This window comes from Flavobacterium sp. AK-345 (genome assembly GCF_058310175.1).
On record NZ_JBZEER010000012.1, the window covers coordinates 1 to 94129 of the forward strand.

Here is a 94129-nt window from a genome sequence, read left to right on the forward strand (position 1 = left end):
ATAACAGGGCTAAAAATGAGTTGTAAATCTATTTTAGGATTAAGTATAAATATGTAAACTTTTTTCAGGACGAGACATCTTTGCGTTCATGAGCAAAATGCTCGCGCCAGCAGGGGAACAATTCGTAGAGCACAGGATTATCTTTTCTTTAAATCAAAATCATTAGAAAGTTTTTCATTGGTTACTAAACGCCAGCCTAACACTAACTTCTCCTCAGCCTCTTTGCCAACATAGAAATCATCAATTTTTGTAAAATGTTTTTTTAATTTTGATGAAAATTCTTTAAAAATTTGGAATGAGAAATCATTAGAATTAGTTGTATAACAATTACCAGCTAATAAGACTCCTTCAGCATAGATTCCTCCAAATTGAATACAAATACTAGTATGATTCTCCAATGGATCAACAGCGTATTTAATTCCTCCTTTTTTTTGCGGTACAGATCTAATAACTAAAGCTGTTTTTTTAGGCATCATCATCAGTCTTATATCTTTATTCCAGTCACTATATTTTGGCCTCCCAAAATTTGGAATTTCGGATATTGAACTGTAATAAATATCTAATTTAATGTCAAACAATCCCATTTCATAATATTTCATATCAAATATTTTTTCCATTGAAAAAATAATATTCTCTATATCTTTTTCTGTTGCAAAAAACAAAATCTGTTTATTTTTCATGTTTTTATTTTTTTGGAATTAGCATTAGATGTTCTCCAGGAGCTATTTGAGATCGAATTCTAATAGCATTATTTAATTCTCTAGTAGTGGGAAGACCGTTTTTATAAATATCAACTGTATTTATGCGCAAGGTACCATAATCAGGGTGTGTTGCTGTTAAATCTAAATAAGAACCTCCACTTTTTCCTGAAGTTATTGGTTTTAAATATTCTTCAGGTAGTCTTACGCCATTTCTCATACCCCCACCATTTATTATCGTATATCCTCTACTCTCTAATTCTGTTGCTATTTCTGATATTTGCAATCTCGTTGCTTCATTGCCCAACCTGCCACTTGACTTTACTATTACTTCATTAAGAGCATCTCCTTTTATAGCATTTGCGCTAAATTGTACTTGTCCCTCAGCTGTAGTCCATGTTTTAAAATTTATTCCTGCTTTTGCTAATTCTTCTGTTGCTTCACCAGTTGCTTGCGCAGCTGTGCTAGAAATTGTTGTAGAACTTGCGTTAGCTGTAATTGTACTTTCTGCCTGAATTCCCGTTAATCCGGCTGGTGTTAGTTCAGATACTTCACTTATAGGTACTCTGGGTTGTCTAAGCAATCCACCAGTTACAAATGAAGTAACACCTACTATTACAATCTGGCTCATTGTAGGCATAGGATCACCAAAGGCGATATGATTTGCTACACCAGTAAATGTTGACCCCATCATAGCATAAGCGGCAGACGATATTCCCGCCTGAAAAAATGAAGCTCCAGATACATTTCCAGATGCAATCATGGCACCTCCTGCAGCTCCAATTCCAAATGCTAATAATCCTTTGCTGTTAAACTGAAAACCATGCAATCCCCAATTTACAACACCGCCAATTGCAGCACCAATAACGATATGCCAAAACTCCCCACTAGGATCTGTAAACTTCAATGGATTATTTAAAACATAACCATATCTATTATAATTCTGCGTATTAAACGGATCCTGAATGTTATTATCTGGTTGTAAAAAGCGATGCAATTTAGGATCATAAATACGGCCATTCATGTTTATAAGACCAATACTTTGTAAATGTTCGTGACCAGTATAACCTCTGTCTAGAACAGTTAATTCTACTAGTACATTTCCTGCTCCATCCTGTACACTTACTATTGCTCCCCAAGCATCAAAGAGTCTTTTTTCTACAACTGTTCCTGTCTGGTTTGTTATAGCAACAATCGAACCCTGGTAATCTCTTTGTAAATATAAATATTCTTGCGTTGTTCCGTTACTTTTTACTACAATTGGTGCGGAGTAGCCATCTCCGCCAATGTAGGTAACAAATTCATAAACACTTGTTGTTTTGTTAAACTTGATTTCCATACTGCCATCTGCAGAATAGTATTTTCGTAAAGGCCTTTCTAATTTCTCATCCTGCAAACCTCCGTAAAACATAGCAGTACGGCTGTTGCTGTCATTGTATTCAAAACTTATTTTATCAATGTCTTTTTCCTCAATAAGTACCGGGCTTTTAAAAGCATTATACGTTATAATTTGTGTTGGCTTTGTGGTATAATACGATAATGCCTCAGGCGTAACGGTTATCGATGCGTTTTGATATGGTTTTTCGTTTGAGTAGGTGTACTTTCCTAAAATGTTTTCTGTAATTCTACCCTGATCGTCATACAATTGTTTTTCTTGTATGCCTTGAGCATTTGTAAATTCTGTTAAACGATCTTGAGCATCATATTTAAAATTTTCGTTTCTGTTAAACAAACTATTTATCCTGCTTGTTAAATTGCCTTTCTGGGCATCAAAAACAGTACTTAAAGTCAAAATATTAATTGAGCCAGATGTTTTGTCATATTTAAACTGAGAGGCTAAACCATAAGTATCATATAAATTTGTTATTGTTGTCGGTCCATTTTGTCCGCTAGTAAGTTGTCCTCTTGCATTTACAGTATTGGTTTGCCACAATATTTCATTTGTATTGTTATCTATTATTTGCCAGTGCGATCCATTACTATATGTATTTTTTATGGCTTTACTGCTGGATTTCCCGCCTGTAGCTGCTGTTGATGTTTCAGTATCTGCACGACCAAAACCATCATAAGTAAAATCTTTAGTAAATACAGCATAAGGTGTTGTTTCTACTGTTTTGCTAATTCTTTTTGACGCATCATAAGTAAATGAATTAAATATTGTATTTGCTCCACTAGCTAAGTCTTCAAACTTACTGCTAGTAATTAATTTGCTTGAAGGATCGTAAGAATAGGTTGTTTTAGAATTTGTATTCGTGCCCGAAATTGCTTTTTGTGTTACTTTGCCAACTGCATCCAAAACATAGTTGATTGTTCCGTTAGGTGTCGTTGTACTTGTTGTTTCTCCAAAACCATTATACACATAAGTATATGTTCCTGCAGATGAATCTACCAATTTTGTTTTTCTTCCCCAGCCATCTTGCGAAATGGTAGTTTTTACTCCATTATAGTCAGATTCTTTTAAGTTTCCGTTTGCGAAATAGGCATACCTAATTGTCCCACCAGGAGTATCTGTCATCGAGATAATATTACCTATTGCATTTTTGGTCGAAGTTTTTGATTTTGTTCCGTCGTTTACTATCGTGGTAAGTCCTGAATAGCTAATATCCGTCACTTTTCCTGTAAAAGAAATATTTTTAATTACTCTGCCGTAAACATCAAAGTTAGTTTCGTTCCATTGGGCTGCCTGTAATCCAAAATAAGGCTCACTTACTTTACCAATTCGGCTGTGAATATCGTATAAGTATTCTACATATGAAAAAACGCCATTTATGTTTTTAGTTCCCGTTTTTAACTTTCTTCCTAAATCATCAAATGTTTCCTCCGTTACACTTCCACCATCTGAAGTTGATGTTACAATTGATCTAAAACCTTTTTTAGTGTAGACATAAGCATTCTTTTTTCCTAAATAATCTATCGTAAATTCTTTCTTAAACCATGAATCATATAAATAAGAAGTCTTTAATCCGTAAGGATTTGTTTCAGATTCTAATGTTCCATTTGAATAATTATAAACGAAAGATGTTGACAATCCTTCTATATCTGTACTTTTTGTCAAAAATCGCCCCGAAGGATCATATTCATAACTGGTAATTCTTGGTGAGAGTCCTGATGCAGTTATCGTCTTTTTAAGAATATTACCAAAAGCATCGTAAACATTATCTTCTGTAATATAATCTGTATTGGTTCCTTTCTTTTTAATTTTGGTAAGTAAACTATTTTCATAAAAGTATAACTCTTCAGATGTCATAACATCACCTGCAATTGCAACACTTTGAGTTTTACCCGATGGTCTTCCCAGTACATACGGAGTTAATGTTGCTGCATCATAACTTACATTAGAAACTGTTGTTTGAACTGTAGCTCCAGCCTCTTTTAAATAGGTAACAGACTTTAACGGATTATTGTTTGCCTCAAAATCCGTATAAGTTTCCGTGCCTGTATTGTCTAAAGTATTAAGTTGCTTTGTAATCGTATTTTTAAGTTTAAATACTTTATTTGGCAAAAGTTCACTTTCATATGTTAATCTGGATTTTGTAATAAAATCTACAGGGGTATTTGGTGAATTATTAGCCTCTTCATTTATTTTTGCCGAAAAAGTACTACCCGGCTTAATCCAGGTATCAGGTTTTAATGTGATGCTTTGCGTTGCCACTAAATTATCTGAGCCTGTAACTGTATAGCTTTTCTCTTTAATAATATTACTTTCAGTTTGAATCGAATTAGGTCTTAAAGCAGTTCCAAGCCCTAATACAGAATAATTCTCTATGTTAGCCCCTCTTAAAGTCATGTCGTTTCTGGTAACACTCGAAATCATGTTACTATCAAGATCATGCCAGTTGGTTCGTACCATTGATCTAAAACCTAAAAAACCTATTCCGTCAGCATTGGAAACCGCACCGCTATAAAAAAACAATTGTTTACTATAATCTGATGAGCTTTGTTTTTCGACTTTAGTTACAATTTTAAAATTAGGGGCAACTGTAATATCAATATTCGGATATATTTCCGTAAAACTAGTTGGTGTGTAAAAAGGTTCGTACTGATCTTGTTTCAGTGGATTGTATGTAATTATTTCTTTTACACCATTACCCGTCGTTATAGTATTAATTAACGTTTCCTTGCTTGTGTCTTTTTGAGAATCAAAAGTGTATATTAGGTTATCAGTTATTGCTCCGACTCCTGCATATTGATTGTTTTGATTGGGAGATAAAAAGACAGGAATAGCGTAACTCTTAATATTTAGCGTAGGATCAATTGTAGATTCAGAAAAAAAACTAAAAGTGGTATCTGTATTGTTAAATGATCTTATTATTATAGCTCCTAATTTTGAAGTATTTCCATAAATAGATCTAAAGTGCACAATATCTGTCTTTCCGTCACCATTAAAATCTAGAGGAATAAGAGCATTAACAGACACTCCACCGCCACTTTCAACTATAGTTCCCGTGCCGGCATTAGGAAAAGAGTATGATTGAGTGGTTTTTTCAAACCCAACACCTGTTGATGTAAATTTAAAATAGTCATAAGCAGTTAGTCCGGCACTTTTAGGGATAATGAAATCCATTTTTCCATCACCATTATAATCTCCCGGGAGTATAGATAAATTTGTAACAATGTTTGGATCTGTCATTTTCCACAACAATGTTAGTTTGTTATTACTATCTAGTGTGTAAACAGTTACACTTCCAGATTTAAAATGAAGAATATCAGTTTTGCCGTCGCCATTTACATCAAAAGTTTCAATTTGGTCATTGTCTGAAAACTGATCTCTAATAAGCACATAGTCTAACATAGTACCAGCTTCACTCCAGAAATTACTCGTTTTCCTTGAGTCAAGATCTACAAAATAAACTTTACCTGGAGATAAATATCTAATTATTTTACAAGATGAGTCTCTTTCAGGTACTTCCTTATCTATGGCTATCACATCGGTTAATCCATCTCCATTAAAATCACCACTATAATATTTCTTTTCCTGTGATTGGTCTTCTAAACTAGGTCTCCCATAAGCGCAATTAGCAACATTCCTAACAGGAAAAACAATTTGTTTTTTATTTAAAACAGCAGCACCATAGGAAGAATTATAATAAGTATTAAAATTTATTGCTTTTGAATCTGTTGCCTTCTGTACAGCAGTAATCCCTTGAGAATCTGAAATCTTATTATTAATTAAAAAAGTTGATGGAAACAATTCTTCAAAAGCCCCTGTCAAAGTTTCTTTGGGGATATTTCTCGAAGTATTTTTAATATCTGTAAAAAGCCAAAATTTTTGCTTTACCTGATCTCCTTTTGTTGGATATAATATAAAATCCATCTTTCCATCTCCGTCAAAATCCCCTGAAATAGTAGCTGCAGTATCAGAGTTGATATTACTCATTCCAATAGTTGTTATATTTGGAGTAGCTATTGTTGTCACGCCAGACTTTTCATATTCAAAAATTGTAGGGTTATAACTTTTGGACTCATCACCATTTTTTTCGGTAATAGTAGTTAATCTCTGATAGTCTAAAGTAGTTTCATCGTATCCTAATACATAATTCCTAAAGCCAATACTGTTTCCAATAACTTTAATTTTATTTAAAATTTTTCTTTTCGTAATACTTAATCCACCAACATAAATTTGCTGAACTCTTTTTCTATTACTATACTCAAATTTGATTTCGTTAATCGGGGTTCCTGCTGATTTTGATCCATATTTTATGGAAGCAATATCTAAACTGTTATTAACTAAAGAATAAGCATAACTAATTCTCACACTTTGCGGATTTTCCCAATATGTAATTGCCCAATCTGTTATAGATCGGGAATCTGCAGAATTACCATAATACGCTTTTGAACCATCAGGATATTCTACAATAAAATAAGAAGGCCCAAACTTAGCTCCGTCGGGATTCACTCCGTAAGATGTTATTTTGATATTAGAGAAGCTCTCCGTTTCGTATTGAGTCCCATTTGCTCCATAAACTCCTGAGGTTCCGTTTTTAACAATCAGGCGCTGGCCATCAAGGGCGAAACGATCTAAAACATTAAAATCGACAGGATCAATAACTCCGTCATGAAAGTTCGTGGACGGAATTCTGCTTATAGTAGAAACTCCTGAAATATTCCAACCATATCCAGCCAAACCATTCCCGCCCTGACTATTGTAAACCAAACTAATTTGAGGAACAACTCCATTAATTCCAGGAGGAACAGCAATAGGAATGGTATAATTGGCAGCTCCCGATAAAGAAACAGATAATTGTCCTTCGGTGACACCAACTTCGGTAGAAGTCTGAGCCGAAACCAAAAAGCCAAAAACTAAAAATAGAAGTGTAAAGTAAAGTTTTTTCATGGCTTTTATTGTTTGATGATTTTAATCGATTTTTCTCCTCCGTCTTTGTATGACATCAATACAATATAAATTCCCGAAGGATACTGCTGAAAAGGTATTGTAAGATTGTTTTCTTGTTTGTTTCGTTGATATGTTCTTAAAACCTGACCTGTGACTGAATATAATTGTACTGAAGTGATGTAATTCTCATTAATCAATTGCCATTGTAAATACAATTCTTCTTTTACGGGATTTGGATAGTAAGAGATAAAATCTTTTTCTGAAAACTGAAATAAGTCATCTTGCGTAATGGCTTCGATTTCTTTTATTTCTTCAACTGTTTTTGAGACACAGTTAATACAAAGCGTTCGGCTAATTTGATTTCCTGAAGCGTCGTAACTAAAGGTTAGTTTTGTTTGAGCATTTGCTGAGAAACACAGTACAAAAAGAACAATAAATAAATATTTTTTCATGAAGGGAGGTATAATAATGTATTTTCGGCAAATATAAAATTATAATTCAATGCCTACAAAAAAAATGTTAATAAAACCATAAAAAAAGCGAGACTTAAGTCTCGCTTTTTTTACATTATAAATATTTTTATAAACTTTATTCTACAGTAACTGATTTTGCCAAATTACGAGGCTGATCAACATTGCAGCCTCTCATTACAGCGATGTAATAAGAAAGCAACTGTAACGGAATCGTAGTAATAAGTGGTGATAACGCATCTGAAGTTTCAGGAATCTCGATTACATAATCGGCTAATTCACGAACTTGTGTATCCCCTTTTGTAACTACGGCAATAATTTTACCGCTTCTTGATTTTATTTCCTGAATGTTGCTTACAATTTTATCGTAATGACCTTGTTTCGGTGCAATTACAATAACAGGCATATGCTCATCAATTAAAGCAATTGGTCCATGCTTCATTTCTGCTGCCGGGTAACCTTCAGCATGAATGTAAGAGATCTCTTTTAGTTTTAAAGCACCTTCTAATGCAACCGGGAAATTATATCCACGACCTAAATACAAACAGTTTGGAGCATCTTTAAAAGCTGCAGCAATTTCTTTTGCTCTGTCGTTTGTCTGTAATGCCTCTGCTACTTTTTCAGGAATTATTTCTAATTCTTGCAAGTAAGTATGATAGTCTGTATTTGACAAAGTACCCTTAGCTTTACCTAATCGCAAAGCGATCATAGTTAAAACCGTAATTTGAGTTGTAAATGCTTTTGTCGAAGCTACTCCAATTTCAGGTCCTGCGTGTGTATAAGCTCCAGCATGACTTTCTCTTGAAATGGAAGAACCAACAACATTACAAACACCAAATACAAAAGCACCATTCTCTTTTGCCAATTTAATAGCCGCCATTGTATCTGCAGTCTCTCCTGATTGAGAAATCGCGATAACAACGTCATCTTTATTGATAATTGGGTTACGGTATCTAAATTCAGAAGCATATTCAACTTCAACCGGAATACGCGTAAACTCTTCAAAAATATATTCTGCTACTAAACCTGCGTGCCATGAAGTTCCGCAAGCAACAATTAGAATACGTTTTGCGTTTAAGAATTTCTCTAAATTATCTTCAACACCAGCCATCTGAACAATTCCTTCATTGGCATGAAGTCTTCCTCTGTAGGTATCTTTAATTACACTTGGCTGTTCGTATATTTCTTTTAACATGAAATGATCGTAGCCGCCTTTTTCAATTTGCTCCAAATTCATCTGAAGCTCCTGAATATAAGGATCAACTAAAGAGTCATCTTTAATTTTTCTAACTTTAAGAGGTTTATGCAATCTGATGTTTGCCATTTCTCCATCTTCCAGATAAATAGCATTAGAGGTATATTCAATGAAAGGCGAAGCATCTGAGGCAATGAAGAACTCTCCTTCTCCAACCCCAATTGCTAAAGGACTTCCTAATCTTGCTGCTACAATTTCGTTTGGATTTTTTTTATCAAAAACCGCAATCGCATAAGCACCTACAACCTGGTTTAAAGCAATTTGAACTGCTTTACCCAATTTTATATTTTCTTTTTTCTGAACTTCTTCAATCAAATTTACCAATACTTCTGTATCAGTATCTGATTTAAAAGTATATCCTCTTTTTTTTAATTCTTCTTTAAGAGGTGCGTAATTCTCAATAATTCCGTTGTGAATGATTACTAATTCACCAGAATTTGAAAGATGCGGATGTGAGTTTACGTCATTTGGAACCCCGTGAGTAGCCCAACGAGTGTGCCCAATTCCTATAGTTCCGTTTGTAGTAAAATTATCTTTTGCTTTCTCTTCAAGATCTGAAACCTTACCTTTTGTTTTACAAAGTTTTATACCTGAGTTATCATATAACATAACCCCGGCACTGTCATATCCTCTGTACTCAAGACGCTTTAATCCTTTTATAATAATAGGATAAGCCTCTCTATGACCGATATATCCAACAATTCCACACATATATATTTATTAATTTGGTTTCGTGTAGTAAATCTCAAGTTGTAATTTTTTACCAGTCGGGATTGTTGAACTTGAATTACCTCCATACAATACTGTTCCTACCGGTGTTATAACTGTCGATCTTGGAGCTTCTGAAATAACGCTGTTTTTTAATTTCAACTTATTCGAAGCTGTAATACTAATATCATCAATAGCAACTAAACCTAATCTAACATTTTTAGCAGTAGCATCTTTTATGATATTTCGAATATGATTAGTCAACCTGATTTTATAATATGACCCTCTTTTTGTAGTAGAATTTACATTCACTATTCCACCGTAAATAACTTTTGTCATTCTAGGATCAGTTGTTATACTTGTACTACCATCTGCCGCATAATCTACAATTGGCAAATTATTATCCAGATCATACAAGTAAACTCTTTTCGGCTCATCTGCCATTTTTTTCACATCAGCACTAGCATCAGCGGTTTTGGCCATTTGCAAAGTATCAATATAAAAAACCAAATTTGCTTCATTAACAAGCCATTTATTAGCTCTAATTTCTTCTAATTTTGCCGCAAGACCATTAAGTTCTAATACAGCAAGTGAACCCTGACCTCCTTTTAAGAAAAGCCTTTCATCGCCGGTTGTTACATTTGGGCTTTGTATAGCAGTTGCATATTCAGTACTTTTAGTATCCTGAAGCAAACTAGCAGTACTTCCCGTTAAATTAATAACTAATGTTCTGTCTTCTTTTACAGTTTCTGCATCAGTTGTAACATCAGTTTTAGCTTTATACTTAATAGTAATCTTACCTTTTGTAAAATCCATCAAAGCCATATTACTAGGATTAGCGCCAGACTTTTCTACTTTAAAATACAAACCTCTAAAATATTCCTGAAAAACATCTGCCGCAGCAAGTTTCCCAGCTGGTGCACTTAATATTTTTGATTGAAAAAACGCTTTATTTAAATTTAAACGCATTTCCGGAGCTACTCTTGTAGTCACTTCCTTACCGTCAGCATCAAGTGTTATATCTGTAATTTGTTTAGCATCAAAAAAGAATTCTTCATTTTGCAATACATTTACATCATCATTCAAAGGTTTTCCTGTTGTAGCATCAATTTTTTTATAAGCATCAAAATCATTATTTTGATCTGTATAATACAATTGTGCAAACTGGTTACCGCCATCAAAATAAGAAGCACGCATTTGAACACCAGATTCGTAAACACTTAATTTTAACTTTCCTTCCGGCGCTCCATAAATAGAATCTAATGCATAAGTACTAGTGCCATCAGTATTAGTTGCTGTTACATGACTAAAATATGGTACACTAAGCACAACACTTTCTATCACAGGTTCATCACCAATAGACGGAGCATACGCTGTAAGTGCAACCTGAGTTGTATAATTTGCGGTTGTTGTTCCTAAAACCGGATTATCATAAATACCTAAAGCATTTATTGTCAAAGAATTTGACTGAATTGGTGTTACTTCCTGATTGTAAGCCAAAACATCGTATTTTTCAGATTCAAGACCAAAATGATCGTCTCCAATCAAATCATCTCCAATAGCATTAAAATCTTTGTCGCAAGAATATAAAAGAACTACAGTACTTATTAATAGAATTTTCTTAAAGAAAGAAGTATTATACATGTTTAATAATAAAGTTAAAATTTAAAGCCCCATCGTTTTGTAGAAATTTGTATACGCTTCCGCGAATGCATCTTTCGTGGCGAAAGGTAAAAAAGGTTTTCCTGAAGATTCTATAAATTTTGTTAAACTTGGCGATACATTTTCAGATGCAATGATAACAGCATCAGAATGTAAGATACTAGCCTTTAGAACATTCTCATAATTTGGAGTTTCCAAATCAGCAATTGCTTCATGAGGAACACCGTCAAATTTCACCTTATTAATCATTTCTAAATCTAAATTTTCATCAAAAGATTGCCCGTAAACAGATGTTACAATTTTTGTTTCAGAAAATAAAGCTTCGTTTTTATAGTAATGTTTCATGTAAATTGGCAACATAGCAGCCAGCCAGCCATGAACGTGAATAATATCCGGAACCCAGTTTAGTTTTTTTACTGTTTCAACAACTCCTTTTGCAAAAAATATCGCTCTTTCGTCATTATCAGGATACAGTGCTCCCTCTTCGTCAGCAAAAGTTGCTTTACGTTTGAAATATTCATCATTATCAATAAAATAAACCTGAATTCTTTCTTTAGGAATTGAAGCTACCTTAATAATCAATGGCATATCTAAGTCGTTCACTACCAAATTCATTCCTGAAAGTCTAATAACTTCATGCAACTGGTGTCTTCTTTCGTTGATATTTCCATATCTTGGCATGAAAATTCTTATCTGACCTCCCTGATCATTAATCATTTTGGGAACGTCATAAGACATTAAAGAAACTTCATTTTCAGCCAAATAAGGCACGACTTCAGATGATACATATAATATCCTCTTATCTTTCATAATAGTATTTTACTTAATTTTTGGTAATAAAAACGTTGCAAAATTACAAAAATTTATGCAGTTTATAACTAATATATTATGTTTGCACTAAATTTTAATATTACCAACATGCATATTTTCTACGGTAAAGTAGCTTTGATAGCCTATTTAAAAACTATCAAAACGGCAAATTCGACCATCGGGTTTGTTCCTACAATGGGTGCTTTACACCAAGGGCATCTGGCTTTAATGCAAAGATCCCTTAAAGAAAACGACGATACTGTAGTAAGTATTTTCGTAAACCCAACTCAATTTAACAATCCCGAAGATCTGGCAAAATACCCTAGAACTTTAGAAGAGGACGTAAAAAAAATGCGTGGTTTAAGTGACAAAATGATTCTCTATGCTCCTTCTGTAGAAGATATTTACGAAGGAAATACAGTTTCGCAGGATTTTGATTTTGACGGATTGGAAAATCAAATGGAAGGAAAATTCAGACCCGGACACTTCAATGGCGTTGGCACGATCGTAAAAAGGCTATTTGAAATCGTAACTCCTACAAATGCTTATTTTGGCGAAAAAGATTTTCAGCAATTGCAGATCGTTAAAAAAATGGTCGAAAAAAATCATTTGCCGGTAAATGTTGTAGGCTGCCCTATTTTTAGAGAAGAAAACCAATTGGCAATGAGTTCCAGAAATGAGCGCTTAACTCCCGAAGAAAGAAAAGAAGCTGCTATCATTTATAAAACTTTAACCGAAGCAAAAGAAATATTCAAAACAAAAAGTCCGGAAGAAACAATCGAATTTGTAGAAAATTCTTTCAAAGACAATAAAAAGTTTGACCTGGAATATTTTGTAATTGCTGACGAATCTACATTATTACCTATCGATCTTAAAAGAGAAGGCAAAAATTACCGCGCATTTATAGCAGTATTTGTTAATTCTATTAGGTTGATTGACACCATTTCATTAAATTAATTTACCTTTGCAACATGCAAATTCAAGTTATAAAATCTAAAATTCATCGAGTAAAAGTAACCGGCGCCGATTTAAATTATATTGGCAGCATTACTATTGATGAAACTTTACTAGAAGCTTCAAACATAATTGAAGGCGAAAAAGTATCTATTGTAAATATCAATAATGGTGAACGTTTTGAAACTTACGCTATTAAAGGAGAAAAAAATTCAGGTGAAATAACCCTGAATGGTCCTGCAGCCAGAAAAGTTCAAAAAGACGATATTATCATTATTATATCCTATGCGACCCTGGAATTTGAAGAAGCTAAAACCTTCAAACCATGGATCATTTTTCCAAATGAAAATGATAATTCGCTAACGTAAGCTTTCCTTTTACACTTAAATCTATTTTTAGTTTGTTCCAATTTTGATGGTACAAACAGTGTTTTATTGGCTTAAATTCAATATTGATTTTAAAGAATTAATCCCAAACCTACGGAATGATAAAAAATTAACCGCAAAGCGCGCAAAATTTTTATTCAGTTTGTGTTAAGCAAACACAAAGTTCGCAAAGCTTTGTCTTTAACTTTGCGTAAAATCTTTGCGTTCTTTGCGGTTTAATGATTATCCATTACAGACCAAAATCTTCTTTTCTATTTTTAAAATTCCTACAATAATAAAAAAGCAAATAAAATGTTATATTGCTACACTATTTCAATACTTTTTAATCCACTGAAATATCCCAAATCATGAGAAAAGTTTACTTACTATTTGCTTTAATTTCCATCTCGGCTTTTGCCCAGAAGAAATTCGACAACATTCAATCTGAAAAACTTGGAGAAGAACGAAGAATTACAATCGGACTTCCGGAATCTTACGAAGCCAATCCTGAAAAAAAATATCCTGTTTTATATTTATTAGATGGTGATTATTTATTTGATCCATTCTCTGGTGCCGTAAGTTATGGTACTTATTGGGGTGATTTGCCCGAAATGATTATCATTGGTATTCATCAAAATAAAAATGACGAAAGAGAAGACGACACCACTATTGACCAAAATGAAGGACTTCCTTTTGAAAAAGGCGCAGAGTTTTTTGAATTTGTTGGTGCGGAATTAGTTCCTTATATCGAAAAAAAATACCGCACTTCGCCTTTTAGAATTATTGCCGGTCATGATCTTACAGCAAGTTTTGTCAACTTTTATTTGTACAAAGAACAACCGTTGTTTAACGCTTACATTTGTTTTAGTCCAGAATTGGCCCCTAAAATGGAAGTTCGAATTCCTGAGAAATTTGCAAAAGTAACAGAACCTGTATTTTACTATTTATCTGCTGCAGATGGTGACAATAAAAAAATCAAAGAACCAATAGAAAAATTAGACAGCAATATTAAACTTGCCAATAACCCTATGGTGAACTACAAATACGATTTATTTAAAGGCACAACACATTATACTCAGGTTTTACATGCAATTCCGAGTGCTTTGTACCAAATTTTTGAAGTATACAAACCTATAAATTCAGCAGAATATAATGATAAAATTGCTGTTCTTGAAACAGGATATGCTGATTATTTAGAAAATAAATACAACACGATGTCTAAAGTTTTAGGCGTTCAGATTCCGGTGAGAATGAGTGATTTCAAAATAATTGAAAACCTTATCCTTAAAAAAAATGCGTACGACGAATTAGGCAAAATGGCCGAAATTGGAAACGTAAATTATCCAAAAGCCATGTTGGGCGAATATGAATTAGGATTGATGTACGAAAAAATGGGAGATCCAAAAAGAGCTTCAAAAAAATATCAAAATGCATCGCAAATGGAACCAATTGGGGATTTGAATAAAGATGTGATGTACGAGAAAATCGACGAAATGAATACGCTTGCTAAAAAAACCAAATAATGTCTAAAGTTAAAACTTCCTTTTTTTGCCAGAATTGCGGAACCCAATATGCCAAATGGCAAGGGCAATGCAATGCCTGCAAGGAATGGAATACTATTGCTGAAGAAATTATTCAGAAGCAGGAAAAGGTAGCCTGGAAAAGTGAACCCACTTCTACCAGTAAAGCACCGCGACCTTTAAAAATTAATGAAATTGATTCGGCTCAGGAAATTCGAATGGATACAACTGATGGCGAATTGAATCGTGTTTTAGGCGGCGGAATTGTTCCTGGCTCTCTGACACTTTTAGGAGGTGAACCGGGAATTGGAAAAAGTACGCTTTTGCTGCAAATTTCTTTAAAACTGCCTTATAAAACTTTATATGTTTCCGGAGAAGAAAGTCAGAAACAAATAAAAATGCGTGCCGAAAGAATAACGCCAAATAGCGACAACTGCTATATTTTGACGGAAACTAAAACGCAAAACATATTCAAACAAATTGAAGCAATTCAGCCGGAAATTGTAATTATAGATTCAATCCAGACTTTACATACAGATTATATCGAATCGACAGCCGGAAGTATTTCTCAAATTAGAGAAACAACTGCCGAACTGATCAAGTTTGCAAAAGAAACCAATATTCCGGTTATATTGATTGGACATATTACGAAAGACGGAAATATCGCCGGACCAAAAATCCTGGAACATATGGTCGATACCGTTTTGCAGTTTGAAGGCGACAGAAATCATGTCTACCGAATTCTGCGTTCGCTAAAAAACCGTTTTGGTTCTACTGCCGAACTGGGAATTTATGAAATGCTGGGAAGCGGTTTGCGAGAAGTAAGCAATCCGTCAGAAATATTGATTTCGCACAAAGACGAAGAAATGTCGGGAACTGCGATTGCTACAACCATGGAAGGCATGCGCCCGTTAATGATCGAAATTCAATCTTTGGTAAGCACCGCAGTTTACGGAACGCCGCAGCGCAGTACTACTGGCTACAACGCCAAACGGCTAAACATGATTTTGGCAGTTTTAGAAAAAAGAGCCGGATTTCGTTTAGGCGCAAAAGACGTATTCCTGAATGTTACCGGAGGAATTTCTGTTGATGATCCGGCAATTGACTTAGCGGTTGTTGCCGCTATTTTATCTTCAAATGAAGATATACCGATTACAAAGGGCTTTTGTTTTGCCGGCGAAGTTGGTTTATCCGGAGAAATCCGACCTGTAAATCGCGTAGATCAACGTATTCAGGAAGCCGAAAAACTAGGATTCAATACTATCTTTGTTTCAAAATACAATAAGATTGCCTTAAAAAACACAGGAATCAAAATAGAACTTGTGGCTAAAATCGAAGATGTGGCCGCTTATCTTTTTGGTTAATTTTTTTGTTTACCACGAATTAAATTAGCGAAATTCGTAGCAAAAGCATTCCTTTAAATTTTTATAAACCTACTTTATGAAATTTCCAAAACAAAAAATATTAAAAGCACTTCTAATACTTGCCCTGGTATTAGTAGTGCTTTTTTTAGGTCTTTACTTTTTTCGCGATTCACTTTTAAAACAAGCCATTGCAAAAGTTACCTTGAAAATGAATACAGAATATGACAGTAAATTTTCTGTAAAATCAGCTTCATTTGAAGGATTATCCGGAATCAAATTAACTGATGTTATTTTAGTTCCTAATAATGCGGACACGCTTTGCCACATTCAAAAAATAGAAACTAGTATTAGTTTATCCAATTTATTAATTGGAGATGTTCAGGTTGGAACCTTAAAAATCAACGATGGTTATATTCAATTAGTAAAAAAGGGGAAAGTGCGCAATTTTGATGCTTTCCTAAAAAGAGATAAATCAGATTCTGATACAAACGAAAAACGCAAATACGCCACTTTTGCTTATCAAATCATTTCAAAGCTATTAAATTTAGTTCCAACAGATATGAAATTGGAAAACCTGAATTTTAAAATTGATGATAATGGCAAAAAAGCCTCTATTGAGATCAATAAACTCGTTTTAGACAATAAACAGCTTGAAACGAATCTTCATGTTCAAAGTAAAAATTTTGATCAAAAATGGAATATTAAAGGATTTGCTGACCCAAGAAATAAAAAAGCAGACATCCGGTTTTTTAATCTTGATACCGGAGCCATTCGCGTTCCGTATCTTGACGAACGTTACAATTTCAAGGCAAGCTTTGATTCTATTCGATTAAATGTTGCCAATATTGATAAGGATGGAAGCGAATTGCATATTGATGGTTATACTTCTATTACCAATTTAAAAATCAATCACCCCAAAATAGCCAGTAAAGATGTTGTAATTAAAAATGCCCGTTTTGATTATCGTTTTTTGCTTGGCGATGATTTTATTTCGATCGACAGCACTTCTACAATGCAATTGAACAAAATAAAAGTAAAGCCTTACGTTTCGTATAATACGGAAAAAGACACGGTTTATACTTTACAAGTTGAGATTCCGAAGATGCAGGCACAGGATTTTATTGTTTCCTTGCCAGACGGATTGTTTACCCATTTTCAGGGAATGGAAGCGACGGGAATTTTCGATTATAAATTGGATTTCAAATTCAATAAAAACAAACCTAATACTTTAGTTTTTGACAGTAAACTAAACAAACAAGATTTAAGAATCACGAAATATGGTGAAGCCGATCTTAATAAATTAAACAGAGAATTTGTTTATCGCGCTATCATTCATAATGTATTGCAGCGTCCGGTTTTGGTTGGAAGTGCAAATCCCAATTATACACCTTTAGACCAAATTTCGCCTTATTTACGAAAATCAGTATTGACAACAGAAGATCCTTCTTTCTTTTCGCATCGCGGATTTATTAATGAAGCTTTTAAACAATCAATTTTAAAAAACATCAGAACTAAAAAATTCTCTCGCGGTGCCAGTACGATCAGCATGCAATTGATTAAAAACGTATTTCTGACCCGTGAAAAAACGCTTTCGCGTAAGCTGGAAGAAATTCTATTGGTTTATATTTTAGAAAATAACAGAGTTGTAAGCAAAGAAAGAATGCTTGAAGTTTATTTCAACATTATCGAATGGGGACCAAACGTATACGGAATTGGTGAAGCAAGTCAGTTTTATTTCCAAAAAAGCCCATCAGCTCTAAATGTAGACGAATGTTTGTTTTTGGCTACTATTATTCCGAAGCCAAGAAAATTTATGTATCAGTTTAATGATGAAGGAAATCTAAAAGATTATGCCGTAAAAAACCAAAAATTCTTAAGAAACTTAATGTTCCGCAGAGGCCTCCTAATTCCTGAAGATACCATTGGCCAGTTTCCTGTTTATATTTCCGGAAATGCGCGTTCGTTAATACGAATCAAAGCACCGGATTCGACTGCAATTAAAAATGATTCTTTGGCGATGGAGGAGGAATTTGATTTGTAATTTATGAATAGACAAACTTATATATTCAAAAGGATTTTTGCTTTCACAATAGACTTTCTTCTATTATGTTTGATATTTAACTTATTGTTCCCTTACATCTCATATAAAACTAATGATGGAAGCAATTACGTTCACACTGTTATTGGTGTTTTATTTTATTATCTGTTTTTTATTTCTCAGGATATTTTTTTCAATAAAACAGTTGGAAAGTATATATTCAAGTTGAAAATAACATTTGAAAACACACCGGAAACAAATGGTTTTAAAAAATATTTTAGAATAATCGTTAGGAGAATTTTTGACTTATTTGAATTAGTTTGCCCTTTTATTTACATAATCACCATTGTCTTAACAAAGAAAAATCAAAAATTGGGAGATCTAATTTCAAAAATTATTATAAAATAAAAATTCCACAAACTTTCACGTTCTAATTTGTGAAAATTTGTGGAATTCGTGTTTATAATAAATCTTAGATTACGGTGCAGGATCTGGAATAATAGCCTGAACTTTATCAATTTCGGCTAAAATTTCTTTTGAAAGTACAACATCAATCGTGTCAATATTTTCTTTTAATTGTTCCAATGTTGTAGCGCCAATAATGGCACTCGTTAAAAATGGCTGCTGCAACACAAAAGCCATTGATAATTGCGTTAACGTTAAACCATGCTTTTTAGCAATTTCCTGATATAATTTTGTTGCTTGTGTACATTGATCGCTTCCGTAACGAGTATATTGCGGAAAAAGTTTAACTCTCGCATTTGGATGTTCTTCTCCGGTTAAAAATTTGCCAGTCAATGTTCCAAAACCTAAAGGTGAATATCCTAACAAACCAACATTCTCATGGATTGCAACTTCGGCTGAACCAACTTCAAAAAGACGGTTTAGTAAATTATACGGATTTTGAACGGTTTTGATTCTTGGCAAATTTTGATATTTGCTTTCTTCCAGAAAACGCATCATTCCCCATGCATTTTCATTTGATACGCCGATGTGTTTTATTTTTCCTTCTTTGATTAATTCGTCAAAAGTTTCCAGAACTTCTCTGAAGTTATCTTCCCACACATCATCCTGAACTTTAAAAGCACGCTGACCAAAAGTATTTGTTTTACGTTCCGGCCAATGCATTTGATACAAGTCGATATAATCTGTTTGCAGACGTTTTAAACTATTATCTAAAGCATATTTAATACTCGCAGGAGAAAAATCAAGTTTTTCGCGCATATAGCCAAAATTCGCGTTTGGTCCTGCAATTTTTGAAGCCAAAACTACTTTCTCGCGATTTCCTGATTTTTTAAACCATGTTCCGATAATTTTTTCCGTACTTCCGTAAGTTGCTTCACTTGCCGGAACCGAATACATTTCGGCAGTATCAAAAAAGTTAATTCCGCGTTCAAGAGCATAATCCATTTGGACATGACCCTCCGCTTCTGTATTTTGTTGCCCGAAAGTCATGGTTCCGAGACAGATTTTACTAACTTTTATATCGGTGTTGGGTAAAGTTGTGTATTTCATTTTTTTTGAGGTGCTAAGGTGCTGAGTTGCTAAGATTCTAAGTTTTTTCTTTTGAATAAGAAGCTTCAAATATACAACGGGATTATTCAAATGAAAATTCGACAAAGGTTAAAAAGGATATAAAAAGTGAATTTTAAAATTTTAAATAATGAAATTAATCTTTCAATGCAGAATAATAAAGGGGTTCAAAGTTAAAACTTTGAACCCCTTTATTTCAAACTTTTTATAGGATTTTGAAGGGAATTAAAAACTCTAATAATAAAAATAGAATTTTCTTTAATTTGATATAGAATTTTAAAATTCCTTACTATAATTCTTCTGCAATCCAATCTATATTCGTCTAATTGAAATTGTTCAGCAAAAACAATTTTATTTGGACTATTAAATAATTCATCTCTAATTTTAATTGCTGTTTCTTTAGAGATTTTCTTCTTTAGTGAAATGTAAATTTCTTTCAAATCTTCTTTAGCATTTGCTGTCCAGAAAACTTCAATTTTAATATTACTCATTATCCCAATCCTTCATTTCTTTCGATAAATCTTCTTGTGAAATTATTCGATTGTATGTAACATCATTCAAACCTTCTTCAACTTTATTATGATATTCAGACAAGGTTAAAGAATTTCCTTTTGCATCGTAAGAAACAACTTCATTTAAATAGTTATCAAATACTGAAGAGACAATGCGCAATACTTTTTCATCTGCTAAATCTAATTGATTTCTTATTTTATCTTTTAATTCCGGAAGTCCCATAATTATATTCTTTAAGATTTTCAAAGTTACAAAATAATAAGAATCGAAATTCTAAATTTTAAATTCCAAACCTAAAATTCAACATAATTAAACCTACAAGGTTTTAGAAACCTTGCAGAAAAGAAAAAGGCCCAAAGTTTTTAAAACTTTGAACCTTCAAATCTTAGTATCTTAGCAACTTAGAACCTTAGTATCTTAATTTATACTATTAAGCATTTCCGCGATTTCATCTAATCTTGGCGTTAAGATGATTTCGATTCTGCGGTTTTTGGCTTTTCCTTCCGGAGTGGCGTTGCTTGCCAATGGAGAGAATTCGCTACGACCTGCTGCTGTTAGTTTTTGTTTGTTGATTTTTGTGTTTTCACTCAAAATATTTACAATTGCTGTTGCTCTTTTTGTTGATAGATCCCAGTTGTTTGCAATTGGTCCTGAACCTGCATACGGATCATCATCTGTATGTCCTTCAATAAGAACCGAAAGATCAGGATTATCTCCAAGAACTTTTCCTAATTCTACAACTGCTTTTCTACCTTCGGTACCAACAGCCCAGCTTCCTGAATTAAAAAGTAATTTGTTTTCCATAGAAACATAAACTTTTCCGTTTTTCTGTTCCACTGTCAAACCTTTTCCTTCAAAACCGTTTAGGGCTTTAGATAACGTTTCTTTTAGCTTTTTCATTGCCGCTTCTTTGGCCGCAATCATTGCTTCAAGTTCGTTTAAGCGGTTTGCCGTTTTATCAAGTCGTGCTTGTTCTTCGGCCAGTTTTTTAGATTTTGCTTCTAATTGTGCCAGCAATTCACGGTTTTTGGCCATATTGCTTTCTAATGCATCATTGCTGTTTTTCTCCAATGCATTGTAGGAATCCTGCAGCACTTTGTATTTTTTTTGTTCAGCGGCAAGATCTGCTTTTTGTTTTGCAAGATCGTCTTTTGTGCCTGCCAAATCTTTTGTTAGTTTATCACGATCTAATTCTAATTGATTTTTAGCTTTTTGCAAATCTGCATTTTGATCAGCAATGGAGCGATTTTCTTTTTTCAGATCTGAATATTTAGATTCAAGATCGTTGTAAATTTTCTTAGAAACACACGAAGTCATGGATAAAGCTACTACTAGCAATCCAATGGAGGCTTTTTTAATCATCTTATTTTTTTGGTTTTTATTTGGGGCTTATTAATAATTCAAAATTTCTTGTTTTACGGAGAGGCCTAGCCCTGATGGGAACGGCATCCTTTTGTGGCGGGGTTCGCCACAAAAGATATAGTGGACAGCAGGAAATAGCTCCTTCCTTTGACTCTGCTCAGGATGACAACTATAAATTCCAAAATGCTATAAACTATAATCGCATTTAAAACTGCTATTCTTTTAACAATAACAATACCAAACTTTATTCGATTTCAACTAAAACCGGACAATGATCTGAATGCACGGCATCTGGTAAAATTACAGCACGCTTTAATCTGTGTTCTAATGAATCGCTTACTAAATTATAATCGATACGCCAGCCTTTGTTGTTTCCGCGGGCTCCGGCACGATAACTCCACCAAGAATAATGATGCGGATCTTTGTTGAAATGACGAAAACTATCTATAAAACCGGATTTGATAAACCCGTCAAGCCAGGCGCGCTCTGCAGGTAAAAATCCTGAAACGGTTTTATTACGAACCGGATCATGAATATCAATCGCTTCGTGGCAAATATTATAATCTCCGCAAATAATCAGGTTTGGAATCGTGATTTTAAGTTCGTTGATGTAGTTTTGAAAATCATCCATAAACATAAATTTATGATCAAGTCTTTCAATATTAGTTCCCGATGGAAGGTATAAACTCATTACCGAACAATCATCAAAATCAGCACGAAGGTTACGACCTTCAAAATCCATATGCTGAATTCCGGTTCCGAAAACGACATTATTGGGTTTAATTTTAGATAAGATAGCCACGCCGCTATATCCTTTTTTGGTAGCCGGATAATAATATTGATAAGGGTAACCCGCATCGGTAATTGCTTCCACAGGAATTTGTTCTTGTGTTGCTTTTATCTCCTGAAGACAAATAACATCAGGATTGGCTTGTTGCAGCCATTCTATAAATCCTTTTGTAATTGCCGCTCTGATTCCGTTTACATTATAAGAAATAATTTTCATTCAAGTTTTTTTTAGGAATCCAAATGTAATAAAAAAGTGGAAAGTTTGCATTTGTATCAACGAAAAGTAGAGTTTTTTGTTATCTTTGTTGGCTGCTCTAATAAATTAAAAATAGTACATGGGTTTAGTTACCGCGAAAGAAGTTGCAAAGGCAATAAATGTTGAGAAGTACGGAGTATTAGGTACTTTTTCAGGCTGGATTCTTATGAAGGTCCTTAAGATCTCTACCCTTAATAAAATTTACGATCATAACAAACATTTAGAGGATGTCGCGTTTTTAAACGGAATTTTGGATGAAATGGAAATCAAATTTGAAATTCCTGAAGAAGATTTAAAACGATTACCTAAAGATGGCGCTTATATTACTATTTCAAATCATCCGCTTGGAGGAATTGACGGTATTTTATTATTGAAATTAATGCTTGAAAGAGAGCCTAATTTCAAAATTATTGCCAACTTTTTATTACACAGAATTGTTCCGCTTAAAAAATATATCATGCCTGTTAATCCTTTTGAAAATCATAAGGATGCAAAATCGAGTGTTGTGGGAATTAAAGAAACTTTACGCCATTTAAGTGACGGAAAACCGTTGGGAATTTTCCCTGCCGGGGAAGTTTCAACCTATAAAGATGGTAAATTAGTAGTAGATAAACCTTGGGAAGAAGGCGCTTTAAAATTGATTAGAAAAGCAAAAGTTCCGGTTGTACCTATTTACTTTCACGCTAAAAACAGCAGATTATTCTATTGGCTTTCTAAAATTGACGATACTTTACGTACTGCAAAATTACCATCAGAATTATTGACGCAGAGAGATCGTGTTATTAAAGTTCGTATTGGTAAGCCGATTTCGGTAAACGAACAAAATGAAATTGAATCGTTTGAAGAGTATTCAGAATTTTTAAGAAAGAAAACCTATATGCTTGCCAATCCTTTTGAAAAGGACAGCAAATTAATAGATACAGCAAGTTTAAAAATACCAAAAGCACCCAAAAAAATTGTTACTCCGGCAAGTGAGTCGAAAATGATTGACGAGGTAAATGCTTTAAGAGGAAGCGATTGTCGCTTATTGCAAAGTAAAAACTACGAAGTATTTTTTGCAACAGCGAAATCTGTTCCGAATATTTTACATGAAATTGGACGTTTGCGTGAAATCACTTTCCGTGAAGTTGGTGAAGGAACAAACGAATCTATTGATTTAGACAAATTTGACCAATATTATCACCATATGTTTTTGTGGGATGATGAAACCAAACGAATTGCAGGTGCCTACCGTATGGGATTGGGATCTGAAATTTATCCGAAATATGGTCTTGAAGGTTTTTATTTGAATGACCTTTTTAGATTTGAACCGGAATTGCACGATATGATGCATAAATCTATCGAAATGGGACGCGCTTTTATCGTTAAAGAATATCAGCAAAAACCAATGCCTTTGTTTTTATTATGGAAAGGTATTATTCATACAACATTACGTTATCCTGAACATAAGTATTTATTGGGTGGAGTAAGTATCAGTAATCAATTCTCTGATTTCTCGAAATCATTGATGATCGAGTTTATGAAATCGAATTATTACGATCCCTATATTGCACAGTACATTCATCCTAAAAAAGCTTACAAAGTAAAACTAAAAGACGCTGACAAAGACTTTATTTTTGATGAAGCCGAATCAGATCTTAATAAGTTTGACAAAATTATTGACGAATTAGAACCAGGAAATTTACGTTTGCCGGTTTTAATTAAAAAATACATCAAACAAAATGCCCGCGTAGTTGCTTTTAACGTTGATCCGTTGTTTAATAATGCGATCGACGGTTTAATGTACATTCGCATTGCAGATATACCGGAAAGCACAATGAAACCGGTTATCGAAGAATTTCAAATAGAACTGGAACGTAAACTATCTGAAAAAGAAGACTAATACCCTATTTAAATTATACGCTGATTTTTACAGTACTACCTAAACGCACAATAAAAGCCTAAATTATCTTATCTGTTACCCCCTAAAGGTTTCCCTAAAAACCTTTAGAAGGTAATCCTATATGAAGAACATACCATTTTTTCGCCTATTATCTATTTTTTGAATATTGAATTTTTGTTGCCTGATTGCAGTTTAAAAACAAATACAAATCATTAATACTGAATAATATGAAAAACAAAACACTTTCTTCGGTTTTTATTATATGTTGTTATTGTTGTGCACATTCACAAACAAACAACAAAGTGGGTTTTACTACCACAACACCTACCGAAATAATTGATGTAAACGGAACAGCTCGTGTAAGAGACATTCCGGCGAACGGAAACCTGAATGCAATTTATACAAAACCAGATGGCACAGTATCGACTGCAAAAGACCAGCCATTTAACGCCACTAAGACTTTAGTGGTAGATGCAAATGGAGTTGTAGGATCTATTGATGGAATAGCAATTACGGTAGCACCAACTATTAAAACAATACAATACGCCCGTGTCGCAACACCAATAAATGCATCGACACCTGTGAATTCGATAACTTCAATTGGTATTTTATCAATACGTTTTAATAGCTCATCAACTGGTAGCGCTAATTCGATTGAATTTAGTACTTCAGTAGCAAATCAGGTAACTGCATTTGCCGAAGTGTCAGGTGCGGGAGGAAATTACTTTGCTAACTGGAGAACCACTGCTGCCGCAGCAAACACATGGTACCCGGCAACAGCACAAGGTGTCACCCCCGCTAACCGGGACACCTATGACTTGATGCTAACATTGCATAATTCACAAGAAATTTATCGTGTATCATTAATTTGCAATGGTTCTATAGCTGCGAGCGGTGGAATAACAGCAGTACCAGCTCAGGTTATTATTTTTATCGAAAAACTGCAATAACAAAAAGCATGTACGATCACTACTATTAAGGGAAAACTCCAGAAGAGTTCCCAATACATACAAAGTAACTTATCCAAAATTTTTAAAGTCCCACTTGTTGGGACTTTTTTATTTATATGTGTTTCAAAAAGCCCATCATTTATATATACCTCACAAACACATACAAAAAAACGTCCAGCAACCCTTAACATGGTTCAAACTTTTTCTATAGAATGAGATTAACGATTAACGTCCTATTTTTTTATAATTCACATCAAGACCACTTTGTAACAGCTTTAATTTATTTACCCTAAAGTACAACTCTAAAAGCTTTTAGAGGTGATATTGCACTGAAAACATAACCTAATTTTGCCGTCTCAACTTTGATAAGTCTTAATCCTTAAAACATTAGACTTTTTAGCGTGGTTGACAACCTAAAAATTTGAAAAAAATTATTAATCAGTAAATTAAATTAATATGAAAAACAAAGTACTTTCTTCACTTTTTATCTTATGTTGTGCTTTTGGGTACTCTCAAACAAACAACAAACTAGGTGTTAATATAAAAGCACCAACCGAGTCGCTAGACGTAAACGGAACAACCCGTTTAAGAAGTCTTCCGGTAAACGGAACAACCAATGCAATTACTACAAAAACTGACGGTACCGCATCTGCTACCGCAGACCAAACTTACAGCGCAGTTAAAACTGTAGTTGTCGACGCAAATGGTGTTGTGGGAACTATAGACGGAGTAGCAATTACAACTGCACCTAATATTAAGACAATACAATATGCTCGTGTAGCGACAACAATTGATGGGAATACAGCCACAAATTCTATTACTACTATCGGTAATTTATCTATACGATTTGCTAATACAACTACAGGAAGTGGTAACTGGATCCAGTTTATGACAGCTGTTCCAAATCAGGTTACTGCATTTGGAGAGGTATCAGGAGCAGGTGGAAATTATTTCGCAAGCTGGAAAACTACCCCTGCAGAAGCAAATAAGTGGTACGTAGCAACAGATCAAGGGGTAACAGCTAATAATAGAGATACTTATGACGTAATGATTACCTTGCATAATTCACAAGAAATTTACCGTGTATCACTAATTTGTAATCCATACATAGCACCTAATACTGCACTAAAAATACCTGCTGTACTTGCTCAGGTTATTATCTTTGTTGAGAAACTTCAATAAAAAAGTGGACTTAATAAGTAAAAAGAACTAGCATTATAAAAATCAACGCACGGAAGATTATTTCTGTAAAATTTCAAATCCCATCTGCTCTGCAAATGGGATTTTTTTTAATATCACATTTATATCCAATTTCCCAGAATAAATTAAGTAAAATAAGAATATATGTTAGAAAATAAACCAGATAAACATTCCTACATGACTTTTTGTGAGTATATACTTGTTTTATTTTGGCATTATTTTAAATGCTATGTAATGCAAACCGTACAACGATTTTACCTTAAAGTACAACTATAAAAACTTATGGGGCAATGTAGACAATTGACTCGCAATATCTTTGTAACAACAAAATATATAAACAATAGCCTACTTAATAAATGCCGTTATGAAAAACAAAGTACTTCCTTCACTTTTTATCTTATGTTGTGCTTTTGGGTACTCTCAAACAAACAACAAACTAGGCATTAATATAAAAGGACCTACAGAGTCACTAGATGTAAATGGAACTACACGCTTAAGAGGTCTTCCGACAAATGGGGCAATAAATGCAATTAATACAAAAACTGACGGTACTGCATCTGCTGTAAAAGACCAAACTTACAGCGCGGTTAAAACTGTAGTAGTAGATGCAAATGGTGTTATGGGAAGTATACACGGAATAGCAATAACTACAGCACCTGAAATAAAAACAATACAGTACGTTCGCAAAAGCACGGTAATTGATGCCAATATAAATAAAAACTCAGAAACTAGCCTAGGTAATTTAACAATACGATATGCTAGCAATGGTAGTAGTGGCGAAGGTAACTGGATTGAATTTAAAACAGCTGTTCCCAATCAGGTTACCGCGTTTGGTCAAGTATCAGGTCAGGGAGGAAATTATTTTGCAAGCTGGAAAACAACAGCAGCTGCGGCAGATAAATGGGAAAAAGCAACAAATCAAACGGTAACAGCTTCACATCGTGACACTTACGACGTAACAATTACATTGCATAACTCACAAGAAATCTACCGTGTATCATTAATTTGCAATGCAAAGATTGATGCAAGTGGCACACCATGGATAGCAGAAGTACCAGCAAGGGTTATCGTATTTATCGAGAAATTAGAGTAAAAAAATCAAACAAACCTGACTGGTCTAATCTTAAGTATAATTCTAAGCTTGTAAACCAATCGTATAAAAAAAGAGCTAGAGAACATACAGTTTTCTGGCTCTTTTTTTATTCACTTAAAAAAAATAAAAAATCCCATTCGCATCAGCAAATGGGATTCTTTTAATTACAATTTTTATTTAAAACTAATTTATGATGAGCAATCAGTTTTATAGTTTTAGAAAGCTTTACGACCTTTTAAATCTGAAACAAAACTATGAAGTCTCAAGGGTTAATTTTGTACCTGATAAGTCATTATTGTATTAAAAAAAGGCGTGCCAGAAAAAGAAACCCTATTATTTAGAAACATAAAAAAATCCCATTCTAGACTGAATGGGATTTTTTATGTTTAAAACCAAATCGACTGATGCATTATATCATCAATTGAATTGTTTTTTACAAAAATAATCAATCGTATAAAATGATAAATAGCTAAAAAATAAGCCAGTCTATAGGCTAGTTTTTTATTGTATAGTAATCCTGTAAAATATTCATTTTTGGTAATAATTTCTGTTACCAGCACAATGATAGTTACCCAGCAAAAAGCAATTACAAAAGGCCCTAAAATGTGGTAACTAATAGATTTGTATAAATCTCCCTGATAAAAATAAACCAGTGATTTTGTAATACCACAACCAGGACAAGGAAATCCCGTGACCATTTTAAAGGGACAAAAAGACTGATCCGACTCTAAATGATCGTTATGATTATTGAGCATTAAAAAAAACGGAACTATCAGTGTAATTGCTGCACCGATAATTCCGTAAATTTTACGTTTTATTCTACTATTATTTGTATAATCTGTTGATGTCACCTTGTACAATCATTGCTGCTGCAATAGGAAAAAAGAATCCTAAAACAATTAATAAAGTAGACTGATCTTTTTGAAGTTCACCAGTTTGCTCATACACTTTTGGCAAAGCTTCTTTTCCTGCTAAATAATAAAAATAAATATTTACCGGCATACAACATCCTGCAAAAATTGCAATTGGCTGCGAAATAACTTCTTTCTTTGCTACAGCATTAAAAACCTCTGCAACTTTAATGTTCCAATAAATTAAATACAATCCGCATGATAAAAATCCAAAAAGTAAAACCATAATAGGGTCCACTTTAAATACTGGGATTGGCTCATTAAAATTGTTTGATGTTTCTTGTAATTCCATTTTCTATTATTTATATTTAGTTATTATTATTGTAATTCAACTTTTCCAATTTCATTAATTTCTTCGATATTGTTTTTAGGATCTTGTCCATAATCATTTGGACCTGAATCACCTTCTGTAAACAACAAAATAAGCAACCAGATACCTCCAATAAACGGAACCAGGCAGATAAAATAAAACCAGCCGCTTTTTCCAACGTCGTGCAATCTTCTTACTACTGCAGCCAAAGTTGGTATAAACGTTGCTAACGTATAAAGACCAAAAAAAGCATATCCAATTATTCCTCCTGTAACCGCATCGCCAAAAATGGCTCCAATGATAGCTCCAATAACAATTAATAAAATAGAAATTAATCCATTTGCAAGTGCAAAATACCAATATTCGCTTCTTCTGGCGCGACCTTTAAAGTTTGCATAGTTTTCAAAAACCACTTTTTTGTACCATTCAATCATAATTAATAAAATTAGTTAGTTTAATGCCTCCTCTTTTGGATTTTCGGCTTCTCCTTTTTAAAAATTTTGTTAAAATTCGAAACAATATTAACAAAAAATTATCTTAAAAACTAATTATGGAAATTTCTTTTAAAAAGAAAAAGCTTGTTATTACAACTTCAATCGAAATAACTGTAAATAGTGACTTTTCTGCAGAAATATTAAAATTTTCAATTTACTTATTCAATTTACTTAGAATAAACTTTTTTAATCTTATCTACAATAACCTGTGCCAGCCTTTCATGACTTTCGAATGTCCACCCTGCAATATGCGGAGTCAATAAAACATTCTTGGCTTGTAATAAATACTGAAAAGCTTCCGGCGTATTTTTATCCTGAAAAAGGGTTTCAAAAGATAATTTCTCATACTCCAGAACATCCAAACCTGCTCCCAGAACTTTTTTAACCTTCATGGCGCTGACCAAATCTGCCGTAACAATGTTTTTGCCACGCGAAGTATTTATTATCCAAAAGGGCTTTGCAAATGCATTAATAAAATTAGCATTAACCATTTTGTCTGTTTCAGGAGTCCACGGAAGATGTAAACTCAAAACATCCGCTTTTTGCTGTAATTCTTGCAATGAAACTTGTTTTGCATTTTCGTCTCCTACATTGTCCAAAATATCATAACATAAAACCTCTACCTCAAAACCACGAAGTTTTTTAGCAAAAGCTTTACCCATGTTTCCATAACCAATAATACCAACTGTTTTGCCGTCAAGTTCGTGACCGCGATTACTTTCGCGATTCCAGTGTCCCGCTTTTATTTCGGCGTCGGCCTGATTTAAATTATTAAATAATGACAAAATTACACCAAGAGAATGTTCTGCAACAGCGTTGCGATTACCTTCCGGAGCCGCTATTAAGTGTATTCCTTTTGCTTCGGCATAGTCACAATCGATACTTTCTAAACCCGCGCCAACTCTGGCAATAAACTGTAAATTGGTTGCCTTGTCCAGAAATGTTTTATCGATTTTAAAACGACTTCGAATTACAATTCCGTTATAATCCTGGATTTTTGCTTCGACTTCTTCTTTTGATGATTTAAAATCGGCGTGATTTTCAAAACCAGCTTCTTCTAATTGCGCCCAAAGTATGGGATGATTGCTGTCGATATGTAGAATTTTAGTACTCATAAATTAAAAACTTTATTAGGAAAACAAAGTAACAAAAAATAGCCTTTATAATTTTAACAAAATAAATTCGGGAAGAAATGCGTAAATTCGCATAAAAGGGATTTATGAAAACAATAGGCTTAATTGGCGGAATGTCCTGGGAAAGTTCTTCGTTATATTATCAAATAATAAATCGAACAACGCAGGAGAAATTAGGTGGTGTACATTCTGCAAAATGCATATTATATTCTGTAGATTTTAATGAAATTGCCTTACTGCAAAAAGAAGGAAACTGGAAAAAACTAGGCGAATTAATGGTTGAAGCCGCTCAAAGTCTAGAAAAAGGCGGTGCCGATTTTATCATATTATGTACAAACACGATGCATAAATTATCTGACGAAATAGAAGCAAGTGTTTCGATTCCATTAATTCATATTGGTGATGCTGCCGCTCAAAAAATTAAAGAAAAGAATTTTAAAAAGGTAGGTTTATTAGGAACATCATTTACAATGGAACAGGATTTTTTTAAAGGCCGTTTATTAAACAGGCATCAAATAGAAACCATAATTCCGGATGAAACCCAAAGAGCAGCAATACATGGAATTATATACGATGAACTGGTAAAAGGAATTGTAAATAGTGAATCAAGAAATATTGTTTTAGAAATAATATCTGATTTAATTGATAAAGGTGCAGAAGGAATTATATTAGGCTGTACAGAAATTGAACTCTTAATTACCAATGAATTTACTACTGCCGAATTGTTTAACACTGCAGAAATTCACGCCAAAAAAGCTGTTGAATTTGCATTAAAATAAAATATGAAACTAACGAAAACTTTTAAAGCTTTTTTTGAAAACGAAAAATCAGGAGGTCTTTTACTGCTTTTTGTCACTATACTTTCGCTGGGTCTTGCCAACTCTTCTTTACAGACAGAATATATTGCTTTGTGGGAAACAGACTTGGGCGGACATTCAATCACACATTGGATCAACGATGGTTTAATGACGATTTTCTTTTTACTGATTGGTTTAGAATTAGAACGCGAAATTTATCATGGGGAATTATCAAGTATAAAAAATGCATCTTTACCTATTATGGCGGCCTTTGGAGGCATGCTGGTTCCTGCAGCCATATTTCTGGCTTTAAATTATGGAACAAATACTCAAAACGGAGCCGGAATTCCTATGGCTACAGATATTGCATTTGCGATTGGAATTTTATCGCTTTTAGGCGATAAAGTCCCGCCATCATTGAAGGTGTTTTTGACAGCACTTGCCGTAATTGATGATTTGGGCGCTATTATTGTAATTGCTATTTTTTACACCACTTCTATTGCTTTTGTAAACCTTGCTATTGCCTTAGGAATTTGGGCATTCTTGTTTGTGTTGAACAGAATGAAAATTCACAACCTAATTCCGTATTTAATTGGCGGAGTTGCCATGTGGTATTTTATGCTGAATTCAGGAGTTCACGCAACTATTACGGGAGTTATATTGGCATTTGTGATTCCGTTTGGAGATGGCGGCGAAAAATCAGTTTCATACAAATTACAACACTTTTTACATAAACCGGTTGCCTTTATTATTTTGCCCTTGTTTGCTGTTGCGAATACCTGCATCGCCATTGGATCTGACTGGCATCAGGGATTAAATCATTCTAATACTTTGGGTATTATTTTAGGGCTTGTTATTGGCAAGCCACTTGGTATTTTACTTTTCTCTTTTATCGGAGTGAGCGCGGGATATTGTGTTCTGCCAAAAAAACTAAAATGGACACATATTTTGGGCGCAGGAATGTTGGGCGGAATAGGCTTTACAATGTCTATTTTTATTACAATACTGGCATTTAAAGATCCGGAAGTTATTGTTTTCTCAAAAATCGCGATTCTGATTGCTTCTCTTCTTTCGGGAATTTTCGGATTTGTTTATCTCAAATATATCTTGTCTAAGAAAAAAGCTTAATTACGATGAAACCAGTATTTACAATCGTTTATATCATTCTTTCTGTTTTTTTAATTTCAGCTTGTACGAATAAAAAAGTTGAAAATGTCGTTGAAAAAGATATTCCTAAAACCGAAATATCTGTTGAAATAAATAAAAATGAAGAATCAATTGAAGGGATTTATAAAACCGCCGAATGTGATATTTCTGTAGAAATAACAAAAAACAAAGACGGTTATCAATACTTTTTAAAAACAAATCTTCGTAAAGTAAAAGGCAAAGCGACTTTTTCTACAAATGAATCAGGCGAAAAATATTTGGTTCTGGAAGGAATAAAATGGGATGAATACGAAGGAGATATTAGCAATGAGGAAGAAAATGATTCTCTTGCCGATTCAAAACCTGAACCCGAATTAGAAATTCCTATTGGAATTGACGCGAGTTATGTAAAAGATACGCTCACGATTCAGAATTATGGTAATGCGATGAATTCTTATACTAAGATTTCTGAGTGTGGTTTGAAGTATATTCAACTAGTAAAAAAGTAAAATTCCAATCTTTTAAATTGCTTCGCCTGTTCGCTAGTGCTCGAGTCCAAATTCCAATTTACTTTAAATGAAAAGAATCAATCAAATACTTTTTTCTTCTATAACATTGATCATTTTGCTTGTTGGGATAATATTATATCTAATAACAACATTTAAAGACCCGCAACCTGATTTGAATTGTCAAATTCCAGTCCCTTTTTGTGGAACATCAAGTCCTAAATTAACAGAAAACCAATCTGAAGGAAAAGAAATATTTAATTCTGTTTGTGCAGCTTGCCACAAACTAAACGCAAAAAGTACCGGACCGGCACTTCGCAACTTAGATTCACTGGTATTTGTAAAATGGATGATTGAGAAAAACCACAAAATCGACAGTACTAAAATTGATGAATTAGGATTAGATTATCACAGAACGATGTTTAAAGATTATTTAAATGAAGAAAATCTTCCTTTATTAATAGATTATTGTTCAAGAATACGTTATTAAATTCCAAAAACAACAAATTCCAAACTCCAATTATAAGCAATATTGTCATTTCGACGTAAGGAGAAATCACACTCGCAATTCTACAAACAGAATCGACAATCTTTGTCGAGTTTCTAGTGTGATTTCTCCTTACGTCGAAATGACAAACTAGACGAAAATATTCTTATGAAAATGACTTTCATAGCCCCGATAGATTCTGTGTTGATTTCAAAATTTAATCTATATTTTTTTTAATTTTGCTATCAAGTCAGTTTAAAACTAGACTCCATAGCGTGTTAAGCCATTTGTGTTTGCACGCTATTTTTGTATTGTTTCTCATAAGTGGTTTTATTTTTATATAGTATATAGGTCATTTCAAGTAGTTTTCTTTGAATCGATACCAAAGCCTTCATTTTTATTCCTTGTTTAGATACCAATCTGGCATATGATTCTCTGTAATGATCATCCCATTTAACAGCTGACATTGCTGGAAAATACATTGCCTTTCTAATGCTTCTGTTTCCTCTTTTTGATATTCTGGGCTTTCCCTTTATTGATGTTCCTGATTGTTTTTCTTTCACATCTAAACCTACATAGCTAACGAGTTGTTTTTTATTTCGTATCAATTCAAAGCCATTGGTTTCTGCTAAAATAATAACAGCCGTTAGGGCTCCAATTCCAGGAATGGAAGTCATTCTCTCTACTCAGCTATTAGTTCGGCATTGGCTTTTCCAATTTCAGCAATATCTAACTTGATTTCCTTTTCCTGACCATTCAAAAAATTGATTCTTAATTGTAGCCTTCCTATACTTTTTAAATTTGGAATGGCTTCGGATTGCTCTGCATGCAGTTGATTTTTTACAACAACTCTTTCATTTACAATCTGATCGCGTTCTCTGGTCAATTGCTGCAATTCCCTGTAAGCATCTTTTGGTTTTATCCAATACTCTAATTTTCTCTCTAAACCAAATCTTGCTATTGCCTCTGAGCAAGTCTTGTCAGTTATAGTTTTCAATTCTAAAGTCCGTATATAGTTACTTATTTTATTAGGTAAAACAACACTTACTTTGAATCCATTATCATTTAAATAATAGGCAAACTTTTGATGGTAAACACCAGTAGCTTCCATTACATAATGAACTTTAGAGGCTTCATCTTTCAATAGCTTTTGAACCCAATTTATAAGGGACAGGATTCCTGATTCGGAATTCCTAAAAACCTTATAGGCATATAAACTGATTGAAAAGTCTTCATACATTTTGCCTAGCGTAACGACTAGTTCTTTTTGGGCAACATCAACTCCTAATACATGTTTTAATTCTTTCATAAACCTAAATCTGATAAATAAAGTGATGAATCCTCCTTCGTCTTTTCTCCTGGCTGGATATTCTGGATATCGAATCTTGTCCGATTCCTTACATTCTGTTCAGACTCTAAAAGATAAAGGAAAATGAGGCTGTTTCTATCGGCGAATATGTCTCGAAGACTATTTTGAAGTGAACCTGCTCTCATTTTCTTTTCACTTAAAAGTCAAATTTATCAACTTAAAACATCAAACCAATAACTTTCGTAAACATAGGAGAAGTGGAAATCCTTTTGTGGCGGTGTTCGCCACAAAAGATTGGAACGGATAGCGGGATTAGCTTCTGAAAAAATTAGTTTTTATTATTGAAATCTAAATGAAAAAAAATCCCAAACCCCAACAAAATTGGAATTTGGAATTTTTAAAATATTGGAATTTATTATTTATCCTTTAATCTGTTTTAAAGAAGTCTTGATTCCTTTTATCAAAGACGAACTGAAACCATTATGCTCCATTTCGTTTAAGCCTACGATTGTGCAGCCCTGAGGCGTCGTTACACGGTCGATTAATTGTTCCGGATGTACTTTTTCCTCTAATAACATTTTTGCAGCTCCTTTAACTGTTTGCGCTGCAATTGCCAAAGCGGTTTGAGAATCGAATCCAATTTCAATTCCGGCTTGCATTGAAGCTCTAATATATCTTAAAGCATAAGCTGTTCCGCATGCGCCAAGAACCGTTGCTGCGTCCATTAATTTTTCGTCGATAACAGGAGCAGTTCCTAAATCCTGGAACAAATCAACAATTGGCAAGGCTTTTTCCCTATCCTTTTCAGGGAAAGAAATACAAGTTGCTGATTCGCCAAATTGTGCTGCGATATTCGGCATGATCCTAACAACCGGATATTCGTTATTTGTTTTTGTCTGAAGCACTTCAAGAGATAAACCGCTTACTGCCGAAGCAATTGTTTTACCAGCAATTACCGGTAAAATTTCTGCTAAAACAGTATCAACCTGATAGGGTTTTATAGTCAAAACCACAACATCGGCTTCCTGAATATTATGTTTGTTATCGTTAGAAACCGTGATTCCAAATTCAGTTAAATACTGAATACTGGCAATGTTTCTTCTCGTTACTGTAACCTGATTATTTTTAGAAAATTTTGCAATTCCCAAGGCAATAGAAACCCCAAGGTTTCCTCCTCCTATTATGTGTACTTTCATTTCTTATTTATTGGCTGGTTAATAGCATATTTTTCAGCCACAAATTACGCAGATTTTACAGATCTTAAATCACTGCAATCTATTAATTTGTTGCAAAAAATTTAGAATCCAAGAATCAGTTTTGCTACTCCAAAGTAGAGCATAATTCCAAAAACGTCATTGGTTGTTGTGATAAACGGACCGGTTGCAATAGCAGGATCAATTTTATTTTTATGAAGAAAAAGCGGTACTAAAGTTCCTAAAGTCGCAGCAAATAAAATAACAACAATCATCGAAATTGAAATGGCAAATCCTACTAAATATTGTTGGTACATAATCGAATGATAGCCTAACAAAAGCAAGGAAATAATACTTCCGGAAATCATCGAAACGGTAATTTCCTTCGTAAAATAACCACGGCTAAATTCCTTTAAAGTTCCGTTTGCCAAACCCTGTACTACGATAGCAGAAGCCTGAACCCCAATATTTCCGGCTGTTGCCGAAAGCAAAGGCACGAAAATAATTAAAGTAGAATGGAGTTTAAAGATCTCTTCATTTCCTTTCAACACAAAAGAAGCTACAATTTCGATTACCATACCGATTAAAAGCCACGGTAAACGCGCTTTTGTCAGTTCCAGAACACTGTCATTAGATTCAACGTCTTGTGTAATACCCGCCGCCAACTGGTAATCTTTATCGGCTTCGTCTTTGATTACGTCTACGATATCATCAATCGTGATTCTACCAACTAAACGGCCCAATTCATCTACGACCGGAATGGCTTCCAAATCATATTTTTGCATGATACGCGCTACCTCAACATCTTCGGTATCTACGTTTACGAAATTTAATTTTCGAATATAAATATCACCAATTTGAGTTTTGGTTGATGTTGTCAATAAATCTTTAAGTGATAATCTTCCTTTTAGGCGATTTTCATCATCAACAACATAAATAGAATGTACTCTTGACACGTTTTCGGCCTGAATACGCATTTCTTTCACACACGTTAGTACGTTCCAATTTTCATTGACTTTCACTAACTCTTTTCCCATTAAACCACCGGCAGAATTTTCGTCGTAACGTAACAAGTCGACAATGTCTTTTGCGTGCTCGACGTCAAGCATTTCAGAGATTACTTCCGCTTTGATTTCCTGCGAAAGTTCCCCGATAATATCGGCCGCATCATTGGTTTCAAGCTCATCAAGCTCTTCTGCAATTTCTTTAGGCGAAAGTCGGCTTAAGATATTTTCACGCAAATCATCTTCAAGTTCCAGAAGAATTTCTGCTGTTTTATCACTATCTAAAACCCTGAAAATATAGGTTGCTTCGTCGAAATCCAGTTCATCCAGAATTTCGGCAATATCGGCATGGTGCAGATCGTTCAATAAAACTTCAAGTTCTTTGTCGTTTTTCTGAACAATATGCTCTTCTAATTGGTGTATTAATTCTTTGCTAACTTTGAACTCCATCGGCTTCTATTTTTTGAGTCAGTTCAATAAATTCTTCTACACTAAGTTGCTCGGGACGTTTATCAAAGATAGTGTCTAATCGCAAATCATCAGTTAAATTTAATGTTTTCAAACTGTTACGTAATGTTTTTCGTCTTTGCTGAAAAGCAGTTTTCACCACAGTAAAGAACAACTTTTCGCCACACGGAAGACTATAATCTTCCTTTCGGGTCATTTTCATCACACCCGATTTCACCTTGGGCGGAGGAATAAAAACATTTTCGTCAACAGTAAACAAATACTCGGTAATATAGAAAGCCTGTGCTAAAACGGATAAGATTCCGTAAGCTTTAGATCCTTTTTTCTCGCAAATACGTTCTGCTACTTCTTTTTGAAACATTCCGGAAAACTCCGGAATCTGATCTCTGAACTCTAAAGTCCTAAAAACGATCTGAGTCGAAATATTGTATGGAAAGTTTCCAATTATAGCAAATTGTTTGTCTTTGTAAACCTCATTGATATTGTATTTCAGGAAATCCTGAGAGATAATCTTATCTTTTAGTTTTGGATAATTTTCACCTAAATACACGACAGACTCTCCATCAATTTCAATTACGTGTGTATTTATTGGTTTATCAAGCAAATACTTAGTCAGCACACCCATCCCTGGTCCTATTTCTAAAACCTCATCGTATCCTTTTAAGCTCAAAGTATCTGCAATTGCTTTTGCAATACTTTCGTCTTTCAGGAAGTGTTGTCCTAAATGTTTTTTGGCTTTTACTTTTTCCATTTTATCTTTTATTTGCCGCGAAGGCACTATGTTTTTTTTGCCACGAAGGCACTAAGACGCAAAGTTTATTTTTTATTTATTTCTCTGAGTTGTTGAATATCTAATAAATCCTTAGCTCTATTAGCTTTAATTTTACTAGTAATCAAATCTTCTAAAGACAGAATATTCCATTTTAAAAATGTCTTATCATTAACCGTTGTTTCTTCACTGTCATTATAAGCTTCTTCGAATGATTTATTCACTGAAAACTTTGTAATTAATTCTAAATCTAAATCAACTGGAGAAAACTTAATTGATATATTTTGTTCCTGCTTCTTTACATTTTCAGGAAAATCGTCAATTTCATATCCCATTTCGTTAAAAACAAGCACTAATTTTTTAAAATTTTCATCTGTTGTTTCAATCCAAAAATCAACATCAGCAGAATGTCTTTGATAACCGTGAAAATTAACAGCTCCTCCTCCAACCATAAGCATTCTAACTTTATGCTTGTTTGCTAAGGCAATAAACTCATCAATGTTTTGATCCCACAATTTCGACATCTTATTTTGATTTAATAACAATCAGAAAATTGTCTTTATTTTTATCTATTTTATTTTTTACAGGAAATTTACTTATTCTCTCACTTAAACGCAGAAAACTATAAACCCGTTCAATCTTCGACAACTTCAAAAAATCCTCTTGCTGTTGTTTATTACTTTCTTCTTTTGTTTGAAATCGAATTTCCATAATAATTTATTTTAGCTGAAACTGATCCCGATAGCTATCGGGAGAGACTGAAAACTGAGAACTATTAATGTTCGGAAATAACCTCCAGCTCAGTTCGGAAAGAAAGCATTTTATCTGCAAATAATTCCAAAGCTTCTCTATCAAATTTTGGTTGTTCTTCCAAATAATACTTCTCTAAGGTTTCTTTGCTGTCTGTTGTATATTGAACCGAATACGTAATTCCACCCATTTCTTCTTCAATTAAAACCCTAACAATTCTTGCTGAAGAAAATTTTTCTGTTGCCAGAATTTCCGGTATGTGTTTTTCCTGCATCCATTTTAACCATTGGTCGTGAACGCTTTCGTGTATATTGGTGGTAACGTTGTAAATAATCATTTTTTTCTTGTTTAATCGTTTATTCGGTTAAACGTTTAACCGAATAAACGGTTCAACCAAACTATAAATTTTTGTCTCCTCTCAACTCGCGGTATTTTTTTCTCGCATCAACAAAGTAAATACTGTCCTGATGATTAAAAATTACCTTCTCATATAAAGGTTTTGCCTTTTCTGTTTCTTTTAGTTCGTCGTTGTAAATTTCTGCCGAAAAAAACAGCGCTTCATCTACGTAAATTCCGTCGCTATGATTGTCAATGATTTGCTGGTACTGGCCTAAAGCCGAATTATAATCTTTCTGACTTTCATAGATTTTACCTAAACGCAACATTGTTACAGCTTCGATTTCCTGTCCTTTAAACGACTTTAGAATGTTCTGAAACTGCGCAATTGCTTCCGGTTTTTTATTCTGATAAATTAAAAAATCGCCTTTGGCAAATTGCTTTAATGCCGTTTGTGTCGAATCAGCAACAGTATTGTCATTTATCAATAAAAAATATTCAAGAGCGTCATTGGCAATTAATTGTGTGCTTGCCGACTTTAATTCTTTAAATTGTTTTAAAGCCCATTCAAAATCGGTTTTAAAATAACTTGTTTTTGCAGCTTTCAAACTCGCTTCGTGCGACATTACATCATTCTTTAAATCCAACTGAATTTGAGAATAATAAATCAATGCCTGATTGAACTTTTCTTCCAAAAGCAAAATATCCGCCAATTCCATTTTGGCATCTGCTTTTTGATAATCATTTAAATTGAGATCTAATGCCCTTTTTAAAATCGTCTTGCCTTCTTCAGGTTTTTTCAAATTAAAAGCCAGGAAATGCGCCTGAATTATTTGCAAAGATAAGCTAAAAGGAGTTATATCATAAGTTGCGAGCAATTGTTGCAATTCGGTATTGATTAACGGATAATCTTTTTCCTGTGCATTATCAATTTTAATCTGAATCAAATAAGCATTGGTCTGAATCAATAAATCTACATCTTTGGTGTTTTGCAGAATAAAATTCAGGATTTCAGTTGCTGTTTCGTCGTCATCTTCATTCATCGCAAACTGACTTAAATTAACGATACTCATCAAAGATTCCGGTTCGCGTTTGTAAATGGCTTTTTCCTGAATAAAGGCTTTCCCAAATTCTTTTTGCTGGACATAAAACCAACTCAGATAGTGATTCCAGAAAACGTCCTGATCTTTTTGAGTTTTCAGGATTAATGCTTTTCGCATGGCATCCTTAAAAGCCGTATTATCTGTTTCACCCTGCATAAAGCGGGACAATTGCGTTTGAATCAAATTGGAATTCTGCGGATTTTTATAGGATTCTGTCAATAAAAGGTCAATCATTGTATCGGTTTTTCCTAACTGACCGTACAACATTCCTATTTGAAAATTAAAATTGTAGTTGGGCTGAACCTGCATTGCTGTTTCATACGCTTTCAAAGCATATTCCAGTAATACTTTTTTCTCGAACGAACTTCCTATTCCGTAAACATCATTCGGACTTGTTTTGATTTTTTCGATTGCCTGTTCGTAATAACTTTTGGCTTTTGAATCGTTTTTTTGAAGCTGGTAATTATAACCCAATTCTACTAAAAAAACGCCTTGTTTGTAGCGATTGTATCTTTCCTGAATTACTTTTTGAGCAACATCAAATTGCTGTAATTGCTGGTAAGATTCAACCGTTCTTAAAAAATATTGGGTGTTGGATGGCGAACTGTTTAAAAGCTGTTCGTAAGCTATTTTTGCTTTCTCGAAATCGCCTTTATCGTAGTAATATTGAGCCAATTGCTCATTTTGGGATATTGCAAAAGTCGACCACAACAAAACGATATAGATAAAGATGTTTTTCATATTTCAGTTTTTTTAGTCGTGGGTTTTAGAAAACCTGACGGGTTTTAAAAACCCGTCAGGTTTAACTATAAAGTTAATCTATAATATCAAATCCGCAGTAAGGGCGTAAAACTTCTGGAATTACGATTCCTTCCGGCGTTTGGTAATTTTCTAAAATTCCGGCCAAAACTCTTGGCAAAGCCAATGAACTTCCGTTAAGTGTGTGTGCCAATTGGTTTTTTCCGTCTTTGTCTTTGAAACGTAATTTCAAACGATTGGCCTGGAAAGTCTCAAAATTAGAAACTGAACTAATTTCTAACCAGCGATCCTGTGCTGTAGAAAACACCTCAAAATCATAAGTCAAAGCCGATGTGAAACCCATATCGCCACCACATAAACGTAAAACACGGTATGGTAATTTTAATTCTTTTAAAATATCTTTTACGTGTTCTACCATTCCGTCCAATGCTGCATAAGAATTATCCGGGTGTTCAACGCGTACGATTTCAACTTTATCAAATTGGTGCAAACGGTTTAATCCGCGAACGTGCGCTCCGTAAGAACCTGCTTCACGACGGAAACATGGTGTGTAAGCCGTATATAAAACCGGCAATTCCGTCTCACTTAATAAAACATCTCTAAATAAATTCGTTACCGGAACTTCAGCAGTTGGAATCAAATATAAATCATCAATTGTTGAATGATACATTTGCCCTTCTTTATCCGGCAATTGACCTGTTCCATAACCTGAAGCTTCGTTTACCAAATGCGGAACCTGAACTTCATTATACCCTGCAGCCGTATTTTTATCTAAAAAATAATTGATTAGGGCACGTTGCAAGCGAGCTCCTTTTCCTTTATAAACCGGAAATCCTGCGCCTGTAATTTTTACACCCAATTCAAAGTCGATGATGTCGTATTTTTTTACCAATTCCCAATGTGGCTGTGCGCCTTCGTGTAAAACCGGAATATCACCTTCCTGAAAAACATTCAAATTGTCGTCCGGAGTTTTTCCTTCGGGAACAATATCAGCCGGAAGATTTGGTAAAGTGTATAATTTATTGGTTAATTCGACAGCCAAAGCTTCCGCTTTTTCGCCCAATTCTTTGCTTTTTTCTTTTAATGAAACGGTTTTTTCTTTTAAAATTGCGGCTTTAGATTTCTCACCCGCTTTCATTAATTCGCCTATATCTTTGGACAATTTATTAGATTCGGCTAAAGTATTGTCTAATTCTACTTGTGTTGCGCGACGGGTTTCGTCTAGTTGCACCACTTCTTCCACAACGCTTTTAGCATCGATATTTCGTTTTGCTAAAGCCTTGATTACTTTCTCCTGATTCTCTCTAATAAATGCGATTTGTAACATAGCTTGATTTTTATAACTATTGTATTTTTTTATAATGGAAGCAAATTTAATGAAATGTTTGCTAAGAATACGACAAAGTTTAAAGGGAAAAAGTTATTTCTAAGTGTTATTCCGCGAAGATGCGCTAAGGTTTCGCAGAGATACACGAAGTTTTTTCAAAATTACTTTGCGAAGGTTTGTGAAATTCTTTATGAAGCTCCACAAAATTTTCTCCGAAAAGAAGATTTTTCATTCCACAAAGATGCACCAAGATTTCACAGAGATACACAAAGTTCTTTTAAATATTACTCCGCGAATCTCTGTGAAATCTTGGTGCATCTTTGCGGAATTTATCCATGAAAACAAAAGAATTAAGTAAATTGCAGTTAAAAAATTACAATGATTCATATCGACGATTTTATCGAAAATTTCTCAGCAACTTTCAAAGATTCCTCTTCATCTGCACCTTGGGAAATCACCAATGATCTTAAAAACAGAATCGAAAAAATGATCTCAAATTTAAGTGATGATTTTGTGATTGAAAATAATATTGCCATTCATAAAACTGCAGTTATAGAAAACAATGTAACTATAAAATCGCCCGCAATTATTGGCGAAAATTGTCATGTTGGAGCAAATGCATATTTTAGAGAAGGTGTTTATTTAGATAAATCAGTGAAAATTGGTCCGGGTTGCGAAATCAAAAACAGTATTATTTGTTCAGAAACTGCTGTTGCACATTTTAATTATATCGGAAATAGTATTATTGGCCGAAATATTAATTTTGAAGCCGGTTCGATTGCAGCAAATCATTATAATGAGAGAGCTGTAAAGAAAATTTCCGTGCTTTATAATTCGGAAATCATTGAAACCAACTCTGATAAATTCGGATCGCTAATTGGCGATAATTCCAGAATTGGCGCCAACGCCGTATTGTCACCCGGAACAATTTTAACTAAAAACTCAATTGTAAAAAGACTTGAATTGATTGAGCAGGTTGTAATGAAATAATCTTCTAATGTAAAACAGAACTGCAACTAATGTGAATTTAGCTTTCATGATTTTCTGTTTTATTGCGCATTAATCTTAGAAACTTAATGTTTCTATATCAAATATTTATTCAACATTAAATAATCGCAAAATATAAGAAAGCTCATAAACAATAAAAAGTATAGCCAAAACGGTATGAAAGGTTTTATTGTGAACCCTTATGGCGACCAAACAAAGCAAAACATGACTTATAATACGCACATAATATTCCGCTTGATTGTACAGAAAATAGTCGCCGCCTTTTATTGCCGTATCAATCATATCGGCAATAAAACTTATGGCTAATATCAAGAAAAACCAATTTTTCCGCGAATAGAAATAATCTTCATATCCGTTATAATCAACCAAATCATCGGGATATAAAATCGCACACAACAAGTAATAAATTAGAATATAACAAATGATGAAAAAGTAATCGACAAAATACCATTCCTGAATCAGTTTAAGATTAAACTCCCACCACCAAAAATGTATGATCAGCAAAAAAACATAAAATACCCAAAGCGAGTGTACAAAATAAATTTTCTTTCGTCCCGGATGCTGAATAAAAATCACAGATCCTTTTATGAGATGCGTTAAGCTCAATCCCAGAATAATTCCTATAATTGATTTGATGTGTGTTAGTTCTTCCATAAAATGATATCGATTTTATAAAGAACTAAAATTAAATCAATTAATTGAAAAACAATTATTTATGAAGGATAATTTGCCACAAAGTCACGGAGTCACAAAGTTTTAAATTTCTTTGCGTCTTCGCGACTTTGTGGCAATTGCAGCAAAAAAACTAATCTCTCTTTATCTCATGCCCAACATATTCCTCCAAAGCTGCAAACATATCATCAACAGAAAGCACTTCAAAATCTGGGTGATTTTTCAGGAAATTAGCATTGAGCGTAACCAGGTTTTCTTCTAATTCATAAAAAGTATCGTTGTTCAATGAATCACGAATTGGGTTTACGCCTTCTAATTTGCCCTTTAAAAATTTAGCCAGCTTTACACTGCTCATCAATTTGACTTTTTTGCTTTGTTGCTGAAACAATTCCAAATGTTTTTCGGCTCCAATTAAAGCCAAGCCTTCTTCAATAAGTTCGTTTAGTTCTTTATTCCAGCCTGATTTATAGACAAATTGAGCAAAGTTTCCTTCGGCATATTGCGACCAGTAATAATCCAGATAATAACTCATCAAAGCATCTTCGTGAATAAATTCGTCATCGACACCTTCTTCACGCATTAAATTGATCACCGAAATATTTGAGTGAATCACATCCTGAAGATTTTCACTGTTCATTGCCGTTTCAGAAACTATTATTCTACCGAATTCCTCCATTATGTTTTCTTTTGATATTTTGAATTGCAAATTTCGATTAAATAAAAACAGAAAAGAAATACAATCTGATTTTATATAACGTCGTCTTCTGAATTCTTCTTTTCATTCATTTTTGCCACTAAAGCTTTTAATCGCAAGGCACGTTCCTTCTTTTCTTCCTGAAGTTTAGCCTTTTTCCTGTTGAGCAATTTGGTATGCAAAGCCTTATTTTTGGTGTTTTTTTCGGGTCCTTTTGCCATGATTTCCGTTTTTTACTTGGTTTTGCAAATTTCGGAGAAATAATAACACTGGAAAGTATATTTTGTATTTTTTCTTTTTTGAAAATTCCGTATAAATACTTGGTAAAAAATCTTAATTTATTAATATACTTGTTTGTAAATAAATTAGTTAAATATCAGGCATTTTAAAAATATGTAAAGTTCAAATAGTATTTTAAACTATTAATAAACTAATTACAAAATATTCTTTAGGAACTATAAATAATTAAAATTGAAAAGCATGAAAATCACAAAACTAAAAGAAGATCTATTATATTATGACATTGAAAAAAGAATAGATAGCATTAAAAGCAAAAAAAACATTAATATTTTTCTTTTCCGTATAACAAAAATTATTGTTTTTATTGCAGGTGCTACCGTTACAGTAATTACTGGTTGGAGAATAACAAATTCAGATTCAATTAATTTTAATCCAGATAATTATGTTTTAATAATTAGTGCGGCAATTACAGTATTTGCGGCAATTGAAGGATTATTCAACTTTAAAGACAAGGGAAAAAGTAATGATCTTTTGTTATTTGAATTAAGAAGACTAAGGGATAGAATTTGTTTTGATTTTGATAAAAATCCTGATATATATGAAAAAAACAAAGAGGCACATTTCTTAAATTATCAGGAAATCTTAGAATATCAAAAAATCATAATTGAAAATTCAGATAATGATGAAGAATAATTATACTACTTCACTCAAAATCAACAATAAAACTATTCGATAGAGTGAATTTACAATTTCTTTTCAAAATATTGAAACAGGTAAAAAACTAAAGCAAACGCAACCTTTCAAAAAAACAAACATCTGTTTACAAGGAGATTACTACGAGTATGAAACCAATTCTCATCACTTAAAACCAAAAACCATGAAACAGATTATTACCATTTTAAGCATTTTATTTGTGTTTGCGAGCTGCGACAGCGCTGATTCACAAAACGGAGATTTAGATTTTTCAACAGTTCTTCAGGGCGATCATTTTAATGGAAATTATAAAAATACCAAAGAAAACCTCGTGATAAAAGATCAGCAAACATGGAGTAATTTAATTTCAAAAATAAATCCCTTTAGTGATACCAATTATTATTTTCCTGATGCAACTATTGATTTTAAAAAATATCAGGTCATTGTAGTTATTGATGAAGTACGTCAATATGGTGGTTATTCTATAGACATTACCAAAATTACACAAAACAATAAATAGTATATTTGTTACTGTTGAACAATTAAAACCAGGAGGTATTAATGCCGTCATAACACAACCTTTTCATATTGTTAAAATATTAAAAACAGGAAAAAAAGTGGTTTTTAAATAAATAACCAAGACCAAATGAATTTTCTAAAAAATCTAACACCATTTTTTATAATAGGAATCATCTCTATTATTGCAGGTTTGATTTATGCCACAATTCTAATAACCGGGAATTCTGCACAAGATGGATTAATGGGAATTTATATTTTGCTGGGTTTAATTCCGCTTTGTCTATTTATGGTACTTGACCGCTTTGTTGTTAAGAAGTTTGGAAATCAAAAAGTAAATAAAGTTGAGTTTTCTATTTTGTTATTTATGTTGTTTTTATGGATTTTAAGACTGATACTAAACATGTTATAATCTTTTTAAAATTTAAAATATTACTAATCAAGACGTAGCAAATATTTAACAGTATTAGTTGTAACTTTGATTGGCAAAAAAATACTAACTTTCAAAGTAAACGATCCAATCAAAAAAAAAAGATAAATAATGGAAAACAGAACCACCTTACAATACTACGTTTTAGATGTATTCTCTAATAAAAGTTACAAGGGAAATCCGTTGTCGGTTGTTTTTACAAATGGTGATTTAGACTTAGAAGTGTATCAAAATATCTCAAAAGAATTTGGTTATTCTGAAACTTCTTTTATTTATTATTCTACAAAGAAAAAAGCGTTAAAGGTTCGCTCCTTTACGCCAACAGGAATCGAAATTGATGGCGCAGGACATAATCTACTTGGTGCCGTTTGTGGTGCTTTACTAAAAAAAATGCCCATTTTTGAAGAACAGAATGAAAGTGATCCGTTTGTGATTATGAAAAATTCGCCAATACCTTTAACCGTAAGTTTTGATCCGGTTACGCAATATCCGGTGGTGCAAATGCATCAAAAATCGGCAGTGATCAAGCAAGAAATTCCAACTTATAGAATTGCCGTAGCACTTGGTTTAAAAATCGAAGATCTTGATGTAAACGCTTTTGTACCCACAATTGTCAAAACAGAAGTGGCGCACACAATGGTTCCGATTAAAAATAGTGAAATACTAAATAGCTGTATTCCTGACAACCAACTTTTAATAGAGATTTCGAAAGAATATAAATTTGAAGGCTTTTATTGTTTCACTCCTGCTGAAGAAAATCAGGAACATATCGTCGAAACGAGATTTTTTAACCCAATAATCGGAATTAACGAAGATCCGGCTACAGGAACGGCTGCCGGTCCTTTAATTGGTTTTTTAACTCAAAAGAAATTCACTAAATCAGACAAAGAATATAAAATTCTGCAAGGTGTAAAATTAAAACAGCCTTCGCTGATTGAAGTTATGAATCGTGAAGAAGATATTCTGGTTGGCGGTTCTTCGATTATTACGATGAAAGGTGAACTTTATATATAAAAAAAGCTGCATTAATGCAGCTTTTTTATATCCTAAATTTTATTTCTTAATCTCTTGTTCGAGCATTTTTTGCGGTGTTTTTTGAGGCGGAATTCTTTTCTTTAAAAACAAAATTTGCCCTAAATGACTCGACTGATGTTCCATAACATGAAACCAGCAATACTGATTACTAATATCGTATTTCATCTGAATCTCAGCAAACCAGGCGTCGTCTCTTTTCTTTAATTCTGAAATGGTTTTTGCTCTCACTTCGTTATAAATATCGAGATAATATTGAATATCGTGCCCTTTAAATTCATCTCGTGCAGCCTGATCAAGATTTAAAGCGGTTTCCCATTTTTTCTTTTCTTCTTCATTAAATTCTCTATTTTCAAAAGTAAAAACCTGATAGTATTTTTCGGCGGCAGCCAAATGCATTACAAGCGCTCCAATTCGGTTGGCTTTTTCATCATGCAAATAATCAATTTCGTATTGATCCATATTTTTAACCGTTTCTTCAACACGATCTTTAAGGTCTTCAAGCATCGAAATCATGTCGGCAATTTTTGGAGAAGCGCCTTCAACATTTCCTATTTTTCCGGTTTCTTTTATTACAATACCTTTTCCTTCAAGTAGTAATGAAAGTTTACCATCTACGCTTGATTTATCGGAAGAAATGGTAAATTCCTTAACCTTAACATTTTTTTGTTTAGAATTGCCTAAATTCCAATTTGGAATATCTGTATTGGTCGCAAGCGTTTCAAAACTTGAATTTAAAATGGTTACGGGTTCAAAAACTCCTTTTGCATTTTCGATAAACAATTGAAATTTATCAAAATAAAACTTTCCGTTTGCTTCACAAACTCCTCCAAAATTCAATGTTTTACTGTTTTCATCAATTGTTCCTTCTACAGTATACGATTGCCATTCTTTTGATTTTATGGGTCTGTCATACATATTATCAGAGAAGCCATCTTCATCATTTTTGTTAAAAACTCTTGCGGAAATCCCTGCCCAGGCTTTTGGATCGTTAGAATCTACTTTTGCCGAAGCAATTACTCTAAACTTTTTTTTGACCGGAGTTTGAATCTCTATGGTTTGGCGAAAAGCCATCCATACGCTCGAAATAACTCTTTGTTGAGCTTGTGCCGAAACAAAGCTTAAAAAGAGAAATAATACTACTTTTTTCATTTTTGAAGGTTTATTAACATTTTTGTGTAAATATATATTGTTTTTTAAGAGTATAAAAAAATTATTTACTTGAAAATTCTTTCAAAAAAGAAATTATAACGCAACAAAAAAGCTGCATGAAATCATGCAGCTTTTTTATATTCAAACCAGAAAAAACAGAATTCTTAGTTCGTTTTCATTGGTGGTAAATCGAATGCGATTGAATCGTGTTCGAAGTTGTTACGGTGTCCACCATCGCAGAAAGGTTTGTTTGCAGATAATCCACAACGACAAAGCCCTAATGCAGATCTTCCTTGAAGTCCGTAAACTGTTCCTTCTGAATCCATGATTTCGAATTCGCCTTCTATTTTTATAGATCCGTTTTTATTGATGATTAATTTTGTCTTGCTCATAAAATTGTCTTTGTTTTTTCAGGGCAAAGGTTGCAAAATAAATCCTGAAGATTTTAATTGAGATGCTAGTTTAAACTGGTTCTATTTTATGGAGGTTTTATCGCGGAGATTTTTATGGATTGGGCTGAAATAATCGCGCAAAGACGCTAAGTCGCAAAGGTTTATTTTTGAATAGATTAAAATCCATCCCTACAATGCCCAGAGCCGAAGGCTCTCTCGAAAAAGTTCCGAAGGAACGATTTATTTTGTAGGGCTGGACTTCAGTCCAGTCTAAATAACGCAAGAAATTCCGCAAAGAATGTCGTCAATCTTTGTCGAGCTGCTCGCGAAGATTTCTCGTTCCTCGAAATGACAAACTGTACGATTAATCATAAGCTTCAAATTAAACTCTGCGACTTTGCGAGATTAAAAATTCTCCGCGAATCTCAGCGCAATAACAAAATCTCAATTCTATTGCTTATTTTTGCACTCAATAAAATTGAGTTATGATACAGAATCCAAAGAGATATACTATTACGGCAGCTTTGCCTTACACCAACGGACCTATTCACATTGGGCATTTGGCGGGGGTTTACGTGCCTGCAGATATATATTCGAGATACTTGCGTTTGCAGGGAAAAGACGTTGCGTTTATTTGCGGAAGCGATGAACATGGGGTTGCAATTTCGATGAAAGCCAAAAAAGAAGGAGTTACGCCACAAGAAGTTATTGATAAATATGACGGAATTATCAGAAAATCATTTTCTGATTTCGGAATTTCGTTTGATAATTATTCTCGTACTTCGGCTAAAATTCATCATGATACAGCTCAGGAATTCTTTAAAAAACTATATGATAACGGTGATTTTATTGAAGAAGTAACCGAACAATTGTACGATGCAAAAGCAAATCAGTTTTTGGCAGATCGTTTTGTTGTGGGAACTTGCCCAAGATGCGGTAACGATGGAGCTTACGGAGATCAGTGCGAAAATTGCGGATCTACGTTGAATGCTACGGATTTGATTAACCCAAAATCGACAATTACGGGAGAAACTCCTATTTTGAAAGCAACAAAACACTGGTTTTTACCTCTTGACAGATATACTGAATTCTTAACAGAATGGATTTTGGTTGGACATAAAAGCGACTGGAAACCTAACGTATACGGACAAGTTAAATCTTGGGTTGATGGCGGACTTGAACCTCGCGCTGTAACGCGTGACCTTGATTGGGGAATTGATGTTCCGGTTGAAGGTGCTGAAGGGAAAAAATTATACGTTTGGTTTGATGCGCCAATTGGGTACATTTCATCAACAAAAGAATGGGCGGCACGCGAAGGAAAAGACTGGGAACCATATTGGAAGGATGAAGACACAAAACTGGTTCACTTTATTGGGAAAGACAATATTGTTTTTCACTGTATCATTTTCCCTGCGATGCTTAAAGCCGAAGGAAGCTATATTTTGCCGGACAATGTGCCTGCAAATGAATTTTTGAATTTGGAAGGGAACAAACTTTCGACTTCTAAAAACTGGGCAGTTTGGTTGCATGAATATTTAGAAGAATTTCCGGAGAAACAAGACGTTTTGCGTTATGCATTAACTTCAAACGCTCCTGAAACTAAAGATAATGACTTTACATGGAAAGATTTCCAGGCGAGAAATAACAATGAATTGGTTGCTATTTTCGGGAATTTCATTAATCGTGTAGTTGTTTTAACAAACAAATATTACGACGGTTTTATTCCGACACCAAATGAATTTACAGAAGTTGACGAAGCGGCTTTAGCTGAATTAAAAGCATATCCGGCTGTGATTTCAAGTTCGGTGGAGCGTTACAGATTCCGTGAAGCTTTGGGAGAATTGATGAATGTTGCACGTTTAGGAAATAAATATCTTGCTGATGAAGAGCCTTGGAAAGTAATGAAAGACAATCCGGAGCGTGTAAAAACTCAAATGTATGTGGCGTTGCAAATTGCTGCCGCTTTGAGCATTTTGGCTGAACCGTTTTTACCTTTTACTGCGGCTAAATTGTCAAGAATTCTTAAAAATGAAGGTAAATTAAAATGGAATGACGTTACTGAGAATTCAGAATTGATTCCGGAAGGGCACCAAATTGGTGAAGCCGAATTGCTTTTTGCAAAAATTGAAGACGAAGAAATACAAAAACAAATAGATAAATTGGAAGCTACAAAAACTGCAAATCTTGCCGAAAACAAACAACCGGAACCTCAAAAAGAATTAATTCAATATGAGGATTTTGCTAAAATGGATTTACGCGTAGGAACCATCATTGAAGCAGAAAAAATGCCGAAAGCAAACAAACTTTTGGTTCTAAAAATTGATACTGGAATCGATGTTCGTACAATTGTATCTGGAATTGCCGAAAGCTTTTCGCCAGAAGAAATTATTGGTAAACGTGTTACGGTTTTAGCCAACTTAGCGCCAAGAGCTTTACGTGGAGTTGAAAGTCAGGGAATGATTTTAATGACAACAAATGCCGAAGGAAAATTGGTATTTGTAAATCCTGATACTGATGCGCCGAATGGAGAAACTATAAACTAACTTTTTTGTGAAAGGTTAGATGTGAAATGTTAAAACATGGGAATTTTCTCATGTTTTTTCTTTTTAGCCAAGTTTTTAGTTGTACATTCGTCTCGACTAAATATTTGGAAACTTTAGATAAAAACTTATTCAAAGTTAACATAAGCGAACCCTCGCCAAGGTGCTGGAACAGGAAACTGTCCTAAATCTATCTTTCAGATATTTAGTCACACCTAAAGCGAGGGTTTCGTGCGTTTAATATTTTCGATATGACTAAAGAAAATGAAAAAACATCGGAGCCAGATGTAATAACGGCAATGGCAAAATTTCTGTCAGACCTTTGGTTTGAAGATGATTTTAGGGATCAACCGGAGCATTTGTCCGAAATTTTCGAGACAATTCTGTTAACCGAAATGGGCGATGACCAAGATCTTCGAATCAAAATGGTAGGTTCTATTAGAACCAGTAAATTGTTGGCAAATGCGCTTGGTCCTTTTTCGGATACGGAAATCAACAATGCCTGCAAGAAAATCATGAATGCATAATACCACCCAAAAACAAGTTTAATCCTGATCTTATTATTAAGCATAATTTGAAATGTGCCGTTAGGCACGAAATATTGGTAGAAAACATCAATTGGTAAGAATTTAGCGTGCCGTAGGTACGCCACATTTATACCTAATTTCGTACCTACGGCACTCCAACGAATTCAAACCTGTTTTTTCTACCAATATTTCGTGCCTAACGGCACAATTCTCCTTTGTGTTTATATTTCTTTTTTAAATAAAAGGAAAAATCAAGATATTTGCTATAATATGAAAATCACTAAATCAAGATTAGCCTTAATAGGCGGAATACTTTGTATTTCAATCTTCCCGATATTAGTAAAACTGAAACTAGCGCCAGGATTAATTTCAGCTTTTTACAGAATGTTTTTTGCTGTTACTTTGCTTTTGCCTTATGTACTTTTGACGAAGAACTTTAAAATTCCGAATACAAAATTTCTGCTTTTAGCAGCACTTTGCGGTATTTTATTTGCCTCAGATGTTGCAGTTTGGAATATCGCCATTCAGGAATCAAGCGCGACTCAGGCTTCGTTGCTGACGAATTTATCTCCGCTTTGGGTTGGAATTGGTTCTTTCTTCTTTTTGAAAATAAGACCTGCAACTAATTTCTGGATCGGAACTGTAGTTTCCTTATTTGGAATGATCACTTTGGTAGGTTTTAGCTTTTTTATGGAACTGAATTTTAATCAGGCCTTTTTATTCGCAGTTTTATCCGGAATTTTATATTCGATTTATCTTTTGGTCAGCAAAAATGTACTTTCTCAACTTGATGTTTTATCGTTTATGACGATTAGTTTATTGGCTTCTAGCCTTTATTTAGGAATATTATGTCTTGCTTTGAACGAACCTTTTACAGGATTTTCAAACACGGGCTGGTTTGTTTTGCTGTTGCAGGCTGTAATTTGTCAATTGTGCGCCTGGCTTTCTATAAGTTACGCGACACAACACATGCGCGCGACGAGAGTCTCGTTGAGTTTATTGAGTCAGGCTGTAATTACTTCAATATTAGCTTGGTTGTTTTTGGAAGAACAAATAACTTTACAAATGGTTTTTGGCGGGATCATTTTGCTTTTCGGAATCAGAATTACTTTTTACGATAAAACTATTTCATTAAAAAGACTGTTTTCTAAGAGTTAGGATTGAGAGATGGCACGCGGATGACACGGGTTTAAACGGATTTACGCAGATTTATTTTAAAATAATTCGTGAATTTAAAGCAAAAATAGTCTCTCGCAGATTAAGCAAATAATTTTAATCTGTGGAAAAAAAAATTCGTGAATTCGTGGCGGAAAAAACCTGAAACAAAGAAAACCTGAAACTAAAAAAAATAAACATCTTTATGTTACATAAAAACAAAATACCAAACTTAAAAGTAATCGCATTTGATGCTGATGATACTTTATTTGTAAACGAACCTTATTTTCAGGAAACTGAACACAAATTTTGCGCTTTGATGGAAGATTATCTTTCTCATCAGGGCATTTCGCAGGAATTATTTAAAATTGAAATCGCCAATTTGCCTTTATACGGTTACGGAATCAAAGGTTATATTTTGTCGATGATTGAAGCGGCGATGAATATTTCGAATAATACAATTCCGGTGGAAGTCATTGCAAAAATCATTCAATACGGAAAAGAATTATTGGAGAAACCAATCGAACTTCTTGACGGAATTGAAGAAACTTTACAGTCTTTGCACGGAAAATACAAGTTGGTTGTAGCTACAAAAGGCGACTTAAAAGACCAACACAGTAAATTACACCGTTCTGGTTTAGGGCATTATTTTCATCACATCGAGGTAATGTCAGACAAGCAAACTGTAGATTACGAAAAATTACTTGGTCGTTTAGAAATTCAATCGAATGAATTTTTAATGATCGGAAATTCATTAAAATCAGATGTATTGCCTGTTTTAGAAATTGGCGGTTATGCGGTTCACATTCCTTTTCATACGACTTGGGAACATGAAAAAATCAATCACAAAGTAGAGCACGAACATTTTAGTTCATTCGAGAAAATTTCTGAAGTGCTCCATAATTTATTATAATGAAAACACTTTTAGATTTAGAAAATTGGAATAGAAAAGAACATTTTGCCCATTTTAGTAAAATGGAAGAACCTTTTTTTGGCGCCACTGTACAAATTGATTGTACAAAAGCCTATCAAATGGCAAAAAGCCTAAACAGTTCTTTTTTTATTTATTATTTGCATAAAACACTAGTTGCTGTAAATACAATCGAAAATTTTAAATACCGAATTTCCGAAAACAAAATCTACATTAATGATCGTATTGATGCATCAGCAACTATTGGTCGTGAAGATGGTACTTTTGGATTTTCACTGATCGAATATAATCCGGATTTTGAGATTTTTAAACAAAATGCTTTAGCAGAAATAGAGCGTATTCAAAACACAACTGGGCTTTTTACAAGATCGTTTGATGACGATAATGTCATACATTTCTCGGCAATTCCGTGGTTGAATTTTACTTCGCTTTCTCACGCAAGAAGTTATACATATCCCGATAGCTGCCCTAAAATTTCTTTTGGAAAAATGATTACTTCAGAAACCGGAAAAAGAACAATTGCTATGTCTGTTCATGTACATCACGGTTTAATGGATGGTTTGCACGTTGGACAATTTGTTGATTTATTTCAGGATTTGATGAATAATTAAACAGAAATGCTTCTGTACCCTATTGTAGTGTAAAAATAACCTCTTAAGGATAATTTTTCCTACAAATAATTGTTGGTTTGCGAAAATTTTTAAATCACAAACAACAATGAAAAAAATTGTAACTATTGTTGCATTAACACTAGGTTTAATAAACCTACATGCACAAACGGAAACAAAAAGCAATGAAACTAACTATAATAAATGGTCTATAGAGGTAGCTGGCGGTCTTAACAAACCACAGCGTCCGTTTTCAGCGAAACAGTATTATACTAATATTCCGAGTCCTTTTGTAGTTGATCTGGGAGCGAGGTATATGTTCAACAACAAATTTGGTTTAAAAGCTGATATCGGATACGATAGTTTTACAGATGGTAAAAATTCAGCAAGCTTCAAGTCAAATTATTATAGAGCTGATTTGCAAGCTGTAGCCAATTTAGGCCGAATCATGAATTTTGAAACCTGGACCAAAACAATTGGTCTGTTAGGTCATACTGGTTTTGGGATGAGTGTGTTAGAAAACAAAAACATGCCTTTTAATGATAAAATGGTCAATTTCATCGCAGGTGTTACAGCACAGGTTAGATTAACGGACAGATTAGCGTTAACAGGTGATTTTTCTACCATTTTAAATGCTAGCCAGGATGCAACATTTGATGGTGTTTATCGCGATAATGTGGAAAGAGGATTCTCTGGAATTATTTTTAACGGAACTGTAGGTTTAAATATTTACTTAGGAAAACAAAATCAGCATGCTGACTGGGTTGTGGTTTCTGATAATGCTGATCTTACAGCATTAGAAAACAAAATAGCTGATCTTGAAGCTTTGGTAAATAAAATCCCAGAGCAAAAACCACAAGTTATTGTAGAAAAACCAATAACTACGACAATTGTAAGCGACAAAGATCCTATGAAAGAAATGATCAATGACAAATATTACAGCGTTTATTTTGACTTTAATAAATCTACTCCAATAGAAAATTCAACTGCTGCAATTGATGTTGTTTTAACTTATTTGAGAAAAAACCCTTCTACATCACTTGATATTATTGGATATGCTGATCAGGTTGGCAGTGCAGAGTACAATGAAAAATTATCAAGCTTAAGAGCTAATAATGTAAAAACCATTTTTGAAAAAGCTGGTGTTTCATCTTCAAGATTAAATGTTGTTTCAGCAGGAGCTGACACATCTATTCAAAAAGATTCTGAAGAAGCAAACAGATTAGCAAGAAGAGTTACTTTCAAAGTGAAATAATTTTTTCATTAAAAATATTTAAGCCCTAAAGAAAATTTCTTTAGGGCTTTTTTATGTTCAAAATTACCACAATTGATCTATCTTTATATATCGTTTTAAAACTTTATAGAGAGAAAATCCCGAAGCAACCAATTAAAATTGGAATGATTTTTGTCTCACAAAAATTTATGAAAAAACTTTTACTTCTATCGCTACTAATCTCAAAATCAGTTCTGTTTGGTCAAACAGTATTGGCTTCTTTTCCTTTAGATTTAAAAAAAACAACTGAAGAAAGTCAGGTTCTCAATGTAGAGAATACGCAAACGCATGATGTTTTTGTTTTTGCAGCAACAACAGAAAATGTTACCATTTTAAAATACAATAGTGCCTTATTTTTAAATGAACAATTTACCTTTCCGAAAACAAATCTGGAAAACAGATCGTTAGTTGGCTATAGTTTTGGAGAAGATGGAAATCCAAATTTATATTGGGCGTTAGAAGATTTTAAAAATATAATTATTGTAAAGTATTATTTAGAAACTAAAACGCAGAAGATGCTTCAGTTTAGTTTTCCGTTTTCAACACATGATATTTTAAACTTTTTTCAGGAAAACAATGCCTTTTATATTCTTTCAAAAGAAAGAAATGTACAGGCTTTAACTCTTTACACATTTAAAAACGGAACAGCAGAAGAAAAATTATTTGATTTTTCTACTTATAAGTTTCAAAATAAAAACACTCAATTTGTCACTTTTAATAGAATTGTTGATGAAGATCCTATCGAAAAAATTGACGTAAAAGAATTTGTGCCTTTGGATAAAAGTTCAAAAAAGAGCAAAGCCTATTTATTTGGCGATCATCTGATTTTAACTTTCGATTATAATCCAAAAAAAACACAGGTTTTTGATTTAGATATTGAAAAACATACAGTCAGCGAAAAATCCTTTATACAGCAAGGCATAGATAATACAAACAAAAGCAATTCATTTCTTAACGATAATAAACTATATCAAATAAGTTTGAACAAGTACGGATTTGCAATTGATGTAAAAGATTTTAACTCTGGAAGTACATTAAAAGAAATTAAAGTGTTGAAGAATGACACGATTAAATTTAAAAATTCCCCATTATTTGTACAGACCGATGGACGAACACCTTCTGAATTAAGGAAAACAAGTCAGTTTTTAAACCAATTGTATTTCTTAAATGTTGGATTATCTGCTTTTAAAAACCAAAGAAACACACTGCTTACAATAGGCGGATCTCCAAAAGAAGAAGATTATTCCAGTTTTTATTATAATGGTGATTTTCCACAAATCGATCACGCCAGAACGGTTTATTTTGAAAGTATACTGAATAATAATCTTGAATTTATACAAGAACCTCAGCTGCCTTTGGCAATTGATAACATTTACTACTTTTTGAGCACTCAGAAAAGAATCGCTTTTCAAAATATATTTAAATTTAAAGATTATTCTATTTTAGGATATTACGACAATGCAACAAAACAGTATGTGATGCGCAAGTTTACTGATGGATTTATGGAGCCGGAAATCACAAATCCGATTATCAATAAGGCCATTTTTTCCAGGGATTTTCCTTTAGAAAAACCTTAACCTTATTGAGAATTAATCAAAATGCCTTTGGTTTGGCACTTTCAAAAAATCGTTTTGGATTATTTTTTTTAACTTTACCAAAAAGACACATATTATGCTATCAAAAAATATTGAAACGGCTTTAAACAAACAAATTCGCATAGAGGCAGAATCTTCGCAAACTTACCTTTCTATGGCTTGTTGGGCTGAAGTACACGGATTAGAGGGAATTGCTCAATTTATGTACACACAATCAGACGAAGAACGCGCGCACATGTTAAAACTGGTAAAGTACGTTAACGAACGTGGCGGACATGCACAGATTACAGACCTAAAAGCACCAAAAACTTCTTATTCTACTTTTAAGGAGATGTTTGAGGCACTTTATAACCATGAAATTTTTGTTTCAGAATCTATCAACGAATTGGTACACATCACTTTTGAAGAAAAAGATTATGCAACTCACAATTTCTTACAATGGTACGTAGCAGAACAAATTGAGGAAGAAGCCACAGCTAAATCTATTTTAGATAAAATCAACTTAATTGGTGATGATAAAGGCGGACTTTACTTATTTGATCGTGATATTCAGCAATTAACGGTTACAAGCTCAATCGCTATTAACCCAAAATAAAAAAGTTAAAGTTTATTTAGAATACTTAAAAATAACTTTTATTCTTTTATATTTGCCTCTGTTTATAATACGGAAGCAAATTGAGCAAGAAAGAAAAAGATAAGGACAAGAAAAAGGATAAAAAGAAAAAGAAGAAAAAAGATATCCTTGATAAATTGAAGAAGTTGGAAAACTGCAAATCTTCTTGTTGTGAGAAATACAAAAAGAGCGAAAACAAACGCTGCTCACGATGTCCTATGTTTGACTTATTAAAAAAGACTGCTTAAACTATCATACAAAACCCACCAATTGGTGGGTTTTTAGTTTTAAATTGCAGTCATCTTAAAGTCTCAAATTTTAATTATGGAAAACCCGATTACTATACCAAAATCCAGTCTTGATTTTTTATCTCAACTTAAAGAAAACAATAACAAGCCCTGGTTTGAAGCAAATAAACCCAATTACTTAAACGAATTAAACCATATTGAGAATTTTGCCGGAGCTTTGCTTCAGGAACTTTCTAAAACTGATGTATTAGAAACTGCTTCGGGCAAAAAAAGTGTATACCGAATTTATCGAGATATTCGATTTGCTAAAGACAAAACTCCTTTTAAAACTTTTTGGGGAGGCAGCTTTACCCGTGCAACAAATGCCAGACGTGGCGGCTATTATTTTCATCTGGAAAAAGGAAACAGCTTTTTTGCCGGCGGATTCTGGGGACCAAATGCCGCAGATTTAAAACGCATACGCAGCGAGTTTGCCCACGATCCCGAACCATTTCGAAAAATATTAAAATCAAAAACCTTCGTCAGCACTTTTGGGACTTTACAGGGCGAACAGCTTAAAACTTCTCCAAAAGGTTTTGATGCCGATCATGAAGCAATTGATTTATTGCGTTACAAACAGTTTTTGATCATAAAACGTTTTACAGATGATGAAGTTTTGAGTCCAAAATTTTTAGGGCAGGCTTTGGAAACATGTCAAAACATGAGACCTTTTTTCGATTATATGAGCGAAGTACTTACTACGGATATAAACGGCGGTTCTATTTTATAGCTTACACGCAACAAACCCGACAGTCCCGAAGCCTCGGGATAAAACCTGTCGGGTTTAAATCTCGAATTTGTTAAACTTTATTTACTAAGCAACAAAATCTCACTTACAACAACTTCGGTTACATATCTTTTTTCTCCGTTTTTGTCATAACTTCTGTGGGTCAATTTTCCCTCAATTGCAACTTCTTTGCCTTTTACAACATACTTTTCGATAATCTCGGCCGTTTTTCCCCAGGCAGTTACACGGTGCCATTCGGTTTGTTCTATTTTTTCACCTTTATCATTTGTGTATTTGTCGTTTGTGGCAATAGTTACATGAGCCAACTTTCTACCGTTTTCTAATGTTTTAATTTCCGGATCGTTTCCTACGTTACCAATTAATTGTACTCTGTTTTTCATTGCATTCATGGCGTATAATTTTTAAATGTTCATATAAGGAATTCGTTTATCAAATTCAACGATGCAAAGATGTGACAGCAGGCAAAATTTATTCGGTTACAAAGTATTTACTTTCGGTTGTAACTATTTGTAAGCGTTTGTAAGTGGAAATATTTTTTTGTATATTTCACAGAAATCTTACTATATGCAGGCGCAAATCAATAAAGTTGAGTTAAGAAATTTAGAATTGGACGATTATAAACAATTGAAAAATTCAATGGTAGAATCGTATCCCGAAATGGCCAATTCATACTGGAGATCTGATGATATAAAAAAATTACTCTCAATATTTCCTGAAGGTCAATTAGTTATTTTAGTTGATGGCATAGTTGTAGGTTCTGCCCTATCTTTAATTGTCGATGAAAAATTAGTTGACAAGAGACACAATTACAAACAAATTATTGGCGACTATACTTTTTCAACCCATAATCCGGATGGGGAAATTTTGTACGGTATAGACGTTTTTATCCACCCACATTATCGCGGTTTACGTTTGGGGCGTCGTTTATACGATGCAAGAAAGGAACTTTGCGAACAATTAAACTTAAAAGCGATTGTTTTTGCAGGAAGAATTCCTAACTACAGTCAACACGCTAAAAAATTTACTCCGAAAGTTTATATCGATAAAGTAAAACACAAAGAATTACACGATCCAGTACTTTCCTTTCAGCTGAGTAATGATTTTCACGTTTTGCGAATCATCAAAAATTACCTTGAAGGCGATGAAGAATCAAAGGAGTTTGCGGTTCTTTTAGAATGGAATAATGTTTATTACGACGAAAGTCCGAAATTGATTAATCTTGAAAAAAGTGTTATCCGTTTGGGATTAATCCAATGGCAAATGCGTCAGCTTAACAATGTTGAAGAATTTTTTGAGCAATCAGAATTTTTCATTGATGTTGTTTCTGGCTATGGTGCCGATTTTGCTTTATTTCCAGAGCTTTTCATTGCCCCTTTAATGGCAGATTACAATCATTTGTCTGAAGCAGAAGCTATTCGGGAACTTGCCCGTTATTCTGACCCAATAAGAAAGCGTTTTCAGGAATTTGCTATTTCATACAACATCAATATTATCACCGGAAGTATGCCTTACCTCGATAACGGTAATTTATACAACGTTGGTTTTTTATGCAAAAGAGATGGAACTTCAGAAATGTATACCAAAATTCACGTTACGCCAAACGAAGTGCAACATTGGGGAATGAAAGGCGGATCGCACTTTAAGACGTTCGATACTGATTGTGGCAAAATTGGAATTTTAATTTGTTATGATGTTGAGTTTCCGGAGCTTTCAAGAATTATGGCCAATGAAGGAATGAATATTTTGTTTGTTCCATTTTTAACAGATACTCAAAACGCTTACACCCGTGTAAAACATTGTTCGCAAGCGCGAGCCATAGAAAATGAATGTTATGTTGCCATTGCCGGCTGTGTTGGTAATTTGCCAAAAGTAAATAATATGGACATTCAATATGCACAAGCCTCTGTTTTTACGCCTTCAGATTTTGCTTTTCCAAGTAACGGAATCAAAGCCGAAGCAACTCCAAATACCGAAATGACCCTAATTGTTGACGTTGATTTAAATTTATTAAAACAGCTTCACGAGCACGGCAGTGTTCGAATTTTGAAAGACAGAAGGCATGATTTATACGAAATTAAAAAAATCGATCAATGAAAACCTGTCTTGAATGTTCAGAAAAAATTGTAGGCCGCGAAGACAAGAAATTTTGTTCAGACAATTGCCGAAATGCCTATAATAATAAAATAAATAAGGATAGTAATAATTTCATGCGGAATGTAAACAATAAGTTACGCAAAAATTACCGTATTTTGTCCGAGCTAAACACAGAAGGGAAATCAAAAGCAACAAGAGATAAAATGATCAATAAGGGTTTTGATTTTGATTTCTTTACAAATATTTTGCAGACTAAAACCGGAAATACCTATTATTTCCTGTACGACCAGGGATATCGCTCTTTGGAAAATGATTATTTTATGCTCGTTAAAAAAGAAATTTAGTATATATTCAATATGAGAAAAAACCCGACTTCAATACTTGCTTTTGTATGCGTTTTAGCAATTTTAGGTATTATATACGCCACAATGATGCCTCAATGGGTTTCTAAAAACGAAGAAGCCCTTGCTGAATTTTCTACAGAAAGAGCTTTCAATCAGGTTAAAATTATTGCTCAAAAGCCACATTATGTTGGTTCAACAAATCATGAACTTGTTGCTAATTATCTTAAATTAGAATTGAACCGAATTGGTTTAGAAACTTCGATTCAGGAAGGATTTACACTAAATGATAAAGGGCTTTTGGTAAAATCCAAAAATATCCTGGCCCGCATAAAAGGAACCAACAACTCAAAAGCACTTTTATTACTTTCTCATTATGACAGTGCTCCGCATTCTTTTTCAAAAGGAGCAAGCGATGACGCATCAGGAGTTGCGACAATTCTGGAAGGAATCCGTGCTTTTTTATATTCTAAAAATCCACAGAAAAACGACATAATTATTCTTTTTTCAGATGCTGAAGAATTAGGTTTAAACGGTGCAGCGCTTTTTGTCAATCAGCATCCGTGGGCAAAAGATGTTGGTCTGGTTCTAAATTTTGAAGCCCGGGGTTCTTCAGGACCAAGTTATATGTTGATGGAAACCAACAAAGGAAATCAAGCTCTTGTAAAAGAATTTGCAAATGCAAAAGCAAAATATCCCGTTTCAAATTCGCTGATGTATAGCATTTATAAAATGCTGCCAAACGATACTGATCTAACTGTTTTTAGAGAACAGGGAAACATTCAGGGCTTTAATTTTGCTTTTATCGACGGCCATTATAATTATCATACACAACAAGATGATATCCAGCATTTAAACAAAACAACTTTATCTCATCAGGGGACTTATTTAATGCCCTTATTAAAATACTTCTCAAATATTGATTTAAACTCTACTCAAACTACAGAAGACAACGTATATTTTAGTGTTCCTTTCGGATTCATAAATTATCCATTTGCATGGGTATTTCCAATGTCCTTAATTGCTTTAGGATTACTAATTCTTTTTATTTTTATAGGAAAAGCAAAACGCGTTATTACTTTCAGAGAAATTTTCAGGGGTTTTGTTCCTTTAATTGGTTCTATAGTCATTGCCGGTTTGGTAACTTTTCTGGGCTGGAAAATAATTTTAGAAGCTTATCCGCAATATTCAGATTTGCTAAACGGTTTTACTTATAACGGACATGCTTACATTGGAGCTTTTGTAACACTTACTATTGCCATTTGTTTTGCTTTCTATAACCGTTTTTCGGAAGCAAAAATTACAATGAACCATTTTGTAGCGCCTTTATTGCTTTGGATCATTATCAATCTCTTTTTAGCCAATAGTTTAACCGGGGCAGGTTTTCTGATTATTCCGGTTTACTTCGGAATCCTTTTATTCGGGATATTTGTAATCACGCAACATTATAGCTTAGGCCTAAACTTATTATTTAGTATTCCCGCATTGGCAATTGTAGCACCTTTTATTATCATGTTCCCAATTGGCTTAGGTCTAAAAATACTTTTTGGAAGTGCCATACTAACCGTTTTACTTTTCGGATTATTACTTCCCATATTTGGTTCTTTTTTCAGAAAAGGTGTCTGGGCGATATTATTTTTTATTACCTCGATCGCTTTCTTCGTTTATGCTGGTTATAACTCAGGATATGAGTACGGAAAAGCAAAATCTAACAGTTTATTGTATGTTTATAATGCCAATACAGATTCGGCAGTTTGGACAACTTATGATGTAAATCTTGACGAATGGACTAAAACTTATTTAGGAGAAAAAAATCAAAAAGCGGTAGGTTTAAACGGTTTGCCATTGGCCAGCAAATACAATTCAACCTTTACCTACAGCGCAATTGCACCAAATATTGCCATTCCAAAACCAACTATTGAGTTCTTAAAAGACAGCGTAATAGGCAACAACAGGTATTTAAAAATAAAAATAACGCCAAACAGAAAAGTCAATCGTTACGATATTTACGCCAATCCAAAAATGACTTTTTATAATTTTAAGGCAAATGGAGTTTCAACTTCCGGTCAAAAAGGAAATCGTTTAGAACGAGATGACATGAAAATCTTATGCTACTATGTTGTTGGCAATGAGCCATTAGTTATGGATTTCTATATTAATAAATCATCTGTATTTGGTATGGATTTAATTGAAAGTTCTTTTGATTTAATGACAAATCCGCTGTTGAATGTAAAACCAAGAAGTGACTGGATGATGCCAACACCTTTTGTATTGAACGATGCTATTTTAATTCAGCAAAAAATTGAAAGATATACAGCACCCGTAAATGTTCCTCTTGAAACCGCACCGGTAAAAGACAGCACCATAACTGCAATAGATACGCTAAAACAGGCTGTTAAGCCTGAATAAAACAAAATATAAATAACAATAAAAAAGGCAAACTTAAATTGAAGTTTGCCTTTTTTATTTAACAAGCACATTCAATTTTTAAACCTGCTGTTTTACCATTTGTGCCTTCAGTTGCATAACCGTCAACCTTCCACCACTCTATTCCGCCAATTAATTCTTTTACTTTAAAACCAAGTTTTGCCATATTCAATGCGCCTTTTGTTGATGCATTACAGCCAATTCCGTCACAATAGGTTACATACAAAACTTCTTTATCGAGATGTTTTGTACTTTCGATTGTCATTTCGCGATGCGGAATATTAATCGCTGTCGGAATATGTTCTGCCTGATATCCAAAAGACTTTCTGGCATCAATAACGACTACTTTTTCTCCATTATTTAAAGCATCAAACAAATCCGAAGGATCCATTTCAAAGGCCAGTTTATTTTCATAATGTTTAATTTGTGTTTCCATTTTTTTAGTTTTAATGATTAGTTTTTTCAAAAGTAGTCCAACATTATATTCCATAAAAACGAAAAGAATTCATCCATTTCATTACTTTTTTTCATACAAAAGCCAGATTAAAATTTTGTTACTTTGTATACTAATTCTCTAAAAATGGAAATACGGCATTTACGATTGATAAAAGCGATTGTTGAAGAAGGAAGTATCACCAAAGCAATTGAAAAACTTCATTTAACCCAATCTGCATTAAGTCACCAACTTAAAGAAGCCGAATACCAATTGGGTACGCCTATTTTTTTTAGAATGAATAGAAAACTGGTTTTAACCAAAGCCGGTGAAAAAATGTACGGGATTGCCAATGAAATTCTTGACAAACTTTCGCAAACCGAATCTCAAATCAAACAAATGGTTTTTGGAGAACACGGCGAAATCAGGATTAGTACCGAATGTTTTTCAAGTTACCACTGGCTGCCTTCGGTTTTAAAGCAATTTCATTTGCTGTATCCAAATGTTGAATTGAAGATTGTTACTGAAGCCACCCATATTCCATTGCAAAAATTACTGGATAATACAATTGATATCGCCATTATCAGCGACCAGATCAATGATAACAACATCAAATATCTGGAACTTTTTCAGGATGAAGTTGTTATGGCAGTTTCTGAAAACCATTCGTGGGCAAATAAAAAATACGTTGTTGCCGAAGATTTTATCGACGAACATTTACTGATTCATTCCCTTCCGATGGAAACCGTTACGATTCATCAATTTGTTTTGGCTCCAGCCAAAGTAACTCCCAAAAAAATTACAGCAATTCCATTAACCGAAGCTTCTCTGGAAATGGTAAAAGCCGATATGGGCGTTATGTCGATGGCAAAATGGGCATTGCTTCCACATTTGAAAAATAATCCCATAAAAGCTATTAAAATTGGTAAAAACGGCCTAAAAAGAAAACACTTTATAGCAATTAGGCAAAATGAGGTTTATCCTGACTATTTTCATCATTTTATTACCTTTTTACAAACCGAAATTAATATTCAATGAAATATTCTATAAGAAATTGCGAGCTTTCAGATTTACCAAAACTTGTTATTTTATGCCAAAAACATGCTGAATACGAAAAAGCCGATTATGCTCCGGAAGGAAAAGAAGAAGGTTTAAAAAAGATTTTATTTGCTTCAGAGCCAAATCACTTTTGTTTAGTAGTTGCCACAGAAAATGACATTGTAGGTTATGCAACTTATAATTTTATGCATTCAACCTGGGATGCTGCAGATATTATACACATGGATTGTTTGTTTTTAGAAGAAGAAGCCAGAAACTACGGTATTGGAGAAGTGATAATCAACAAACTAAAAGAAATTGGGAAAGCAAAAAACTGTATTAACATGCAATGGCGAACACCTCAATTTAATGAAAGAGCTATAAAATTCTACAACCGAATTGGCGCAAAAGGAAAAGAAAAAATCTGTTTCTTTTTAGATTTGTAATAACAAAGTGCGTAAAATTTAATCTCGCAAAGGCGCAAAGATAAAAACTAATCAATTTCAATTTTAAGTTTTTCAACTTTGAACCTTGTACCTTTGCAACTCTGAACCTTCAAAAAAATGACTCAAATAAGTATTTTAGGCTGTGGCTGGCTGGGATTGCCTTTGGCAAAAAGCTTAATCGCAAAAAGGCGTTCTGTAAACGGATCAACAACATCTGAAAATAAACTGCAAATTTTGAAGGATGCTGGTATAAATCCCTATTTAGTTGCGCTTGAAAGCGAAAGTATTTCAGAAACCATAATTCCATTTTTATCCAAAAGTGAAATTTTAATTATTGATATTCCGCCAAAGTTACGCGCAACAAATTCTGATACTTCAGATTCTCTACGAAAGGTTTTTGTGGAAAAAATCAAAACCTTGATTCCTTTTATAGAGCAATCAAGAGTAAAAAAGGTACTTTTTGTAAGTTCGACTTCTGTTTATGGAGATGAAAATGATTTAATCACAGAAGAAACAATTCCAAATCCGGAAACAGAAAGTGGCAAACAATTGCTTTTAGCAGAAGCTCTTTTGCAAAAAAATGAAAACTTCGAAACAACCATTTTGCGTTTCGGCGGATTAATTGGCGAAGATCGTCATCCGGTAAAATTTTTAGCAGGAAAGGAAAATCTCGAAAATCCTGATGCGCCAGTAAATTTAATTCACCAAAACGACTGCATTAACATTATTGAAGAAATCATTTATCAGTCAAAATGGAATGAAGTTTTCAACGCCGTCGCTCCTTTTCATCCTACAAGGGAGGAATATTATACACAGAAGGCAAAAGAACAGGGTTTGGTGTTGCCAAAATTTGGCGTTGAAAAATCGAATATTAAAAAGATTGTTTCTAGTGAAAAGGTTGAAAATAGTTTAAACTATCACTTTAAACTTGACGTTTGTTAAACCATATAAGTGATATAAGTTCATATAAACAAACTGCAAAACTTTGCGACCTCCTAAGTAAAACGCAACAAAACCCATTCATTCACACATAACAAACTTTGAGACCTTTGCGAAAAAACTTTGTGTTCTCTGCGGTAAAACAAAACTTAAATACTTATATGGTTTAAATAAAATTGCGAACTTTGCGAAATACTTTGCGCCTTTGCGGTCAAAAAACTTTATAGTAAAACATGGAAACAGTTTACATCAATTCACCTTTAGGAATCACCAAAATAGTTGGAGATGAAGATGGTATTGCTGTAATTTCAGTTTCAGATGTGGGAACAAATGAGGTTTCTGAAGTCATTCCTGAAGCTTTAAAAGAAGCTGTTTCTCAATTACAAGAATACTTTGATAAAAAAAGAACTGATTTCGATTTCAAACTAAATCCAAAAGGAACAGAATTTCAGCAAAAAGTATGGAAAGCTTTATTGGAAATTCCATATGGGAAGACTATAAGCTACATGGATCAAACCAAAAAACTGGGAGATGTAAAAGCAATTCGGGCAGTTGCATCGGCAAATGGTAAAAATCCGCTTTGGATTGTTGTGCCTTGTCATCGCGTTATTGGCACAAATGGATCTTTAACGGGTTACGCCGGAGGTTTGTCTCGCAAAAAATGGCTTTTAGAACACGAAAACCCCTCGACGCAACAAAGTTTGTTTTAGTAACACAAATTTCACAGATTTACACAAATTAAAAATATAGGTTTATATTTACAAATAATAAATTTCGTACAGTAACTAAATTAATATGTGTTAATTAGTACAATCTCTGTTTAAATTAAAAACATGATCGAAAAAATAAACCTCAACAACATCTTATTTCTGGATATAGAAACCGTTCCTGAAGAAGAGAATTTTAATTCTCTCGACGCGGAAATGCAATCGCTTTGGGATTTAAAAACTCAATATCAAAGAAAAGATGATTTTACTCCCGAAGAATTCTACGATCGCGCCGGAATTTGGGCAGAATTCGGAAAGATCATTTGCATTTCTGTAGGTTATTTTACGATTAAAGGCGATATTCGAAATTTCCGCGTAACATCGTTTTTTGGCGATGAAAAGAAGATTTTAAAGGATTTTAATAATCTGTTGAACAATCATTTTAATCAGCCCCAACATTTATTGTGCGGACATAATGCGAAAGAATTTGATATTCCATTTTTGGCGCGCAGAATGATTATCAACCAAATTGCAATTCCGGATAAACTGAATTTGTTCGGTAAAAAACCTTGGGAAATTCCGCATTTAGACACTTTAGAGTTATGGAAGTTTGGCGATTATAAACACTTTACTTCTTTAAAATTACTTACCAAGATTCTCGGCGTACCATCGCCAAAAGGAGATATCGACGGAAGTCAGGTAGCACATGTTTTTTATGTGGAGAAAGATATTGACCGAATTGTAACCTATTGCGAAAAAGATACAATTGCCGTAGCACAGATTTTCCTTCGTTTGCGTCGAGAAGATTTATTGATTGATGATGAAATTATTCATGTTTGATTTTTAAGGCGCAAAGGTTCAGAGCGACAGAGGTACAAAGTTTAAGTGCGCTTATATAACTTATAGGGTTTAAATATTTACAAAATGACACATCAGGAAATATCGCATCACAGACTTGTTTCTCAAAAACTTTCAGAGCCGAATTTAAGTTCTCCTCAGGAAATTGTACATCACTTGGGAGCTATGCAAGCTCAGGATTATGCGATGGCAAAATGGGCGATTGGTTCGCGTTGTAATGCTACTGAAAAAGAGATTGAAGAAGCTATTAATTCTGCAAAAATCATTCGGACTCATATTTTACGACCAACCTGGCATTTCGTTGCCGCCGAAGATATTCATTGGATGCTGGATGTTTCCGGACCACAAGTGAAAAAGATTGTAGTTTCATCTGCCAAAAAATACGATTATGATATTCAAAAGCTGAATAAGATTAATTCATCGATCGAAAAAATATTATCGGGAAATAATCATTTAACCCGGGAAGAAATTATGCAGGAACTCAACATTAAAAAAAGTTCCGCACAAGATTTTTTATATGCAGCCATCATGATGAATGCAGAATTGGATGGTTTGGTTTGTAACGGAAAAATGAAAGGCAAACAAATGACTTATGCCTTACTCGAAGAACGTGTCGCAAAACCCAAAACCAAATTAACACTGGAAGAAGGTTTAGCAAAATTAGCCAAACGATATTTTGAAAGTCACGGTCCGGCAACATTGCTTGATTTCTCCTGGTGGTCTGGTTTTCCGCCTACTATTTGCAAGAACATTATTAACGCAATAGAGTTGCAATTGAATTCTATTACTATTGACAATCAAGATTATTGGTTTGTAAATCAAAACAATACAACATTAAACTTGAAGGAAAGCATACATTTTCTACCCGCTTTTGATGAGATTTTGATTTCATATAAAACCAGAGAAGCTTCTATTTTATTAGATCATCAATCAAAAGTTTTTACCAATAATGGCATCTTCAAACCCATAATTTTGGAAAATAGTAAAGTCATTGGAACCTGGAAAAGAACCATTAAAAAAGATCACGCCAAAATAGAAACCGAATTTTTTAATGAAACCGAAAGTCATAAAAAAGCAATTTTGTTTGAAGGGATTAAAGCGTTTGAAAATTATTTAGAAACTAAAATTGTTATTGAATAATTTTATTAGAATGTTTTATGTCACTCCGATGGAGCTATCAGCATTTACATATTTTGTTTCTATAAATATCACGCTCCAATGGAGCTTAATCAACTCCGTTAGGAGTGCAATATTTATAGAAAAAAATAGCATTTAGTTTTTTAGCCCCATCGGGGCGATGTATCCAAAAAAAATGTTTCGGCACTAAAATCTTTATGCATATTATCTCGAAATAATTACATTTACAAAAAAAACAGCGTTATGGTATTAAGTAGATTTTGGTTAACCATTTTTATTTCGTCGATTATCTTCATTATAGTAAGTTTGTTTACAGCCAACACTTATACTATTGATTCTGTTTTAAACGGGAAAAAAGACGATCCAATTCTTGTTTCAGAAAAATATGCTGAACAGCTTCCTGCCTTTATCAAAGACAGCATCAAAAAAGCGCCAGATCAAACGATGATTATCAATCGTGATACGCTTAATGCCGATACAACGTATGTTTATAAAAACAAAACCGTAAAAATTTACAGCGGAATCCAAAAATCCGATGGTTTATTACCGACCTGTAAAAGTACTTTGCTTGATTTGATTTTACCGCTTATTGCATATTTAGCCTTTTTCTGCGGATTAATGGAACTTTTAATTATTTCCGGAGCTTCTGGAAAATTAGCTAAAGGGCTAAGTCCGGTTTTTGTAAAAGTATTTCCAAGTATTCCAAAAAACCATCCTTCGATCTCCTATATGACTTTAAATTTTGCTGCTAATTTCTTAGGATTAGATTCGGCAGCAACTCCGTTTGGTCTAAAAGCAATGGAGAGTTTACAAGAAATAAATCCCGATAAAGACAGAGCGAGTGATGCACAAATTATGTTTATGTGTCTGCACGCTTCTGGGTTAACGTTAATTGCAACTTCAATTATTGGTTATCGCGCAGCAGCAGGCGCAAGTAATCCAGCTGATGTTATGCTTCCGTGTATCATTACTTCGTTTATTGGTACAATTGCGGCTTTTTTAATTGTGGGAATCAAACAAAAAATTAATTTCAAAAGTGCTTCTCTTGTAATTGGTTTGATGGTATTAATTGCTGCCATTATTGGATTGTTGATGTACGTAAACCATTTAGATTTGATAGGGAAAAACTTTTTCACAACAAATCTATCGGCACTAATTTTACTTGTTATAATAGGTTTTACTTTGATTTTTTCTTTCATTCATGAAAAGAAATTTAAAGAAGCCGAAACAACCGTTTTTGATGCATTCGTAGTAGGAGCAAATAATGGTGTTAAAACGGGAGTTACTATTTTTCCGTATGTTTTAGGAATGTTAGTTGCCATTTCATTATTCAGAAACAGCGGTTTATTTGAAATTATCAGTGACTGGATTGCCTTCATTTTTTCGAATATGGGTGTAAATAAACAAATTACCGATGCTTTGCCGGTTGCTATGCTTAGACCTTTTAGCTCTGCAGGATCAAGAGGATTTTTAATCGATTCGATGAATACTTTTGGAGCAGATTCCTTAACCGGAAGATTGAGTAGTATTTTTCAATGCAGCGCAGAAAGTACTTTTTATGTAATTGCGGTTTATTTTGGTTCTGTAAATATCAAAAATACCCGTTACGCTTTAGGCACAATGCTTTTGGTGGATGTGATTTGTGTAATTACGGCGATTTTTGTGGCTAGCTGGTTTTTTTAATCAAACTGGACTTTAGTCCAGCCCTACAGTATTGGTCGAGGCCTACGGCTCTTTTTCCAAAGATTGTAGAATTCCGGTGGGATAATTATTTTGTTAATACTACGTCTCTCACCTTAGAGTTCCGAAGGAACGATTTATTTTGTAGGGCTGGACTTTAGTCCAGTTTAAACAGAATAATAGATTTAATTATTTGTAAGATATTTCATATTATTGTGACGAATTTGAACGTTACAAATAAATATAAAATGTCAAACACATATCATCAGGTTTATATTCAGGCAGTTTTTGCTGTAAAATACAGAGACGCAGTTATAGAAAAGGAATGGAAATCGGAATTACTTAGCGTTATCGGTAATTTAATAAATGAAACAGGCTGTAAAACTATAATTGTAAATGGAACAGAAGACCATGTTCATTGTTTTTTAGGTTTAAAACCAACTGTTTCTATTTCTGAATTAATGAAAATTGTAAAAGGGAGATCATCAAAATATATTAATGATCACAACTTAACAAAATCAAGATTTGAATGGCAGGAAGGTTACGGTGTTTTTTCTTATAGTCAGTCACATATTGATGCGGTTTATAAATATATCGAAAACCAAGAGAAACATCATAAAACACAAAACTTCAAAGACGAATATTTATCATTCTTAGATAAATTTAAAATTACGTTTGAAGAAAAATATGTATTTAAAAATCTAATTTAATCTATAAAACCTGTTCAAAATCTGGATCTATAATATTGATTTTATAAAAAACCGAATTAAAATTCGGCCCTACAATATTGGTCTTATTATAAACTGGACTAAAGTCCAGCCCTACAATATCCGTCGAGGCCTACGGCTCTTTTCTTAGAGATTCTGAGAATTAGTTTATTTTACAGAGCCTAATTTCAGCCGACGACTCTTTTTCACGAAGGTTGTAAAATTCCGTAGGAATGATTTATTTTGTAGAGCTGGACTTCAGTCCAGTTTAAACATAATAAAACATCGAAATTAATTCGTTAAAAAATAATTGACCAATCAAAAATACCATGAAACCACAATACCTTTTCCTTTTATCACTAATAATAAGCTGCCAGAAACCAAAACCAGTTTCGCAAATTCAAACAAAAAACCCTGCTTCAGAAAATAAAACAGAAGTTGTAATTGCTTCTGCAGAAAAGTTCTTAAAAACAGATACAATTCCGATTTCTAACGGAGAAGAAAATACCTCAGGGAATTATGTTCTCGCGAATTTATTAGATCAAAAAGCAGATAAAGACAGTATTGTTACCGTAAAATACCGATTGGATTTTTATGAAAACAAAGAGAAAAAAGCATCTTCAAAAGTAACAATCGAAGGTTATCAAAAAGGATCAGAATGGGGAGCCGATTATGGCTTGGCAACAGCTACAAACAATAACACTTCATTTATTCAGGTTTCTTTTGGATATCCTGCCTGCGGATATAATCAAAACAATTATCTCTATCATTTAAAAAACAATGATTTACAACTCGTTTATCAATGGGATTCTATTACAGACAGTGGCTGGGGAAGCTGGGTCGAATTTGCAACTCCAAACGAAAAAGATTCCGAATCTTTTTACTGCAAAAGAGTTTCGTTTGAACCTGACGATAATGACGAAGACATGGGAATGGTTACTTATTCTGACTCGATTGTTTTTCGCTTAAGCGGAAATAAATGGAAAAGCCAGTTACTTTCTGCAAAAGACAAATCTTATTTTGAGAAAAAAATGCCTTTTAATGAATTTCACAACATAAAATAAACTCTCAAAACGGCTCTTATTCAAATTCTTTCTTAGATAAATAATTTTTAACTTTGTCAAAAACAAAGAAATGATTGATTTTATATACCAAGACCCTTATCCTATTTTAAAGGATGATACGCAATACCGCAAAATCACTTCAGATTTTGTGAAAGTTGAAAAATTTGGAGAACGTGAAGTTCTTACTGTTGATCCGAAAGGATTAGAGTTATTGGCTGAAGAAGCCTTAACAGATGTTTCGTTTATGTTGAGAACGACGCATTTGCAAAAATTAAGAAAAATTATTGACGATCCAGAGGCGACAGACAATGATCGTTTTGTGGCTTACAATTTACTTCAAAATGCTTCTGTAGCTGCCGAAGGACAATTGCCAAGCTGCCAGGATACGGGAACTGCAATTGTAATGGCCAAAAAAGGCGAAAGCATTTTTACCGGCGTTGATGATGCAGAATGGTTGAGCAGAGGAATTTTCAATACATACCAAAAACGTAATCTAAGATATTCTCAAATTGTTCCGATTTCGATGTTTGAAGAAAAAAATTCAGGATCGAATCTTCCGGCGCAAATTGATATTTATGCTAAAAAAGGAAACTCATACGAGTTCTTATTTATGGCGAAAGGTGGTGGATCTGCCAATAAAACATACTTGTATCAGCAAACAAAATCTTTATTGAATGATAAATCTATGGATGCTTTCATTCGTACGAAGATTAAAGATTTAGGAACTTCAGCTTGTCCACCCTATCATTTGGCTTTAGTAATTGGGGGAACTTCTGCGGAAGCAAATCTAAGCGCTGTTAAAAAAGCATCTGCAGGATACTATGATCATTTGCCAACTACCGGAAACATGGCTGGTCAGGCTTTCCGCGATTTAGAATGGGAAAATCGCGTACAGCAAATTTGCCAGGAAAGTGCTATTGGCGCTCAATTTGGAGGAAAATATTTTACGCATGATGTTCGTGTAATCCGTTTGCCACGTCACGCAGCTTCTTGTCCGGTTGGGTTAGGCGTTTCTTGTTCGGCAGATAGAAATATCAAAGGAAAAATTAATAAAGATGGAATTTTTGTAGAACAGTTAGAAGTAAATCCAAAACAGTTTTTACCGGAAACAGCTCCACATTTAGAAGCTCCAGTAGAAATTGACCTGGATATGCCAATGGCTGATATTTTGGCTAAATTAAGTCAATATCCTATCAAAACTCGTTTAAAGTTAAACGGAACTGTAATTGTTGCACGTGATATCGCACATGCAAAAATTATGGAACTTTTAGAAGCCGGAAAACCAATGCCGGAATACTTTAAAAATCACCCTGTTTATTACGCCGGACCAGCAAAAACACCCGAAGGAATGGCTTCCGGAAGTTTTGGACCAACTACAGCCGGCCGTATGGATGTTTATGTAGATGAATTCCAAAAACATGGCGGAAGTATGATTATGCTCGCAAAAGGAAACCGTACCAAACAAGTTACAGATGCCTGCAACAAATATGGCGGATTTTACCTGGGTTCAATTGGAGGCCCGGCGGCAATTTTAGCACAAGATAATATCCTAAAAGTTGAAGTTGTTGATTTTGAAGAATTAGGAATGGAAGCGGTTCGTAAAATTACCGTTAAAGATTTCCCTGCTTTTATCATTACAGATGATAAAGGAAATGACTTTTTTGAAAATCTGTAGATGTTTGCCACAAAGACACTAAGACACCAAGTTTTATATATGCAAAAACCGCCTATTTGGGCGGTTTTTTTGTTTCTTATAATAATCTTTGCGCCTTTGTGCCTTTGTGGCTAAAAATTAAGCACTTTTATCTTCACTTTCAAAAGCAATGAAATGCGATAGTTCTCCTTTTAGGTTAAAAATAGGAACTCCATTTATTTTGCATTTGTAACTATGACCGTTTTTTTTATAATTTTCAACTATTTTTTCAAATGGCATCTGAAGTTTTATAGCTTCTCTAATTTCTTTTAAAACAACATTGCATGTTTTGGGGCCTTGAAACATTTTTGGTGTTTTGCCCAAAATTTCTTCTTCTGTATAACCGGTCATTCTTTTAATTCCCGTTGAGGCAAAAACAATCTTCAGATTTATATCTGTAACCACAATTATCTCCTCTTTAATTCTTTCCTTAATTTTCAGGTTCTTTTCATTCCAATGAAATTCACTTGAAATCTTACCGACCTTCTTTAAATCAGTAAAAATAGCTTTCAGTTCATTTATGTATTCATAATGAAAATCCCATGCTAAAATAGGAACTGAATGGCGGCTTGAAATTTCATCAGAATTATCTTTTTTCATCTCAAATGATTTATTCGTAAAGTAACTTTTTTATAAAGGTAAAATGAAAATCTTGATTATATTTATGGAAATCCTCATTTCGTGTAATTATAACTGTTAAAAAGAAAATTTAAGCTGAACTACAACCGCTTTTTTCTCCTCGGTATTCAAATTACTTAATGAAATTCCCAGTAATCGAACTGAATCTTTCATTCGTTCCTGATACAATAATTCTTCTACCGTTTCTAGAATCAAACTTTTATCTGAAATAAAATAGGGCAAAGTTTTGCTTCGGGTTTGCTGGGTAAAATCGCTGTATTTTATTTTAAGTGTCACGGTTTTGCCGGAAATATTATGTCTTTTTAATCTTTTTTCTAATGATGTGGCGATTCTTTCGAGTTGTTCCAACATAAAAATCTCTGAAGATAAATTGACATCAAAAGTATGTTCTGCTGCGACAGATTTGGTAATTCGTGAAGGTTTTACTTCGCTATTATGAATTCCACGCACAACATTATAATAAAAACCACCTGATTTACCGAAATGTTTCTCCAGAAATTCTACCGGTTTTGTTTTTAAATCAGCTCCGGTAAAAATTCCCAACTGATACATTTTTTCGGTCGTTACTTTTCCGACACCATAAAACTTACGGATTGGCAAATCTTCCAAAAAAGGTATAATCTCATCCGGATTTACTGTTTTTTGCCCGTTTGGTTTATTAATGTCGCTGGCAATTTTAGCCACAAATTTATTGACCGAAATTCCTGCCGAAGCTGTAAGTCCGACTTCACTGAGGATTCTTGACCGGATTTCCTGAGCTAATAAACTCGCACTTGGATTTCCTTTTTTATTTTGAGTTACATCAAGATAAGCTTCGTCAAGCGAAAGCGGCTCAACTAAATCTGTGTATTCATGAAAAATTTTATGAATTTTACCGGATATTTCCTTGTATCTATCAAAACGCGGACGCACAAAAATGATTTCAGGACAATATTTTTTGGCCAGAACTCCACTAATGGCACTTCTAACACCAAATTTTCGGGCTTCGTAACTTGCCGCTGCCACTACTCCTCTATTTTCTGAACCTCCAACGGCAATGGCTTTTCCGCGTAAAGCAGGATTGTCCATCTGCTCCACCGAAGCATAAAAAGCATCCATATCAATATGGATAATTTTTCGATATGTAGGCATTTCAGACATGCTACAAATTTAAAAAGGAAAAGCAATAAAAAAGTGCTCAAAACAGTTATAAATAATATCAATTTTTAAAGAATATAAATTCGATGAGTTCAAACCAATTATTCTTTATATTTTTGTTCTTCCAGATGAAAAATTAAACAATGCGAACATTTGTTATAGGCGACATACACGGCGGATTACTCGCTCTTGAACAAGTGCTGATAAAAGCTCAGGTTACCACACAAGATACTCTTATATTTTTAGGTGATTATGTAGATGGCTGGAGTCAGTCTGCAGAAGTAATCGAATATTTGATTGATCTTAAAAGCAAACAAAACTGCATTTGCATTAGAGGAAATCATGATCAATTGGCCTTAGACTGGCTGGAAAATCGAAATGAAGAATTTGATGAAGAAATGTGGTACAAACATGGCGGAAGAGCTACTGTTGAAGGATATTCTAAACTTTCTGAAGAAAAAAAGAAAACACATATTGCTTTTTTTGAAGCATTACAGGATTATTATCTTGATGATCAAAACCGATTATTTGTTCATGCAGGCTTTACGAACTTAAATGGCGTAGTCTGGGAATACTTTCCTAAATTATTTTATTGGGACAGAACACTTTGGGAATCAGCTCTTTCATTAGACCCTAATTTAAAACCAGACGATTTATTTTATCCAAAACGTTTTACGATATATAAAGAGATATTTATTGGTCATACGCCCGTAACCAGAATTGGTCAAACGGTTCCAATAAACAAAGCCTGCGTTTGGAATGTTGATACTGGTGCTGCTTTTAAAGGCCCTTTGACTATTATGAACGTGGATACCAAGGAGTTCTGGCAAAGTGACCCATTAAATGAATTGTATTTTAATGAAAAAGGTAGGAATTGAAGTGTAAAAAACTAAATTTGCAATCCAAATAATTAATATTTAAGTTTATGAAAAAATTTATTACACTTTTGTTTTTAGCGTCATTCGGATTCACTAATGCCCAACAGGCTTTCTCTGGAAAAGGTGACATGAAAGTTAACGTTGGTGCTAATTTACAAGATGGTGGATCAGGAATTCAGGGATCTATTGATTTCGGTTTAGGAGAAAATTTCTCTTTCGGATTTGTTACAACTTATTTACTAGGAGTTGATAATTTCTCAGGGGTTTATCACAATAACCCAACTCCATATTATGATTACAAACCAGAATTTCAAGATCGTTTTGATGCAAAAGCAAGAATTAATGCAAATTTAAGCAGCGTAATTGGTGTTGAGCAATTAGATGTTTATCCTGGTTTAAGTTTGGGATTACACAATTTTGGCGGACACGTTGGTGGTCGTTACTTTTTTACTGACGGATTTGGTGTTTTCACAGAAATCGGATTCCCAATTGCAAAATACGGTAATGATAATGACGTATTCGATCATTTAAACAACCAGGCAACTTTTAGTTTAGGAGCTTCTTTTAATTTATAAGATTCTTCCAAAGCAAATTATATTAGAAAGCGTTCATCATGAACGCTTTTTTTATTTCCGGCAAATTATTTGATTTTGCTTTCAATACCTATTGACAAAAAAAAAGCCCCATTACGGGGCTTTCCTTTTTTAAATTACAATTTTTTATTTTTTTGCAAATTTCTTCACGATTTTTTTACTGCCGTTATTTAATTCAATTAAGTAAATTCCGGTAGCCAATTTACTTACATCAATTGGATTTCCATAAAGTTCTCCGGAACTTAGCTGTTGTCCCAATGTGTTTGTAATTCTATAAGTGTATCCATTACTTTCTGAAATTGAAACATTTAATTCACTTCCAACCGGATTTGGATATAAAGCAAAACGTGCAGTTTCAACAGTTTCTGCTATTCCGGTAATACTTTCTTCAACAACCGCTCCAGAAGCTGTAATGTTTATAGAATAATCTTCAACTTGTCCGTAAGAGAAAGCCTCACAAGATGTTGGAATTGCATTGTATTTCATAGAAACTCTCAATCTTGTTGTTCCAAGAGTTGCTGTTGCAGGAATTGTAATTGATCCTGTAACCGGAGTCGTTTTTGAAGCTGCTTTTGTCCAAACCGTTTCGCCAGAATCTGAGAAATCTCCATCCTGATTGTAATCTATAAATACCGCATAACCTTCATTGTAAGTCGTAGACGTCCAAACTGGTGTAATTGTAATTGTATAAGCTGTTCCTCTTGCTGCATTTGTAGAAATTGCAGTATAGTTTTCGTAGCCTGTTGTTCCTGTTGAAGTATTATTGATTGTACCAAAAACAACTTTACTAATTCTTTCATCTGCAGTACTATTTCCCTGAGATGCGCAATATGTTATACCAGCGGCGGTAGTAGTAACATTTACTGTACTACTTGAAGCTGAAACATTTCCGGCAGCATCTTTCGCTTTTACACTAAAAGTATAAGCCGTTGAACCTGTTAATCCTGTTACTGTGTAAGATGTTGTTGCAGATGATCCTTTAAGAGTTGTTCCCTGATAAATATCGTAGCCTGTTACTGCAACATTGTCTGTAGAAGCTGTCCAGGTTAAATTGGTTGTTGTGCCTGTTGTTCCAGAAGCTGCCAAAGAAGTTGGAGCCGAAGGAGCTACAGTATCTGTTGAGCCAGAATATGCCGCACCAACACCTACAGCATAAAATGCGTTTGTTGTTGCAATAACTTCGGCAGAACCTGCACCGTATAATTCAATAGCAGATTGTATTCCAAAAGTTCTTGCATTGGCATAAGTTGAATTGGCTCCTAAATATTCGCTCTCTAAACGAAAAGCAATTTTCTCAGCTTTATCAAGAGTAATTCCTGTTACGTTGTAAGCATTTCCAAGATCATTAGTTCCTGTTTTACCAACAGATAAAATGTAAAACCAGTGATTTAAAACACCTGAATTTGTATGTACCCCACATTGGTCATTGTTGTTTGTTGGAGTACAATTTACGTTTATCCAATTCGTTCCACCGTAAGTATCCGGTTGTCCTTCAGCATTTGGATCGCTCATAGAACGCAAAGCAACATGCCCGCTTCTTCTTTCGATATCTTCACCAACCAACCAGATTGATTTTGTAGGTGCTGAATGATATTCAATACAAGCTGCCCAAATATCAGAGAATGCTTCATTCATTGCTCCAGATTCTTTTTGGTAGGCTAAGTTTGCTGTGTAAGTACATACAGCGTGACCAATTTCGTGTCCGGCAACATCCAGAGAAGTTAAAATATCAAATCCTCCTGTTCCTGTTCCGTCTCCGTAAGTCATTACGCTTCCGTTCCAAAAGGCATTATTGTTGCTTGAATATCCTGCAGCAACTAAATTATAGTGTACATAACTTTTGATTTTAGCACCGGCATCATCAAAACTGTTTCTACTGTGTACTGTTGACCAGTAATCATATGTTTTTTCTGCACCCCAATGTGCATCAAGAGCGCCATTGTCTTTATTGGTGTTGTTATATTCTGCGGCTGTCCAGTTATTATCGGCATCAGAAAAATTTGTTGTTGGATAAGTCGCTGTTCTTGCAGAATTATAAGTTTGAACGCCTAAACCACGAGATGTATCTGATAAAATATAAGATGATCCGCTTAAAGTAGTTTGTATTGTCTGCGTTCCGCTGTAACGAGTCGCGGCATTGGCAGCAACAATTGCCATTTTTGAAGCCGATATATTTTTATCTGCATTTACCGAAGAAGATTTCCTTGCATGTACATTATCGTTTAAATGTTTTATAGTTGCATTATAAAACAATGCTTTTCCGGTTTCAGCATCAATATAAAGATCTCCGCGGCTTAAAGGTTTTGTAGCATAAATGTCAAACTTGTAAGCCAAACGAACTTTATCAGTTGTGCGTTTTTCACCTTGTTCTTCCATTGCAGGCAACAAAACAAGTTCTCCTTTTGGTTTTTCATAATCCATTGCTATAGCATCTTGTGGTTTTTCCCAAAGATATTCTGTTGCATGCGTGTAGCTAAGTGCTCTGTTGAAAGCTTCCTGAGAAGAAAGTTTAGGTGTAGTTTTAACATTTTCGATATCGTAGAATTCACCATTCATCGATACTAATTTTCCATCTTTTGAATGCAGGGTATAATTGGCAAATTCAACTTTGATTCCCTGTTCATACAATTGGAATTTTTCATGAGTGTAACCTTGTTTGTCAGATTGGGTTTTGATTTTTGCAAAAGATTGAGAGTCTTTTAAACCAAGTTGCTCCTTAAAGACTTTTTGAGCATCTGAGCCTTTGTAAGTTGATTTCTCATTAAAGGTGATTAAACTTGGTTGTCCGTTTTCAGAAACATTTTTCTGACTTATTTGCTTATCTGTCTGAGCAAATGAAGAGATTGTAAAAGTAAAAACAACGGCGGTCGCCATGATTCCTGGTAATTTTTTTCTCATAATTTAAGGGGTTTTTAAAGTTTGGTTAAATGATTACAAATAAAACATTTATCGTAAGTAAATACTTTAATTTAGGATAAAAGTATTTTAATTTTGTTAGATAGTCGATGAAATTTGCCGTTAATCGATAAAATGCAACACTTTTTACTTTAAATTCACTTTTATTTAACAAACTGTAAGAATTTCTCAAAATAGAAAGCCTAAAATCGATAATTCGTTGGTATTTAAATTTTTATATAAAAAAAGTAGTACAGAAACATCATTATATAAGAAATAAAACCTGACATAGCTTTGATTTTATTCAACAAAAAAAGGGCTGGCATAAACGCCAGCCCTTAAAGGGATATGTTTTTAAAGAAAAAAAATTAAATGTTCATTTCCGGAATTTCGCCTTCTATAATTAATTCTGCTTCGGTTGAAGCAACGATATGCTCAACAGAAACACCTGGCGCTCGTTCTAAGAGCTTAAAACCGTTTTTAGTTACTTCGAGAACTGCGAGCTCTGTTACAACCTTTTTAACGCATCCTACGCCTGTTAATGGCAAAGTGCATTTTTTAAGAATTTTAGATTCTCCAGCTTTATTAACGTGCATCATTGCAACAATGATATTTTCGGCAGAAGCCACCAAATCCATTGCGCCTCCCATTCCTTTCACCATTTTCCCTGGAATTTTCCAGTTGGCAATATCTCCGTTTTCAGAAACTTCCATTGCGCCTAGAATAGTCAAATCAACTTTTTGACTTCGAATCATTCCGAAACTAAAGGCCGAATCAAAGAAACTTGCTCCCGGAAGCGTAGTAATCGTTTGTTTTCCAGCATTGATAATATCAGCATCTTCTTCTCCTGCAAAAGGAAAAGGCCCCATGCCAAGAACACCGTTTTCACTCTGGAACTCAACTGCTATATCTTCTCTCACATAATTTGCAACCAAAGTCGGAATTCCGATACCAAGATTAACAAAATATCTGTCTTTTACTTCTTTAGCAATTCGTTTTGCTATATCTTCTTTTGTTAACATAAACTCAATGTGTCAATTTGGAAATTAGATAATTAGATAATGCTTGCGCAATCTAATTATCTAATTATCACATTTTCTAATTATCTAATATTTTACTTTATGTAATTTAAAGTAATTTTATAAAAATCAATAACATATCAATTATAAAATTTATTTAACGCAACAATTTTGCGTTATCTAATTCATTATCTAATTGACAAATTACCTCATTCTCTAATTCCTCTGTCTTACAGTACGTTGCTCGATTCTTTTCTCAAATTTTTCTCCCTGAAAGATGCGTTGCACCATAATTCCCGGGATATGAATTTGATTTGGATCTAAAGTTCCAACAGGAACCAGTTCTTCAACTTCGGCAATGGTAATTTTTCCGGCTCCGGCCATACACGCATTAAAGTTTCGGGCAGTTCCTTTAAAAATAAGATTTCCTGCTTCGTCACCTTTCCATGCTTTTACAATGGCAAAATCAGCTTTGAAAGCTTCTTCCATAATATGCATTTTTCCATTGAACTCACGAACTTCTTTACCTTCTGCTACTTCGGTTCCGTAACCTGCCGGTGTAAAGAAAGCTGGAATTCCCGCTTGGGCCGCACGACAACGTTCTGCAAGAGTTCCTTGTGGCGTTAACTCCACTTCTAATTCACCAGAAAGCATCTGACGTTCGAATTCTGCATTTTCACCCACATACGAGGAGATCATTTTTTTTATTTGTTTCTTCTGCAAAAGCAATCCTAAACCAAAATCATCAACTCCTGCATTATTAGAAATACAAGTTAAATCTGAAATTGATGTGTTTACTAAAGCAGCAATAGTATTTTCAGGAATTCCGCATAAACCAAAACCACCAAACATAATCGTCATCCCGCTTTCAATTCCTTTTATAGCATCGTGTACGCTATCCACTTTTTTTGTTATCATAACAAACTGACTTTATTACTGTATAATTTTGATAAAAATACCATTTTTAGATTAAATTATAACGATTTCGTAAAAATAAATCTATAGCTAGTTTATTAACCGCAAAGCTCACAAAGACAAAAACGCAAAGTTCGCAAAGCTTTATAAAACCTTAGCGAACTTTGCGGTAAAAAAAATTTATACTTATTTCAAAAAAAATCCTTTTGTTTTCGACTGATTTCAGAAGATCACAAAAGGATAATTTTATTTAGAACCGAACTCTTAAACTATAATTCGAATTCGTCTGTATTTTGTTCTGTTGTAGTTGTATCTTTTACTTTTGGTGCGCTGTAACAATCTACTTTGATAGAAAGGTTTGCCGGACGCTCAAATTCTGATTTAGAAATTTGTAAATTCTTATCGGCATAACACAATTTCATGAAGTAAGCCCAAACCGGTAAAGCTGCTGTTGCACCTTGTCCGTAAGTCAAACTCTTGAAACGTGCCGAACGATCTTCGCATCCAACCCAAACACCTGTTACTAAGTTTGGAACCATCCCCATAAACCAACCATCTGATTGATTTTGTGTTGTTCCTGTTTTACCCGCAATCGGATTTTTGAACATGTATGGATATCCTGTCCAACGATTATCTCCGCTTCCACCGCCTTGCGTACGTAAACGTGCACCAGAACCGGTTTCTGTAACTCCCTGCAATAATTTGATTACTGCAAAAGCGATGTCTTTATTTAAAACGTCGTGTGATTCCGGAATTGGCTCATAAATAACCTCACCGCTTTTATTCTCAATACGACTTAAAAATTGTGGTTTTACATACACTCCCTGATTTGCAAATGTGCTGTAAGCAGCAACCATATCTTCAACCGTAATATCTACAGCTCCTAAAGCAATAGAAGGCTGAGCGGGAATTTCGGTTTTAACACCTAATTTATGTGTTAATTCTACAACGGCTTCTGGACCAACACGATCTATTAATTTAGCCGAAACGGTATTGATCGAATTTGCTAAACCTTGTTTTAAAGTTACCATTCCGCGGTATCTGTTGTCAGAGTTTCTTGGCTCCCAATCTTCTGTAACGTGGTGACGTCCTTTATGAATCATAAAAGGTCCATCTAAAATGGAATCACAAGGAGACATATTTAATTCCTCAATAGCAGTTGCATAAACAAAAGGCTTGAATGTAGACCCTACTTGTCTTGCTCCCTGCCCAACGTGATCGTATTGGAAATATTTGTAGTTGATACCACCAACCCACGCTTTAATATTTCCGGTTTGTGGTTCCATCGCCATTAAACCAGATTGCAAAAAGTGTTTGTAATAACGGATAGAATCCAGCGGCGTCATAATAGTATCGCGTTCTCCTTTCCAGGTAAAAATGCGCATTTGTGTTTTTACTTTGAATGAAGCAATAATATCGTCTTCGCTTTTGTCCAGATCTTTCATGATCGCCCAACGCGTTGAGTTTTTCATGGCCTGCATCATCAATTTCTCCGTTTCTGCCTGAGTGATATTTACGAAAGGTGCATTTTTATTGTTTTTTTGCTCGATGAAAAATTGCTGCTGCAAATTTTTCATGTGTGCCGAAACTGCCTCTTCAGCATATTGCTGCATTCTTGAATCGATGGTCGTATAAATTTTCAAACCATCTTTGTAGATATCATAATCAGAACCGTCTGGTTTTTTGTTCTCCGCCATCCATTTTTTCATGTAATCACGAAGATATTCTCTGAAATAGGTTGCTGTACCTTCACGGTGGCTTTCTAATTTGAATTTTAATGCAATTGGTAAAGCTTGTAATCTTTCTTTTTCTGCTGTAGAAATCATCTTCGCTTTTTCCATCTGCGCAAGAACAACATTACGACGGTTTTTTACTCCTTGCGGATTACGAACCGGATTGTACAATCCTGAATTTTTGAACATTCCGACTAAAATAGCCGATTCGTCCATTGTTAAATCTTTCGGATCTTTCGAAAAATAGGTCTGTGCTGCAGAACTTACTCCAACAGAATAATTTCCGAAGTCGTAAACATTGCAATACATGGCCAAAATTTCGTTTTTCGTGTATTGTCTTTCAAGACGAATGGCAATAATCCATTCTTTTATTTTTTGTACAATTCTAAATGGCAAGAACTTAGAACCTTCACCATGAAATAATTGTTTGGCTAATTGTTGTGTTAACGTACTCGCTCCACCATTTGTTCCTAGCGTAAAAACGGCTCTTAAAGTTCCGCGTCCGTCAATTCCGGAATGTTCGTAAAAACGAGCATCTTCGGTGGCAACTAACGCTTCAACTAGGCTTTTTGGCAAATCCGAATATTTAAGCTGTGATCTGTTGGTTTTAAAATACTTTCCAATTACAACTCCATCCGAAGAAATAATTTCTGTTGCTAAGTTAGAATCCGGGTTTTCTAAATCTTCAAAAGAAGGCATCGATCCGAAAAGCCCCCACGAAGCAAATAAAAAGAAAGCCAGAATGCCTAATAAAAAGTAGACAAAAAATCTCCAGAATTTCTTTTTATAGTAGTTAATATCTTTAGTACTATTAGGTTGATTGTTTTTTTTGGTGGCCATAACTATTTATCTAATCTTTTTGTTCTATTCTAAAACCTACGTCTGTAATACCTTCTAAAGCTTCAACACCAGGAATTTTTCCCGATTCACGAACAGCTTGTTTGATGTGTACTTTGTATTTTCCTCTAAACTTAACATCCTCTTTGTAATACAGTTTACTTTCTTTTATATCAGTAAAACCATTTCCTAACAAGGTTCCATCCGGTTTAGCCATTTCGTATTCTAAAGTATCGACTTTGGTAAAACCATTTGGCGTTTCAATAGCAACAATTAAAAACAAATTTTTGAAAGGATAATTGTTGTTATCTCTCAAATTTACAAATAAATTGTATTTTTTGGTAGAATCTAAAACAGGCAGATCAAAGGTTACAATACTGTCTTTGTGCCAGGCGCTTCCAACAGATTTGTACTCATCAAATACTCTTTTTTTATCACAAGAAAAAAGAAGTATTGCTGCCAAAAGAAGAATTCCGCTATTTTTTATTCTCATTTTTAGTAATAATTATAGGTTTTCTCGGTTCAGCTGGTTTGTTATCATTCGATTTGGGCTTATTCGAATTATTCGGCTTATTGTTATTATTCTGTTTGTTTTTGTTCGGATTTCCTCCTCCCGCAGGCTTATTGCTATTATTGTTACTTTGTTGCGGTTTAGCAGGAGTAGCCACTACAGCGCCTTCAGCGTTAGGTTTGCGTTTACGATTTGGCTTTTTCTTTCTTTTTGGCTGATCAAAACGAGTCAAACTTTCCTGACCCATTGCGTTATTAAAATCTTTTTCAGGTTCTGAAACTACTTCAATAGCAAAATCTTCAAGAGAAGAAACTTTGTTTTTCAGTTTATTTTCAGCAATAATTTCTTTTACCTGATCAATTTTCAAAACATGCCAGTTAGCAAAATTATTGGTGTAAGCAAACCACATCAAGCCTTTAAAAATATCTTGTTTTTGGCAAATTGCATCTCCTTTTTCGGTAACTAATTTAGTATCGTAATCCGGGAAATCCTTCAACGCATCCATGTACGTATCTAGTTCGTAGTTTAAACAACACTTTAATTTTCCGCATTGTCCCGCTAATTTTTGGGGATTTAGCGAAAGCTGTTGGTAACGCGCCGCAGAAGTATTGACACTTCTAAAATCTGTTAACCAGGTTGAACAACAAAGTTCACGTCCGCAAGAACCAATTCCTCCCAAACGAGCCGCTTCCTGACGGAAACCTACTTGTTTCATTTCAACTCTTGTACTAAATTCTTTAGCAAAATCTTTAATCAAAAGTCTAAAATCGACTCTGTCATTTGCTGTGTAGTAAAAAGTAGCTTTTGACCCATCTCCCTGAAATTCAATATCAGAAATCTTCATCTCTAATTTATGCTGAATTGCCAATTCACGCGCACGAACTTTCATTGGTTCTTCGCGATCACGGGCTACAGACCAAATGTCGATATCTTTTTGAGAAGCTTTTCGGTATATTTTAGGTACTTCGTTACTTTCGTGATTAACACCTTTTTTCTTCATTTGAATTTTTACCAATTCTCCTGTCAAAGTAACAATCCCAATATCATGTCCTGGCGATGCAACAGTTGCTACAATATCACCAATACTTAAAGTTAATTTCTCTGAATTTCTAAAGAATTCCTTGCGTCCGTTTTTAAAACGAACCTCAACACAATCAAAAATCGCCTCTCCATTAGACGGACTCATGTTCGCGAGCCAGTCAAAAACAGTCAATTTATTGCAGCTATCGGTGCCGCAAGTCCCATTATTTTTACAACCCTTTGGTGCGCCACCATCTGAGGTTGAACAACTTGTACATGCCATAATTATATATGTAGTGCTGCAAAAACGCAGCTTAAGTTCATAAACGTTTGATCGGTAAAGATAGTATTTTTTTTAGTTTGCTTTTTATGGATTACTTCTAAAGGGTTGTTAAATAAAAAAGCTGCCCTTTTTTGGTATCAAAATCATTTTAATTTTCTTCTCTATCTCCTCAATTTTAAAAAATATTCTTCAAAAAAGCTCACTCCGTCGATTTTATTATATAAAAAAATCCTTTTTAATTTTTATCCTGAAATATATTTATCAATTTTATGTTTTTATCTTACAACATAATTCGGGAACGCCTAAATTATCAATTCTGATTTAAAATCAAACTTAATTCTTCATTTTAAATACCACTACAAATGCAAAACCAGATTGAAAGTTTCCTTTTTCAGGGAAAATTTGACGAGGCCAGAGAATGCCTAAATAACGGAGAAAAATTCAACGAACAATATCTTAAAAACAATTTTTCTCAGATCGCAGCCAAAATCATTGAAGTCAAAGAGATTGATTTCATCGAAAAATTAATAAAAGCCGGATTTATTGAAACCGATATTTACGAACTGGACAGTTTTGACAAATCAATTTTCGCCCATTTGACCAGAAATTTAAAAGATGATGACGAATCGCTTTCTTTTTTTGAAGCATTGATGTCAAAAATGGACAATCTTAATGACGAAATCAGCGATCAGACTTTGCTGAAATATTTTCTTGAAAAAGGTGCTCCTCCAAAAATAATAAAAACCCTTATTGATAATTTTGGAGCTAATACGCAATATAAAAACAATGCCGAAGAAAACCTCATCTACTCTGTTATAAATACTTATGGTTTAGAAACAGAAAAAACAAAAGAATACATTTCTATACTTACAGACAACGGTGTTGACATTAACGAAAAAAATATTGTTGGGACAACTCCGCTAATGTGCGCTGTTAAAAGGGCCAGAAAAGATATTTTACCATTCTTGCTTGAAAACGGTGCTGATCCTAACGAAACCGACAACCTCAACAATACTGCTTTTTATTATGCTGTGGCTGAACAGTTTTCGTATGAGATGTACGATGCTTTAGCAGCTGTTTCTTCACCTGATTTTAATATTGTAAACAAAGACGGACGAACTTTATTGACTAATTTTATCAATTCTATTTCTGGTTCGCCAACCGATATTACATTTCTTGAAAGATTGTTATCTGATGGTGCCGATGTGAATTTCTGTGCTCAACATTACGGACAGCCAAAATCCGGAATTGATTTTATTGTGGAAAAGAAGTCCGATATTTTAAAATCGGTTTTGGAAAATGTTTCTCTCGATATCAATGAACAAGACAATCAGGGAAACACCATTTTGCATAAAGTTTGTGCCTATAATGTTAATTATGATGCCGAAATGGCAAAGGAAACCTATAGAAAAGTAAAATTGTTATTAGATCAGGGCGCTGATATTACGATCACCAATGATAAAGATGAAACAGCTTTAATGCTGGCTTCCGGCGATAATTTGAAAATTAAAACGGTTGAACTTTTAATGAAACAATAAATAATCATTTACTAAAAAACATATACATGTCAATGTCATTTATAATTGCCTGTGAAAACGGCAACAGAAAAATAGCCGAATTACTTCTTCAAAATAAAGAAGTCGATGTAAAGTATACAGACGAAAGAGGGAGAACTGCCTTACATTATGCCGCACACAGAGGATATTTGAATATTGTAAAAATATTAACCGAAGACGGCGCCGATATTAATTATGAAGATCATCAGGGAGAAACACCGTTATACTTTGCCTGTTTGCAAAAACAGAAACAGACTGCTTTGTATCTTTTAGAAAATGGTGCGGAAATTACCAAAAACGATAAATATGGAAATAGCCTTTTGCATTTAGTCGTTCAGACGGCTCAAATTGAAATTGCAACAAAGTTGCTTGAAGCAGGAATTGATGTTAATTTACTGAATAACAATGGAGAAACTCCGCTTTTGTTGGCATCCGCAAAATTAAACCGAGAAATTATCCAATTGCTTTTGGACAAAGGCGCAGATATAAATGTAACCGACAAACAAGGAAATACACCTTTACTTTATGCTTGTTATACAAAATCGATACCGATGGTGACACTGCTTCTTGATAACGGTGCAGCTATTAATCATGCAAATCATGCCGGCGAAAACGCACTTTTAATTGCCTGTTATGAAACCAACAGAATGCTTGCTAAACTTTTAGTAGAAAGAGGAGCCGATGTTTTTGTATCCAATAATAACGGATATTCGCCTATTTGGTACGCTTGCGCAAATAATCAAAAAGAAATAGTCTCTTTGTTTTTAGAAAATGGAGTTGATGTAAACTACAGCAAACCTTTGGCCAGCGATACTTCTTCAATGAATGATTATCTGGATTGGATTGTTAGTGCTACCAATATTTCTAACGAATCTAGCTTTACATTAAACACAACTTACAATTATGGCGGAGAAAGTCTTTTGCATGTGGCTACCAAAAAAGGTAATTTGAGCATGGTAAAATTACTAATTGAAACTGGAGCAAACATCAATATTCAGGACGAATCCGGGAACACGCCTTTACATTACAGTGCAGCAAACGGAAAGAAAGATGTGGTAAAATATTTACTTGATAACAAAGCCGATGCCTCAATTGTAAACGTAAAAGAACAAAAAGCGATTGATTATTCAAATGTGAAAGGTTTTAATGAAATTACCGAAATGATTCTAAAATATGCTCCTTCAGGAACTGTTGTTACTCCAATTCACCAACAAGAACCTCAAAAAACTGATGTTTCAAATTCTATGGAAGGAAAGAAAAAAGCATTGTTAGATTTGAAAGAACTTTTAGATGCCGGAATATTAACTTCAGAAGAATTTGATGTTGAGAAAAGTAAAATTTTAAAAGGATAATAATCAAATAAAGTTTTAATAAAAAAGTAAAACCCTATTCTGTTATAACACAAAATAGGGTTTCTTTTTTTTATTCCAGAAGTACTAAAATTTGTTAAGTTTACAATAATTTATGATTTAGCATAAAACCAAAACCATCCCAAACCAAACCTTAGCTTAATGAACAATAAAATTGTATTAAACGAACTAAACGAAGAAACAAACTACTTTAACCATTTTAATTTTTCAAAGTTTAAAAATATTCTATACCCTCTTGCTATTGTTGCCTTTCTTTTTATCATCAGGCAGTTTATCACAAATAATTTTTACATTTCAAGACCGGGAGGTTATGGAATGCTTGAATTACTTGACCCTCTTAATAGTGCTAAGGAATTACCGATATGGGCAGAAATCCTTAATAAATTTATCGGCATATTAATTGGAATAGTCATGATTTGCTGGGAAGCAGTCTATGAAAAAAAATATGACAAAATAAAGTTTGTTCTTTTAATCTGCTTACCATCTGTAGCTTTGAATGTGATGTATCTTTATTCCAATTTTTATGGATCAGAAACTCCAAAAGCATTGTCTATTATTTATTTCATCATGGGTTTTTTTCCAACATATGCTTTATACGGTGCATTGAGAGGAAAAATACTTTATGGAAAAAAATTAAGTCTAATAGGATATTTGATTGGAATTATTGCCATAGTAAGCATCAGTCCAATATATCAAAAACTTGGATCATTAATGCTGAAAAACGATTTACTTACACCTATTTATTCTTATGGAAGTGCGGTTTCAAATGTTTTTATCCCACTATCCTTTTTCTATTTTATATTTTTATCAGATGCCGGATTCTCTTTTAAGAATTTTATAAAAATGCCTTCTGCTTCATTTATAACAAACAAAAAGTTCACGGCGCACTTTATAATTCTATTTACTTCTTTATTTGCTCTTCATTTGAACTTCACAGAAAACTTCTCCCAACATTGGTTTGGAGATATGAATTCTAGATTTGAAATTATTTTCTATAGTATATTTGAGTTTTTTCGCATTATTTTTCAAGTTGCATTTGTATACTTACTGTTTTCACAGCTATTGCTTTTACAATTAACTGCATTACGAAGAAGACCTTTATGGATCTATTTTTTTAGTTTTATCCCGGTAATTAATTTAATTCCATTATTTCTTTTTTTTCGCAAAAGCATCCCTTTAAGTAATGTTGAATATCTTGAAATGGAAGATAAAGAACAGCAAAATCGATCTTTTCTTCAGTTGTTCATTTTATTTTTTGCAACTGTATATGGCATCTACAAGTTTATTGCAATCGGATTAAGCCGCGAAAACTTAATTTATCTGATCTTAGCCGTTATTTTACTGTATATTTTTATATTATATTTTAAAATTGGTATTTGGATTGCTTTTGGACTGTTGGGCATAATGGCGATATACTTTTTATACCAAGATATGCCGACCGGTTTGTACTATACTTGTGGATTAATTTATGGCGCTATCGGCCTATACAATCTTCACATTGCCTTATTTTGGACAGCCGAAGAATGGGATAAAATCGAGGAGAGTATTACAACAGAAAGTATTGAAGAAGTTTAAACATAAAAAGAGCCGCAACTTGCGGCTCTTTTCTTTTCTATATAATTTCTAAGTCTCCTTGACCGTAATAATCTTCACCGGGCAAGCTTTTGCTGCCAACTCACAACTTTCAACAATGGTGTGATTGGGAGACTTTAAGGTAAAAAATCCTTTTGCATTTACAGAATGAATCAAAACTGATTTTCCATCTTTTTTGGACATTTGAAAATGAACCGGATCCATTTCGACGCAATAGTTACAGCCAATGCATTTGTCTCTTTGTAAAGTTACGATAACCATTATGCTTCAACAATTTTATATAATTTATCAGACATTCTGATTCGGAACGGAAGTTTTAAAGTACAATCATCTCCTTTTGTAGCTTTTTCAGCAGTAATATCACCCACAAACATTTCATCAATAATCATTTCCTGAGCGCCTGTACTTGGTCCGGTTACCAGGATTTTGTCTCCAATTTTGATATCATAAGCTTCAATCCTGAATTGACCTACTTCTGCTTTCGGGAAATAATGTGTTCCTTTTCCAACATAAACCTTCTTTTGCGTAGCTGCAGATCCCGGAATATCGCTCCACTCGCCTAGTTCCTGGCCCAAATAATATCCTGACCAGAATCCTCGATTGTAAACGGTATTCAAAGTTTCCATCCAAACTTCGATTTTTTCTTTAGAGAATGATTTGTCATAATAAGAATCAATTGCTTCACGATACGTTTTTATAACCGTTGCTACATATTCCGGCGCGCGGCCACGGCCTTCAATTTTCAGCACCTGAATTCCGGAATCAATTACCTGATCCAGAAAATCAATTGTGCATAAATCTTTTGGCGACATCATATATTCGTTATCCAATTCAATTTCAAAACCAGTTTCCTGATCGATAACGGTATATTTTTTACGGCAATTTTGCTTACAAGCGCCACGATTTGCTGATGAATTATGCGAATGCAGACTCAAATAGCATTTTCCCGAAACCGCCATACACAAAGCGCCATGTCCGAAAATCTCGATTTCTACCAAATTCCCATTCGGTCCTTTTATCTGTTCTTTTTCAATTTGGTTCGTAATTTTCTTTACCTGACGCAAACTCAATTCGCGACTTAAAACCATTGTATCTGCAAATAAACTATAGAATTTTATAGTTTCAATATTGGTCACATTCAGTTGTGTAGAAATATGAACTTCCATCAAAATACTTCTTGCCATTGCAATAACCGCTTGGTCAGATGCAATAACCGCAGTAATATTAGCTTCTTTGGCTTTGTTCAAAAGTGTTTTTACCACCGATAAATCGTGATCGTAAATGATGGTGTTTAAAGTCAGATAACTTCGAACATTTTTAGCCTCACAACGATTAACGATTTCCTGCAAATCATCCATAGTGAAATTCACTGTCGAACGCGCACGCATATTGAGTTGTTCTACACCAAAATAAATTGAATCTGCGCCATTGTCGAGCGCAGCCTGAAGTGAATCAAAGCTACCCGCAGGAGCCATAAGTTCGATTTTGTTGTTTGTTGTCATTTTTATTTAGATTTTGTTCCAACGGTTGAACCGTGGGTTATACTATTTCTTTCGCAATGTTTTAAATATAGCCCGTGGTTTCAACCACGGGAAACGTATCGATGTCGATCAACCTTTCGGGATGTAATATCGTTGTAGATATAAATTATCCCTGCGGTTAAAACCGCAGACTATGTTTTGTCTTTTGTGTGTGGTATTTCAATATGGCCCGTGGTTTCAACCATTGGAAACGTATCGATGTCAATCAACCTTTCGGGATGTAATATCGTTTTAGATATACATTATCCCTGCGGTTAAAACCGCAGACTATGTTTTGTCTTTTGTGTGTGGTATTTCAATATGGCCCGTGGTTTCAACCATTGGAAACGTATCGATGTCAATCAACCTTTCGGGATGTAATATCGTTTTAGATATACATTA

89 protein-coding genes are annotated in these 94129 nt (G+C 33.9%); 47 read left to right on the top strand and 42 right to left on the bottom strand.

Annotation, left to right across the window (positions count from 1 at the left end):
• Positions 1 to 137 precede the first annotated feature (137 nt).
• The 6 genes from AC4FQ3_RS18565 to AC4FQ3_RS18590 all read right to left on the bottom strand — a co-directional run bounded on the left by AC4FQ3_RS18565 (position 138) and on the right by AC4FQ3_RS18590 (position 11937).
• Positions 138 to 680, bottom strand: coding sequence for a hypothetical protein (locus AC4FQ3_RS18565; protein ID WP_491182836.1), 543 nt, complete (start codon positions 678 to 680; stop codon positions 138 to 140).
• 4 nt (positions 681 to 684) lie between these two features.
• Positions 685 to 7032 (bottom strand): FG-GAP-like repeat-containing protein, encoded by a 6348-nt coding sequence (locus tag AC4FQ3_RS18570; protein WP_491182837.1) that lies wholly within the window; start codon positions 7030 to 7032, stop codon positions 685 to 687.
• A 5-nt stretch (positions 7033 to 7037) separates the two neighbouring features.
• On the bottom strand, positions 7038 to 7484 hold the full coding sequence (locus tag AC4FQ3_RS18575; RefSeq protein ID WP_491182838.1) for a T9SS type A sorting domain-containing protein: 447 nt from the start codon (positions 7482 to 7484) through the stop codon (positions 7038 to 7040).
• Between the two features lie 136 nt (positions 7485 to 7620).
• Positions 7621 to 9468 (bottom strand): glutamine--fructose-6-phosphate transaminase (isomerizing), encoded by a 1848-nt coding sequence (gene glmS, locus AC4FQ3_RS18580; protein ID WP_042563507.1) that lies wholly within the window; start codon positions 9466 to 9468, stop codon positions 7621 to 7623.
• A gap of 9 nt (positions 9469 to 9477) precedes the next feature.
• Complete coding sequence (bamH, locus tag AC4FQ3_RS18585; protein WP_491182839.1) at positions 9478 to 11109, bottom strand: BamH family beta-barrel-assembly machinery protein; 1632 nt, start codon at positions 11107 to 11109, stop codon at positions 9478 to 9480.
• Positions 11110 to 11130: 21 nt separating this feature from the next.
• Positions 11131 to 11937 (bottom strand): glycogen/starch synthase, encoded by an 807-nt coding sequence (locus AC4FQ3_RS18590; protein ID WP_042563509.1) that lies wholly within the window; start codon positions 11935 to 11937, stop codon positions 11131 to 11133.
• A gap of 78 nt (positions 11938 to 12015) precedes the next feature.
• Here AC4FQ3_RS18590 and panC point away from each other — a divergent pair, with 78 nt between their 5' ends.
• From panC to AC4FQ3_RS18620, 6 genes are all read left to right on the top strand, one after another.
• The gene (gene panC / locus AC4FQ3_RS18595; protein ID WP_491182840.1) at positions 12016 to 12894 is read left to right on the top strand and encodes a pantoate--beta-alanine ligase; all 879 of its coding nucleotides are present in this window, start codon (positions 12016 to 12018) and stop codon (positions 12892 to 12894) included.
• Between the two features lie 14 nt (positions 12895 to 12908).
• Positions 12909 to 13259, top strand: coding sequence for an aspartate 1-decarboxylase (gene panD / locus AC4FQ3_RS18600; protein WP_026727479.1), 351 nt, complete (start codon positions 12909 to 12911; stop codon positions 13257 to 13259).
• A 365-nt stretch (positions 13260 to 13624) separates the two neighbouring features.
• On the top strand, positions 13625 to 14779 hold the full coding sequence (locus AC4FQ3_RS18605; RefSeq protein ID WP_491182841.1) for an alpha/beta hydrolase: 1155 nt from the start codon (positions 13625 to 13627) through the stop codon (positions 14777 to 14779).
• Positions 14779 to 16140, top strand: coding sequence for a DNA repair protein RadA (radA, locus tag AC4FQ3_RS18610; protein WP_491182842.1), 1362 nt, complete (start codon positions 14779 to 14781; stop codon positions 16138 to 16140). Before AC4FQ3_RS18605 ends, radA begins: the two co-directional genes overlap by 1 nt.
• A gap of 76 nt (positions 16141 to 16216) precedes the next feature.
• A complete protein-coding gene (locus tag AC4FQ3_RS18615) occupies positions 16217 to 18181 on the top strand; it encodes a transglycosylase domain-containing protein (RefSeq protein WP_491182843.1) in 1965 nt (654 codons plus the stop codon).
• A 3-nt stretch (positions 18182 to 18184) separates the two neighbouring features.
• A complete protein-coding gene (locus tag AC4FQ3_RS18620; RefSeq protein WP_491182844.1) occupies positions 18185 to 18586 on the top strand; it encodes an RDD family protein in 402 nt (133 codons plus the stop codon).
• A gap of 69 nt (positions 18587 to 18655) precedes the next feature.
• Here AC4FQ3_RS18620 and AC4FQ3_RS18625 read toward each other — a convergent pair whose 3' ends face one another.
• The 5 genes from AC4FQ3_RS18625 to AC4FQ3_RS18645 all read right to left on the bottom strand — a co-directional run bounded on the left by AC4FQ3_RS18625 (position 18656) and on the right by AC4FQ3_RS18645 (position 22592).
• On the bottom strand, positions 18656 to 19693 hold the full coding sequence (locus tag AC4FQ3_RS18625; RefSeq protein WP_491182845.1) for an aldo/keto reductase: 1038 nt from the start codon (positions 19691 to 19693) through the stop codon (positions 18656 to 18658).
• Between the two features lie 209 nt (positions 19694 to 19902).
• Positions 19903 to 20202 (bottom strand): type II toxin-antitoxin system RelE/ParE family toxin, encoded by a 300-nt coding sequence (locus AC4FQ3_RS18630; RefSeq protein WP_073394319.1) that lies wholly within the window; start codon positions 20200 to 20202, stop codon positions 19903 to 19905.
• Complete coding sequence (locus AC4FQ3_RS18635; RefSeq protein ID WP_302093974.1) at positions 20195 to 20446, bottom strand: hypothetical protein; 252 nt, start codon at positions 20444 to 20446, stop codon at positions 20195 to 20197. The genes AC4FQ3_RS18630 and AC4FQ3_RS18635 overlap by 8 nt, the downstream gene beginning before the upstream one ends.
• A 195-nt stretch (positions 20447 to 20641) precedes the next feature.
• A complete protein-coding gene (locus AC4FQ3_RS18640; RefSeq protein WP_073394321.1) occupies positions 20642 to 21586 on the bottom strand; it encodes an OmpA family protein in 945 nt (314 codons plus the stop codon).
• 244 nt (positions 21587 to 21830) lie between these two features.
• Positions 21831 to 22592, bottom strand: a complete 762-nt coding sequence (locus AC4FQ3_RS18645) for an exodeoxyribonuclease III (protein WP_042563516.1) — start codon at positions 22590 to 22592, stop codon at positions 21831 to 21833.
• 118 nt (positions 22593 to 22710) lie between these two features.
• On the opposite strand from AC4FQ3_RS18645, the gene AC4FQ3_RS18650 reads away from it, so the two are divergent.
• From AC4FQ3_RS18650 to AC4FQ3_RS18665, 4 genes are all read left to right on the top strand, one after another.
• Positions 22711 to 24513, top strand: a complete 1803-nt coding sequence (locus tag AC4FQ3_RS18650; protein ID WP_042563517.1) for a GNAT family N-acyltransferase — start codon at positions 22711 to 22713, stop codon at positions 24511 to 24513.
• A 227-nt stretch (positions 24514 to 24740) separates the two neighbouring features.
• The gene (locus AC4FQ3_RS18655) at positions 24741 to 25463 is read left to right on the top strand and encodes a hypothetical protein (protein ID WP_491182846.1); all 723 of its coding nucleotides are present in this window, start codon (positions 24741 to 24743) and stop codon (positions 25461 to 25463) included.
• Between the two features lie 456 nt (positions 25464 to 25919).
• A complete protein-coding gene (locus AC4FQ3_RS18660; RefSeq protein WP_491182847.1) occupies positions 25920 to 26645 on the top strand; it encodes a hypothetical protein in 726 nt (241 codons plus the stop codon).
• Positions 26646 to 27027: 382 nt separating this feature from the next.
• Positions 27028 to 27756 carry a hypothetical protein gene (locus AC4FQ3_RS18665; protein WP_491182848.1) on the top strand — a complete coding sequence of 243 codons (729 nt, stop codon included), beginning with the start codon at positions 27028 to 27030 and terminating at the stop codon, positions 27754 to 27756.
• A gap of 386 nt (positions 27757 to 28142) precedes the next feature.
• On the opposite strand, the gene AC4FQ3_RS18670 is transcribed toward AC4FQ3_RS18665, so the two are convergent.
• The 4 genes from AC4FQ3_RS18670 to AC4FQ3_RS18685 form a co-directional block, all read right to left on the bottom strand.
• Positions 28143 to 28607: a DUF2752 domain-containing protein gene (locus AC4FQ3_RS18670; protein WP_491182849.1), complete on the bottom strand. Its 465-nt coding sequence runs from the start codon at positions 28605 to 28607 to the stop codon at positions 28143 to 28145.
• On the bottom strand, positions 28582 to 28959 hold the full coding sequence (locus tag AC4FQ3_RS18675) for a DUF4234 domain-containing protein (protein ID WP_042563521.1): 378 nt from the start codon (positions 28957 to 28959) through the stop codon (positions 28582 to 28584). The genes AC4FQ3_RS18670 and AC4FQ3_RS18675 overlap by 26 nt, the downstream gene beginning before the upstream one ends.
• Before the next feature lie 26 nt (positions 28960 to 28985).
• The gene (locus AC4FQ3_RS18680) at positions 28986 to 29411 is read right to left on the bottom strand and encodes a DUF805 domain-containing protein (protein WP_073394325.1); all 426 of its coding nucleotides are present in this window, start codon (positions 29409 to 29411) and stop codon (positions 28986 to 28988) included.
• A 227-nt stretch (positions 29412 to 29638) separates the two neighbouring features.
• Positions 29639 to 30586 (bottom strand): 2-hydroxyacid dehydrogenase, encoded by a 948-nt coding sequence (locus tag AC4FQ3_RS18685; RefSeq protein WP_491182850.1) that lies wholly within the window; start codon positions 30584 to 30586, stop codon positions 29639 to 29641.
• 104 nt (positions 30587 to 30690) lie between these two features.
• Between AC4FQ3_RS18685 and AC4FQ3_RS18690 the strand changes: the two genes are divergently transcribed.
• The 4 genes from AC4FQ3_RS18690 (at position 30691) to AC4FQ3_RS18705 (ending at position 33543) form a co-directional block, all read left to right on the top strand.
• A complete protein-coding gene (locus AC4FQ3_RS18690; RefSeq protein ID WP_491182851.1) occupies positions 30691 to 31383 on the top strand; it encodes an aspartate/glutamate racemase family protein in 693 nt (230 codons plus the stop codon).
• Positions 31384 to 31386: 3 nt separating this feature from the next.
• Entirely contained in the window at positions 31387 to 32529 is a 1143-nt protein-coding gene (gene nhaA / locus AC4FQ3_RS18695) for a Na+/H+ antiporter NhaA (protein WP_491182852.1), read from the top strand.
• A gap of 5 nt (positions 32530 to 32534) precedes the next feature.
• On the top strand, positions 32535 to 33056 hold the full coding sequence (locus AC4FQ3_RS18700) for a hypothetical protein (protein ID WP_491182853.1): 522 nt from the start codon (positions 32535 to 32537) through the stop codon (positions 33054 to 33056).
• Positions 33057 to 33123: 67 nt separating this feature from the next.
• The gene (locus AC4FQ3_RS18705) at positions 33124 to 33543 is read left to right on the top strand and encodes a c-type cytochrome (RefSeq protein WP_491182854.1); all 420 of its coding nucleotides are present in this window, start codon (positions 33124 to 33126) and stop codon (positions 33541 to 33543) included.
• A gap of 275 nt (positions 33544 to 33818) precedes the next feature.
• Here the strand turns inward: AC4FQ3_RS18705 and AC4FQ3_RS18710 are convergent, their stop codons facing one another.
• The 10 genes from AC4FQ3_RS18710 to serS form a co-directional block, all read right to left on the bottom strand.
• Positions 33819 to 34217: a transposase gene (locus tag AC4FQ3_RS18710; protein WP_491182855.1), complete on the bottom strand. Its 399-nt coding sequence runs from the start codon at positions 34215 to 34217 to the stop codon at positions 33819 to 33821.
• 5 nt (positions 34218 to 34222) lie between these two features.
• Positions 34223 to 34849 carry an IS110 family transposase gene (locus tag AC4FQ3_RS18715; protein WP_491182856.1) on the bottom strand — a complete coding sequence of 209 codons (627 nt, stop codon included), beginning with the start codon at positions 34847 to 34849 and terminating at the stop codon, positions 34223 to 34225.
• 419 nt (positions 34850 to 35268) lie between these two features.
• The gene (gene proC, locus AC4FQ3_RS18720) at positions 35269 to 36045 is read right to left on the bottom strand and encodes a pyrroline-5-carboxylate reductase (RefSeq protein ID WP_042563527.1); all 777 of its coding nucleotides are present in this window, start codon (positions 36043 to 36045) and stop codon (positions 35269 to 35271) included.
• Between the two features lie 101 nt (positions 36046 to 36146).
• On the bottom strand, positions 36147 to 37496 hold the full coding sequence (gene mgtE / locus AC4FQ3_RS18725) for a magnesium transporter (RefSeq protein WP_042563528.1): 1350 nt from the start codon (positions 37494 to 37496) through the stop codon (positions 36147 to 36149).
• Positions 37480 to 38265, bottom strand: coding sequence for a 16S rRNA (adenine(1518)-N(6)/adenine(1519)-N(6))-dimethyltransferase RsmA (rsmA, locus tag AC4FQ3_RS18730; RefSeq protein ID WP_042563631.1), 786 nt, complete (start codon positions 38263 to 38265; stop codon positions 37480 to 37482). The genes mgtE and rsmA overlap by 17 nt, the downstream gene beginning before the upstream one ends.
• Before the next feature lie 65 nt (positions 38266 to 38330).
• Positions 38331 to 38807, bottom strand: a complete 477-nt coding sequence (locus tag AC4FQ3_RS18735) for a nucleotidyl transferase AbiEii/AbiGii toxin family protein (RefSeq protein WP_042563529.1) — start codon at positions 38805 to 38807, stop codon at positions 38331 to 38333.
• Position 38808: 1 nt separating this feature from the next.
• Positions 38809 to 38994 (bottom strand): hypothetical protein, encoded by a 186-nt coding sequence (locus AC4FQ3_RS18740; protein ID WP_042563530.1) that lies wholly within the window; start codon positions 38992 to 38994, stop codon positions 38809 to 38811.
• Between the two features lie 64 nt (positions 38995 to 39058).
• Positions 39059 to 39370, bottom strand: coding sequence for a DUF4286 family protein (locus AC4FQ3_RS18745; RefSeq protein ID WP_042563531.1), 312 nt, complete (start codon positions 39368 to 39370; stop codon positions 39059 to 39061).
• 61 nt (positions 39371 to 39431) lie between these two features.
• On the bottom strand, positions 39432 to 41213 hold the full coding sequence (locus tag AC4FQ3_RS18750) for a tetratricopeptide repeat protein (protein ID WP_491182857.1): 1782 nt from the start codon (positions 41211 to 41213) through the stop codon (positions 39432 to 39434).
• A gap of 73 nt (positions 41214 to 41286) precedes the next feature.
• Positions 41287 to 42558 (bottom strand): serine--tRNA ligase, encoded by a 1272-nt coding sequence (gene serS / locus AC4FQ3_RS18755; protein ID WP_042563533.1) that lies wholly within the window; start codon positions 42556 to 42558, stop codon positions 41287 to 41289.
• Positions 42559 to 42936: 378 nt separating this feature from the next.
• Here serS and AC4FQ3_RS18760 point away from each other — a divergent pair, with 378 nt between their 5' ends.
• A complete protein-coding gene (locus AC4FQ3_RS18760; RefSeq protein ID WP_042563534.1) occupies positions 42937 to 43548 on the top strand; it encodes a DapH/DapD/GlmU-related protein in 612 nt (203 codons plus the stop codon).
• Between the two features lie 105 nt (positions 43549 to 43653).
• Here AC4FQ3_RS18760 and AC4FQ3_RS18765 read toward each other — a convergent pair whose 3' ends face one another.
• The 3 genes from AC4FQ3_RS18765 to AC4FQ3_RS18775 form a co-directional block, all read right to left on the bottom strand.
• A complete protein-coding gene (locus AC4FQ3_RS18765) occupies positions 43654 to 44220 on the bottom strand; it encodes a hypothetical protein (protein WP_491182858.1) in 567 nt (188 codons plus the stop codon).
• A 151-nt stretch (positions 44221 to 44371) separates the two neighbouring features.
• Positions 44372 to 44914, bottom strand: a complete 543-nt coding sequence (locus AC4FQ3_RS18770) for a DMP19 family protein (RefSeq protein ID WP_491182859.1) — start codon at positions 44912 to 44914, stop codon at positions 44372 to 44374.
• A 71-nt stretch (positions 44915 to 44985) separates the two neighbouring features.
• Positions 44986 to 45153, bottom strand: a complete 168-nt coding sequence (locus AC4FQ3_RS18775) for a hypothetical protein (protein WP_165587175.1) — start codon at positions 45151 to 45153, stop codon at positions 44986 to 44988.
• A gap of 259 nt (positions 45154 to 45412) precedes the next feature.
• Here AC4FQ3_RS18775 and AC4FQ3_RS18780 point away from each other — a divergent pair, with 259 nt between their 5' ends.
• The 4 genes from AC4FQ3_RS18780 (at position 45413) to AC4FQ3_RS18795 (ending at position 47825) form a co-directional block, all read left to right on the top strand.
• Entirely contained in the window at positions 45413 to 45865 is a 453-nt protein-coding gene (locus tag AC4FQ3_RS18780) for a hypothetical protein (RefSeq protein WP_073394341.1), read from the top strand.
• A 184-nt stretch (positions 45866 to 46049) separates the two neighbouring features.
• Entirely contained in the window at positions 46050 to 46385 is a 336-nt protein-coding gene (locus AC4FQ3_RS18785; RefSeq protein ID WP_491182860.1) for a hypothetical protein, read from the top strand.
• 126 nt (positions 46386 to 46511) lie between these two features.
• Positions 46512 to 46793 (top strand): hypothetical protein, encoded by a 282-nt coding sequence (locus AC4FQ3_RS18790; RefSeq protein WP_491182861.1) that lies wholly within the window; start codon positions 46512 to 46514, stop codon positions 46791 to 46793.
• Between the two features lie 129 nt (positions 46794 to 46922).
• The gene (locus AC4FQ3_RS18795) at positions 46923 to 47825 is read left to right on the top strand and encodes a PhzF family phenazine biosynthesis protein (RefSeq protein WP_491182862.1); all 903 of its coding nucleotides are present in this window, start codon (positions 46923 to 46925) and stop codon (positions 47823 to 47825) included.
• 39 nt (positions 47826 to 47864) lie between these two features.
• Here AC4FQ3_RS18795 and AC4FQ3_RS18800 read toward each other — a convergent pair whose 3' ends face one another.
• Positions 47865 to 48995: a DinB family protein gene (locus AC4FQ3_RS18800; protein ID WP_491182863.1), complete on the bottom strand. Its 1131-nt coding sequence runs from the start codon at positions 48993 to 48995 to the stop codon at positions 47865 to 47867.
• 164 nt (positions 48996 to 49159) lie between these two features.
• Complete coding sequence (locus AC4FQ3_RS18805; protein WP_059117016.1) at positions 49160 to 49387, bottom strand: CDGSH iron-sulfur domain-containing protein; 228 nt, start codon at positions 49385 to 49387, stop codon at positions 49160 to 49162.
• A gap of 485 nt (positions 49388 to 49872) precedes the next feature.
• On the opposite strand from AC4FQ3_RS18805, the gene metG reads away from it, so the two are divergent.
• The 10 genes from metG (at position 49873) to AC4FQ3_RS18855 (ending at position 59646) form a co-directional block, all read left to right on the top strand.
• Entirely contained in the window at positions 49873 to 51930 is a 2058-nt protein-coding gene (gene metG, locus AC4FQ3_RS18810; protein WP_491182864.1) for a methionine--tRNA ligase, read from the top strand.
• Between the two features lie 248 nt (positions 51931 to 52178).
• On the top strand, positions 52179 to 52454 hold the full coding sequence (locus AC4FQ3_RS18815) for a hypothetical protein (RefSeq protein WP_042563545.1): 276 nt from the start codon (positions 52179 to 52181) through the stop codon (positions 52452 to 52454).
• Positions 52455 to 52724: 270 nt separating this feature from the next.
• Positions 52725 to 53612, top strand: a complete 888-nt coding sequence (locus AC4FQ3_RS18820; protein ID WP_491182865.1) for a DMT family transporter — start codon at positions 52725 to 52727, stop codon at positions 53610 to 53612.
• Between the two features lie 202 nt (positions 53613 to 53814).
• Positions 53815 to 54522 (top strand): HAD family hydrolase, encoded by a 708-nt coding sequence (locus AC4FQ3_RS18825; RefSeq protein WP_302094001.1) that lies wholly within the window; start codon positions 53815 to 53817, stop codon positions 54520 to 54522.
• Positions 54522 to 55151, top strand: a complete 630-nt coding sequence (locus tag AC4FQ3_RS18830) for a CatA-like O-acetyltransferase (RefSeq protein WP_491182866.1) — start codon at positions 54522 to 54524, stop codon at positions 55149 to 55151. The genes AC4FQ3_RS18825 and AC4FQ3_RS18830 overlap by 1 nt, the downstream gene beginning before the upstream one ends.
• Positions 55152 to 55257: 106 nt before the next feature.
• A complete protein-coding gene (locus tag AC4FQ3_RS18835) occupies positions 55258 to 56403 on the top strand; it encodes an OmpA family protein (protein ID WP_491182867.1) in 1146 nt (381 codons plus the stop codon).
• 167 nt (positions 56404 to 56570) lie between these two features.
• Positions 56571 to 57998: a hypothetical protein gene (locus tag AC4FQ3_RS18840; RefSeq protein ID WP_491182868.1), complete on the top strand. Its 1428-nt coding sequence runs from the start codon at positions 56571 to 56573 to the stop codon at positions 57996 to 57998.
• A gap of 94 nt (positions 57999 to 58092) precedes the next feature.
• Positions 58093 to 58611, top strand: coding sequence for a ferritin (locus AC4FQ3_RS18845; protein ID WP_042563550.1), 519 nt, complete (start codon positions 58093 to 58095; stop codon positions 58609 to 58611).
• Between the two features lie 80 nt (positions 58612 to 58691).
• Entirely contained in the window at positions 58692 to 58877 is a 186-nt protein-coding gene (locus tag AC4FQ3_RS18850) for a hypothetical protein (RefSeq protein ID WP_302094005.1), read from the top strand.
• 76 nt (positions 58878 to 58953) lie between these two features.
• On the top strand, positions 58954 to 59646 hold the full coding sequence (locus AC4FQ3_RS18855) for a DUF2461 domain-containing protein (RefSeq protein WP_491182869.1): 693 nt from the start codon (positions 58954 to 58956) through the stop codon (positions 59644 to 59646).
• A 77-nt stretch (positions 59647 to 59723) separates the two neighbouring features.
• On the opposite strand, the gene AC4FQ3_RS18860 is transcribed toward AC4FQ3_RS18855, so the two are convergent.
• Positions 59724 to 60053, bottom strand: coding sequence for a single-stranded DNA-binding protein (locus tag AC4FQ3_RS18860; RefSeq protein ID WP_491182870.1), 330 nt, complete (start codon positions 60051 to 60053; stop codon positions 59724 to 59726).
• Positions 60054 to 60228: 175 nt separating this feature from the next.
• Between AC4FQ3_RS18860 and AC4FQ3_RS18865 the strand changes: the two genes are divergently transcribed.
• From AC4FQ3_RS18865 to AC4FQ3_RS18875, 3 genes are read left to right on the top strand one after another with little or no spacing between them, the layout of a single operon-like run.
• Positions 60229 to 61758, top strand: a complete 1530-nt coding sequence (locus AC4FQ3_RS18865) for a bifunctional GNAT family N-acetyltransferase/carbon-nitrogen hydrolase family protein (RefSeq protein WP_073394353.1) — start codon at positions 60229 to 60231, stop codon at positions 61756 to 61758.
• Positions 61755 to 62102 carry a hypothetical protein gene (locus AC4FQ3_RS18870; RefSeq protein ID WP_042563555.1) on the top strand — a complete coding sequence of 116 codons (348 nt, stop codon included), beginning with the start codon at positions 61755 to 61757 and terminating at the stop codon, positions 62100 to 62102. The genes AC4FQ3_RS18865 and AC4FQ3_RS18870 overlap by 4 nt, the downstream gene beginning before the upstream one ends.
• A gap of 12 nt (positions 62103 to 62114) precedes the next feature.
• The gene (locus AC4FQ3_RS18875) at positions 62115 to 64508 is read left to right on the top strand and encodes a M28 family peptidase (RefSeq protein WP_491182871.1); all 2394 of its coding nucleotides are present in this window, start codon (positions 62115 to 62117) and stop codon (positions 64506 to 64508) included.
• Positions 64509 to 64566: 58 nt separating this feature from the next.
• Here AC4FQ3_RS18875 and AC4FQ3_RS18880 read toward each other — a convergent pair whose 3' ends face one another.
• Positions 64567 to 64962: a rhodanese-like domain-containing protein gene (locus AC4FQ3_RS18880; RefSeq protein WP_491182872.1), complete on the bottom strand. Its 396-nt coding sequence runs from the start codon at positions 64960 to 64962 to the stop codon at positions 64567 to 64569.
• A gap of 144 nt (positions 64963 to 65106) precedes the next feature.
• Here AC4FQ3_RS18880 and AC4FQ3_RS18885 point away from each other — a divergent pair, with 144 nt between their 5' ends.
• From AC4FQ3_RS18885 to AC4FQ3_RS18930, 10 genes are all read left to right on the top strand, one after another.
• A complete protein-coding gene (locus AC4FQ3_RS18885; RefSeq protein WP_491182873.1) occupies positions 65107 to 65997 on the top strand; it encodes a LysR family transcriptional regulator in 891 nt (296 codons plus the stop codon).
• Entirely contained in the window at positions 65994 to 66443 is a 450-nt protein-coding gene (locus AC4FQ3_RS18890) for a GNAT family N-acetyltransferase (RefSeq protein WP_491182874.1), read from the top strand. Before AC4FQ3_RS18885 ends, AC4FQ3_RS18890 begins: the two co-directional genes overlap by 4 nt.
• Positions 66444 to 66560: 117 nt before the next feature.
• Complete coding sequence (locus AC4FQ3_RS18895) at positions 66561 to 67385, top strand: Rossmann-fold NAD(P)-binding domain-containing protein (RefSeq protein ID WP_491182875.1); 825 nt, start codon at positions 66561 to 66563, stop codon at positions 67383 to 67385.
• Between the two features lie 230 nt (positions 67386 to 67615).
• Positions 67616 to 68092, top strand: coding sequence for a methylated-DNA--[protein]-cysteine S-methyltransferase (locus AC4FQ3_RS18900; RefSeq protein ID WP_042563561.1), 477 nt, complete (start codon positions 67616 to 67618; stop codon positions 68090 to 68092).
• Positions 68093 to 68215: 123 nt separating this feature from the next.
• Positions 68216 to 68929: a 3'-5' exonuclease gene (locus AC4FQ3_RS18905; RefSeq protein ID WP_491182876.1), complete on the top strand. Its 714-nt coding sequence runs from the start codon at positions 68216 to 68218 to the stop codon at positions 68927 to 68929.
• 84 nt (positions 68930 to 69013) lie between these two features.
• Positions 69014 to 70087: a winged helix DNA-binding domain-containing protein gene (locus tag AC4FQ3_RS18910; RefSeq protein ID WP_491182877.1), complete on the top strand. Its 1074-nt coding sequence runs from the start codon at positions 69014 to 69016 to the stop codon at positions 70085 to 70087.
• A 240-nt stretch (positions 70088 to 70327) separates the two neighbouring features.
• Positions 70328 to 71767 carry a nucleoside recognition domain-containing protein gene (locus AC4FQ3_RS18915; RefSeq protein ID WP_073394360.1) on the top strand — a complete coding sequence of 480 codons (1440 nt, stop codon included), beginning with the start codon at positions 70328 to 70330 and terminating at the stop codon, positions 71765 to 71767.
• Positions 71768 to 72012: 245 nt separating this feature from the next.
• Complete coding sequence (gene tnpA / locus AC4FQ3_RS18920; protein WP_491182878.1) at positions 72013 to 72474, top strand: IS200/IS605 family transposase; 462 nt, start codon at positions 72013 to 72015, stop codon at positions 72472 to 72474.
• A gap of 326 nt (positions 72475 to 72800) precedes the next feature.
• Entirely contained in the window at positions 72801 to 73535 is a 735-nt protein-coding gene (locus AC4FQ3_RS18925) for a hypothetical protein (protein ID WP_491182879.1), read from the top strand.
• 70 nt (positions 73536 to 73605) lie between these two features.
• Positions 73606 to 75210 carry a fumarate hydratase gene (locus AC4FQ3_RS18930; RefSeq protein WP_491182880.1) on the top strand — a complete coding sequence of 535 codons (1605 nt, stop codon included), beginning with the start codon at positions 73606 to 73608 and terminating at the stop codon, positions 75208 to 75210.
• 117 nt (positions 75211 to 75327) lie between these two features.
• Here AC4FQ3_RS18930 and AC4FQ3_RS18935 read toward each other — a convergent pair whose 3' ends face one another.
• Together AC4FQ3_RS18935 and dinB are read right to left on the bottom strand one after the other, a co-directional pair.
• Positions 75328 to 75828, bottom strand: coding sequence for a PAS domain-containing protein (locus tag AC4FQ3_RS18935; RefSeq protein WP_491182881.1), 501 nt, complete (start codon positions 75826 to 75828; stop codon positions 75328 to 75330).
• A gap of 96 nt (positions 75829 to 75924) precedes the next feature.
• Positions 75925 to 77007 (bottom strand): DNA polymerase IV, encoded by a 1083-nt coding sequence (dinB, locus tag AC4FQ3_RS18940; protein WP_042563569.1) that lies wholly within the window; start codon positions 77005 to 77007, stop codon positions 75925 to 75927.
• 140 nt (positions 77008 to 77147) lie between these two features.
• Between dinB and AC4FQ3_RS18945 the strand changes: the two genes are divergently transcribed.
• Together AC4FQ3_RS18945 and AC4FQ3_RS18950 are read left to right on the top strand one after the other, a co-directional pair.
• The gene (locus tag AC4FQ3_RS18945) at positions 77148 to 77882 is read left to right on the top strand and encodes a metallophosphoesterase family protein (protein ID WP_491182882.1); all 735 of its coding nucleotides are present in this window, start codon (positions 77148 to 77150) and stop codon (positions 77880 to 77882) included.
• A 47-nt stretch (positions 77883 to 77929) separates the two neighbouring features.
• Positions 77930 to 78457 (top strand): DUF6646 family protein, encoded by a 528-nt coding sequence (locus tag AC4FQ3_RS18950; RefSeq protein WP_042563571.1) that lies wholly within the window; start codon positions 77930 to 77932, stop codon positions 78455 to 78457.
• 144 nt (positions 78458 to 78601) lie between these two features.
• Here the strand turns inward: AC4FQ3_RS18950 and AC4FQ3_RS18955 are convergent, their stop codons facing one another.
• The 6 genes from AC4FQ3_RS18955 to AC4FQ3_RS18980 form a co-directional block, all read right to left on the bottom strand.
• A complete protein-coding gene (locus AC4FQ3_RS18955; protein ID WP_491182883.1) occupies positions 78602 to 81373 on the bottom strand; it encodes a M4 family metallopeptidase in 2772 nt (923 codons plus the stop codon).
• A 365-nt stretch (positions 81374 to 81738) separates the two neighbouring features.
• Positions 81739 to 82392, bottom strand: a complete 654-nt coding sequence (locus AC4FQ3_RS18960; RefSeq protein WP_042563573.1) for a 3-oxoacid CoA-transferase subunit B — start codon at positions 82390 to 82392, stop codon at positions 81739 to 81741.
• A gap of 213 nt (positions 82393 to 82605) precedes the next feature.
• Entirely contained in the window at positions 82606 to 83307 is a 702-nt protein-coding gene (locus AC4FQ3_RS18965; protein WP_042563574.1) for a CoA transferase subunit A, read from the bottom strand.
• Between the two features lie 266 nt (positions 83308 to 83573).
• Positions 83574 to 85877, bottom strand: a complete 2304-nt coding sequence (locus AC4FQ3_RS18970) for a penicillin-binding protein 1A (protein WP_042563575.1) — start codon at positions 85875 to 85877, stop codon at positions 83574 to 83576.
• Positions 85878 to 85887: 10 nt separating this feature from the next.
• A complete protein-coding gene (locus tag AC4FQ3_RS18975) occupies positions 85888 to 86367 on the bottom strand; it encodes a gliding motility lipoprotein GldH (RefSeq protein WP_042563576.1) in 480 nt (159 codons plus the stop codon).
• A complete protein-coding gene (locus tag AC4FQ3_RS18980; RefSeq protein ID WP_042563577.1) occupies positions 86351 to 87688 on the bottom strand; it encodes a PSP1 domain-containing protein in 1338 nt (445 codons plus the stop codon). The genes AC4FQ3_RS18975 and AC4FQ3_RS18980 overlap by 17 nt, the downstream gene beginning before the upstream one ends.
• A gap of 362 nt (positions 87689 to 88050) precedes the next feature.
• Here AC4FQ3_RS18980 and AC4FQ3_RS18985 point away from each other — a divergent pair, with 362 nt between their 5' ends.
• The 3 genes from AC4FQ3_RS18985 (at position 88051) to AC4FQ3_RS18995 (ending at position 92189) form a co-directional block, all read left to right on the top strand.
• Positions 88051 to 89226: an ankyrin repeat domain-containing protein gene (locus AC4FQ3_RS18985; protein ID WP_491182884.1), complete on the top strand. Its 1176-nt coding sequence runs from the start codon at positions 88051 to 88053 to the stop codon at positions 89224 to 89226.
• Positions 89227 to 89258: 32 nt separating this feature from the next.
• Positions 89259 to 90596: an ankyrin repeat domain-containing protein gene (locus AC4FQ3_RS18990; protein ID WP_491182885.1), complete on the top strand. Its 1338-nt coding sequence runs from the start codon at positions 89259 to 89261 to the stop codon at positions 90594 to 90596.
• Between the two features lie 159 nt (positions 90597 to 90755).
• Positions 90756 to 92189, top strand: coding sequence for a hypothetical protein (locus tag AC4FQ3_RS18995; protein WP_491182886.1), 1434 nt, complete (start codon positions 90756 to 90758; stop codon positions 92187 to 92189).
• 48 nt (positions 92190 to 92237) lie between these two features.
• Here AC4FQ3_RS18995 and AC4FQ3_RS19000 read toward each other — a convergent pair whose 3' ends face one another.
• Positions 92238 to 92468: a ferredoxin gene (locus AC4FQ3_RS19000; protein WP_042563582.1), complete on the bottom strand. Its 231-nt coding sequence runs from the start codon at positions 92466 to 92468 to the stop codon at positions 92238 to 92240.
• Positions 92468 to 93709, bottom strand: coding sequence for a peptidase U32 family protein (locus AC4FQ3_RS19005; RefSeq protein ID WP_491182887.1), 1242 nt, complete (start codon positions 93707 to 93709; stop codon positions 92468 to 92470). The genes AC4FQ3_RS19000 and AC4FQ3_RS19005 overlap by 1 nt, the downstream gene beginning before the upstream one ends.
• Positions 93710 to 94129 lie beyond the last annotated feature (420 nt).

What these genes read in the sequence shown, in the direction of transcription:
- AC4FQ3_RS18660 (WP_491182847.1), top strand. Translation starts at nt 25,920, where the DNA reads ATGAAAAACAAAGTACTTTCTTCACTTTTTATCTTATGTTGTGCTTTT.
- AC4FQ3_RS18985 (WP_491182884.1), top strand. Translation starts at nt 88,051, where the DNA reads ATGCAAAACCAGATTGAAAGTTTCCTTTTTCAGGGAAAATTTGACGAG.
- AC4FQ3_RS18605 (WP_491182841.1), top strand. Translation starts at nt 13,625, where the DNA reads ATGAGAAAAGTTTACTTACTATTTGCTTTAATTTCCATCTCGGCTTTT.
- AC4FQ3_RS18860 (WP_491182870.1), bottom strand. Translation starts at nt 60,053, where the DNA reads ATGAATGCAATGAAAAACAGAGTACAATTAATTGGTAACGTAGGAAAC.
- AC4FQ3_RS18635 (WP_302093974.1), bottom strand. Translation starts at nt 20,446, where the DNA reads ATGGGACTTCCGGAATTAAAAGATAAAATAAGAAATCAATTAGATTTA.
- AC4FQ3_RS18745 (WP_042563531.1), bottom strand. Translation starts at nt 39,370, where the DNA reads ATGATTATTTACAACGTTACCACCAATATACACGAAAGCGTTCACGAC.
- AC4FQ3_RS18960 (WP_042563573.1), bottom strand. Translation starts at nt 82,392, where the DNA reads ATGTTAACAAAAGAAGATATAGCAAAACGAATTGCTAAAGAAGTAAAA.
- AC4FQ3_RS18990 (WP_491182885.1), top strand. Translation starts at nt 89,259, where the DNA reads ATGTCATTTATAATTGCCTGTGAAAACGGCAACAGAAAAATAGCCGAA.
- serS (WP_042563533.1), bottom strand. Translation starts at nt 42,558, where the DNA reads ATGTTACAAATCGCATTTATTAGAGAGAATCAGGAGAAAGTAATCAAG.
- AC4FQ3_RS18975 (WP_042563576.1), bottom strand. Translation starts at nt 86,367, where the DNA reads ATGAGAATAAAAAATAGCGGAATTCTTCTTTTGGCAGCAATACTTCTT.
- AC4FQ3_RS18875 (WP_491182871.1), top strand. Translation starts at nt 62,115, where the DNA reads ATGAGAAAAAACCCGACTTCAATACTTGCTTTTGTATGCGTTTTAGCA.
- AC4FQ3_RS18630 (WP_073394319.1), bottom strand. Translation starts at nt 20,202, where the DNA reads ATGAGTAATATTAAAATTGAAGTTTTCTGGACAGCAAATGCTAAAGAA.
- AC4FQ3_RS18915 (WP_073394360.1), top strand. Translation starts at nt 70,328, where the DNA reads ATGGTATTAAGTAGATTTTGGTTAACCATTTTTATTTCGTCGATTATC.
- tnpA (WP_491182878.1), top strand. Translation starts at nt 72,013, where the DNA reads ATGTCAAACACATATCATCAGGTTTATATTCAGGCAGTTTTTGCTGTA.
- AC4FQ3_RS18865 (WP_073394353.1), top strand. Translation starts at nt 60,229, where the DNA reads ATGCAGGCGCAAATCAATAAAGTTGAGTTAAGAAATTTAGAATTGGAC.
- AC4FQ3_RS18935 (WP_491182881.1), bottom strand. Translation starts at nt 75,828, where the DNA reads ATGAAAAAAGATAATTCTGATGAAATTTCAAGCCGCCATTCAGTTCCT.
- AC4FQ3_RS18680 (WP_073394325.1), bottom strand. Translation starts at nt 29,411, where the DNA reads ATGATTGAATGGTACAAAAAAGTGGTTTTTGAAAACTATGCAAACTTT.
- AC4FQ3_RS18835 (WP_491182867.1), top strand. Translation starts at nt 55,258, where the DNA reads ATGAAAAAAATTGTAACTATTGTTGCATTAACACTAGGTTTAATAAAC.
- AC4FQ3_RS18805 (WP_059117016.1), bottom strand. Translation starts at nt 49,387, where the DNA reads ATGAGCAAGACAAAATTAATCATCAATAAAAACGGATCTATAAAAATA.
- AC4FQ3_RS18820 (WP_491182865.1), top strand. Translation starts at nt 52,725, where the DNA reads ATGAAAATCACTAAATCAAGATTAGCCTTAATAGGCGGAATACTTTGT.
- panD (WP_026727479.1), top strand. Translation starts at nt 12,909, where the DNA reads ATGCAAATTCAAGTTATAAAATCTAAAATTCATCGAGTAAAAGTAACC.
- AC4FQ3_RS18625 (WP_491182845.1), bottom strand. Translation starts at nt 19,693, where the DNA reads ATGAAATACACAACTTTACCCAACACCGATATAAAAGTTAGTAAAATC.
- dinB (WP_042563569.1), bottom strand. Translation starts at nt 77,007, where the DNA reads ATGTCTGAAATGCCTACATATCGAAAAATTATCCATATTGATATGGAT.
- AC4FQ3_RS18895 (WP_491182875.1), top strand. Translation starts at nt 66,561, where the DNA reads ATGACTCAAATAAGTATTTTAGGCTGTGGCTGGCTGGGATTGCCTTTG.
- AC4FQ3_RS18795 (WP_491182862.1), top strand. Translation starts at nt 46,923, where the DNA reads ATGGAAAACAGAACCACCTTACAATACTACGTTTTAGATGTATTCTCT.
- AC4FQ3_RS18575 (WP_491182838.1), bottom strand. Translation starts at nt 7,484, where the DNA reads ATGAAAAAATATTTATTTATTGTTCTTTTTGTACTGTGTTTCTCAGCA.
- AC4FQ3_RS18890 (WP_491182874.1), top strand. Translation starts at nt 65,994, where the DNA reads ATGAAATATTCTATAAGAAATTGCGAGCTTTCAGATTTACCAAAACTT.
- AC4FQ3_RS18830 (WP_491182866.1), top strand. Translation starts at nt 54,522, where the DNA reads ATGAAAACACTTTTAGATTTAGAAAATTGGAATAGAAAAGAACATTTT.
- AC4FQ3_RS18640 (WP_073394321.1), bottom strand. Translation starts at nt 21,586, where the DNA reads ATGATTAAAAAAGCCTCCATTGGATTGCTAGTAGTAGCTTTATCCATG.
- radA (WP_491182842.1), top strand. Translation starts at nt 14,779, where the DNA reads ATGTCTAAAGTTAAAACTTCCTTTTTTTGCCAGAATTGCGGAACCCAA.
- AC4FQ3_RS18750 (WP_491182857.1), bottom strand. Translation starts at nt 41,213, where the DNA reads ATGAAAAACATCTTTATCTATATCGTTTTGTTGTGGTCGACTTTTGCA.
- AC4FQ3_RS18925 (WP_491182879.1), top strand. Translation starts at nt 72,801, where the DNA reads ATGAAACCACAATACCTTTTCCTTTTATCACTAATAATAAGCTGCCAG.
- AC4FQ3_RS18930 (WP_491182880.1), top strand. Translation starts at nt 73,606, where the DNA reads ATGATTGATTTTATATACCAAGACCCTTATCCTATTTTAAAGGATGAT.
- AC4FQ3_RS18790 (WP_491182861.1), top strand. Translation starts at nt 46,512, where the DNA reads ATGAATTTTCTAAAAAATCTAACACCATTTTTTATAATAGGAATCATC.
- AC4FQ3_RS18765 (WP_491182858.1), bottom strand. Translation starts at nt 44,220, where the DNA reads ATGGAAGAACTAACACACATCAAATCAATTATAGGAATTATTCTGGGA.
- AC4FQ3_RS18650 (WP_042563517.1), top strand. Translation starts at nt 22,711, where the DNA reads ATGGGTTTAGTTACCGCGAAAGAAGTTGCAAAGGCAATAAATGTTGAG.
- AC4FQ3_RS18645 (WP_042563516.1), bottom strand. Translation starts at nt 22,592, where the DNA reads ATGAAAATTATTTCTTATAATGTAAACGGAATCAGAGCGGCAATTACA.
- metG (WP_491182864.1), top strand. Translation starts at nt 49,873, where the DNA reads ATGATACAGAATCCAAAGAGATATACTATTACGGCAGCTTTGCCTTAC.
- AC4FQ3_RS19000 (WP_042563582.1), bottom strand. Translation starts at nt 92,468, where the DNA reads ATGGTTATCGTAACTTTACAAAGAGACAAATGCATTGGCTGTAACTAT.
- AC4FQ3_RS18740 (WP_042563530.1), bottom strand. Translation starts at nt 38,994, where the DNA reads ATGGAAATTCGATTTCAAACAAAAGAAGAAAGTAATAAACAACAGCAA.
- AC4FQ3_RS18655 (WP_491182846.1), top strand. Translation starts at nt 24,741, where the DNA reads ATGAAAAACAAAACACTTTCTTCGGTTTTTATTATATGTTGTTATTGT.
- AC4FQ3_RS18995 (WP_491182886.1), top strand. Translation starts at nt 90,756, where the DNA reads ATGAACAATAAAATTGTATTAAACGAACTAAACGAAGAAACAAACTAC.
- AC4FQ3_RS18615 (WP_491182843.1), top strand. Translation starts at nt 16,217, where the DNA reads ATGAAATTTCCAAAACAAAAAATATTAAAAGCACTTCTAATACTTGCC.
- AC4FQ3_RS18910 (WP_491182877.1), top strand. Translation starts at nt 69,014, where the DNA reads ATGACACATCAGGAAATATCGCATCACAGACTTGTTTCTCAAAAACTT.
- AC4FQ3_RS18570 (WP_491182837.1), bottom strand. Translation starts at nt 7,032, where the DNA reads ATGAAAAAACTTTACTTTACACTTCTATTTTTAGTTTTTGGCTTTTTG.
- AC4FQ3_RS18845 (WP_042563550.1), top strand. Translation starts at nt 58,093, where the DNA reads ATGCTATCAAAAAATATTGAAACGGCTTTAAACAAACAAATTCGCATA.
- rsmA (WP_042563631.1), bottom strand. Translation starts at nt 38,265, where the DNA reads ATGGAAAAAGTAAAAGCCAAAAAACATTTAGGACAACACTTCCTGAAA.
- AC4FQ3_RS18675 (WP_042563521.1), bottom strand. Translation starts at nt 28,959, where the DNA reads ATGGAATTACAAGAAACATCAAACAATTTTAATGAGCCAATCCCAGTA.
- mgtE (WP_042563528.1), bottom strand. Translation starts at nt 37,496, where the DNA reads ATGGAGTTCAAAGTTAGCAAAGAATTAATACACCAATTAGAAGAGCAT.
- AC4FQ3_RS18780 (WP_073394341.1), top strand. Translation starts at nt 45,413, where the DNA reads ATGAAAATCACAAAACTAAAAGAAGATCTATTATATTATGACATTGAA.
- AC4FQ3_RS19005 (WP_491182887.1), bottom strand. Translation starts at nt 93,709, where the DNA reads ATGACAACAAACAACAAAATCGAACTTATGGCTCCTGCGGGTAGCTTT.
- proC (WP_042563527.1), bottom strand. Translation starts at nt 36,045, where the DNA reads ATGAAAGTACACATAATAGGAGGAGGAAACCTTGGGGTTTCTATTGCC.
- AC4FQ3_RS18900 (WP_042563561.1), top strand. Translation starts at nt 67,616, where the DNA reads ATGGAAACAGTTTACATCAATTCACCTTTAGGAATCACCAAAATAGTT.
- AC4FQ3_RS18950 (WP_042563571.1), top strand. Translation starts at nt 77,930, where the DNA reads ATGAAAAAATTTATTACACTTTTGTTTTTAGCGTCATTCGGATTCACT.
- AC4FQ3_RS18620 (WP_491182844.1), top strand. Translation starts at nt 18,185, where the DNA reads ATGAATAGACAAACTTATATATTCAAAAGGATTTTTGCTTTCACAATA.
- AC4FQ3_RS18800 (WP_491182863.1), bottom strand. Translation starts at nt 48,995, where the DNA reads ATGAAAAAAGTAGTATTATTTCTCTTTTTAAGCTTTGTTTCGGCACAA.
- AC4FQ3_RS18565 (WP_491182836.1), bottom strand. Translation starts at nt 680, where the DNA reads ATGAAAAATAAACAGATTTTGTTTTTTGCAACAGAAAAAGATATAGAG.
- bamH (WP_491182839.1), bottom strand. Translation starts at nt 11,109, where the DNA reads ATGTATAATACTTCTTTCTTTAAGAAAATTCTATTAATAAGTACTGTA.
- AC4FQ3_RS18685 (WP_491182850.1), bottom strand. Translation starts at nt 30,586, where the DNA reads ATGAGTACTAAAATTCTACATATCGACAGCAATCATCCCATACTTTGG.
- AC4FQ3_RS18955 (WP_491182883.1), bottom strand. Translation starts at nt 81,373, where the DNA reads ATGAGAAAAAAATTACCAGGAATCATGGCGACCGCCGTTGTTTTTACT.
- AC4FQ3_RS18870 (WP_042563555.1), top strand. Translation starts at nt 61,755, where the DNA reads ATGAAAACCTGTCTTGAATGTTCAGAAAAAATTGTAGGCCGCGAAGAC.
- AC4FQ3_RS18785 (WP_491182860.1), top strand. Translation starts at nt 46,050, where the DNA reads ATGAAACAGATTATTACCATTTTAAGCATTTTATTTGTGTTTGCGAGC.
- AC4FQ3_RS18855 (WP_491182869.1), top strand. Translation starts at nt 58,954, where the DNA reads ATGGAAAACCCGATTACTATACCAAAATCCAGTCTTGATTTTTTATCT.
- AC4FQ3_RS18590 (WP_042563509.1), bottom strand. Translation starts at nt 11,937, where the DNA reads ATGAAAGATAAGAGGATATTATATGTATCATCTGAAGTCGTGCCTTAT.
- AC4FQ3_RS18715 (WP_491182856.1), bottom strand. Translation starts at nt 34,849, where the DNA reads ATGAAAGAATTAAAACATGTATTAGGAGTTGATGTTGCCCAAAAAGAA.
- AC4FQ3_RS18840 (WP_491182868.1), top strand. Translation starts at nt 56,571, where the DNA reads ATGAAAAAACTTTTACTTCTATCGCTACTAATCTCAAAATCAGTTCTG.
- AC4FQ3_RS18815 (WP_042563545.1), top strand. Translation starts at nt 52,179, where the DNA reads ATGACTAAAGAAAATGAAAAAACATCGGAGCCAGATGTAATAACGGCA.
- AC4FQ3_RS18735 (WP_042563529.1), bottom strand. Translation starts at nt 38,807, where the DNA reads ATGTCGAAATTGTGGGATCAAAACATTGATGAGTTTATTGCCTTAGCA.
- AC4FQ3_RS18825 (WP_302094001.1), top strand. Translation starts at nt 53,815, where the DNA reads ATGTTACATAAAAACAAAATACCAAACTTAAAAGTAATCGCATTTGAT.
- AC4FQ3_RS18965 (WP_042563574.1), bottom strand. Translation starts at nt 83,307, where the DNA reads ATGATAACAAAAAAAGTGGATAGCGTACACGATGCTATAAAAGGAATT.
- AC4FQ3_RS18770 (WP_491182859.1), bottom strand. Translation starts at nt 44,914, where the DNA reads ATGGAGGAATTCGGTAGAATAATAGTTTCTGAAACGGCAATGAACAGT.
- AC4FQ3_RS18905 (WP_491182876.1), top strand. Translation starts at nt 68,216, where the DNA reads ATGATCGAAAAAATAAACCTCAACAACATCTTATTTCTGGATATAGAA.
- AC4FQ3_RS18980 (WP_042563577.1), bottom strand. Translation starts at nt 87,688, where the DNA reads ATGGCATGTACAAGTTGTTCAACCTCAGATGGTGGCGCACCAAAGGGT.
- AC4FQ3_RS18775 (WP_165587175.1), bottom strand. Translation starts at nt 45,153, where the DNA reads ATGGCAAAAGGACCCGAAAAAAACACCAAAAATAAGGCTTTGCATACC.
- AC4FQ3_RS18760 (WP_042563534.1), top strand. Translation starts at nt 42,937, where the DNA reads ATGATTCATATCGACGATTTTATCGAAAATTTCTCAGCAACTTTCAAA.
- AC4FQ3_RS18880 (WP_491182872.1), bottom strand. Translation starts at nt 64,962, where the DNA reads ATGGAAACACAAATTAAACATTATGAAAATAAACTGGCCTTTGAAATG.
- AC4FQ3_RS18705 (WP_491182854.1), top strand. Translation starts at nt 33,124, where the DNA reads ATGAAAAGAATCAATCAAATACTTTTTTCTTCTATAACATTGATCATT.
- AC4FQ3_RS18700 (WP_491182853.1), top strand. Translation starts at nt 32,535, where the DNA reads ATGAAACCAGTATTTACAATCGTTTATATCATTCTTTCTGTTTTTTTA.
- AC4FQ3_RS18690 (WP_491182851.1), top strand. Translation starts at nt 30,691, where the DNA reads ATGAAAACAATAGGCTTAATTGGCGGAATGTCCTGGGAAAGTTCTTCG.
- AC4FQ3_RS18710 (WP_491182855.1), bottom strand. Translation starts at nt 34,217, where the DNA reads ATGACTTCCATTCCTGGAATTGGAGCCCTAACGGCTGTTATTATTTTA.
- AC4FQ3_RS18665 (WP_491182848.1), top strand. Translation starts at nt 27,028, where the DNA reads ATGAAAAACAAAGTACTTCCTTCACTTTTTATCTTATGTTGTGCTTTT.
- AC4FQ3_RS18970 (WP_042563575.1), bottom strand. Translation starts at nt 85,877, where the DNA reads ATGGCCACCAAAAAAAACAATCAACCTAATAGTACTAAAGATATTAAC.
- AC4FQ3_RS18945 (WP_491182882.1), top strand. Translation starts at nt 77,148, where the DNA reads ATGCGAACATTTGTTATAGGCGACATACACGGCGGATTACTCGCTCTT.
- AC4FQ3_RS18885 (WP_491182873.1), top strand. Translation starts at nt 65,107, where the DNA reads ATGGAAATACGGCATTTACGATTGATAAAAGCGATTGTTGAAGAAGGA.
- panC (WP_491182840.1), top strand. Translation starts at nt 12,016, where the DNA reads ATGTTTGCACTAAATTTTAATATTACCAACATGCATATTTTCTACGGT.
- glmS (WP_042563507.1), bottom strand. Translation starts at nt 9,468, where the DNA reads ATGTGTGGAATTGTTGGATATATCGGTCATAGAGAGGCTTATCCTATT.
- nhaA (WP_491182852.1), top strand. Translation starts at nt 31,387, where the DNA reads ATGAAACTAACGAAAACTTTTAAAGCTTTTTTTGAAAACGAAAAATCA.